106 protein-coding genes, 2 tRNA genes and 1 pseudogene (2 of these 109 only partly in view) are annotated in these 112988 nt (G+C 72.2%); 47 read left to right on the top strand and 62 right to left on the bottom strand.

The features are described 5' to 3' along the window. Positions 1-96: the 5' portion of a GNAT family N-acetyltransferase gene (locus tag AC5L30_RS20490; RefSeq protein ID WP_494869144.1), read on the bottom strand. Its footprint begins 678 nt before the window's first position; the window shows 96 of its 774 coding nt (coding positions 1-96); its start codon is at positions 94-96; its stop codon lies beyond the left edge, outside the window. Between the two features lie 159 nt (positions 97-255). Here AC5L30_RS20490 and AC5L30_RS20485 point away from each other — a divergent pair, with 159 nt between their 5' ends. The 7 genes from AC5L30_RS20485 (at position 256) to AC5L30_RS20455 (ending at position 10531) form a co-directional block, all read left to right on the top strand. Further along, positions 256-903 carry a hypothetical protein gene (locus tag AC5L30_RS20485; protein ID WP_494869143.1) on the top strand — a complete coding sequence of 216 codons (648 nt, stop codon included), beginning with the start codon at positions 256-258 and terminating at the stop codon, positions 901-903. A 141-nt stretch (positions 904-1044) separates the two neighbouring features. Beyond that, positions 1045-1980, top strand: coding sequence for an ABC transporter ATP-binding protein (locus AC5L30_RS20480; protein WP_494869142.1), 936 nt, complete (start codon positions 1045-1047; stop codon positions 1978-1980). Beyond that, positions 1977-2801 (top strand): DUF2705 family protein, encoded by an 825-nt coding sequence (locus AC5L30_RS20475; RefSeq protein ID WP_494869141.1) that lies wholly within the window; start codon positions 1977-1979, stop codon positions 2799-2801. The genes AC5L30_RS20480 and AC5L30_RS20475 overlap by 4 nt, the downstream gene beginning before the upstream one ends. A 240-nt stretch (positions 2802-3041) precedes the next feature. Then, positions 3042-6815 (top strand): multifunctional oxoglutarate decarboxylase/oxoglutarate dehydrogenase thiamine pyrophosphate-binding subunit/dihydrolipoyllysine-residue succinyltransferase subunit, encoded by a 3774-nt coding sequence (locus tag AC5L30_RS20470; protein ID WP_494869139.1) that lies wholly within the window; start codon positions 3042-3044, stop codon positions 6813-6815. 160 nt (positions 6816-6975) lie between these two features. Continuing rightward, positions 6976-7161 carry a DUF6104 family protein gene (locus tag AC5L30_RS20465; RefSeq protein WP_030490374.1) on the top strand — a complete coding sequence of 62 codons (186 nt, stop codon included), beginning with the start codon at positions 6976-6978 and terminating at the stop codon, positions 7159-7161. Between the two features lie 188 nt (positions 7162-7349). After that, complete coding sequence (gene pta / locus AC5L30_RS20460; protein WP_494869138.1) at positions 7350-9419, top strand: phosphate acetyltransferase; 2070 nt, start codon at positions 7350-7352, stop codon at positions 9417-9419. Further along, positions 9416-10531 carry an acetate/propionate family kinase gene (locus tag AC5L30_RS20455; protein ID WP_494869136.1) on the top strand — a complete coding sequence of 372 codons (1116 nt, stop codon included), beginning with the start codon at positions 9416-9418 and terminating at the stop codon, positions 10529-10531. The genes pta and AC5L30_RS20455 overlap by 4 nt, the downstream gene beginning before the upstream one ends. Before the next feature lie 116 nt (positions 10532-10647). Here the strand turns inward: AC5L30_RS20455 and AC5L30_RS20450 are convergent, their stop codons facing one another. Beyond that, the gene (locus tag AC5L30_RS20450) at positions 10648-10821 is read right to left on the bottom strand and encodes a hypothetical protein (protein ID WP_494869135.1); all 174 of its coding nucleotides are present in this window, start codon (positions 10819-10821) and stop codon (positions 10648-10650) included. A gap of 157 nt (positions 10822-10978) precedes the next feature. Between AC5L30_RS20450 and AC5L30_RS20445 the strand changes: the two genes are divergently transcribed. After that, complete coding sequence (locus AC5L30_RS20445) at positions 10979-11611, top strand: alpha/beta hydrolase (RefSeq protein ID WP_494869196.1); 633 nt, start codon at positions 10979-10981, stop codon at positions 11609-11611. Between the two features lie 224 nt (positions 11612-11835). Next, positions 11836-12801 (top strand): alpha/beta hydrolase family protein, encoded by a 966-nt coding sequence (locus AC5L30_RS20440; RefSeq protein WP_494869134.1) that lies wholly within the window; start codon positions 11836-11838, stop codon positions 12799-12801. A 150-nt stretch (positions 12802-12951) separates the two neighbouring features. On the opposite strand, the gene AC5L30_RS20435 is transcribed toward AC5L30_RS20440, so the two are convergent. The 3 genes from AC5L30_RS20435 to AC5L30_RS20425 all read right to left on the bottom strand — a co-directional run bounded on the left by AC5L30_RS20435 (position 12952) and on the right by AC5L30_RS20425 (position 15758). Then, positions 12952-13914 carry a zinc-binding dehydrogenase gene (locus AC5L30_RS20435; RefSeq protein ID WP_494869133.1) on the bottom strand — a complete coding sequence of 321 codons (963 nt, stop codon included), beginning with the start codon at positions 13912-13914 and terminating at the stop codon, positions 12952-12954. A gap of 169 nt (positions 13915-14083) precedes the next feature. Further along, positions 14084-15262: an NAD(P)-dependent malic enzyme gene (locus AC5L30_RS20430; RefSeq protein WP_494869132.1), complete on the bottom strand. Its 1179-nt coding sequence runs from the start codon at positions 15260-15262 to the stop codon at positions 14084-14086. 145 nt (positions 15263-15407) lie between these two features. After that, the gene (locus AC5L30_RS20425) at positions 15408-15758 is read right to left on the bottom strand and encodes a S24/S26 family peptidase (protein WP_494869130.1); all 351 of its coding nucleotides are present in this window, start codon (positions 15756-15758) and stop codon (positions 15408-15410) included. A gap of 84 nt (positions 15759-15842) precedes the next feature. Here AC5L30_RS20425 and sodN point away from each other — a divergent pair, with 84 nt between their 5' ends. From sodN to AC5L30_RS20410, 3 genes are read left to right on the top strand one after another with little or no spacing between them, the layout of a single operon-like run. After that, positions 15843-16247 (top strand): superoxide dismutase, Ni, encoded by a 405-nt coding sequence (gene sodN / locus AC5L30_RS20420; protein ID WP_494869129.1) that lies wholly within the window; start codon positions 15843-15845, stop codon positions 16245-16247. Then, on the top strand, positions 16244-16765 hold the full coding sequence (locus AC5L30_RS20415; protein ID WP_494869128.1) for a GNAT family N-acetyltransferase: 522 nt from the start codon (positions 16244-16246) through the stop codon (positions 16763-16765). The genes sodN and AC5L30_RS20415 overlap by 4 nt, the downstream gene beginning before the upstream one ends. Positions 16766-16797: 32 nt before the next feature. Then, positions 16798-17205 carry an ATP-binding protein gene (locus AC5L30_RS20410; RefSeq protein WP_030336681.1) on the top strand — a complete coding sequence of 136 codons (408 nt, stop codon included), beginning with the start codon at positions 16798-16800 and terminating at the stop codon, positions 17203-17205. Positions 17206-17227: 22 nt separating this feature from the next. On the opposite strand, the gene AC5L30_RS20405 is transcribed toward AC5L30_RS20410, so the two are convergent. Continuing rightward, positions 17228-17617: a hypothetical protein gene (locus AC5L30_RS20405; protein ID WP_494869127.1), complete on the bottom strand. Its 390-nt coding sequence runs from the start codon at positions 17615-17617 to the stop codon at positions 17228-17230. A 43-nt stretch (positions 17618-17660) separates the two neighbouring features. Here AC5L30_RS20405 and AC5L30_RS20400 point away from each other — a divergent pair, with 43 nt between their 5' ends. Together AC5L30_RS20400 and AC5L30_RS20395 are read left to right on the top strand one after the other, a co-directional pair. Next, the gene (locus tag AC5L30_RS20400) at positions 17661-18611 is read left to right on the top strand and encodes a diacylglycerol/lipid kinase family protein (protein ID WP_494869126.1); all 951 of its coding nucleotides are present in this window, start codon (positions 17661-17663) and stop codon (positions 18609-18611) included. Positions 18612-19060: 449 nt separating this feature from the next. Then, positions 19061-19318: a WhiB family transcriptional regulator gene (locus AC5L30_RS20395; RefSeq protein WP_088950012.1), complete on the top strand. Its 258-nt coding sequence runs from the start codon at positions 19061-19063 to the stop codon at positions 19316-19318. A 107-nt stretch (positions 19319-19425) separates the two neighbouring features. On the opposite strand, the gene AC5L30_RS20390 is transcribed toward AC5L30_RS20395, so the two are convergent. From AC5L30_RS20390 to AC5L30_RS20370, 5 genes are all read right to left on the bottom strand, one after another. Beyond that, on the bottom strand, positions 19426-20211 hold the full coding sequence (locus tag AC5L30_RS20390; RefSeq protein ID WP_494869195.1) for a sirohydrochlorin chelatase: 786 nt from the start codon (positions 20209-20211) through the stop codon (positions 19426-19428). Next, positions 20208-20969, bottom strand: coding sequence for a phosphoadenylyl-sulfate reductase (locus AC5L30_RS20385; RefSeq protein WP_494869125.1), 762 nt, complete (start codon positions 20967-20969; stop codon positions 20208-20210). The genes AC5L30_RS20390 and AC5L30_RS20385 overlap by 4 nt, the downstream gene beginning before the upstream one ends. Next, positions 20966-21127 (bottom strand): IS1 family transposase, encoded by a 162-nt coding sequence (locus tag AC5L30_RS20380; RefSeq protein ID WP_124776219.1) that lies wholly within the window; start codon positions 21125-21127, stop codon positions 20966-20968. The genes AC5L30_RS20385 and AC5L30_RS20380 overlap by 4 nt, the downstream gene beginning before the upstream one ends. Continuing rightward, complete coding sequence (locus AC5L30_RS20375) at positions 21124-22836, bottom strand: nitrite/sulfite reductase (RefSeq protein ID WP_494869124.1); 1713 nt, start codon at positions 22834-22836, stop codon at positions 21124-21126. The genes AC5L30_RS20380 and AC5L30_RS20375 overlap by 4 nt, the downstream gene beginning before the upstream one ends. A gap of 292 nt (positions 22837-23128) precedes the next feature. Beyond that, positions 23129-24040 (bottom strand): ArsR/SmtB family transcription factor, encoded by a 912-nt coding sequence (locus AC5L30_RS20370; RefSeq protein WP_494869123.1) that lies wholly within the window; start codon positions 24038-24040, stop codon positions 23129-23131. 62 nt (positions 24041-24102) lie between these two features. Between AC5L30_RS20370 and AC5L30_RS20365 the strand changes: the two genes are divergently transcribed. Further along, complete coding sequence (locus AC5L30_RS20365) at positions 24103-25128, top strand: aldo/keto reductase family protein (protein ID WP_494869122.1); 1026 nt, start codon at positions 24103-24105, stop codon at positions 25126-25128. Between the two features lie 36 nt (positions 25129-25164). After that, the gene (locus tag AC5L30_RS20360; protein WP_494869121.1) at positions 25165-26673 is read left to right on the top strand and encodes a glycosyltransferase family 39 protein; all 1509 of its coding nucleotides are present in this window, start codon (positions 25165-25167) and stop codon (positions 26671-26673) included. Between the two features lie 63 nt (positions 26674-26736). Here the strand turns inward: AC5L30_RS20360 and AC5L30_RS20355 are convergent, their stop codons facing one another. Then, the gene (locus tag AC5L30_RS20355) at positions 26737-28329 is read right to left on the bottom strand and encodes a histidine kinase N-terminal domain-containing protein (protein ID WP_494869120.1); all 1593 of its coding nucleotides are present in this window, start codon (positions 28327-28329) and stop codon (positions 26737-26739) included. 25 nt (positions 28330-28354) lie between these two features. Beyond that, positions 28355-29386 (bottom strand): SIS domain-containing protein, encoded by a 1032-nt coding sequence (locus AC5L30_RS20350; protein ID WP_124776247.1) that lies wholly within the window; start codon positions 29384-29386, stop codon positions 28355-28357. Positions 29387-29575: 189 nt separating this feature from the next. Here AC5L30_RS20350 and AC5L30_RS20345 point away from each other — a divergent pair, with 189 nt between their 5' ends. Then, positions 29576-31417 (top strand): tetratricopeptide repeat protein, encoded by a 1842-nt coding sequence (locus tag AC5L30_RS20345; RefSeq protein WP_494869118.1) that lies wholly within the window; start codon positions 29576-29578, stop codon positions 31415-31417. Positions 31418-31447: 30 nt separating this feature from the next. Here the strand turns inward: AC5L30_RS20345 and AC5L30_RS20340 are convergent, their stop codons facing one another. Next, the gene (locus AC5L30_RS20340; RefSeq protein WP_494869116.1) at positions 31448-33037 is read right to left on the bottom strand and encodes an MDR family MFS transporter; all 1590 of its coding nucleotides are present in this window, start codon (positions 33035-33037) and stop codon (positions 31448-31450) included. Positions 33038-33148: 111 nt separating this feature from the next. Here AC5L30_RS20340 and AC5L30_RS20335 point away from each other — a divergent pair, with 111 nt between their 5' ends. Next, positions 33149-33727, top strand: coding sequence for a TetR/AcrR family transcriptional regulator (locus AC5L30_RS20335; protein WP_494869114.1), 579 nt, complete (start codon positions 33149-33151; stop codon positions 33725-33727). 34 nt (positions 33728-33761) lie between these two features. Here AC5L30_RS20335 and AC5L30_RS20330 read toward each other — a convergent pair whose 3' ends face one another. Next, positions 33762-34271, bottom strand: a complete 510-nt coding sequence (locus tag AC5L30_RS20330; RefSeq protein ID WP_494869113.1) for a GNAT family N-acetyltransferase — start codon at positions 34269-34271, stop codon at positions 33762-33764. Beyond that, the gene (locus AC5L30_RS20325) at positions 34268-34489 is read right to left on the bottom strand and encodes a biotin/lipoyl-binding carrier protein (protein ID WP_030490397.1); all 222 of its coding nucleotides are present in this window, start codon (positions 34487-34489) and stop codon (positions 34268-34270) included. Before AC5L30_RS20325 ends, AC5L30_RS20330 begins: the two co-directional genes overlap by 4 nt. On the opposite strand from AC5L30_RS20325, the gene AC5L30_RS20320 reads away from it, so the two are divergent. Next, the gene (locus AC5L30_RS20320; RefSeq protein ID WP_494869112.1) at positions 34482-34784 is read left to right on the top strand and encodes a 50S ribosomal protein bL37; all 303 of its coding nucleotides are present in this window, start codon (positions 34482-34484) and stop codon (positions 34782-34784) included. The two genes, AC5L30_RS20325 and AC5L30_RS20320, sit on opposite strands and share 8 nt — an antisense overlap. Positions 34785-34902: 118 nt before the next feature. Here the strand turns inward: AC5L30_RS20320 and rsrA are convergent, their stop codons facing one another. The 5 genes from rsrA to AC5L30_RS20295 form a co-directional block, all read right to left on the bottom strand. Continuing rightward, a complete protein-coding gene (gene rsrA, locus AC5L30_RS20315; protein WP_030336658.1) occupies positions 34903-35190 on the bottom strand; it encodes a mycothiol system anti-sigma-R factor in 288 nt (95 codons plus the stop codon). A 1-nt stretch (position 35191) separates the two neighbouring features. After that, the gene (locus tag AC5L30_RS20310) at positions 35192-36016 is read right to left on the bottom strand and encodes a sigma-70 family RNA polymerase sigma factor (RefSeq protein ID WP_494869110.1); all 825 of its coding nucleotides are present in this window, start codon (positions 36014-36016) and stop codon (positions 35192-35194) included. Between the two features lie 235 nt (positions 36017-36251). Continuing rightward, positions 36252-36869, bottom strand: coding sequence for an alpha/beta hydrolase family protein (locus AC5L30_RS20305; RefSeq protein WP_494869108.1), 618 nt, complete (start codon positions 36867-36869; stop codon positions 36252-36254). 51 nt (positions 36870-36920) lie between these two features. Next, entirely contained in the window at positions 36921-37313 is a 393-nt protein-coding gene (locus tag AC5L30_RS20300) for a WhiB family transcriptional regulator (protein ID WP_494869106.1), read from the bottom strand. 196 nt (positions 37314-37509) lie between these two features. Beyond that, the gene (locus AC5L30_RS20295; protein WP_494869105.1) at positions 37510-38220 is read right to left on the bottom strand and encodes an SOS response-associated peptidase; all 711 of its coding nucleotides are present in this window, start codon (positions 38218-38220) and stop codon (positions 37510-37512) included. Positions 38221-38323: 103 nt separating this feature from the next. Here AC5L30_RS20295 and aroA point away from each other — a divergent pair, with 103 nt between their 5' ends. The 4 genes and pseudogenes from aroA to AC5L30_RS20275 all read left to right on the top strand — a co-directional run bounded on the left by aroA (position 38324) and on the right by AC5L30_RS20275 (position 42601). Beyond that, positions 38324-39625 carry a 3-phosphoshikimate 1-carboxyvinyltransferase gene (gene aroA, locus AC5L30_RS20290; RefSeq protein WP_494869104.1) on the top strand — a complete coding sequence of 434 codons (1302 nt, stop codon included), beginning with the start codon at positions 38324-38326 and terminating at the stop codon, positions 39623-39625. Then, positions 39595-40755: a ribosome small subunit-dependent GTPase A gene (gene rsgA, locus AC5L30_RS20285; RefSeq protein WP_494869103.1), complete on the top strand. Its 1161-nt coding sequence runs from the start codon at positions 39595-39597 to the stop codon at positions 40753-40755. Before aroA ends, rsgA begins: the two co-directional genes overlap by 31 nt. A gap of 28 nt (positions 40756-40783) precedes the next feature. Continuing rightward, positions 40784-41602, top strand: coding sequence for a histidinol-phosphatase (hisN, locus tag AC5L30_RS20280; RefSeq protein WP_494869102.1), 819 nt, complete (start codon positions 40784-40786; stop codon positions 41600-41602). Positions 41603-41661: 59 nt separating this feature from the next. After that, positions 41662-42601 (top strand): annotated as a pseudogene (locus tag AC5L30_RS20275) (DMT family transporter). On the opposite strand, the gene AC5L30_RS20270 reads toward AC5L30_RS20275, so the two are convergent. Further along, positions 42559-43758 carry a glycosyltransferase gene (locus AC5L30_RS20270; RefSeq protein WP_494869101.1) on the bottom strand — a complete coding sequence of 400 codons (1200 nt, stop codon included), beginning with the start codon at positions 43756-43758 and terminating at the stop codon, positions 42559-42561. The pseudogene AC5L30_RS20275 and the gene AC5L30_RS20270 overlap by 43 nt on opposite strands. Before the next feature lie 224 nt (positions 43759-43982). Here AC5L30_RS20270 and AC5L30_RS20265 point away from each other — a divergent pair, with 224 nt between their 5' ends. The 3 genes from AC5L30_RS20265 to AC5L30_RS20255 all read left to right on the top strand — a co-directional run bounded on the left by AC5L30_RS20265 (position 43983) and on the right by AC5L30_RS20255 (position 46433). Further along, positions 43983-44981, top strand: a complete 999-nt coding sequence (locus AC5L30_RS20265) for an SDR family oxidoreductase (protein WP_494869100.1) — start codon at positions 43983-43985, stop codon at positions 44979-44981. After that, on the top strand, positions 44981-45772 hold the full coding sequence (locus AC5L30_RS20260; RefSeq protein WP_494869099.1) for an ATP-binding protein: 792 nt from the start codon (positions 44981-44983) through the stop codon (positions 45770-45772). Before AC5L30_RS20265 ends, AC5L30_RS20260 begins: the two co-directional genes overlap by 1 nt. Positions 45773-45860: 88 nt before the next feature. Continuing rightward, the gene (locus AC5L30_RS20255) at positions 45861-46433 is read left to right on the top strand and encodes a DUF5709 domain-containing protein (RefSeq protein ID WP_494869098.1); all 573 of its coding nucleotides are present in this window, start codon (positions 45861-45863) and stop codon (positions 46431-46433) included. A gap of 7 nt (positions 46434-46440) precedes the next feature. On the opposite strand, the gene AC5L30_RS20250 is transcribed toward AC5L30_RS20255, so the two are convergent. Both AC5L30_RS20250 and macS read right to left on the bottom strand, forming a co-directional pair. Next, positions 46441-47094: a response regulator gene (locus AC5L30_RS20250; RefSeq protein WP_494869194.1), complete on the bottom strand. Its 654-nt coding sequence runs from the start codon at positions 47092-47094 to the stop codon at positions 46441-46443. Positions 47095-47108: 14 nt separating this feature from the next. Continuing rightward, a complete protein-coding gene (gene macS / locus AC5L30_RS20245) occupies positions 47109-48242 on the bottom strand; it encodes a MacS family sensor histidine kinase (protein ID WP_494869097.1) in 1134 nt (377 codons plus the stop codon). Positions 48243-48361: 119 nt separating this feature from the next. Here macS and AC5L30_RS20240 point away from each other — a divergent pair, with 119 nt between their 5' ends. Further along, positions 48362-48817, top strand: a complete 456-nt coding sequence (locus AC5L30_RS20240) for an ATP-binding protein (protein WP_494869095.1) — start codon at positions 48362-48364, stop codon at positions 48815-48817. A gap of 115 nt (positions 48818-48932) precedes the next feature. On the opposite strand, the gene AC5L30_RS20235 is transcribed toward AC5L30_RS20240, so the two are convergent. Further along, positions 48933-49871, bottom strand: a complete 939-nt coding sequence (locus tag AC5L30_RS20235; protein ID WP_091406120.1) for a ribose-phosphate diphosphokinase — start codon at positions 49869-49871, stop codon at positions 48933-48935. Between the two features lie 101 nt (positions 49872-49972). Between AC5L30_RS20235 and glpK the strand changes: the two genes are divergently transcribed. After that, the gene (glpK, locus tag AC5L30_RS20230; protein WP_494869093.1) at positions 49973-51457 is read left to right on the top strand and encodes a glycerol kinase GlpK; all 1485 of its coding nucleotides are present in this window, start codon (positions 49973-49975) and stop codon (positions 51455-51457) included. A 15-nt stretch (positions 51458-51472) separates the two neighbouring features. On the opposite strand, the gene AC5L30_RS20225 is transcribed toward glpK, so the two are convergent. Then, complete coding sequence (locus AC5L30_RS20225; protein WP_494869091.1) at positions 51473-52306, bottom strand: phosphoribosylaminoimidazolesuccinocarboxamide synthase; 834 nt, start codon at positions 52304-52306, stop codon at positions 51473-51475. Positions 52307-52444: 138 nt separating this feature from the next. Here AC5L30_RS20225 and AC5L30_RS20220 point away from each other — a divergent pair, with 138 nt between their 5' ends. Continuing rightward, entirely contained in the window at positions 52445-53776 is a 1332-nt protein-coding gene (locus AC5L30_RS20220; RefSeq protein ID WP_494869089.1) for an ABC transporter substrate-binding protein, read from the top strand. Between the two features lie 56 nt (positions 53777-53832). On the opposite strand, the gene AC5L30_RS20215 is transcribed toward AC5L30_RS20220, so the two are convergent. Beyond that, positions 53833-54081 carry a hypothetical protein gene (locus AC5L30_RS20215; RefSeq protein ID WP_396709684.1) on the bottom strand — a complete coding sequence of 83 codons (249 nt, stop codon included), beginning with the start codon at positions 54079-54081 and terminating at the stop codon, positions 53833-53835. 164 nt (positions 54082-54245) lie between these two features. Between AC5L30_RS20215 and AC5L30_RS20210 the strand changes: the two genes are divergently transcribed. Further along, a complete protein-coding gene (locus tag AC5L30_RS20210) occupies positions 54246-58025 on the top strand; it encodes a S8 family serine peptidase (RefSeq protein WP_494869087.1) in 3780 nt (1259 codons plus the stop codon). Positions 58026-58140: 115 nt separating this feature from the next. Here AC5L30_RS20210 and AC5L30_RS20205 read toward each other — a convergent pair. From AC5L30_RS20205 to AC5L30_RS20180, 6 genes are all read right to left on the bottom strand, one after another. Further along, positions 58141-58217 (bottom strand) — tRNA-Met (locus AC5L30_RS20205). A gap of 144 nt (positions 58218-58361) precedes the next feature. Further along, positions 58362-58435, bottom strand: a tRNA-Met gene (locus AC5L30_RS20200). Positions 58436-58523: 88 nt separating this feature from the next. Next, entirely contained in the window at positions 58524-59453 is a 930-nt protein-coding gene (locus AC5L30_RS20195) for a hypothetical protein (RefSeq protein ID WP_494869085.1), read from the bottom strand. After that, positions 59443-59952: a SigE family RNA polymerase sigma factor gene (locus AC5L30_RS20190; RefSeq protein ID WP_494869083.1), complete on the bottom strand. Its 510-nt coding sequence runs from the start codon at positions 59950-59952 to the stop codon at positions 59443-59445. Before AC5L30_RS20190 ends, AC5L30_RS20195 begins: the two co-directional genes overlap by 11 nt. A gap of 190 nt (positions 59953-60142) precedes the next feature. After that, a complete protein-coding gene (locus tag AC5L30_RS20185; protein ID WP_494869081.1) occupies positions 60143-63142 on the bottom strand; it encodes a UPF0182 family membrane protein in 3000 nt (999 codons plus the stop codon). A 96-nt stretch (positions 63143-63238) separates the two neighbouring features. Further along, positions 63239-64252 (bottom strand): YlbL family protein, encoded by a 1014-nt coding sequence (locus AC5L30_RS20180; RefSeq protein WP_494869079.1) that lies wholly within the window; start codon positions 64250-64252, stop codon positions 63239-63241. Positions 64253-64367: 115 nt separating this feature from the next. Here AC5L30_RS20180 and AC5L30_RS20175 point away from each other — a divergent pair, with 115 nt between their 5' ends. Continuing rightward, entirely contained in the window at positions 64368-65675 is a 1308-nt protein-coding gene (locus AC5L30_RS20175) for a zinc-dependent metalloprotease (RefSeq protein ID WP_494869078.1), read from the top strand. Between the two features lie 123 nt (positions 65676-65798). Here AC5L30_RS20175 and AC5L30_RS20170 read toward each other — a convergent pair whose 3' ends face one another. Further along, complete coding sequence (locus AC5L30_RS20170) at positions 65799-66407, bottom strand: hypothetical protein (RefSeq protein WP_494869076.1); 609 nt, start codon at positions 66405-66407, stop codon at positions 65799-65801. A 188-nt stretch (positions 66408-66595) separates the two neighbouring features. Beyond that, complete coding sequence (locus tag AC5L30_RS20165) at positions 66596-67126, bottom strand: M48 metallopeptidase family protein (RefSeq protein ID WP_494869075.1); 531 nt, start codon at positions 67124-67126, stop codon at positions 66596-66598. A 513-nt stretch (positions 67127-67639) separates the two neighbouring features. Between AC5L30_RS20165 and AC5L30_RS20160 the strand changes: the two genes are divergently transcribed. From AC5L30_RS20160 to AC5L30_RS20150, 3 genes are all read left to right on the top strand, one after another. Then, positions 67640-67810, top strand: a complete 171-nt coding sequence (locus AC5L30_RS20160; protein WP_167457767.1) for a DUF5679 domain-containing protein — start codon at positions 67640-67642, stop codon at positions 67808-67810. A 222-nt stretch (positions 67811-68032) separates the two neighbouring features. After that, positions 68033-69145 carry a TOMM precursor leader peptide-binding protein gene (locus tag AC5L30_RS20155; RefSeq protein ID WP_494869074.1) on the top strand — a complete coding sequence of 371 codons (1113 nt, stop codon included), beginning with the start codon at positions 68033-68035 and terminating at the stop codon, positions 69143-69145. Beyond that, entirely contained in the window at positions 69142-70488 is a 1347-nt protein-coding gene (locus tag AC5L30_RS20150; RefSeq protein WP_494869072.1) for an ABC1 kinase family protein, read from the top strand. The genes AC5L30_RS20155 and AC5L30_RS20150 overlap by 4 nt, the downstream gene beginning before the upstream one ends. Before the next feature lie 317 nt (positions 70489-70805). Here AC5L30_RS20150 and AC5L30_RS20145 read toward each other — a convergent pair whose 3' ends face one another. The 3 genes from AC5L30_RS20145 to AC5L30_RS20135 all read right to left on the bottom strand — a co-directional run bounded on the left by AC5L30_RS20145 (position 70806) and on the right by AC5L30_RS20135 (position 73837). Continuing rightward, positions 70806-71171, bottom strand: a complete 366-nt coding sequence (locus AC5L30_RS20145; RefSeq protein ID WP_030490434.1) for a WhiB family transcriptional regulator — start codon at positions 71169-71171, stop codon at positions 70806-70808. A 130-nt stretch (positions 71172-71301) separates the two neighbouring features. Next, complete coding sequence (locus AC5L30_RS20140; protein WP_210786474.1) at positions 71302-71517, bottom strand: hypothetical protein; 216 nt, start codon at positions 71515-71517, stop codon at positions 71302-71304. A 154-nt stretch (positions 71518-71671) separates the two neighbouring features. Next, entirely contained in the window at positions 71672-73837 is a 2166-nt protein-coding gene (locus AC5L30_RS20135) for an ATP-dependent DNA helicase UvrD2 (protein WP_494869071.1), read from the bottom strand. A gap of 92 nt (positions 73838-73929) precedes the next feature. Between AC5L30_RS20135 and AC5L30_RS20130 the strand changes: the two genes are divergently transcribed. Next, positions 73930-74172 carry a mycoredoxin gene (locus AC5L30_RS20130; RefSeq protein ID WP_139582276.1) on the top strand — a complete coding sequence of 81 codons (243 nt, stop codon included), beginning with the start codon at positions 73930-73932 and terminating at the stop codon, positions 74170-74172. Positions 74173-74181: 9 nt separating this feature from the next. Here the strand turns inward: AC5L30_RS20130 and AC5L30_RS20125 are convergent, their stop codons facing one another. Continuing rightward, positions 74182-75534, bottom strand: a complete 1353-nt coding sequence (locus AC5L30_RS20125; RefSeq protein WP_494869069.1) for an MFS transporter — start codon at positions 75532-75534, stop codon at positions 74182-74184. 215 nt (positions 75535-75749) lie between these two features. Here AC5L30_RS20125 and AC5L30_RS20120 point away from each other — a divergent pair, with 215 nt between their 5' ends. From AC5L30_RS20120 to AC5L30_RS20110, 3 genes are all read left to right on the top strand, one after another. Continuing rightward, a complete protein-coding gene (locus tag AC5L30_RS20120; RefSeq protein WP_494869068.1) occupies positions 75750-76730 on the top strand; it encodes a helix-turn-helix domain-containing protein in 981 nt (326 codons plus the stop codon). Between the two features lie 74 nt (positions 76731-76804). Further along, a complete protein-coding gene (locus AC5L30_RS20115; RefSeq protein WP_030337575.1) occupies positions 76805-77044 on the top strand; it encodes a DUF397 domain-containing protein in 240 nt (79 codons plus the stop codon). Positions 77045-77258: 214 nt separating this feature from the next. After that, positions 77259-77534, top strand: coding sequence for a hypothetical protein (locus tag AC5L30_RS20110; protein WP_494869067.1), 276 nt, complete (start codon positions 77259-77261; stop codon positions 77532-77534). A gap of 127 nt (positions 77535-77661) precedes the next feature. Here the strand turns inward: AC5L30_RS20110 and nudC are convergent, their stop codons facing one another. The 4 genes from nudC to AC5L30_RS20090 are packed head-to-tail and all read right to left on the bottom strand — an operon-like array spanning position 77662 to position 81630. Further along, complete coding sequence (gene nudC, locus AC5L30_RS20105) at positions 77662-78624, bottom strand: NAD(+) diphosphatase (RefSeq protein WP_494869066.1); 963 nt, start codon at positions 78622-78624, stop codon at positions 77662-77664. Positions 78625-78667: 43 nt separating this feature from the next. After that, a complete protein-coding gene (locus tag AC5L30_RS20100; protein WP_494869065.1) occupies positions 78668-80011 on the bottom strand; it encodes a M16 family metallopeptidase in 1344 nt (447 codons plus the stop codon). Positions 80012-80066: 55 nt separating this feature from the next. Next, positions 80067-81377, bottom strand: coding sequence for a M16 family metallopeptidase (locus AC5L30_RS20095; protein WP_091406156.1), 1311 nt, complete (start codon positions 81375-81377; stop codon positions 80067-80069). Positions 81378-81387: 10 nt separating this feature from the next. Then, positions 81388-81630: a hypothetical protein gene (locus AC5L30_RS20090; RefSeq protein WP_494869064.1), complete on the bottom strand. Its 243-nt coding sequence runs from the start codon at positions 81628-81630 to the stop codon at positions 81388-81390. Between the two features lie 173 nt (positions 81631-81803). Here AC5L30_RS20090 and AC5L30_RS20085 point away from each other — a divergent pair, with 173 nt between their 5' ends. The 4 genes from AC5L30_RS20085 to AC5L30_RS20070 are packed head-to-tail and all read left to right on the top strand — an operon-like array spanning position 81804 to position 84978. Further along, entirely contained in the window at positions 81804-82865 is a 1062-nt protein-coding gene (locus tag AC5L30_RS20085) for an ABC transporter substrate-binding protein (protein WP_494869063.1), read from the top strand. Then, a complete protein-coding gene (locus tag AC5L30_RS20080; RefSeq protein WP_494869061.1) occupies positions 82862-83641 on the top strand; it encodes an ABC transporter ATP-binding protein in 780 nt (259 codons plus the stop codon). Before AC5L30_RS20085 ends, AC5L30_RS20080 begins: the two co-directional genes overlap by 4 nt. After that, positions 83631-84515 carry an ABC transporter permease gene (locus AC5L30_RS20075; protein WP_494869060.1) on the top strand — a complete coding sequence of 295 codons (885 nt, stop codon included), beginning with the start codon at positions 83631-83633 and terminating at the stop codon, positions 84513-84515. Before AC5L30_RS20080 ends, AC5L30_RS20075 begins: the two co-directional genes overlap by 11 nt. Before the next feature lies 1 nt (position 84516). After that, on the top strand, positions 84517-84978 hold the full coding sequence (locus AC5L30_RS20070; protein ID WP_494869058.1) for an RrF2 family transcriptional regulator: 462 nt from the start codon (positions 84517-84519) through the stop codon (positions 84976-84978). 295 nt (positions 84979-85273) lie between these two features. Here the strand turns inward: AC5L30_RS20070 and AC5L30_RS20065 are convergent, their stop codons facing one another. The 7 genes from AC5L30_RS20065 to AC5L30_RS20035 all read right to left on the bottom strand — a co-directional run bounded on the left by AC5L30_RS20065 (position 85274) and on the right by AC5L30_RS20035 (position 96331). Continuing rightward, entirely contained in the window at positions 85274-85474 is a 201-nt protein-coding gene (locus AC5L30_RS20065) for a hypothetical protein (RefSeq protein ID WP_494869056.1), read from the bottom strand. Between the two features lie 245 nt (positions 85475-85719). After that, positions 85720-87033 (bottom strand): DEAD/DEAH box helicase, encoded by a 1314-nt coding sequence (locus tag AC5L30_RS20060; RefSeq protein ID WP_494869055.1) that lies wholly within the window; start codon positions 87031-87033, stop codon positions 85720-85722. Positions 87034-87256: 223 nt separating this feature from the next. After that, a complete protein-coding gene (cspE, locus tag AC5L30_RS20055) occupies positions 87257-87460 on the bottom strand; it encodes a transcription antiterminator/RNA stability regulator CspE (RefSeq protein ID WP_007464836.1) in 204 nt (67 codons plus the stop codon). A gap of 226 nt (positions 87461-87686) precedes the next feature. Next, positions 87687-91148: an ATP-dependent helicase gene (locus AC5L30_RS20050; protein WP_494869053.1), complete on the bottom strand. Its 3462-nt coding sequence runs from the start codon at positions 91146-91148 to the stop codon at positions 87687-87689. Between the two features lie 64 nt (positions 91149-91212). Continuing rightward, positions 91213-94749 (bottom strand): ATP-dependent helicase, encoded by a 3537-nt coding sequence (locus AC5L30_RS20045; protein WP_494869052.1) that lies wholly within the window; start codon positions 94747-94749, stop codon positions 91213-91215. 170 nt (positions 94750-94919) lie between these two features. Then, complete coding sequence (locus tag AC5L30_RS20040; RefSeq protein ID WP_494869051.1) at positions 94920-95465, bottom strand: LOG family protein; 546 nt, start codon at positions 95463-95465, stop codon at positions 94920-94922. Further along, positions 95465-96331 carry an LOG family protein gene (locus AC5L30_RS20035; protein ID WP_494869049.1) on the bottom strand — a complete coding sequence of 289 codons (867 nt, stop codon included), beginning with the start codon at positions 96329-96331 and terminating at the stop codon, positions 95465-95467. Before AC5L30_RS20035 ends, AC5L30_RS20040 begins: the two co-directional genes overlap by 1 nt. Before the next feature lie 154 nt (positions 96332-96485). On the opposite strand from AC5L30_RS20035, the gene AC5L30_RS20030 reads away from it, so the two are divergent. Next, entirely contained in the window at positions 96486-96653 is a 168-nt protein-coding gene (locus tag AC5L30_RS20030; protein WP_494869047.1) for a hypothetical protein, read from the top strand. 56 nt (positions 96654-96709) lie between these two features. Here the strand turns inward: AC5L30_RS20030 and dapE are convergent, their stop codons facing one another. Next, positions 96710-97783 (bottom strand): succinyl-diaminopimelate desuccinylase, encoded by a 1074-nt coding sequence (dapE, locus tag AC5L30_RS20025; RefSeq protein ID WP_494869046.1) that lies wholly within the window; start codon positions 97781-97783, stop codon positions 96710-96712. 78 nt (positions 97784-97861) lie between these two features. Between dapE and dapD the strand changes: the two genes are divergently transcribed. Next, positions 97862-98821, top strand: coding sequence for a 2,3,4,5-tetrahydropyridine-2,6-dicarboxylate N-succinyltransferase (gene dapD / locus AC5L30_RS20020; RefSeq protein WP_112675716.1), 960 nt, complete (start codon positions 97862-97864; stop codon positions 98819-98821). Between the two features lie 50 nt (positions 98822-98871). On the opposite strand, the gene AC5L30_RS20015 is transcribed toward dapD, so the two are convergent. Continuing rightward, positions 98872-102291, bottom strand: a complete 3420-nt coding sequence (locus AC5L30_RS20015) for a S8 family serine peptidase (protein ID WP_494869045.1) — start codon at positions 102289-102291, stop codon at positions 98872-98874. Positions 102292-102367: 76 nt separating this feature from the next. Between AC5L30_RS20015 and AC5L30_RS20010 the strand changes: the two genes are divergently transcribed. Beyond that, on the top strand, positions 102368-102925 hold the full coding sequence (locus AC5L30_RS20010) for a sugar O-acetyltransferase (RefSeq protein ID WP_494869044.1): 558 nt from the start codon (positions 102368-102370) through the stop codon (positions 102923-102925). 40 nt (positions 102926-102965) lie between these two features. Here AC5L30_RS20010 and AC5L30_RS20005 read toward each other — a convergent pair whose 3' ends face one another. Genes AC5L30_RS20005 through fdxA form a run of 5 tightly spaced genes read right to left on the bottom strand, consistent with a single transcriptional unit; the run spans position 102966 to position 106729 of the window. Further along, a complete protein-coding gene (locus AC5L30_RS20005; protein ID WP_494869043.1) occupies positions 102966-103613 on the bottom strand; it encodes a nucleoside/nucleotide kinase family protein in 648 nt (215 codons plus the stop codon). After that, on the bottom strand, positions 103613-104251 hold the full coding sequence (locus AC5L30_RS20000; protein WP_494869042.1) for an SIMPL domain-containing protein: 639 nt from the start codon (positions 104249-104251) through the stop codon (positions 103613-103615). Before AC5L30_RS20000 ends, AC5L30_RS20005 begins: the two co-directional genes overlap by 1 nt. Positions 104252-104260: 9 nt before the next feature. After that, positions 104261-105256, bottom strand: a complete 996-nt coding sequence (locus AC5L30_RS19995; RefSeq protein ID WP_494869041.1) for a prephenate dehydrogenase — start codon at positions 105254-105256, stop codon at positions 104261-104263. Positions 105257-105302: 46 nt separating this feature from the next. Next, positions 105303-106406 (bottom strand): succinyldiaminopimelate transaminase, encoded by a 1104-nt coding sequence (gene dapC, locus AC5L30_RS19990; protein ID WP_494869192.1) that lies wholly within the window; start codon positions 106404-106406, stop codon positions 105303-105305. Then, complete coding sequence (fdxA, locus tag AC5L30_RS19985; RefSeq protein ID WP_030490464.1) at positions 106403-106729, bottom strand: ferredoxin; 327 nt, start codon at positions 106727-106729, stop codon at positions 106403-106405. Before fdxA ends, dapC begins: the two co-directional genes overlap by 4 nt. A gap of 79 nt (positions 106730-106808) precedes the next feature. On the opposite strand from fdxA, the gene AC5L30_RS19980 reads away from it, so the two are divergent. Continuing rightward, a complete protein-coding gene (locus AC5L30_RS19980; protein WP_494869040.1) occupies positions 106809-107804 on the top strand; it encodes a GNAT family N-acetyltransferase in 996 nt (331 codons plus the stop codon). A 411-nt stretch (positions 107805-108215) separates the two neighbouring features. Here the strand turns inward: AC5L30_RS19980 and AC5L30_RS19975 are convergent, their stop codons facing one another. From AC5L30_RS19975 to mshB, 3 genes are all read right to left on the bottom strand, one after another. After that, positions 108216-108680, bottom strand: a complete 465-nt coding sequence (locus AC5L30_RS19975) for a hypothetical protein (RefSeq protein WP_494869190.1) — start codon at positions 108678-108680, stop codon at positions 108216-108218. Positions 108681-108816: 136 nt separating this feature from the next. Continuing rightward, the gene (locus AC5L30_RS19970; RefSeq protein WP_494869039.1) at positions 108817-109254 is read right to left on the bottom strand and encodes a hypothetical protein; all 438 of its coding nucleotides are present in this window, start codon (positions 109252-109254) and stop codon (positions 108817-108819) included. A 17-nt stretch (positions 109255-109271) separates the two neighbouring features. Further along, on the bottom strand, positions 109272-110198 hold the full coding sequence (mshB, locus tag AC5L30_RS19965; protein ID WP_494869037.1) for an N-acetyl-1-D-myo-inositol-2-amino-2-deoxy-alpha-D-glucopyranoside deacetylase: 927 nt from the start codon (positions 110196-110198) through the stop codon (positions 109272-109274). Positions 110199-110285: 87 nt separating this feature from the next. Here mshB and AC5L30_RS19960 point away from each other — a divergent pair, with 87 nt between their 5' ends. Continuing rightward, on the top strand, positions 110286-112430 hold the full coding sequence (locus tag AC5L30_RS19960; protein WP_494869036.1) for a S9 family peptidase: 2145 nt from the start codon (positions 110286-110288) through the stop codon (positions 112428-112430). A 9-nt stretch (positions 112431-112439) separates the two neighbouring features. Here the strand turns inward: AC5L30_RS19960 and AC5L30_RS19955 are convergent, their stop codons facing one another. Together AC5L30_RS19955 and AC5L30_RS19950 are read right to left on the bottom strand one after the other, a co-directional pair. Next, on the bottom strand, positions 112440-112853 hold the full coding sequence (locus AC5L30_RS19955; RefSeq protein ID WP_494869034.1) for a nuclear transport factor 2 family protein: 414 nt from the start codon (positions 112851-112853) through the stop codon (positions 112440-112442). 53 nt (positions 112854-112906) lie between these two features. After that, positions 112907-112988, bottom strand: the end of a protein-coding gene (locus AC5L30_RS19950; RefSeq protein WP_494869032.1) for a winged helix-turn-helix transcriptional regulator. Its footprint extends 317 nt past the window's final position; only the last 82 of its 399 coding nucleotides appear in the window; the start codon falls outside the window, past its right edge; the stop codon is at positions 112907-112909.

Below are 112988 nucleotides of genomic sequence, written 5' to 3'. Positions count from 1 at the left end.
GCGTTGCGCGGCCGCGACCTGGGTGGGGTCGTCGGCGATCAGCAGGGTGTATCCGCTGGTCTTCAGGGGTGCGCCAGCGGCATGCAGAACGGCCATGGGATCTGTGTAGGTGCCCGGGTTGCCATTCACGGGGACCACTGGTGTCGATCGGATGAACGCCGGCAGGCGAGACCGCTAGCGACGCCCGGCTCAGACCGTGCGAGGCTGCCCGGGCAGGCCGGCGAAGGCGCCGACACGCACCATCGGAGGTCGACGATGCGCATCGAACCCCGCTACAACGGGCCCACCGGCTCCGGCAACGGCGGCTGGAGCGCGGGGATCTTCGCCGCCGGGGCGGGCGGCAGCGAGCCGGTCGAGGTGACGCTGCGCCGGCCGCCACCACTGGAGACCGAGCTGACCCTGGTCGACGGCGAGGTCCGGGACCCCGCCGGCGAGCTGGTGGCCGAGGTGCGCCCGGCCGGGGTGATCGATGCGGTCGTACCCCCGGTCGACCTGGGCACGGCGGTGGCCGCCGCGGCCCGCTACCCCGGCCTGGTCGAGCACCCGTTCCCCAGCTGCTACGTGTGCGGGCCGGAGCGGGCCGACGGGCTGCGGATCTTCCCCGGTCGGCTGCCCGATGGCCGAACCGCCGCGCCGTTCCGCGTGCCCGCGCAGGTCAGCGCGGCCACGGTCTGGGCAGCGCTGGACTGCCCCGGCGGTTGGGCGGTGCTCGCGCCGGGCCGCCCGTACCTGCTCGGCCGGATCGCCGCCGCGGTCGCGGCGCTTCCCGAACCGGGCGACGAGTGCGTGGTGACCGGGGCGTTGCTCCGCGTCGATGGGCGCAAGGCGCTCGTGCACACCAGCCTGTACGGCCCGGACGGCGCGTTGCTCGGCGCGGCCCGGGCAACCTGGATCGCCCGCTGAGCCCGGCCGTCGTCCGCAGGGATGAGTCGCCTCCACCCCGCGACGGAGGCGAACGTACTGACCGCGCCTGATTGACCTTGCTGCCACGGGCCGTCACGCTGTGCCACGGCGTACCTCGACGCCACACACGGGAGGAGAACGATGACTGACGGGCAGCGAAGCCCCACCAGCGACGGTCAGATCGTGGTGTCCGGTCTGACGAAGCAGTACAAGAGCGTCCGGGCGGTGAACAACCTGTCCTTCACCGTGGCACCGGGGCGGGTGACCGGCTTCCTCGGCCCGAACGGCGCCGGCAAGACCACCACGCTGCGCATGCTGCTGAATCTGGTCACGCCGACCGCCGGCACGGCCACCATCGGCGGTCAGCGGTACGCCGATCTCGCCGACCCGCTGCGGCAGGTCGGAGCGGTGCTGGAGGCGTCCAGCGCGCACAAGGGCCGCACCGGCATCAACCACCTCCGGGTGATCTGCGCGGCGGCCGGGCTGCCCAAGCAGCGTGCCGACGAGGCGCTGGCCCTGGTCGGGCTGAGCCCGGCGGCGAAGCGCAAGTTCAAGGGTTACTCGCTCGGCATGAAGCAGCGGCTCGGCATCGCCGCCGCGATGCTCGGTGACCCCCGCGTGCTGATCCTCGACGAGCCGGCCAACGGGCTGGACCCGGAGGGCATCCGGTGGATGCGTGGGTTCCTCAAGAACCTCGCCCACGAGGGCCGTACGGTGCTGGTCTCCAGCCACCTGCTGTCGGAGATGCAGCTGCTCGCCGACGACGTGGTGATCATCGCGGCCGGGCAGCTGATCCGGCAGGGTCCGGTCGAGCAGGTGCTCGGTTCGATGGCGCAGGGCGCCCGGGTCCGGGTCCGCACCCCGCAGGCCGAGGCGCTGACCACCGCCCTGAAGGCGCAGTCGGCGACCATCGAGACCGACGAGCACGGTGTGCTGCTGGTCGGCGGGGTGGACGCCCCGACGATCGGCCGGTCCGCCCTCGCCGCCGGGGTGGAGCTGCACGAACTGACCACCGAACGGCCCGATCTGGAACGGGTCTTCCTGGAGCTGACGGCCGGAAAGGCGGGCATCCGATGAACCTGGTCCGATCCGAGCTACTCAAGATCCGTACCACCAACACCTGGTGGATCTTCGCGCTGATCAGCCTGCCGCTCTGGGCGCTCACCCTGCTCATCAACTGGTTGCAGGCCGACACCCTGACCAGCGGCAACCTCGGCGACGTGCCGCCCGACCAGGCCGACACCTTTGCGGCGGCGGCCCACCCGGACGCCCTGTCGGCGAACCTGTTCACCACCGGGCAGTTCTTCGGCCTGCTGATCGTGATGCTGCTCGGCATCATCGTGGTGACCAGCGAGTTCTTCCACCAGACGGTGACCACCACGTTCCTCACCAACCCGCACCGCACCGCCGTGATGAGCGCCAAGCTGGTCGCGGCCGGCGTGCTGGCGCTGCTGTTCTGGCTGGTGACCACCGCGTTCAACCTGGTCGCCGGGTCGGCGGTGCTGAACGCGATCGGGATGGACTCCCAACTGGGCAACGACGCGGCCTGGCGGGCGATCGGGTTGAACCTGCTCGCGTACCTGCTCTGGGCGGTGTTCGGCGTCGGCATCGGCGTGCTGATCCGCAGCCAGATCGGCGCCACAGTGACCGGCATCCTGCTCTACCTGGGTGGCTCGATCGGCGCCATCGTGGTGATCAGCATCCTGGCCGAGCGCTGGGGTGACTGGATCAACAATCTGCAACTGCTGGTGCCGTCGCTGGCCTCGTCGCTGATGGTCACCGGGGCGGTCATCCCCGGCAACCCGCCGCGCTGGGCCGGCGCCGCCGTGCTCATCGGGTACGCGGTGGTGACCGGCGTGATCGGCACCCTGCTGATGCGTCGACGCGACATCTCCTGACGGTCCCGGGGTGGCGGCGGCACGGCCGCCACCCCGGTTCGCGTAGCAGTCGTCGACAGAGCGCGCAGGCGTTGCTGAACTTCTGGCATCTTCTGTGAAACCGGCCACGGGACCGAGGCGGAAATGCCTGCGGGATCGGTACGGCGTAGCCTGGGAGCCGTCCAGTCCGTGCTCCTAATCGGGCGCGACGGGACACACCGCGTGCCACACAAACCCGCGTGAAAGAGGCGATTACCGGCCGTGTCGACCCAGCAGACTTCGCAGGAGAACCCACTGGCGGGTTTCGGCCCGAATGAGTGGATCGTCGAGGAGATGTACCAGCGTTACCTCGCCGACCCATCGAGCGTCGATTCGGCCTGGCACGACTTCTTCGCCGACTACCGGCCGGCACCAGGGGCGGGCACCCCGTCCGGCGCCGAATCGTCGGACAAGCCGGCCGCCGCCCCGGAGCCGGACGGCCAGCCGGAGGCAGCCGCCACGGTCGCCCAGCCGAGCGCCCCGGCCAAGCCGGCGACCGCGAGCAAGCCGGCCGCCGCCCAGCCGACGCCGGCCAAGCCCGCCGCCCCGGCCAAGGCTGCCGCTCCGGCCACGCCGAAGGCCACGCCGGAGAAGGCCGCCCCGGCCAAGCCGGCCGCCAAGGCCGCCGCACCGAGCGCCGAAGGCCCGCAGACCACGCCGTTGCGGGGCGTCGCGGCGAAGATCGTCCAGAACATGGACGCCTCGCTGAGCGTGCCGACCGCGACCAGCGTGCGCGCGGTCCCGGCCAAGCTGCTGGTGGACAACCGCATCGTGATCAACAACCACCTCGCCCGTGGGCGGGGCGGCAAGGTCAGCTTCACCCACCTGGTCGGCTACGCGATGGTGCGGGCGCTGGTCCAGCACCCCGAGATGAACAACTCCTTCGCCGAGGCCAACGGCAAGCCGGCGCTGGTCCGCCCGGCACACGTCAACCTCGGCATCGCGATCGACCTGGCCAAGCCGGACGGCAGCCGCAACCTGGTGGTCCCCTCCATCAAGGGCTGCGAGCAGATGGACTTCCGGCAGTTCTGGCAGGCGTACGAGGACGTGGTCCGACGGGCGCGGCGCAATGAGCTGACCATGGAGGACTACTCCGGCACCACGATCTCGCTGACCAACCCGGGCGGCATCGGCACCGTGCACTCGATGCCGCGGCTCATGCAGGGGCAGAGCGCGATCATCGGCGTCGGCGCGATGGAGTACCCGGCCCCGTACCAGGGAATGTCCGAGGCCACGCTGGCCGAGCTGGCGGTCAGCAAGATCATCACGCTGACCAGCACGTACGACCACCGGGTCATCCAGGGCGCGCAGTCCGGCGAGTTCCTCAAGGTCATGCACGAGCTGATCCTGGGCGAGCACGGCTTCTACGACCAGATCTTCACCGCGCTGCGCATCCCGTACGAGCCGGTGCGCTGGATGCGCGATGTCGCCGTCAACTCCGAGGGTCAGATCAACAAGACCGCGCGGGTGCACGAGCTGATCCACGCGTACCGGGTGCGCGGTCACCTGATGGCCGACACCGACCCGCTGGAATTCAAAATCCGCAAGCATCCCGACCTGGACGTTCTCCAGCACGGGCTCACCCTGTGGGACCTGGACCGCGAGTTCCCGGTCAACGGCTTCGCCGGCCGGCAGCGGATGAAGCTGCGGGAGATCCTCGGCGTGCTGCGCGACTCGTACTGCCGCCGGGTCGGCATCGAGTACATGCACATCCAGGACCCGGAGGAGCGGCGCTGGGTCCAGGAACGGATCGAGCGCAAGTACGAGAAGCCGTCCGCCGACGAGCAGAAGCACGTGCTCAACCGGCTCAACGCCGCCGAGGCGTTCGAGACCTTCCTGCAGACCAAGTACGTCGGCCAGAAGCGCTTCTCGCTGGAGGGCGGCGAGTCGCTGATCCCGCTGCTCGGTGAGGTGCTCGAGTCGTCCGCCGAGAACGGGCTGGACGAGGTCGTCATCGGCATGGCCCACCGGGGTCGGCTCAACGTGCTGGCCAACATCGTCGGCAAGCCGTACGAGAAGATCTTCTCGGAGTTCGAGGGGCATCTGGACCCGCGCTCGACGCAGGGCTCCGGCGACGTGAAGTACCACCTGGGCCAGAACGGCAAGTTCACCACCCCGGACGGCCAGCACGCGGTCAAGGTGTCGGTGGTGGCCAACCCGTCGCACCTGGAGGCCGTCGACCCGGTGCTGGAGGGCATCGTCCGGGCCAAGCAGGACCGGATCGACCTCAAGCTGGAGGGCTACACCGTGCTGCCGCTGGCGGTGCACGGTGACGCCGCCTTCGCCGGGCAGGGCGTGGTCGCCGAGACGCTCAACCTGTCGCAGCTGCGCGGCTACCGCACCGGCGGCACCGTGCACGTGGTGGTGAACAACCAGGTCGGCTTCACCACCGCACCGGAGTACAGCCGGTCCAGCCTCTACAGCACCGACGTGGCGCGGATGATCCAGGCGCCGATCTTCCACGTCAACGGCGACGACCCGGAGGCCGTGGTCCGGGTGGCCCGGCTGGCGTTCGAATACCGGCAGACGTTCAACAAGGACGTCGTGATCGACATGGTCTGCTACCGCCGGCGCGGGCACAACGAGGGCGACGACCCGTCGATGTCCAACCCCCAGATGTACAAGATCATTGACTCGAAGCGCTCGGTCCGCAAGCTCTACACCGAGGAGCTGATCGGTCGCGGCGACATCACCGTGGAGGACGCGGAGGAGCTGCTGCGCGACTACCAGGCGCAGCTGGAGAAGGTCTTCAAGGCCACCCGGGACGCCGCTGCGGCACCGCGCCAGCTCAACCGGCCGCGCCGCGAGGAGGAGCCGGAGCCGCAGGTCGACACCGCCACCGACGCGTCAGTGGTCAAGGCCATCGGTGAGGCGCACATCAACCTGCCGGAGGGCTTCACCCCGCACAAGCGAATCCAGCAACTGCTGGACCGGCGGGCCAAGATGTCCGTCGAGGGCAACATCGACTGGGGCTTCGGCGAGATCATCGCGCTCGGGGCGCTGCTGCACGACGGGGTCACCGTCCGGCTCGCCGGACAGGACTCGCGTCGCGGCACGTTCGTCCAGCGGCACGCCTCGGTGGTCGACTCCCGCACCGGCGACGACTACCTGCCGCTGAAGTCGCTCACCAGTGACGGCGACCGCTCCCGGTTCTTCGTGCACGACTCGCTGCTCAGCGAGTACGCGGCGATGGGCTTCGAGTACGGCTACTCGGTGGAGAACATCAACGCCCTCGTCGCCTGGGAGGCCCAGTTCGGCGACTTCGTCAACGGCGCCCAGTCGGTGATCGACGAGTTCATCTCGTCCGGCGAGGTGAAGTGGGGCCAGCGCTCCGCCATCACCCTGCTGCTGCCGCACGGCCACGAGGGTCAGGGCCCGGACCACACCTCCGGCCGGCCGGAGCGGTTCCTGCAGATGTGCGCCGAGGACAACATGCGGGTGTCCATCCCGACCACCCCGGCGAACTACTTCCACCTGCTGCGCCGCCAAGCCCTGTCGCCCAAGCGCAAGCCGCTGGTGGTGTTCACGCCGAAGTCGCTGCTGCGGCACAAGCTCTGCGTCTCGTCGGTGGAGGACTTCACCACCGGCACCTTCCAGCCGGTGCTGCGCGACACCGCCGCCCCGACGCCGGAGGCCGTGAAGCGGGTGCTGCTCTGCTCCGGCAAGGTCTACTACGACCTGTTCCAGGCCCGGCAGGAGCGCGGCGTCACCGACACCGCGATCCTGCGGCTTGAGCAGCTGTACCCGCTGCCGGTGGAGGAGATCCGGGCCGCGCTCGCGCAGTTCCCGAACGCGGAGGACTTCGCCTGGGTGCAGGAGGAGCCGGCCAACCAGGGTGGCTGGTCGTTCGTCGCGCTCAACCTGCTGGAGCACCTCACGGACGTTCGGCTGCGGCGGATCTCCCGCCCGGCCGCGGCCGCCCCGGCGGTCGGCTCGGCCAAGACCCACGAGGTCGAGCAGAACGCGCTGATCGAGGCGGCTCTCCCCCGCCCGTGACCTGACCGCACCGCGAGGAGCCGGGGCAGGGCCGTTTCACCACGGTCCTGCCCCGGCTCTCGTAGGTCCCGCCGGTCCACCCGTCGGCCGGTGGACCACCCACCATCCGCCCACCCACCATCCGCCCGGCCCGAGCCGGGTCGAGCACAAGGACGTACCCATGTACTTCACCGACCGTGGCATCGAAGAGCTGGTCGAACGCCGGGGCGAAGAGCAGGTGACCCTGGAGTGGCTCGGCGAGCGCCTGCGCGACTTCGTCGACCTCAACCCCGACTTCGAAACCCCCATCGAGCGCCTGGCCACCTACCTGGCCCGCCTGGACGACCCCGACGACGAAGACGCCTAACCCCAACCCGATCCCCCACCCACCCCACCCCACGCGTTGATCATGAAGTTGTCCGCGCGTGTCGTCGGTGTGTCGGGCGATAACTCCATGATCACCGGGGCGAGGGGTGGGGCCCGCGGGGCCGGGGGTTGGGTCGGCAGGGGCGGAGGGCCCGGGTGGGGGGCCTTGCGATCTTCTAGGGTGGGGCTGTGGCCCGAAGTGTGTATCTGACGAGCGTGGGGTCCGGCGGGGGCAAGTCGACCATCGCCCTCGGGTTGGCGGAGTTGCTGTCCCGCCAGGTCGGGCGGATCGGCGTGTTCCGGCCGTTGGTGGCCGACACCGGCCAGGACCCGATCCTCGCCCTGCTCAGCGAGCGGTACCGGGTCGAGGTGCCGCTGTCCGAGCTGGCCGGGGCGAGCTACGCCGACGCTGCCGCGCTGGTCGCCGACGGCCGACGGGAAGAGCTGATCTCCGCCATCGTCGAGCGCTACCGGGCGGTGGAGCGGCAGTGCCCGGCGGTGGTCGTGGTGGGCAGCGACTTCGACGACCCGGGCGATCCGGCCCGCCCCCGGGAACTGGCCTTCAACGCCCGGCTGGCCACCGAGTTCGGCAGCGTGGTGGTGCCCGTGGTGGACGGCTTCGGGCAGGAGCCGGCCGCGATCGCGTCGGCCGTGCGGGGGGCGTACCACGATCTGGCCGACCTGGGCGCGACCGTGCTCGCGGTGATCGCCAACCGGGTGCCCGGGCCGATGACGTTGCCCGACCTGCCGGTCCCCGCGTACGCCATCCCGGAGGTGCCGACGGTGTCGGCGCCGACGGTGGCCGAGGTGGCGGCAGCGCTCGGCGCCACCCTGCTGGCCGGGGACGAGGCCGCGCTCGGTCGCGACGTGCTGGATTTCGTGGTCGGCGCGGCGCATGTGCCGACCCTGCTGGGCCACCTCACCGAAGGCGCCCTGGTGATCACCCCAGGGGACCGGGCCGACCTGCTCGTCGCCGCGAGCGCCGCGCACGTGGCGGGGCAGGTGTCGGTGGCCGGGCTGGTGCTCACCCTCGGCGAGCAGCCCGACCCCAGGGTCATGCGGCTGGTGGAAGGGCTCAACACCGGGCTGGCGGTGCTCTCCGTACGCAGCGACAGCTACGACACGGTGGCCGCGTCCAGCCGCATCGAGGGCCGGCCCAGCGCGGCCAATCCCCGCAAGGTCGAGGCCGCGCTCGGCGCGTTCGAACGCTGTGTGGACACCGACGACCTGGCCCGTCGGCTGCGGGTCAGCCGGTCGGCGCGGGTCACCCCTCTGATGTTCGAGAACGAGCTGATCGACCGGGCCCGCTCGAAGCCGCGACACCTGGTGCTGCCGGAGGGCACCGACGAGCGGATCCTGCGCGCGGCGGAGATCCTGCTGCGCCGTGGCGTGGCCGAGCTGACGGTGCTCGGTCGGCCGGACGACATTTCCCGGCGCACCCGCGAGCTGGGCATCGACCTCGGCGACGCGCACGTGGTCGACCCGGGCACCAGCGGGTGGCGCGACGACTTCGCCGCCGAGTACGCGCGGCTGCGCGCCCACCGTGGCGTCACCGCCGAGTTGGCGCACGACATCGTGGCGCAACCCAACTACTTCGGCACCCTGATGGTCGCCACCGGCCGGGCCGACGGCATGGTCTCCGGCGCGACGCACACCACCGCCGCGACCATCCGGCCGGCGTTCGAGATCATCCGTACGCTGCCGGACGTCTCGGTGGCCTCCAGCGTCTTCTTCATGTTGCTCGCCGACCGGGTGCTGGTCTACGGCGACTGCGCGGTCAACCGCGACCCGGACGCGACCCAGCTCGCCGACATCGCGATCTCGTCGGCCGACACCGCCGCCCGGTTCGGCATCGAGCCCCGGGTGGCCATGCTGTCGTACTCCACCGGCAGCTCCGGCGCCGGCGCGGACGTGGAGAAGGTCGCCGCGGCCACCGGGCTGGTCCGGGAGCGCCGGCCCGACCTGCTGGTCGAGGGGCCCATCCAGTACGACGCGGCGATCGACCCGGCGGTGGCGGCCACGAAGCTGCCCGACAGCCCGGTCGCCGGCCACGCCACGGTCTTCATCTTCCCGGACCTGAACACCGGCAACAACACGTACAAGGCGGTGCAGCGCTCGGCCGGGGCGGTCGCCGTCGGCCCGGTCATGCAGGGCCTGCGCCGACCGGTGAACGACCTGTCCCGGGGCGCCACGGTGCCGGACATCGTCAACACGGTGGCGATCACCGCCATCCAGGCGGCCACCGAGGAGGCGTCGTGAGTCGGGTGCTGGTGCTCAACTGCGGGTCGTCGTCGGTGAAGTGGCGCCGCTACGACGATGACCAGGCACTCGACCACGGAACGGTCGAGCGGATCGGTGAGCCCGGCGGCGGTCCGGCGGACCACACCGAGGCGGTCCGGCAGATCCTGGACGGGCTGGACCTGGCCGGGCTGACCGCGGTCGGGCACCGGGTGGTGCACGGTGGCCGGACGTTCAGTGCGCCGGTACTGGTCAACGACGCGGTGCTGGCCGCGATCAAGGACCTGGTGCCGCTCGCCCCGCTGCACAACCCGGCCAACCTGGCCGGCATCGAGGTGGCCCGCGCGGCGCTGCCGGACGTCCCGCAGGTCGCCGTCTTCGACACCGCGTTCCACCACACCCTGCCGGAGGCCGCCGCGACGTACGCGATCGACCGGGACATCGCCGAGCGGTACGACATCCGCCGATACGGCTTCCACGGCACCTCACACGCGTACGTGTCCCGGCGCACCGCCGAGCTGCTGGGCCGCCCGTACGAGCAGGTCAACACGATCACCCTGCACCTGGGCAACGGGGCCAGCGCCTGCGCGGTGGCGAGCGGTCGCAGCGTCGCCACCTCGATGGGCATGTCCCCGTTGCAGGGGCTGGTGATGGGGACCCGCAGCGGCGACGTGGACCCGACTGTGATCTTCCACCTGCGTCGGGAGGGCGGGCTGTCGGTGGACGACATCGACGACCTGCTCAACCACCGCAGTGGCCTGCTCGGGCTGACCGGCGTCAACGACATGCGCGAGGTGCTCGAACGCCGGGCGGCCGGTGACCGGGCGGCGGCGCTGGCCTTCGACGTGTACTGCCGGCGCATCACCGGCTACGTCGGGGCGTACTACGCACTGCTCGGCCGGGTCGACGCGATCACCTTCACCGCCGGGGTCGGCGAGCACGCCGCGCCGGTGCGGGCCGCCGCGCTGGCCGGCCTGGGCCGGCTCGGCATCGCGGTGGACGACGCCCGCAACGACGGCGAGGGCGACCGGTTGATCTCGCCCGATGGCGCCGAGGTGAGCGTCTGCGTCATCCGCACCGACGAGGAGCGGGAGATCGCCCGCCAGACCCGGGACGTGGTCGGGGCGGCGTGACGCCGGTGAGGCGCGCACCCCCGGGAGGCCCGAGGGTGCGCGCGAGTCGGTAAGGCCCGTTCAGCGAGACGCCAGCCAGGCGAGTAGATCAGCCGGTCACCAGCCAGGCGAGTAGATCAGCCGGTCGCCAGCCAGGCGACGAGTGCCACCAGCACCACGACGACCACTGCCGCACCGATGATGAGCGGCAGGCGGGACGGGGCCTCCGTCGACGCCGCAGCCTCCGTCGTCTGGTTGAAGGCGCGGAACGCCTCGGTGTTGCCGCTGGGGTCCGTGTAGTTCTCAGGCATGTCGGTGACCCTAGCGAAGCTGGTCACGCGGCACCGTCCCTGGCCCACGGCGTCCCGGGGGTGGACCCGGCCGGCGGAGGTGACCCGACCGGGTGGCGGGTGCACCCGAGCCGGACGGCGGGGCCGCTACGCCCGCCCGGGCACCTACCGTGGCACGATGGGGGCGGGCCGGCTGATGGCCGTACTGGTGACAGCGCTGCTGGCTGGTTGTGCGCCGGCCACGGCCGTGGCCGGCGGGGCCACCGGGCCGGTGTCGGCGCGTCGGGCGCCCGAGGGGTTGTACGCCGTCGGCGTGCGTACGCTCACCCTCGATCCGCGCTCGGCGCGCCCCCTGCCGGTGACGATCTGGTACCCGGCGTCGACCGATCAGGTGGCGGCCGGGCGGTTCCCGGTCGTGATCTACAGCCACGGCCTGGGCAGCCTGCCCGAGCTGCACGCCGGCCTGACCACCCGTTGGATCGTGATCGCCGGGGGTGGGCTGCCGGGCAGCTTCGCCGGGCCGGCCGCGCCGATGCTCTTCGTGCACGGCACAGCCGACCCGGTGGTGCCGGTGACGGTCGGCCGGGCGGCGTACGCGCGTACCCCTGGGCCGGCCGCGTTCCTCAGCCTGCTCGGCCAGGACCACGGCGCGTACCTGACGCCGGGCCACCCGGGGTTCGCCCCGGTGCTCGCCACCACCACCGATTTCCTGCGCTGGGCCCTCTACGGCGACCGGGCCGCCGGTGCCCGCCTCCCCACCCACGCCCGCTCCCCCACCCTGACCCGCTACGAGTCCCGCCCGGCCCACTGACCCGGCCGACGCACCCGCTGCCCGCCGGGGATGCTCCGGAACGAACCAGTACAACCCCAATGCCGCCTTCCCCCCGCGCGCACTGACCGACACCGCACGACGGCGACGCCCGCTCGCCGAACCTGCCGCGGCCTGATACCAGCCACGCGGCGCTGGGTGAGCGGGCGGGCACACCGCGTCGAAGTCCACCGGGCACGTCTGCGGGGCAAGGCACAATCGGATTCATGCCACGTCGCGTCACCCCCGCCCTGCTAGCCAGCGCCATGCTCATGGCCGGTCTGGTCGGCTGCTCGGCGGACGCCAGAAAGACCGAAGGTCAGCAGGCGCCCGTCGAACCACCGCCCGCCGCCACGCCGACACCGCAGGTCCCCGCCGGCAAGGCCCCGCAGCGCGCCTTCGGGGTCGGCGTACGCCAACTGAAGCTGAATCGGGACGGCCGCGCGCTGCCGACGACGCTCTGGTACCCGGCGGCCGGGCAGTCCGGTGGCACGGCCAAGCGGTCGGCGACGGCGGCGGAGGGCCGGTTCCCGGTGGTGATGTTCAGTCACGGCCTGGGTGGGCGGCCGGACGACTACGCCACGCTGCTGACCCGCTGGGCGGCGGCGGGCTTCGTGGTGGCCGCGCCGACCTTCCCGCACACCTCCCGGGGCGCGGACAACAACGTCCTCGACGTGCTCAACCAGCCCGCCGACGTGTCGTACGCGTTGGACCAGGTGCTGGCGTTGGACGGCAAGGCCGGCGACGCGTTGCGCGGCCGGTTGGACGGCGAGCGGGTGGCCGCGGCCGGGCACTCGGCGGGCGGGGTGACCACCATCGGCCTGTTCACCGCGAGCCGGGACGAGCGGCTGGACGCGGGTGTGGTGTTCGCTGGCACGGCGCTCGGCGTGGGCACCGCGTTCGCCGGTGCGGCCGCGCCGCAGTTGTTCGTGCACGGTGAGTTGGACGAGGTCGTCGAGTACGCGGCGGGCAAGGCCGCGTACGACAAGGTGCCCTGGCCGAAGGCGATGCTGAGCCTGCCCAAGGGTGACCACGGGCGGGCGCTGCTCAGCGACGGCGCGACGCTGCGGGTCGTCTCGGACACGTCGGTCGAGTTCCTGCGCTGGTCGCTCTACGGCGACGCGGACGCCAAGAAGCGCATCCCCACCGACGCGACGCGTGGCGACATCGCCACCTTCGACGACCACCTCTGAGGCCCGACCGCGCCGACCAGCGCCGGCCGTTCAAGATCGCGCCGGCCGCTCAGGATCTCGCAGTAACCAGGAAACAGTGGCCTCCTCACGACGCGGAGGCCACTGTTTCCATGATCTTGTGCGATCTTGGGGCGCAGCGCGCGACGCGCGTCAGGCCGTGTGGTCGATGACCACCTTGCCGAAGGCGTCGCCGGAGTGCAGTCGGGCGAAGGCGTCCTCGACCCGGCTGAACGGGATGACGCTGTCCACCACCGGGCGCACCTCGTTGTCCGAGCAGAACGCCAGCAGCTCGTACAGCTCGCCGGGCGTGCCCATCGAGGTGCCCAGGATCTCCAGCTGCATCGCGAAGACCCGGCGCAGGTTGACCGACGGCTCGTGCCCGGCGGTGGCGCCGGAGACCACGATCCGGGCCATCGGCGCGGCCGACTTCAGCGAGTGGTCGAAGGTGGCCGCGCCGACCGTCTCGATCACCACGTCCACCCGTTCCGGCAGCCGGGCACCCGGTTCGAAGGCGGTGGCGCCGAGCGCGGTGATCCGCTCCCGCTTGCTGGCGTCGCGGCTGGTCGCGTACACCCGCTTGCCCATCGCGACGGCGAGCGCGACGGCCGCGGTGGCCACGCCGCCGCCCGCGCCCTGGACCAGCACGCTGTCGGCGTCCGCGACGCGGCCCTTGGTGGTCAGCATCCGCCACGCGGTGAGCCAGGCCGTGGGCAGGCACGCCGCGTCGGTCGCCGCCATGCCGTCGGGCAGCGGGATCAGATTCGATCGGGGTACGGCCACCCGCTCGGCGAGCGTCCCGGAAAAGTGCTCGGAGAGGATGGAGACCCCGCGCGGGTCACCCGGTGTGACGACCACCGGGTACACGACCACCGGGCGTCCCTCCGGGTCCAGTCCGACCGCGTCGCAGCCCAGGATCATCGGCAGTTGGGCCTCGGTGAGACCCACCCCGCGCAGCGACCAGAGGTCGTGGTGGTTGAGCGAGGTGGCCCGCAACTGCACGGTCACCCAGTCGTCGGCCGGAGGGGTCGGCTCGGGCCGCTCGCCGACGGTGAGCGCGGCGAGCGGGTCGGCGTCGTCGAAGCGGGAGGCAAAGGCAGCACGCATGATCGGCACGGTAACAAGCTGAGCGCTCGTTAAGAAGCCGTGCGCACAGGCCGGCGGGCCATGCGTGCGCACAAACCGGCGGCGGGTGCGGCGCCGGAGCGCCCCCGGCCCATGCGTGCGCACAGGCCGGCGGCGCATGTCGCGTCGGAGGGGCTCCGGCCCATGCGTGCGCGGCCCGCTAGCGGCGGGCGACGCCGTCGCGGCGGGCAGCTTCGGCGACCGCCTCGGCCACGGCCGGCGCGACGCGCGGGTCGAGCGGGGAGGGGACGATCGCGTCGGCGGTCAAGGAGTCCGCCACCACGCCGGCGATGGCGTCCGCGGCGGCGACCTTCATCGCCTCGGTGATCCGGGTGGCACCGGCATCCAGCGCACCGCGGAACACCCCGGGGAAGGCCAGCACGTTGTTGATCTGGTTGGGGTAGTCGCTGCGCCCGGTGGCGACCACCGCGACGTGCCGGGCGGCCACCTCGGGGTGCACCTCGGGGGTCGGGTTCGCCAGCGCGAACACGATCCCGCCGGGTGCCATCCCGGCCACCGCCGCCTCGGGGATCTGCCCGCCGGAGACCCCGACCAGCACGTCCGCGTCGCGCAGCGCCTCGGTGATGTCGCCGTGGCGGCCGTCGGCGTTGGTGCTCGCCGCCAACTCGGCCTTGGCGCCGGTCAGCTCGGTGCGGTGCCGGCCGATGATTCCCTTGGAGTCACAGACCACCACCTGGTCGGGGTTGACGCCCCCGGCGATCAGCATCTTCGTCACGGCCACGCCGGCCGCGCCCGCGCCGCTCACCGCCACCCGCAGGTCACCGAGCTTGCGGTCGAGCAACGTCGCGGCGTTGCGCAGCGCGGCGAGCACCACGATCGCGGTGCCGTGCTGGTCGTCGTGGAAGACCGGGATGTCCAGCGCCTCGTCGAGCCGACGCTCGATCTCGAAGCAGCGCGGCGCGCTGATGTCCTCCAGATTGATTCCACCGAACGAGGGGGCCAGCGCCCGCACCACCGCGACGATCTCGTCCACGTCCTGGGTGTCCAGGCACACCGGCACCGCGTCCACCCCGGCGAACTGCTTGAACAGCACCGCCTTGCCCTCCATCACCGGCAGCGCGGCCCGGGGGCCGATGTTGCCCAGCCCGAGCACGGCCGAGCCGTCGGTGACCACCGCGACCGTGTGCGACACCCAGGTGTAGTCGTCCACCAGGGCCGGGTCGGCGGCGATCGCCTCACACACCCGGGCCACACCCGGGGTGTACGCCAGGGAGAGGTCCTCCCGGCTGGTGAGCGGCACGGTCGAGGTGACGGCCATCTTGCCGCCCCGGTGCAGCAGGAAGACGGGATCAGCGGGGTCCACGGTGGACGAAGACATGGTGGTGACTCCAGGATCTGTCGAGCAGATGTGAGGCGGCCTGCCCCGCCGCGAGGTGGGCGGCGAGCGGTGGCACGCGGTGCGGGGGGTCACCCGGGCACTTTCCGAGCATAGTGTCGGCACCACCCCTCGGATGTGAGCAGGGTCATAACTGGCGACGAGGTACCCGTCCGGGACGCGGCCAGTAGCGGGCCACCACCCGTCCGCGTACGTCGGCCACCCCGTACGCCCGGGAGTCGTCGGTGATCAGGTCGTTGTCGCCACGCAGCCACCAGCCGCCGTCCTGCGGCCGGACCGCACGCTTCACCACCAGCAGATCGGGCCGGGTCCGGAAGACCGCGACCACCACGTCGCCGGGCCGGATCGGGCGGCCACCGGGGCGCACTAGCACCGCGTCGCCGTGCCGCAGAGTCGGCGCCATGGACGGTCCGGTCACCAGAACGGCGGTCAGCGGTCTCCGCAACCGGGCCGCCTCAGCCGGGTGATCGGTGCCCACTGGTTTCACCTCCACCCGGTTCGGGGAGCATTCCCAGGAGTAATGTCGCCTTTGATCATCGCAAACTTCCCATGGAGGATCCCGATGCGACTTCCGCGCATCCTTGCGCCCCGCGTCACCGCGAGCGCTCACTGCGACCTGCCGTGCGGTGTCTACGACCCGGCTCAGGCCCGGATCGAGGCCGAGTCGGTCAAAATGATCTGCGAGAAGTACCAGGCGAACACCGACCCGGAGTTCCGCACTCGCGCCGTCATCATCAAGGAGCAGCGCGCCGAGCTGGTCAAGCACCACCTCTGGGTGCTCTGGACCGACTACTTCAAGGCCACCCACTTCGAGAAGTACCCGCAGCTCCACCAGCTGTTCAACGAGGCCACCAAGCTCGCCGGCGCCGGTGGCGTCAAGGGCAGCCTCGACCCGGCCACCGCCGACAAGCTGCTCGGAAAGATCGACGAGATCTCGAAGATCTTCTGGGAGACCAAGAAGGCGTGACCTCACCGGTCAGCCCGACGATCCGGCCGGCACGTCCCGAGGACGTGCCGGCCGTCGTCGCCATGGTGCACGAGCTGGCGGAGTACGAACGCGCCCCGGAGCAGTGCCACCTCACCACCGAGCAGCTCGCCTCGGCCCTCTTCGGTCCCGCTCCGGCGCTCTTCGGTCACGTCGCGGTGGACGAGCACGACGAGCCGGTGGGCTTCGCGCTGTGGTTCCTCAACTTCTCCACCTGGGCCGGCGTGCACGGCATCCACCTGGAGGACCTCTACGTCCGGCCGGCGGCCCGGGGCACCGGCGCCGGTCGACTGCTGCTCGCCACGCTGGCCGACATCTGTGTCCGGCGCGGCTACCGGCGGCTGGAGTGGTGGATGATCGACTGGAATCCGGCCGCCGGCTTCTACGCCTCGATCGGTGCCGAGCAGATGAGCGAGTGGGTTCCCTACCGGCTCAGTGGCGACGCGCTGCGCGAGCTGGCCGACCAGGCCACCACCGCAGGCACGCGTACGGGCGACTGACCGGGTAGAGTCCCCGACCGGGGGGATGAGGCGTGACTCAACTGACTGGCCAGCCAGCGACCGACGATGACGTGGTGCACCTCACGGTGCCTGCCGACGGCGGTTACCTCGGCGTGCTTCGCACCGCCACCGCCGGTCTCGCGGCCCGGTTGCAGTTCGCGCTCGACGAGATCGAGGATCTGCGGATCGCGGTCGACGAGGCGTGCGCCATGTTGCTCGCCATCGCCACCCGCGACGCCGAGTTGGAGTGCCGCTTCGCGGTCACCGAGGACGCGCTGACCGTCGAGGTGACCGTGCCGACCGTGCGCGGCGCCACCCTGCCCGCCGAGTCGTCCTTCGCCTGGAAGGTGCTCACCGCGCTGACCACCTCGGCGTCCGCCACGTCCGCCGACGGTCGGGCCACGATCGCGCTGCTCACCCGCCGCTCAGGCGGCTACTGACCGACCCGACGCACCGGCACGGTCACTCGAAGCCGAGGGCGCGGGTCGTTGGAGGGCAGATCAGCAGCCAGGCCACGCCCAGGCCGAGCGCCATCAGCGGCACGCCCAGCCAGCCCAGACCAGCCTGGATCATGAACCACCCGATCGGCAGCAGCATCAACTGAAGCACGATCGCGGGGGCCCGTGCGCCCGCCTGACGGCGCAGCAGCGCGCGGCCCAGGGCCCAGAGCACGACGGCCGCCCCGATGGCGAACACGGTCACCAGCAACGCCGCCAGCAGGTCGGTGCGGGTCGCCGTGAGGTCGGCCCAGACCAGCCAGACGGCGATCAGCCCGACGGCGGCCGCCTCTGCCCACAGCAGCCGGACCGCCCAGCGGAGCGTGACGGGGATCCGGTCCGAGTCGATGGTCACGCGCGCCACGATACCCGGGCTGCCGAGAGGTACAGTGCCGCCCATGCGGGCCGTCCTGGTGGTCAATCCGAAGGCCACCACAACCAGCGAACGCAGCCGGGACGTGCTCGTCCGGGCGCTGCGCAGCGAAGTCGATCTCAGTGTGCGCTACACCCGTCGGCGTGGGCACGCCGTGGCGTTGGCCCGGGAGGCAGCCGCGGAGGGGGTCGACCTGGTCGTCACCCTGGGTGGCGATGGCACGGTGAACGAGGTGGTGAACGGCCTGATGACGGCCGAACCGCCGAGTCGCGCCGGCGACGTCCCGCTGGCCGAGCGACTGCCCGCGCTGGCAACCGTCCCCGGTGGCTCGACAAACGTGTTCGCCCGCGCGGTGGGTCTGCCCCGGGAGTGGCCGGAGGCGACCAGCATGATCCTGGAAGGGCTGCGGCTGGGCCGGAGCCGGACGGTGGGGCTGGGCCTCGCCGACGACCGCTACTTCACCTTCTGCGCCGGCTTCGGCCTGGACGCCGCGGTGATCCACCGGGTGGAGCAGGCCCGGCGGAAGGGGCGGGTGTCCACACCGTCGCTCTATCTGCGCTCGATCATGAATCAGTACTTCTTCGCCTCGGACCGGCGGCACCCGGCGATCGTCCTGGAGCGTCCGGGCGAGCTGGCGGAGGCCGAGTTGGCCACCGTCATCATCCAGAACACGGCGCCCTGGACGTACCTGGGCGACCGAGAGGTCAACCCGAACCCGGCGGCGTCGTTCGACCTCGGGCTGGATGTGCTGGCGTTGCGTCAGCTCCGGGTGGCTAGCACAACACGCACGGTGACGCAGTTCCTGTCCCGGCAGCCGAATCCGCGTGGCCGACAGGTGTTACGACTCCATGACACGGCGGAGTTCACGCTGGTCTCCAGCCGCCCGCAGGCGTTCCAGCTGGACGGGGACTATCTCGGCGAGCGGGAGAAAGTCAGATTCACCTCCGTTCCCGCCGCACTGAGAGTAATCTGCTAGGTCTCGGGTACTGCCCTTGGTCGACCCGGTGGCCAGAACCGATCGACATGGCCGCCGCCACACCGAGGGGCAGGTGCCGGAAATGTCAGCAATGTCACGCGCACTGTACTATATTGATCCTCGGCTGTGGCACGGCGGGTAACCAGGAAAGCACTGGAACCCGGACAAATGGGTTGTGGGCTTGCTCACCGCCCGGAGTTTTTCCGAGCGTCACCCTTGACATCGCGACTGTTCGTGAAAGTATTCACAAGCGGACTTGAGTTACCGGGACATTGCCTGGATATGCTCGTCAGGTTGAGCTGTTCCAGCAGGTCCCCGGCGCTGAACGCCTGCTCACGCACTGCCGAATGGACGGACGCTAACTGTCACCATCGGCACTGCGGATGCATATAGGAAAAGCACGACAAGCAATTGTTCGCCACCCATCCAGAATGAGGAGTGTTGCCGCCATGGACTGGCGTCACCATAGTGTCTGCCGCGACGAGGACCCAGAGCTGTTCTTCCCGATCGGGACGTCTGGACCGGCTCTGCTGCAGGTCGAGCAGGCCAAGGCCGTCTGCAGGCGCTGCTCCGTGACCGACCAGTGCCTGCAGTGGGCACTCGAGTCTGGTCAGGACGCCGGCGTCTGGGGCGGAATGAGCGAAGAGGAGCGGCGCGCCGTCAAGCGGCGCGGCGGTCTCCGGGTGCTGCGCGCTCACTCCGCCTGATCCCCAACGACACAGCTGTACGCCCCGGTGGGTTCGCCCGCCGGGGCGTTCCGCTGTCCGGCACCGGATCACGCGCCGGCAGCACCGGATCACCGTGCCGGCACGGGTCACCCCGTCGGCGCCAGCACGGGCCGGTCGTCGACCCGACGCAGCACCAACTCGACCAGCTCCGGTGCGTCGGTCAACGGCGCGGCGACCGCCACCGCGCCCGCCGCCCGGGCCGCCTCGGTCACCGCGTCGTGGAACAACCCCGGTGCCAGGAAGTACGCGGCCACCGCGACCCGGCGCGCGCCGGACGCCCGCAACCGGGACACCGCCACACCGGCCGCCGGTGGAGCCGCCGACGCGTACGCCACCCGGCAGGGCACCCCGAACTCCACGCCGAGCGCATCGGCGGCCCGACCCACCGAACGGCGCGCCCGCGCGTCCCGGGTGCCCGCCGCCGCCAGCACCAACGCGTCGAAGCGGCCCGGACGCGTCTCACCCAGCCGACGGCACAGCCCGGCCAGCAGCCCAGGATCGGGCGTGTCGTCCGCCGGGCCGAGCACATCGGTCACCCGTACCGCCAGCGGTGGCCCGGACCGCCCCGCTGCGGCGACCGCCGCCGGAATATCCACCCGATGGTGGTAGGCGGCGGTCAGCAGCAGTGGCACCAGCACCGCCCGCCGGTGACCGGCCACAGCCAGGTCGCGCAGCACCTCGGTCGGCCCCGGCTCGGTGTGATCCAGCCAGCTCGCCCACACCGGGGTGCCCGGCCGGGCCGCCGACACCGCCCGAGCCAGCGCCCGGGTGGCATCGGCCGCTCGTGGATCACGGCTGCCGTGCGCGACCAGCACCACCGGGTCCGCCCCGCCGGCCGCATCGGGGCCGGTCAGGGTCGCCGGGGAGGTCAGACGTGCAGCCCGCACTCGGTCTTCTCGAACATGGCCCACCGGCCGGCCCGCGCGTCCTCGCCGGCCTTCGTACGGCGGGTGCACGGCCAGCAGCCGATCGACCCGTAACCCTGCTTGAACAGTTCGTTGACCGGCACGTTGAAGCGGGCGATGTAGGAGTCCACATCCTGCTGCGACCAGGCCGCGATCGGGTTGACCTTGACCTTGCCGCGGCGGGCGTCGAAGGTCACCACCGGCGTGTTGGCCCGGCTCGGCGACTCGTCCCGACGCAGACCGGCGGCCCAGGCGTCGTACCCGGTCAGCGCCCGCTCCAACGGCTCCACCTTGCGCAGCTGGCAGCAGTCGTCCGGCGACTTGTTGAACAGCCGGGGGCCGTACTGACCGTCCTGCTGACCCACGGTGAGTCGGGGCCGGATCGACCGGACGTTCACCGGCAGCGTCCGGGCGACCTCGTCGCGTACCCGCAGCGTCTCGGGGAAGTGCAGGCCGGTGTCGAGGAAGACCACGTCCACCCCGGGGGCCACCCGGGACACCAGGTGCGCCAGCACGGCGTCGGCCATCGAACTGGTCACACAGAACCGGTCACCGAAGGTCTGCGCCGCCCAGCGGGCGATCTCCAGTGCCGGGGCGCCCTCCAGGTCCCGAGCGGCCCGCTCGGCCAGGGCCCGCAGCTCGTCCGGGCTGCGCCGGGTCGGGTCGGCCGGCGTCGAGCCGCCCGGGCCCACCAGGCGCAGGCTCGCGGCCGAGACGAGACTCATGAGGTCACCGTCCGACTGAGCAGCCCGGTGAACTTCACCGAGAAGACCCGGGTGCAGGCGTGGCACTCCCAGGCGCCGTGCCCCGCCTCGTGCGGCCGCAGGTCCTCCTCGCCGCAGTACGGGCAGTACAGAGGTGCCGCTCGGTTCTCGCTGCTCACCGCAGTTCCTCCTCGTCGACTCTGATCACCCAGTTGGCGAACGTCTCGCCCGCGCTCCGACCGGCCAGGTAGCGACGGGCCAGCCGTTCCACGTACTCCGGAAGCTCCTCGGCGGTGGTCTTCAGGCCGCGCAGCTTGCGGCCGAAACCGGCGGTCTGCCCCTGGGCCATGCCCAGGCCGCCGCCCAGGTGCACCTGGAACCCCTCGACCTGCCGGCCGTCCGGGCCGACCACCAGTTGACCCTTGAGCCCGATGTCGGCCACCTGCGTGCGCGCGCAGGCGTTCGGGCAGCCGTTGATGTGAATCGAGATGTCCGCGTCGAAGTCGCGCAGCCGCTGCTCCAGCCGGGCCACCAACTCCTCGCCACGGGCCTTCGTCTCGACGATGGCGAGCTTGCAGTACTCGATGCCGGTGCAGGCCATCGTGCCGCGCCGCCAGGCCGACGGCCGGGCCTCCAGACCGATTCCGCGCAGCGCGTCGACCAGCGACTCCGTCCGCTCCGACGGCACGTCGAGCACCAGCAGCTTCTGGTACGGGGTGAGCCGCACCCGGTCGCTGCCGTGCGCCTCGACCACGTCGGCCAACTGGCTGAGCTGCGCGCCGGAGACCCGCCCGACCACCGGGGCGGCGCCCACGTAGTGCCGCCCGTCGGCCTGCTCGTGCACGCCCACGTGGTCGACCGGCTTGGACGGCAGGATCGGCGCCGGGCCGTCGAGCAGCGTACGGCCGAGGTAGTCCTTCTCCAGGACCTCGCGGAAGCGCTCCACGCCCCAGTCGGCCACCAGGAACTTCAACCGGGCCCGGTTGCGCAGCCGACGGTAGCCGTAGTCGCGGAAGATCCCGACCACTCCGGCCCACACGTCCGGCACCTCGGCCAACGGCACCCAGACGCCGAGCCGCTTGGCGAGCATCGGGTTGGTGGAGAGACCCCCGCCGACCCAGACGTCGAAGCCGGGCCCGTGCTCGGGGTGGTCGACACCGAGGAAGGCGATGTCGTTCGACTCGTACGGGGTGTCCACCAGCCAGGAGATCGACGTCTTGAACTTGCGGGGCAGGTTGGAATACTGCTTGTCGCCGACGTACCGGGAGACGATCTCGTCGATCGCCGGGGTCGGGTCGAGCAACTCGTCGCGGGCCACCCCGGCGACCGGGCTGCCCAGCACGATCCGCGGGCAGTCGCCGCATGCCTCGGTGGTCTGCAGGCCGACCGACTCCAACCGACGCCAGATCTCGGGCATGTCCTCGACCCGGATCCAGTGGTACTGGATGTTCTGCCGGTCGGTGATGTCGGCGGTGTCCCGCGCGAACTCCCGGGAGATGTCCGCGATCACCCGCAGCTGGGCCAGGCTGAGCTGGCCACCGTCGATGCGGACCCGGAGCATGAAGAACTCGTCCTCCAGCTCGTGCGGCTCCAGCACGGCGGTGCGCCCGCCGTCGATGCCCGCCTTGCGCTGGGTGTAGAGGCCCCACCAGCGGAACCGGCCCCGCAGGTCCTGCGGGTCGATGGAGGCGAAGCCGCGGTGCGCGTAGATGGTCTCGATGCGGGCCCGGACGTTGAGCGGGTCGTCGTCCTTCTTGATCCGCTCGTTGGGGTTGAGCGGCTCGCGGTGGCCGAGCGCCCACTGACCCTCACCCCGCGGCCGGCGCGGCGCTCGGGTGGGGCGAGCCGTCGGGTCCTCGGAACGGGCCGGGATGCTGCTGACCGCCATCGCGGCGTCCTCCGTTGTCTGCTGTGCCTCTGGGTACGCGGGGCGCGGCGGCCGGCCCGGCGAAGCGGGCGGGACAACGGTGTCTTCAGACAGCCGGCGCGGAGCGCGCCCGAGACAGAATGGTCGGGCGTCGTCAGTAGGCCGGACAGATCGCGCTGCGCACGCGGCCGTAATCGACGTGGCGACGTGCCACGAAGCGGCGGACGACTGCGGCGGTCATGGGCCCATGCTGCCACACCCCAAGTGGCCCGGCCAATGTCCGCGTGCTGGATCCCACATCACGGGCCGGGGGTCACCCGACCAGCTGGTCACCGAGGATAGTTCGGGCATAACGCACCACCCGCCCCTGTCGTACGCCGACGATCAGGCCGTTGTCCCGAAGCGTGGTGAGGTGGTGCGACGCCGTCGCCGGCGCGAGACCCAGCATCGCGGCCAACTCCCCGGTGCTCAGCGGCGAGTCGAGCAGGGAGAGCGCCGCCGCCCGGGTACCGCCGAGCAGGGCACCCAGCGCCGCGCTGGGCGGCGGCGAATCCCACAGCCCGCCCAACCCGGTGGGCGGATAGCAGAGGGCGGGCCCGGCGTCGCCCTCCATGATCGCGTGCACCGTCGGCCCGGAGAACGCGGTGGGCAGCAGCGTCCACGGGCGTCCGTCCAAACCGGTCGGCCGGGTCGTGCCGACGGCGACCCGCAGCGCCGCGCCGTCCCACCGGATCAACGGGTGCAGCTCGCGCAGCAAAGTACGGCCGCCCTGCTCGGCGGCGAGCAGCGTCCGACGCCGGATGTCGGCCAGCGCGAGCGCCCGCAGCCGGGGCCAGTCCGGTGCGATCAGCAGGGTGAAGTACCGGTGGAGTTGCGCGACCAACTCGTCCGGGGCCAGCCGGGGCGCGCCGGCCCGCTCCAGTTGCCGCCGTACCCGGGACGGGTCCGTGCCGGCGACCGCCCGCAACTCGGCGGCCAGGTTCGGTGCCACCCCGATCGGGGTGAGGAAATCCGGCACGTAGCCGTTGGACGACCTGAGCACCGCCAACAGTGGTTCCAGGCCGGCATCCGGCAGCAGCCGCTCCGCGCGTTCCCGCCACGAACGGTGCATCCAGTACTTCGCCGGTTTGCGCAACGCCCAGGAGCTGGCCACCAGCTCGGCCAGGGGCGAGTGCACGAACCGGACCCGGCTCAGGTCGTCGGGCGAGAACCGAACCTCGATCACCCACGGATTCGACCACGATCGAACGGTTCGGCGACAGCGCGGGGCGGCCCGACGATCCTCATATGGAGTACAGGCAACTGGGCCGGTCGGGCCTGCGCGTCAGCGCGGTCGCGTACGGCAATTGGGTCACCCACGGCAACCAGCTCGACGACGACGCGGCGGCCGCGTGCGTGGCCGCCGCCCTGGACGCGGGCATCACCACGTTCGACACCGCCGACCGGTACGCCCAGGGGCGGGCCGAGGAGGCGTTGGGCAAGGCGCTGAGCGGCGTCCGGCGCAGCTCGATCGAGCTGTGCACGAAGGTGTTCCTCCCGGTCGGGCCGGGGGCCAACGACGCCGGGCTTTCCCGCAAGCACATCACCGAGGGCTGTCACGCCTCGCTGAGCCGGCTGGGCACCGACTACGTCGACCTCTATCAGGCGCACCGGTACGACGACAGCGTGCCGCTGGAGGAGACGATGCTCGCCTTCGCCGACCTGGTCCGCCAGGGCAAGGTGCTCTACGTCGGCGCCTCCGAGTGGACCGCCCCGCAGCTACGCGCGGGCCTGCGGCTCGCCGCCGAGCTGCACATCCCGTTCATCGCCAACCAGCCGCAGTACTCCATGCTGTGGCGGGTGGTGGAGGCCGAGGTGTCACCCGCCTGCGCCGACCTCGACCTGGGCCAGCTCGCCTGGTCGCCGCTCGCGATGGGCGTGCTGACCGGTCGGTACGAGCCTGGCCAACGTCCGCCCGCCGGTTCCCGGGCCGCCGACGGTTTCGGTGGCTCGTTCATCGCCCGCTACTCCTCGGATCTGCTGCTCTCCCGGGTACGCCAGCTCCGACCGATCGCCGAGGCCGCCGGCTGCACGATGGCCCAGTTGGCGGTGGCCTGGGTGCTGCGCCGGCCGACGGTGGCGGGCGCGATCGTCGGCGCGTCCCGGCCCGAGCAGCTCACCGAGACAGCCAAGGCCGCCACGGTACGGCTCGACGACGAGCTGATGGCCCAGATCGACGCCGTTCTCGACGAACTCGTGGAGCGCGATCCGGCGAAGACCGCCCGGCCGAACGACGTGATGCCCGCCTGGCGCCCACCACCTGCGGCCGGCTGACGCCCACGCAGGGGGTGGCCGTGGCAGGCTCGGACCGTGGGGCAATTGTCCGAGAGGTCGGCCGGGGCGACGTGGAAGGACCTGCGCCGCCTACCGGTCTGGCTCCCCCCGGCACTGTTGACCCTGGCGGTGACCCTGACCGGGCTGGGCTCCGCCCAGCTCTGGCGCGACGAGTTGGCGACGTGGAGCGCGGCCACCCGGTCGCTCGCCGACCTGGCCCGGCTGGCCGGCACCATCGACGCCGCCACCGGGCCGTACTACCTGCTGATGCACGGCTGGACCAGCGTCGTCGGCGACTCCACGATCGCCCTGCGCGTACCGGCCGTGTTGGCGATGACAGTGGCCGCCGGGCTGCTCGCCGTGCTCGGTGCACGACTCGTCGACCGGCGCGGCGGCCTCTTCGCCGGGCTGCTGTTCGCGGTGCTCCCCGGCACCTCCCGCTACGGTCAGGAGGCTCGCCCGTACGCGCTGGCCACCATGCTCGCCGTGCTCGCCACCCTGCTGTTGGTGACCGCGTTGCGCCGACCGAGCTGGGCCCGTTGGGCCGGGTACGCCGTCGCCGTCGCCGCCCTCGGGCTGATCCACCTGATCGCGCTCACCCTGCTCGCCGCCCACGCGCTGGTCGTCCTCATCGTCTGGTGGCGCGGCCCGGCCCCGGCCGGCATCGCCACCCCGGCGCACCCCGACGCCGAACGGGACCGGCGGGTGTGGCGGTGGCTGGTCGCCGTGGTGCCGGTCGCGCTGCTGGCCGGCCCGCTGCTGATCAAGGCCCGAACCCAGCAGTCCCGGCAGTTGAACTGGGTCCACCTGGCCCGGCTGGACGACCTGACCGCGCTGCCCGGCGGTGTGGCCCAGAGCAGTGTGGTCGGTGGGCTGCTGGTCGGGGTCGCCGCGCTGGGCGCGGCCCGGCTCGGGCGACGCGCCCTGCTGCCGGTCAGCGCGGTGCTGCTGCCCGTACTACTGCTCTTCGCCGCCGGCACGGTCGTACCCCTGTGGGTGCCCCGGTACCTGGTCTTCGTGGTGCCCTTCGCGTGCCTGCTGGCGGGCGCGGCGCTGGCCGCCGTGGCCGCACCGGCCGCGCTCGTCGTGGTGATCCTGGCCGGGCTGCTCGGCCTACCCGACCAGGCCGCGCTGCGCCGGACCCACGAGTGGCCGCGCAGCGCGCCGGTGGACTACGCCGGAGTGGCTCGGGTGATCGGCGACGGTCAACGACCGGGGGACGCGGTGATCTACTCACCCCGGCACAGCTGGCTCTTCCTCGACCTCGGCATCGAGTACCACCTCGGCGACCCACCACGTGACGTGCTGGTCACCGAGGACGAGGTCCGCCGCGGCGACCTGTGGGCCGCCGAGTGCCGCCAACCAGCCCAGTGCCTGGCCGGTACGACACGGCTCTGGCTCGTCGTCTCCGGCCGGCACGCCGAGCCGCTGACCGCCGTGCCCGATGCCAAGGGCGACGCGCTACGCACGGGCTTCACCGTCACGCAGGTCTGGCAGCGCCCCGGCCTCACCGTCGCCCTGCTGACCAGCCGCCCCGACCGCTGACCAAGCTGCGGCCGGTCGCCTCGCGCGGGCGGTCCGCGGACACGGGCGGGCGCGGCGTGGCGGTCATGCCTGCGAGCGACTCTCGTGGGCGCTGCGGGCCAGCGGGACGACCAGCACGGCCTCGGTGCCACCGTTGGCGCCGGCCCGCAGTTCGATCGTGCCGCGCAGCTCCCCGGTGATCAGAGCTCGGACGATCTGGAGGCCGAGCCGGCTGCCGCGTTCGGCGTCGAAGTCCGGGGGTAGGCCGCGCCCGTTGTCGGTTACCGAGACGTGCAGCATCTTGCGGAAGCGGTGGGCGGAGACCACCACCTCGGGTCGCAGCGACGGGTCGACCTCGGGCGCGGCGACGGGGACCATGCCCGAGGCGCCGGGCACCGGGGCCTCCTCCGCCTCGTCGGCCGGCGGGAAGCCGTGCTCGACGGCGTTGAGCAGCAACTCGTTGAGGACCATCACCAGCGAGGTGGCGATCTCCGCCGGCAGTACGCCGAAGCTGCCCCGCCGCCGCATGCCGACGCTCACCTCGGTCGCCGCGACCTCGGTGGCCGCGCTGGCCACCCGGTCGACGATGCCGTCGAACTCCACCGCCTCGTCGCTCGACATGGAGAGCGTCTCGTGCACCAGGGCGATCGAGGCGACCCGACGGACCGATTCCTCCAGCGCGACCCGGGCCTCCGGCATGGACACCCGGCGGGCCTGCAACCGCAGCAGCGCGGCCACCGTCTGGAGGTTGTTCTTCACCCGGTGGTGGATTTCCCGGATGGTGGCGTCCTTGGTGATCAGCGCCCGGTCCCGGCGGCGGACCTCGGTGATGTCGCGGACCAGCACGAGTGCTCCGATCGGCACCCCGGCCGGCATCAGCGGCAGCGCCCGGGTGAGCATCGTGGCGCCTCGTGCGTCGATCTCCCGCCGGGGTGGCGCTTCACCGCGCAGCGCGGCCAGGATCCCGTTCGACGCCTCGGTGCCGTCCAGCGGATCACCCGCCAGCCGGCGGTGCAGCGCGGCCAGGTCCTCCCCCACCAGGTGGGAGGCGTAGCCCAGCCGGCGGTACGCGGACTGCGCGTTCGGGCTGGCGTAGGTGACCTTCCCACCGGCGTCGAGCCGGACCAGGCCGTCGCCGACCCGGGGGGCCGAGGTGGTCTCGCCCGGATGCCTCGGCGGCGGGAAGGTGCCGTCGGCGATCATCTGCGCCAGGTCGTCGGCGGTGGTGAGGTAGTTGAGCTCCAGCTGGCTGGGCGTACGCGCGGTGGAGAGGTTGGTGTCCCGCCCCACCACGGCGATCACCTCGCCGGCCTCCCCCTCGGCGGTACGCAGCCGGACCGGGATCGCCTCGTGCCGGGCCGGCACGTCGCCGTACCAGACCGGGTCGCCCTCGCGCCAGATCCGGCCCTGGGAGTACGCCACCCCCAGGTGAGCCACCTCCGACCCGCCGACGATCCGACCCACCTGGTCGTCCTGGTAGGCGGTCGGTGCGGTGGTCGGACGAACCTGGGCGACACAGAGGAACGTGCCATCGGCGTCGACCGGCACCCAGAGAAGCAGGTCAGCGAAGGACAGATCGGAGAGCAGTTGCCAGTCGCCGGCGATCCGGTGCAGGTGGTCGATGTCGGCCGGACGGAGATGGGTGTGCTCCTCGGCGAGGTCGCGCAGCGTGGACACGGTGACCAGGGTGCCACGCCGCCCCTCACATCGTCGCGGTGACCTTCTTCAACCCGCGCGGCGCGTCCGGGTCCTCGCCTCGGGTGAGCGCCAGCGCCAGCGCCAACCGCTGCATCGGCAGGATGTCCAGCAGCGGGGCGTACCGCTCGTCGACCTCGGGGACGGCCAGCCGGGTGGCGCCCGGCACGTCGGCGGAGCCGACCACCACGACGTCGGCGCGGCGTTCGCCGAGGCGGGGCAACACCTCACCCATCGACCGGCCGCCGGGGCCGGAGCCGACCACGGCGAGCACGGGGACCTCCGGGTCGGTCATCGCGAGCGGGCCGTGCAGCAGGTCGGCCCCGGAGAAGGCGAGCGCCGGCAGGTACGAGGTCTCCATCAGCTTCAACGCGGCCTCCCGGGCGGTCGGGTAGGCGTACCCCCGGCCGGTGGTGACCAGCTGGCGGGCGAACCGATAGCGCGGGGCGAGCTGGGCCGGGGTGCCGTCGGCCAGGGTGCGGGCGGCCAGCTCGGGCAGTGCGTCGAGCGCCTCCCGTTCGGCCTTCGGGAGCACGCCGTCGCCGGCCCGGATCCCCTCCACCAGCATCAGCAGGGCGAGCAGCTCGGCGGTGTAGGTCTTGGTGGCGGCCACCGCCCGCTCGTGCCCGGCGGCGATGTCGACGCTCAGCTCGGCCACGTCGACCAGGGGAGAGTCGGGGGCGTTGGTCACGGCGAGGGTCAGCGCCCCGGAGGCTCGGGCGGCCCGCAGCACCTCGGCCAGGTCGGGCGAGCCGCCGCTCTGGCTGACCCCGACGACCAGCGCGTCGGACAGGTCGGGGCGGGCCCCGAACAGGGTGACGACGCTGGGCGAGGCGAGCCCGGCGGGCAGGCCGAGCCGGATCTCGGTCAGGTAGGCCCCGTAGAGGGCCGCGTGGTCGGAGGTGCCCCGCGCGGTGAAGACCACGTGCCGTGGCCGACGTTCGGCGATCACCGCCGCCACCCGGGCGATCTCGGCGGCGTTGGCAGCGGAGAGCAGGCGCGCGTAGCCGGCCGGCTGCTCGTCGATGTCGGCGGCCATTCCAGCCCCTGCACGTGTCACGGTAACCCTTCCCCCTGCGCGGTTGCCGCGCGATTCTTGCTCAGTCTTGCACTTTTAAGCGTATCTCAGCAATCGAACGAGCAGGACTGCGCAGGTGATCACCAGTTGATCTCAATATCAACTAAGCTTTACCCGCTGCACCCGGTCTACCTGCCACGAGAGGACGACGTGCCCGAGGGAACGGACGATCCCGCGCTCTCCGCGACGGAGGAGCTGGCGCTGGCCCGGCTGGCACTCGACGAGGGCGACCTGCACCACGCCGCCGGCCACCTCGCCGGCGCGTTGGCCCAGGCCCCCACCCTCCCGGAGGTGCACGAGACGCTGGCCCGGCTCGCCGCGACGAGCGGCGGTGGCCTCGACCTCTTCCCGATCAACCACCACACCTTCGTCGGTGCGGTGGTCGCCCGCGCCCACCTCCTCGCCACCGCCGGCCGCCCCGCCGAAGGGCTGGAGCTGCTGGCCGCGGCGACGGCGTACTCGCCCGGCACCGAGTGGGCCGGCGTGCCCTGGGTCACCGCGCCCGAGCTGGCCGAACGGCTGGACCCGGAGCACATCGCCCGCGTCCTCATGCAGGTTTGCGCCGCGCTGCCCGACCCGGTGCCGCGGATCGGCCGGGGCCCGCTGACCCCGTACCTCACGCTCGCCCGCAACGCGGCCACCGTGCACCCCGAACACGGCCTCCTGCTGGGCGCGGCGTCCGCGCTGGCCCGGCGCCTCGGCGAGGTCGAGCTGGCGGTCCGCTGGGCCACCCGAGGGGTACGCGCACAACCGTCGAAGATGGGCGAGGTGTGGCTCGGGTACGCGTACCGCAGCTCGGGCCGGACCCGCGACGGCCTCGCGGCCCTCGGTCGGGCCGTCGAGCTGGACCCCGACGACCTGGCGATCTACGCGGACATCGCCGGCACCCTGGCCGAGATCGGCCGGTTGGACGAGGCGTTGGAGTGGACCGAGCGGGCACTGGCGCGCGATCCGTCGTTCGACTGCGCGGTACACACCGCCCACCGCCTGCGGCACCTGCGCGACGGTGACCTCGCCCACCTGGTCGCGCTCGCCGACTTCGTGCGGGACCACCCGGACGACAGCCACGAGCACGGCGACCTGGCCCAGTGCTGCCGAGGCAAGCCGTGGCTCGGCCAGCTCACCCCGGCCGGCGGGCCCCTGGTCGACGCCCTGCGCCAGGCGGTGGCCGACGACGACAACGGTCTCGGCGGCGCCGTACGCCTACCCGCCGCAGCCCCACCCAGCGCGGTCGGCACGGCGATCTCCACCGCCCCCGGGCTGCGGATCGAGGTCGTCGGCGCGCCGGAGCCCGACCCGCGCGAGCCACGACGGGCGTCCGCTCAGCGGTTGTGGCACTACGCGGACACGGTCCCCACGCCCGCGCTGGCGGCGCCCTCGGCGACGGCGGTCGAACGGATCGGGCAGATCGCCCATCCGGCGTGGGCGCACCCACCGGCGGCCTACGACGCGGCGGTGGGCCTGGCCGGCCTCGACCTGGGCGATCTACTCGGCCTGCTGGTGCACCCGCCGGCGGCGCCGGCCAACGCGGTGGGTCGGCTGCTGGCCGCCCACGACCCGTCGGTCTGGGTCCGTGGGGTGCAGGTGTGGGCCTGCCTGGGGCTGCTGCACCACCGCACCGACGAACCGTGGGACGGCTCGACCCGACGCCGGGTGCTGCTCGATCTGATCTGGGGCGTCGAGGACTGGGTCACCGAGGCGGCGCTGTTCGCCCTGGTCACCGCCGCCTGGGTGGACCCCTCGGTGCGGTCGGACGTGGCCCGGGTGGTGGCGGAACGGCTGGCCGACGCGGCTGCGGTGGCACGGACCCGGCCGGTCCCGATCGCCGCGTCGCTGGCTCACCTGGCGCTCGCCGCCCCGCAGCTGGACCCGGCGACCGCGGCGCTGGCCACCGAACTGCTGGACGCCCACTCCCCTCGGCTTCCCCGCCCCCGCAACCCCCTGCGTCGCCTCTGGCAACGTCTGATCAGGGGCGCGCCGCGCCGACCGTGACGGTCGACGCGGCGCGTTCTCGCGGTCGGGTCAGGCGACCGGGGCGGCCTTGCCGAGGACGACCTCGGCCTCCTCCTCCGGGGTGGCCTGCGGTGGTGCCTCGTTCGCGGTGCGCAGCGGGATCTCCTTGATGAACCAGGCGAGCACCGGGATCACGATGGTGAACAGCACCGCCCAGAGGAAGACGTGCGAGATGGCGTCGGAGAGACCACCGAGCACCGCCTCGCGTGCCTGGGCGGGCAGCTCCTTGAGCTTCTCCAGGTCCATCCCGGCACCGGCCTCGCCGCCACCGAAAGCCCGACCGCCCGCGGAGCCGGCCAGCCGGTTGGCGAAGATCGCGCCGAACAGCGAGATGCCGAACGATCCACCGATCGACCGGAAGAAGGTGGCCGCGCCGCTGGCCGCGCCCAAGTCTTTCTGCTCCACGCTGTTCTGGGCGATCAGCATCGACGTCTGCATCAGGAAGCCCATGCCGACACCGAGCACGACCATGTAGAGCGAGGACATCAGCTTGCTGGTGTCGGTGTCGAGCATGGACAGCAGCGCCATGCCCCCGGTCATCACCACGCCACCGATGATCGGGTAGGCCCGGTACCTGCCGTTGCGGGTGATCGCCCGGCCGATGACCAGCGAGACGACCAGCATGCCGAACATCAGCGGCAGCAGCAGCAGACCGCTGTTGGTCGCCGACGCCCCCTGCACGGTCTGCTGGTAGAGCGGCAGGAAGTTCATCGCGCCGAACATCGCGAAGCCGAGCAGGAAGCCGATCACCGAGATGAGCGCGAAGTTGCGGTTGGCGAAGAGTGCCAGTGGCAGGATCGGCTCCTGCACCCGGCGTTCCACCAGGCCGAACAGGACCAACGTCACAAACGCGAGCACAGCCAGGCCGGAGATCTGCGGCGAGGTCCAGTCGTACTCGTTGCCGCCCCAGGTGGTGATGAGCACGATCGCGGTGATGCCGACCGAGAGCAGCCCGGCGCCGAGCCAGTCGATCCGGTGCTCGGTGCGGTACTTCGGCAGGTGCATCGTGGTGATCAGCACGAGCAGCGCGACCCCGCCCAGCGGCAGGTTGACGTAGAACGCCCAGCGCCAGGAGAGGTGGTCGGTGATGAAGCCGCCGACCAGCGGGCCGGCGACCATGGCGATGGCCATGATGCCGGCGATCATGCCCTGGTAGCGCCCACGCTCGCGGGGCGGGACCAGGTCACCGATGATCGCCATCACGCCGACCATGAGGCCGCCGGCGCCGAGGCCCTGCACGGCCCGGAAGGCGATGAGCTGGACCATGCCGTCCTCGGGGCCGCCGAACATCCCGGAGCCGGCCATGCCGCAGAGGGCCGAGCCGACCAGGAAGACGACGACCGAGGTCAGGAAGACCGACTTGCGGCCGTAGAGGTCACCGAGCTTGCCCCAGATCGGGGTGGAGACGGTGGTGCCCAGGACGTACGCGGTAACCACCCAGGTGAAGTGGTTGAGCCCGCCAAACTCGCCGACGATCCGCGGTAACGCGGTGCTGACGATCATATTGTCGAGCATCGCGAGCATCATCGCGACCATCAGCCCGAACAGCACGACCCGGATGTTGTTGGGTCGCGTGCCGGCCTGGGTTGCCTGAGTCATGGGTAAGCTCCCCCCGAGGATTGCCGTACTTACTTGCCGCCCGGCTAGTCACCTTACTAGCCGCACGGTAAGTTGGGTACAAGCAACGGTCAAGCCATTTGGAGGGCGTGGGTGAGCGAGAGCACAGGCGGCGGGACGCGGGAACGGATCAAGGCCGTCGCGCTCGAACTCTTCACCGAGCAGGGGTACGAGAAGACCTCGCTCCGGGAAATCGCCGAGCGCCTCAACGTCACCAAGGCCGCGCTCTACTACCACTTCAAGAGCAAGGACGACATCGTCGCCAGCTTCGTCGAGGACCGGTTGGAACGGATGGACGCGCTGACCGCCTGGGCCGCCACCCAGCCCGCCACCCTGGCCACCCGGCGCGAGCTGATCTCCCGGTACGCCGACACGATGTTCGACGGCACCCAGCCGTCGGTGATGCGCTTCTTCGAGCAGAACCAGACCGCGCTCAAGAGCCTCTCCTCCGGCCAGAAGATGCGCGGTCGGATGTTGGAGCTGGCCGACGCGCTCTGCCGGGGCGACGACTCCCCCGCCGCCCAACTTCGCGCCGCGCTGTCAATCTTTGCGGTGCACACCAGCTGGTTCGCAGTCCGCGCGCCGCACATCAGCGACGACGAACGCCGCAAGCTCGCCCTGGAGGTGGCCGACGAGCTGCTGGCCGCCATCGGCACGCAGCCCGACGCCTGACCCGGGCGTGATCGTTCCGTCCCAGGCTCGACGGTCAGCCGCGCGTCAGCTCCAGCCGCAGCCCGAGCAGGTCCACGCCCGGCACCGGTGACCAGTCCTTCTCGGGCGAGCGGACGAACCCGCGCCGCGAGTAGAGCCGGTGCGCCGGATCGGCCATCCCGGCCCGGACGCAGATCACCACCGCCGTGCATCCCAACTCGGTCGCCCGGTCGACACACGCCTCGACCAAGGCGGCACCGACACCCCGCCCCTGGGCGCCCGGGTCGACCGCGAGCATCCGGAACTCCGCCTCGCCCGGCCCGGACAACTCGGCGAACGGGGTGCCCGGCAGCACGAACGTGACCGAGCCGAGCACGGCCCCGGTCACCTCGTCGACCGCGACCAGCACCTCGCCGCTGGCGGCTCGGGTCGACACGTCGGCCAACACCTCGCCGTACCCGTGTTCGCCCTTGAGCTGGCCGTCCGCCTCGTACGCGGCCACGGTCAGCCGGGCCACCGCCGGGAAGTCGGCCAGCTCGGCCGGACGGACCCGCAACCCGGTCAAGCGATCACCGCGATCAGGTCACCGTCCTGCACGACGTCGCCCTCGTGCACGGCGAGCTGCTGGAGCACACCATCGGACTCGGCGATGACCGGGATCTCCATCTTCATCGACTCGAGGATCACCAGGGTGTCCCCCTCGGCCACCGTGTCACCAGCCGTGGCGACGACCTTCCAGACGTTGGCCACCATCTCGGCGCGGATCTCCTCGGCCATGTCCAGGCCCTCCCTCTTCGCGACGTGCCTGCCGATGTATCCAATCATGCGTCGACCGACGGTGGGCGCGCAGCGGCACAGCGGGATGGCAGGCCCGCCCTGGGGAAGGCGGCGGGTGCCCACCGCACTACCATCAGCGGGTCGGACCCGACGCCGGACCGCCGGTGGCCGCACCGGCGCCGAGGTCGTGCGCAGGACGGATCCGACCCATCACGAGGAGGTCAGCATGGCGAAGAAGTCCCGGAAGAAGAAGGCTCGTAAGAAGAACGCCGCGAACCACGGCAAGCGTCCCAACTCCTGAACGAGTCGACGGGCCGGCTGCCCGTCGCCGCTCAGCTCGACCCGGCCGAGGCCGGGTACACCGGTGGGCCGGGTCGACATCGACCCGGGCCACCGGTCTTTCCAGCTTGTGCCGACGCTCAGTCGGCCAGCTCACGGGAGTCGCTGGTCTCGAAGACCACCAGCTCGGTGAGCTTGACTCGCAGCCGCTCGCGCAGCTCGTCCGGCGCGGTCTCGTTGCCACAGCAACGCGCCACCAGCGCCCGCACCTCCTGCTCCAGCCCGTACTCGCGCAGGCAGGGCCCGCACTCGTCCAGGTGGTGCCGGATCAGCGAGCGGCGCTCGTCGGCGCACTCCAGATCCAGGTAGAGATACACCTCCGCGAGCACTTCGCGGCAGTCCGTCTCGTGCGGCTCCCCACAGCTCACGTCACACCTCCCGGCCGGCAGCGGCGGTCGAGCCCTTCGCTGAGCGGGCCGCACTGAAGCCCCGCTCCCCCGCGTAGCGCTCGAGCAGCTTGCGCAGATTACGACGGCCCCGGTGCAGACGCGACATCACGGTGCCGATCGGCGTGCCCATGATGTCCGCGACCTCCTTGTAGGAGAAGCCCTCGACATCGGTGAGGTAGACGGCCAGCCGGAACTCCTCCGGCAACTGCTGGAGGGCCTCCTTGACGTCACTGTCCGGCAGCCGGTCCAGTGCCTCCGTCTCGGCGGAACGCAACCCGCTGGAGGTGTGCGACTCGGCCTCGGCAAGCTGCCAGTCGGTGATCTCCTCGGTGGGCGCCTGGATCGGCTGGCGCTGCCGCTTGCGGTAGGAGTTGATGTAGGTGTTGGTCAGGATCCGGTAGAGCCAGGCCTTCAGGTTCGTGCCCTGCTCGAACTGGTGGAAGGCCGCGTACGCCTTCAGGTAGGTCTCCTGGACCAGGTCCTCGGCATCCGCCGGGTTGCGTGTCATCCGCAGCCCAGCAGCGTAGAGCTGATCGACGAATGGCATCGCGTCCCGCTCGAATCGGGCCCTGCGCTCGTCCGTCTTCTCGGTGGTCAACCGCACATCCCCTCGCGTCGGATGCTTTCCCGCCGAGGATACGCGCACAGACCTGCCGACAGATTCACTTCCGGCTGGTGTGCCCGTGCTCACCGCACCCACCCCGCCCGGTCCCGCCGTCGCGGGCCACTCCGGGCCATCCAGCAGCCGCTTCAGCTGCCGGGCGTCCCGCTCGTCCCGTTCCAGGCTTCGTGTCTCGGTTGGCACCGGTCACCCCCCTCGCAGAAAAGTCGTCCGGGGGTAGTAACGCGAGATGACCACTGGGGCATTCCGGCCGGCCCTCCCGTTCCTGGTCCCGGCCCCGACGGCGGCCGGCGCTGGGACCAGGAAGGGCCTGGGAGGACTGGTGTCACCGGCCCTGATCGGGCCGGCGGCACCATCGGATGCAACGACCCGTGCCCGGCGCCGGAAACGGTCGTCCCGGCGAGCCGGCCGCGACGGGTCAGTCGGCCGCCCAGCCCTGGGCGTACAGCCAGTCGCGCACGGCGGCGGCGGTGCCGGCCGGATCGCGGCGCAGATCGTGCGTCTCACCGGGACGGCTCACCACCTGCACGGCCGGCCCCGACTCCGGCGTCCCGAACGGGTCCCGGTCGCCGTTGACGACCAGCGTCGGCAGGCCGGTGTCCAGTTCGGCGGCCCGCGAGCGTTCCGGTCGGCCGGGCGGGTGCAGCGGGAAGGCCAATGCGACCACGCCCACCGCGCCCACCGCGCGGGCCGTCCGGCAGGCCACCCGCGCGCCACTGGAACGCCCGCCGACCACCACCGTCGACACGTCGGCGTGCCGGTCCCGCAGTACGGCGAGCACCGCCGCCCAGGCCTCGTCGAGGTGACCCGCCGGCACCGGCGCGCGTCGGCCGGCGACCCGGTAGGGCTGGGTCACCCGGACCACCGCCAGGCCGGCCGCGACCGACGCGTCCCGGACCGCGAGCAGGTCGGGCGCGTCGACGCTGCCGCCCGCGCCGTGCCCGAGGACGAGCAGGGCGGTGGCCGGGCGGACCGGCAGGTCGGTGTCGATCCGCGCCGGACCGCGCGGGGTGTCGATCTCGTCGCTGGATGGCACCGGCCTATTCTGCGCCGCCGGACGGGCGACGGGAGCGAACCGGGCCGCCGATCAGCTCAGCGGGACCAGGGCGAGCAGACGGTCGCGCACCGGCGGGCCGGCGTCGTCGATGACGTCCGGGTCGGGGTCGACCTCACCACGCCAGGCGACCAGCATCGCCCGTCGTTCCCGCGGCGTGGTGCCGCCCCACACGCCATGGCAGTCGCCGACGTCGAGGGCCCAGGCCAGGCAGGACCCCTGCACGTCACAACTGCGGCACAGCGCGACGGCGGCGTCCGCCGGCTCGTTCGGTGCCGGAAAGAATGTCTCCGGATCGACGCTCTGGCAGGTTCCTCTGGTGCGCCACGCGTCGTCCTGTCGCCGTTCCCGCACGGCCCGCAGCAGTCGCGGATCTCGCCGCGCCGCCGCCACCTCGTGCGGGCGCGGCATACGTGCCCGTGTCATCCACCCACCTCCCCCGTGGGACCGGCAAGATCTGTGGACGTCGTCCGCCCCGTGCGAATCGACAGCCACTACCGGCGCTGTGTTCTATCGCACTTCGCAACACCGGGACAAGGGTCTGCCGGGAACATGACTGAACAGTCAGGAGACGAATCGCGCGGAACCCTGGCAAATCGGCGGCCGACGATGCACGGCGGCATCAGAACAGGGTCAACTCCTGCGGCGTCACCGTCGGCGGCACCGACACCCGGGCGGTCAGTTGCGGCCCGTCGTTGCGGACGTCGCCCACCGCCGCACCGACCGGGCGGATCTCCAACCCCGCCAACTGCTCCGCCGACGCCGGAGTGAGCAGCCGCTCCGGCTCGTCGGTCGGCGCGAGCCACGACGACCAACGCTCGGGCGGCAGCAGCACCGGCATCCGGTCGTGCACCTCGACCAGGTCACCGAGCGCCGCGGTGGTCAGCACGCTGAAGGTGAGCCGGGTCTCGGCGGCGGACTCCCAGACCGACCAGATGCCGGCCAGCGCGAGCACCGAGCCGTCCCGGGGGGTCATGAAGTACGCCTGTCGGCCGCCGTCGGGCAGCCGAACCCACTCGTACCAGCCGTCGGCCGGGACCAGGCAGCGGCGACGGGAGAAGGAGCCGGCGTACGCCCGACTGGTGGCCACCGTCTCCGCCCGCGCGTTGATCATGCGGGCGGCGCCCGAGGCGGACCGGGACCAGTGCGGCAGCAACCCCCAGCGGCCGACACAGAGGCTGCGATGCCCCTCCGGGCTGACCCGGACCAGCGGCACCGGGTCGGTCGGCGCGACGTTGTGATCCGCTCGGACCAGGCCGTCGGAGTCGTCGGACGACTCGAACAGGGCGCTCAGCTTGCCGGAGCTCCGAGTCGTCGCGTACCTGCCGCACATGGGAGACACGCTAACGCGCCGGAGGCCCTGTCGGCTGTCCCGCCAACCGGGAGTACGAACGCCGGGCGCCGCCGCCCACCCGCCGACACGGCAGAATGTAACCGTGGGGAACCTGACCGCGACCCGGCCGCCGCAGCCGTGGACCGCACCAACCGCATCCGACCCGGTGGCGACGACGCTGCGCCTGCCCGGTTCCAAATCGATGACCGCCCGTGCCCTGGTGCTCAGCGCGCTGGCCGCCGGCCCGTCAACGCTGGCCAGGCCGCTGCGCGCCCGCGACACCGAGTTGATGGCCGCCGGCCTGCGGGCGATGGGTGCGCACGTGTCGATCAGCGACGACGAGCGCTGGCTGGTCCGGCCCCACCCGCTGGCCGGGCCCGCGCACGTCGACGTCGGGCTGGCCGGCACCGTGATGCGGTTCGTGCCACCGGTGGCCGGCCTGGCCGACGGGCAGGTCACCTTCGACGGCGACCCGTACGTCCGCACCCGGCCGCTCGGCCCGCTGGTCGACGCCCTGCGTTCGCTGGGCGTCCGGATCGACGTCACCGGCACCGGCAGCCTGCCGCTGACCGTGCTCGGCACCGGCCGGGTCACCGGGGGCGAGGTGGTGATCGACGCCTCCGCATCCAGCCAGCTCGTCTCCGGGCTGCTGCTGGCCGCCCCGCGCTTCGACCGGGGCGTCGTGGTACGCCACGTCGGCCCGCCGGTGCCCTCCGCGCCGCACCTTCGGATGACGGTGCAGATGCTGCGGGCCGCCGGCGCGGCGGTCGACGACAGCACCCCCGACGTCTGGGCCGTCGAGCCCGGCCCGCTCACCGGGCGCGGCTGGGACATCGAACCGGACCTCTCCGGCGCCGTGCCGTTCTTCGCCGCCGCCCTGGTCACCGGCGGCGAGGTGACCCTGCAGGGGTGGCCGCACAGCAGCACGCAGCCGGTCGAGCAGCTCCGCTCGCTGCTACAGCGGATGGGCGGCGAGGTCACCCTCTCCACCAACGGGCTGACCGTCCGCGGCACCGGCGTGGTGCACGGTCTGACCGCCGACCTGTCCGACGTCGGCGAGCTGACCCTCGTGCTGACCGCGCTGGCCATGCTGGCCGACTCACCCTCGGTCTTCACCGGCGTCGGGCACATCCGTGGCCACGAGACCGACCGGCTCGCCGCGCTCGCGCGGGAGTTCGGCGGGCTCGGTGCGGACATCACCGAAACGCCGGACGGCCTGGAGATCCGGCCCCGCCCGCTGCGCGGCGGAGTCTTCCGCACCTACCACGACCACCGGATGGCGCACGCCGCCGCCGTGGCCGGGCTCGCCGTTCCGGGCATCGAGGTGGACGACGTGGGGTGTACCTCCAAGACCATGCCCGAGTTCCCGGCACTATGGTCAGCGATGGTGACCGGCAAGAGCTGACGCGACGGAGGAAGGTCCTGGCGACCAAACGGCGGGAGTACGACGAGGACGACGTACGGGTCCGGCCCGGAAAGTCGTCACGCCCGCGTACGCGCACCCGCCCACAGCACGCCGACGCGGTCGACGGGTTCGTCATCGCCGTCGACCGGGGGCGCTACACCTGCGTGCTCTCCGGAGCCGAGCGGGGCGTGGTCGGCGCCGAGCTGCCCACGGTCACCGCCATGCGGGCCCGTGAGCTGGGCCGCAAGTCGGTGGTGGTCGGTGACCGGGTCAGCCTGGTCGGCGACACGTCGGGTGCGGAGGGCGCGCTCGCCCGCATCGTCCGGATCGCCGAGCGCCGCTCGGTGCTGCGCCGCACCGCCGACGACGACGAGACCACCGCCGAGGGTCGGCTGGAACGGGTGGTGGTGGCCAACGCGGACCAGTTGGTGATCGTCAGCGCGTTGGCCGACCCCCCGCCGCGCACCGGGTTCATCGACCGCTGCCTGGTGGCCGCGTACGACGCGGACGTCGAGCCACTGCTCTGCCTCACGAAGGCCGACCTGGCCGGGCCGGAGGAGGTGCTCGGCTACTACACCGAGCTGGAGCTGCCGTACGTGCTCAACCGCCCCGACTCGGACCTCGACGCGCTCCGTGCGCTGCTGAGCGGCAAGGTGTCGGTACTGGTCGGGCACTCCGGGGTGGGCAAGTCGACGTTGGTCAACCGCCTCGTTCCGGACGCGCTGCGCGCGGTCGGTGTGGTCAGCGCGATCGGCCGGGGCCGACACACCTCGACCAGCGCGGTGGCGCTACGGCTGCCACCGGTGCCCGGGGTCGACACCGACCCGGGCTGGATCATCGACACCCCCGGGATCCGCAGTTTCGGGCTGGCGCACGTCTCGGCCGACAGTCTGCTGCACGGCTTTCCGGACCTGGTCGAGGGCACCGTCGACTGCCCGCCGAACTGCCCGCACACGGCCGACGAGGCCGACTGTGGGCTGGACGCCTGGGTGGCCGCCGGTAAGGCCGACCCACGCCGGCTGGCCTCGTACCGCCGGTTGCTCGCCTCCCGCGCCGGCGAGGGTGACTCGCGCGGTGACAGCGACCAACGCGGGCCCGGCGAGGGTGACCGGCGCGGGCCCGACGAGTGACCCGACGGGCGTGGGCTAGGTTGCCGGCATGACCGGGTACGCCGACGACCTCGCCCTCGCCCACCTGCTCGCCGACCGGGCCGACGCCATCGCCACGGCCCGGTTCCGCGCGCTCGACCTGCGCGTCGAGGCGAAGCCCGACCTGACCCCGGTCTCCGACGCGGACACCGCCGTGGAGCGGGAAATCCGCGCCCTGCTGGCCGAGCACCGGCCGGCCGACGGGCTGCTCGGCGAGGAGTACGGCGCGCAGTCGTCCACCGACCCGAACGGCCGCCGGTGGATCATCGACCCGATCGACGGCACCAAGAACTTCGTCCGTGGCGTGCCGATCTGGGCCACCCTCATCGCGCTCTACGACGGCGACCGGCCGGCGGTCGGCGTGGTGTCCGCCCCAGCGCTCGGGCGGCGCTGGTGGGCCAGCGCGGGCGCGGGCGCGTACGCCGGGCCGAGCCCCGCGGCCGGGGAACGGATCGGCGTGTCCGCGGTACGCGGGGTCGCGGACGCGAGCTTCTGCTACTCGTCACTGAACGGGTGGGAGGAAGCCGGGCGGCTCGACGCGGTGCTCGACCTGATGCGGGACAGCTGGCGTAACCGGGCGTACGGCGACTTCTACGGCTACATGCTGTTGGCCGAGGGGGCACTCGACGTGATGGCCGAGCCGGAGTTGTCGCTGTGGGACGTGGCGGCGCTGGTACCGATCGTCACGGAGGCGGGTGGCACGGTCACGGATCTGTCCGGTCGACCGGCGCCAGCCGGCGCTCCGGGCACCGACAGCAGCGTGGTGGCCACCAACGGTGTGCTGCACGCCGACATCCTCGCTCGCCTCAATCGACCAGCCGAGCGCTGACCCCCGGCAACCTCTATCCTCGCCAGGTGGTCTCCTCCGGCTGGTGCTTTCTCGCGGCGATGATCGTCGCGTACGGCTTCGCCAACCTGCTCCAGTCGGTGGCGGCGGCCCGCACCACGGTCCACCACACCTTCGATCCGGGCCTGCTGCTGCGCCTCGCCGGGCACCGGACGTACCTGATCGGCCTCGGCTGTCAGATCGGCGGCTTCGTGCTCGCCTTCCTGGCCCGCAGGGACCTGCCGCTGTTCCTCGTGCAGGCCAGCGTGGCCGCCGGGCTGGGGGTGACCGCCATCCTCGGGGTGCTGGTGCTGAAGTGGCGGCTACCGGCGGCGGAGGTGGTGCTGCTGGCGCTGCTCTTCGCGGGGATCACCGCGCTGGTGCTGTCCGCCCGGCCGGCGCCGTCGAAGCAGCTCGGTACCGCCGGCTCGATCGCCCTGCTGGTGGCGCTCGGCGTGATCGCGGTGCTCGGTGTCTTCGCCGTCCGACTGCACGGGGCGCCCGGTTCGGTGGCCCTCGGCTCGCTGGCCGGGCTGGCGTTCAGCTCGGCCGCGGTCGCCGCCCGGCCACTGGCGTCCGCGCCGTCCGCCGAGGCGTTCCTCGCCGACCCGCTGTTCTACCTGCTGATCGCCCACTCGATCGTCGGTCAACTGCTGCTCGGCCTGGCCATGCAGCGCGGCTCGACGACCGCCGCGGTCGCCGCCATGGACGCGGCCGGCGCGGTACCCGCCGCGATCGTCGGCCTGCTGCTGCTCAACGACAAGATCTGGCCGGGGCGGGAGTGGCTGGCCGCGGTCGGCTTCCTGGTCACCCTGGCCGCGGTGATCGGCCTGACCCGGTACGCCGAACCGCAGCAGCACCGCTCGGTGGCACGCCGTTCCGACCGCGCCATGGTCGGCGCCGGCCGGCCGGGCTGACCGTCCGGCACCGCACGGCCGAGGTGCCACGGCACCGCCAGCTCAGGCCTCGACCGGCTTGCGGCGGCTCACCACCCGCTCGTAGAGACGCTCCAACGCACCGGCGGTGCGCTCCCAGGTGTAGCTGCTGCGCACCCGGTCCACCGCGGCGTGCCCGTACGCGAACCGACCGGCGTTGTCGGCGAGCAGTCGGCGCAACGACACTCCGAGGGCCCGGACGTCACCGGGGGGCACCAGGCGACCGGTGACCTCGTCGACGACGGCGTCCGCCAGGCCACCCATCGCGTAGCCGATCACCGGCACCCCGCAGGCCATCGCCTCCAGCGAGACCCGCCCGGCCGAGGAGTAGTGCGGCGTGCAGGCGACCACGTCCGCCGACCGGTACCAGGTGGCCATCTGGTCGTGGGGCACCGCCCCGACGAGCCGTACCTGGTCGACGACGCCGATCTGTTCGGCCAGCTCGCGCAGCCGTCGCGCCTCGGCGTGGTTGGTCAGCTGGTCGGCCGGGGGCCCTCCGGCGATCACCAGCTCGGCGTCCCCGACCAGCCGCATCGCCCGGATCAGGTCCTCCTGGCCGTGCCCGGCGGCAAGGGAGCCCACCGAGAGGATGCGGGGCCGCTGTTCGCGCGGTGCGGCCTCGCCGTCGGGGTGGAACAGGTCGAGGTCGACGCCGGCCGGTACCAACGCGACGGAGCTGCGTTGCAGACCCATCCGGGTCAGCTCGTCGACCTCGTCGTTGGACTGGGCCACCGCGATGTCGACCGCCCGGGTCAACGCGCGCTCCAGCGTGATCCGCTGCCCCGGCCCGTCGTAGTGGCCGCCGAGGTGCCGCAGTTGCTCGATGCCGAGCGAGTGGAACGTCTGCACCACCGGTATGTCGGTCTCCCGAACGGCGTGTGCGGCGGCCAGCCCTCCGACCCAGTAGTGCCCGTGCACCACCTCGGGCCGCCAGGCACCCGACCACTCGTCGGCCAGCCAGCGGCCGACCTCCGTCACGTACGGGATCAGCTCGGCGGTGGGTAGTGAGGTGGGCGGGCCGGCGGGCACCTGGTGCACCTGGTAGCCGTCGACGTTCATCGTCGCCGGCAGCGTCGGGTCGTCCCGGCGGTGGTAGAGCCGGACGTCATGGCCTCGCTCGGTGAGCTCGGCGGCGATGCGCGCGATGTGCTGTCGGGTGCCAACCGGCGGGCCGTCGGCGTGGCGGTAGGAACTGGCGTGCGCGCAGACGAGGCCGACGCGCATGGGTCACCTCCCTGCGATCTTTCCTCGGCGGTGGTCCTCCCGGTCAGAGCGTCCCATTAACCCCGCGACGCTGAGCCGAAACCTGGCAGATCAGGAAGAGTCCCCGCGAGTGCCGCCGACACTTGCGCCACAGCAAGCACAAGTGGCACAGGTCAGCACGGTTCGACGATGATCGACAAGCCGCCGCCGGTGTGACCAGGCCCGGCCAGGGGTACCGCTCAGGAATGCCGCTGACCCGCAGTCTCGACGATTCGACCGTGGTGATCACGGGTGCGTCCAGCGGGATCGGCGCGGCCACCGCGTACGCGTTGGCCCGCCGGGGTGCCGCCGTCGTGCTGGCCGCCCGCAGTGAGCCCGCCCTGCGACAGGTCGCCCAGCGCTGCCGGGAGTTGGGCGGTCGGGCGCTGGTCGTACCGACCGACGTGACCGAGCTGGAGTCGGTGCGGCGGCTGGCCGATCAGGCGGCGGCCGAGTTCGGCCGGATCGACGCCTGGGTGAACAACGCCGCGGTGAGCGCCGTGGGTCTGTTCGACGAGATCCCGGTCGCCGAGTTCCGCCGGGTACTGGAGGTCAACCTGCTCGGGGCGGTGCACGGCATCAAGGCGGCCCTGCCCCACCTGGGTGCCGCCGGTGGCGGTGTGCTGGTCAACAACGCCTCGGTGCTGGCCGAGGTGGCCATGCCCTACCAGTCGGCGTACAACGCCGCCAAGCACGGCATCCGAGGGCTGGCCGACACCGTCCGGCAGGAACTGCGGGTCACCGGTCGGGGTCACATCTCCATCTGCACCGTACTGCCGGCCACGATCGACACCCCGTTCTTTCGGCACACGGGCAACCACAGCGGCCGGGAGCTGATGCCGCCTCCACCGATCTACCCGCCGGAGGTGGTCGCCGAGACCATCGTCCGGCTGCTGCGCCGGCCCCGCCGCGAGGCGTACGCCGGTGGCGCGGCCCGGCTGATCGGCCTGCAGTGGCGGCTGGCGCCCGCGTTGGTCGAGCGCACCCTCGGCTGGTACGTCCACCGCACCCAGTTCGGCCCGGGCGCCCGGGTGGACAGCAGCGGCAACGTGTTCCACGCCGATGCTCAGGCGCGCCAGGACGGCGGCTGGCACGGTCGGCGGCGACAGTTGGTGCGGATGACCGCAGCCTTCGGTCTGGCCGCCGCCGGCACCGCTGTCGGCACCCTGGCGGCCATCAACCGCCGCTCCCGGTTGGACCGCTGATGGCCGATGTCGAGCGCCCGAATGCGCTGACCGTCACCGGCGCGCACAATGGGGCGATCATGTCGAGCTGTCTCGTGGAAATCGACGAGTCGTCCGCCGTGGTTCGGCTGACCGGTGTGCTCGACGCCGCCGGAGTCGAGGCGGTACGCGGTGCGCTGCTCGCCCGCCTCGTGGACCGGCCCGGTCCGGTGGTGGCCGACGTGACCGGTCTGCGGGTCGTCGACGCGGCCGGGCGGGCCGTCTTCGCCGACGTTCGCCGGGAGGTCGCCGACTGGCCCGCCGCGGATCTGCTGCTGTGTGACCCGGCGGTCGACGGGCCCGCCCACCCGGACGCCGCGCTGGCCGACGTGCCGGCCTGGCCGACGGTGGACGGCGCGTTGGCCGCGGTCGCGGCGGCACCACTGGCGGCGGTGCTCACCGCCGAACTGGCCCCGGCGGTGGGCGCCGCCCGGCAGGCGCGTGAGCTGGTCACCACCGGTTGCGAACGCTGGGGCATGGCCACGCTCACCGACCCGGCGTGCATCGCGATCACCGAGCTGGTCAACAACGTGGTGGCGCACGCCCAGACCCCGATGACGGTTCGACTGGCGCCCCAGGACAGCACCCTGCACCTCGCGGTTCGCGACCATTCCCCCCGTCGGCCGACGTTCGCCGGGATATCCCCGCCGAACCGGGTCGGCGGCCGGGGCCTACTGCTGATCGACACGGTGACCCGTCGCTGGGGCAGCAGCGCCGTACCGGACGGCAAGGTCGTCTGGTGTGTGCTGCACCCCGACGACGAGGCCGCCTGACGGGGCTTTCGCCGTCGCCGCCCGGTTCGGCGTCGTACCGCCGAAGGTCGTCCGGTTATGGCGGCAGGGCAGCGGGTAGTGATCAGACATGCGCGACAACGAGTACCCGACCCCCGTGTCCGACACCGAGGCGCAAGGGCTGCCCGACACCGCCGATGACGACTCGACCGCCAACGACGACGTCCTCACCGGGCGCGAGGCGGACGGCCCGGACCCGGCCCAACTGCCCGGCGACCGGACGCCGGTGGCGGTGGACCGGTTCGGAACGACCGCCGAGGAGCAGCTCGACGGTGAGTCCTTGGACTACAAGCTCGACCGCGAGGTCTACGAGCGCCCGGCGGACGACCCGCTGGCCGGCACGATCGACCCGAAGATCGCCTTCGAGGCGGACAACCTCGAAGCCGCGGCGGAGGCCCAGTTGGACGCCGACGTGATGGATCCCGGGCCGACCTCGGACCCGAACTCACCGGTCTCCCTCTACGACCACGGCCAGCTCGGCACGGTGGCCGACCACACGGTGGGTCGACTGGTGGAACCGGACGAGGGGTCGCACACCGACCAGGAGACCGACTCGGTGGCGTACGACGCCGGATCGGCCGGGGGCGGCGCGACCGCCGAGGAGCTGGCCATGCACGAGACGGAGCCACCCCGCTCGGTCTGACGTCCGTTCAGTCGTCCAGACCGCGTTCGATGGCGTACCGGGTCAGCTCGACCCGGTTGTGCAGTTGCAGCTTGCCCAGGGTGTTCTGCACGTGGTTCTGCACGGTGCGGTGCGACAGGCCGAGCCGCTGGGCGATCTGCTTGTACGACATCCCCTTCGCCACCAGCCGCAGCACCTCCGTCTCCCGTTCGGTGAGCTGCGGCGTCGCGGGTTCGGCAGCGCCGGCCGGGCCGGTCCCCCGCCCCGGCCCGGCGGCCAGCCGGCGGTACTCGCCGAGAACCAGCCCGGCCAGGCCGGGGGTGAAGACCGCGTCCCCGGCCGCGGTGCGGTGGACCGCCTCCAGGAACTCGGCGGGCGCGGTCGACTTCACCAGGTAACCGGTGGCCCCGGCTTTGACCGCGTCCAGCACGCTCTGCTGTTCGCCGCTGGCGCTGAGCATCAGCACCCGCACGCTGGGCAGTGCCGCGCGCAACCCCAGGATCACCTCGACGCCGGAGATATCCGGTAGTTGCAGGTCGAGGACGACCACGTCGGGCCGGGCGGCGGCCGCCACCCGGATGGCCTGTCGCCCTTCGCCGCTGGTCGCCACCACCAGGAAACCAGCCTCGGTCAGGTCGCGGGCCACCCCCTCCCGCCACATCGGATGGTCGTCCACCACCATCACCCGGATCGGGTTCACCGCGGCGACCTCGGCACGCTCAGCTCGATCTCGGTGCCCGCCTCGGGGGCGGATACGATCCGAACCGTGCCGCCCACGTCGGCCACCCGGCCCCGGATCGACTGGGTCACGCCGAGCCGCCCCTGGGCGGCCGCCTCGTCCAGCCGACCGTCCGGGATGCCCGGCCCCTCGTCGCGGATCGACACCGTCACCGTCGCCCCCTCGTCCTCGATCAGCACCCAGGCCCGCCCACCGGCGTGCCGCCCCACGTTGTCCAGGGCCGCGCCGGTCGCGGCGGCCAACTCTCCGGCCACCCGTCGGGGCAGCGGCACCGGGGTGGCCGGGGCGGAGAGCGCCACCGCCGCCGAGGCGTACCGGCCGAGCAGGGTCCGCAGGTCCACCGCCTCGCCGCCGTCCGGGAGGCTGCCGGCGGCCGGGCTGCCGCCGGTGATCAGCGCCCGCAGCGCCGCCTCCTGCTCACCCGCCAGCCGGGCCAGTTCGCCGGCCTCCCCGGGCAGGTCAGCGCCGCGCCGCTGTACCAGCGCCAGCACCTGGAGCACCGAGTCGTGAATGCCCCGGGCCAGCCGCTCCCGCTCCCGGGTGGCGGCCTCCAGCTCCACGGCGCGCTGTAGGCGCTCCTCGGCGCTCGCCGCCAGCCGGGCCACGTGCCCGACCACCACTCCGGCGAGCAGCATCAGGATCACTCCGGTGAACGAGGACTGGCCGATCCGCTCCCGGGTGGCCAGGTCCGCGCCGGCCACCAGCAGCGCGGCGACGGTGCCCCGCCGTCGGCCGCCGGAGACGGCCCAGGCCAGCACCGGGCCGGCCATCCAGGCCACCCCCAGGGTGGGTACGCCGTGGGTGAGCGCCGTCCGCCCGACCACCCACGGGGTGGCCAGCACGATGGCCACCACCACCCCGAGGTCGGTCAACAGCAGCGGCCAGCGCCGCCAGGCCGGTCGGGCGTACCCGACCGCGGTCGCCCCGGTCCAGGCGATCATCAGCAGGATCAGGACGCCGACGGCGTACGGGTGGGCGTACCGGTCGGCGTCGCGCACCGCGAGCACGCAGACGTAGGCCAGGGAGGCCAGCCTGAACACGGTGAGCGCACGCCACAGCGGCACCTCGTATCCACCCGGCGGCGACGGCATGGCGGTCAGGATGCCATAACCGGGCCGCCGCCCGGCGAGCAGCGAGTGCGGTTCAGGAAACCCTGACGTACGGTGGAAAAGCCGCGAAATACTCCGAGATGCGCCGCCGGGACGGGCCCATGACGAACGCAGACCCGCACGCACCGCGTACGGTTGTGCCCATCGAACCTGCCCTCCTGATCGCCGAAGCCTTTGACCAGGCCCAGGTGACCGAGATTCGACACTCGGTCACCTCCTGCGCGCATGCCTCGGGGCTCAACGGCCAACGGCTGGACGACTTCGTGCTCGCGATCAACGAATTGATCACCAACGCGGTGCGACACGGCGGTGGGCGCGGCTGGCTGCGACTCTGGCACGAGTCGGGTGTGTTGGTCTGCGAGGTCGCCGACCACGGGCACGGGATCAACCCGCAGCGGCTGGGCGACCGCAGTCGGCCGGCCCCCGACACCGCCGGTGGCTGGGGCCTCTGGCTGGCTCGCGAGCTGACCGACGCGATGGAGGTCGTCACCGGCACCGCCGGCACCACGGTCCGCATCACCGCCGGCCTGACCAACCACAACCACACCCCGCGCTGACCCGTCTCCGCGCGCGATCTTGCACTTACTGTCCCGACGAATCACTCGAACCCGCTCATCCCGGCGACACCAACTGCAAGATCGCGCGGGTGAGGGGGCGACGGGCGAGGGCGGGTCAGGCGAAGAGGGCGGAGACGGATTCCCCGTTGTGGATTCGGCGCGTCGCCTCGGCCAGGGCGGGGGCCACCGACAGCACCTGCAACTTGGGGACCCGCTTGGCGGCCGGGATGGGCACCGTGTTGGTGCAGACGATCTCCAGAACCCCGTCCTGGTCGCTGAGGCGCTGCAACGCGTCGCCCGAGAAGAGGCCGTGCGTGCAGGCAAGCCGGATCGACCGGACCTTCAGACCGCGCAGATGCTCCATCAGCTCGACCACCGTGCTGCCCTTGGCGATCTCGTCGTCCAACACGATGACGTCCCGGTCGGTCACGTCGCCGATCACCGCGCTGATCTTGACCAGGTCGTCGCTGAACCGCTGCTTCGCCCCGGCCGCGACCGGCGTGCCGAGCAGCCGGGCGAAGGCCGCCGCCTCCTTGGCGTTGCCCAGGTCGGGCGAGACCACCACGGTGTTGCTGAGGTCGTAGCGCCGGAAGTGGGTGGCCAGCTCCCGCAGCGCATGAAGGTGATCCACCGGGACGCTGAAGAAACCGTGCACCTGCGGCGAGTGCAGGGTCATCGCGAGCACCCGGTCCGCCCCGGCCGAGGTGAGCAGATCAGCGACGAGCCGCGCGCCGATCGAGATCCGCGGCGCGTCCTTCTTGTCCGAACGGGCGTACGCGTAGTGCGGCAGCACCACCGTGATCCGACCGGCGGAGGCGCCCCGGGCGGCGTCGATCATCAGCAGCAGCTCGACCAGGTGCTCCTGCACCGGCGGCACCAGCGGCTGGATCAGGAAGACGTCCCGCTCCCGGCAGTTGGCCTGCAACTGGACTTCCAGACAGTCGTTCGCGAACCGGGAGACCCGCACCGGGTGCAGCGGCACCCCAAGGTGGGCGCAGATCTCGGCAGCCAGGTCGGGATGGGCGGTTCCACTGAAAACTGCGATGTCGCGCACGTTCGCACATCGTAGGCGACGCCGACGGCCACCGACGGCGGCGGGCCGGAACCCGCCCTGACGCCTGTCGCGCCGCGCCGCCGTCCGGGTACGGTGCTGCGGTGACCCCCCAGTACGTCGCCGCCATCGACCAGGGCACCACCTCCTCGCGGTGCATCGTCTTCGACCGGGCCGGGGACATCGTCGCCGTGGCCCAGCGCGAGCACCGGCAGATCTTCCCCCGACCGGGTTGGGTGGAGCACGACGCCGAGGAGATCTGGGACAACGTCCAGCAGGTGGTCGCCGAGGCGCTGCGGGCCGCCGGCACCGACGCGTCCGGATTGGCCGCCGTCGGCATCACCAACCAGCGGGAGACCACCGTCGTCTGGGACCGGGCCACCGGCCGCCCGGTGGCCAACGCCATCGTCTGGCAGGACACCCGGACCGGGCCGCTGCTGCGCGAGCTGGCCTCGGCGTACGGCGAGGAGCAGTTCCGGGCCCGCACCGGCCTGCCGCTGGCCACCTACTTCGCCGGGCCGAAGCTGCGTTGGCTGCTCGACGAGGTCGACGGCCTGCGCGAGCGCGCCGAGCGCGGCGAGGTGCTCTTCGGCACCATGGACAGCTGGCTGATCTGGAAGCTGACCGGCGAGCACGTCACCGACGTGACCAACGCCAGCCGGACCATGCTGATGGACCTCACGACCCTGGACTGGGCCCCGGAGCTGCTGGACGCGATGGGCGTTCCGGCGGCGATGCTGCCGGAGATCCGCTGCTCCGCCGAGGTGTACGGCACGGCCGGCGGGGTGCTCGCCGGGGTGCCGGTGGCCAGTGCGCTCGGCGACCAGCAGGCCGCTCTGTTCGGGCAGACCTGCTTCCAGCCGGGTGAGGCGAAGTGCACCTACGGCACCGGGAGTTTCCTGCTGCTCAACACCGGCGCCAGCCCAGTGCCGTCCACACACGGCCTGCTCACCACGGTCGCCTACCGGATCGAGGGCCAACCACCGGCGTACGCCCTCGAAGGCGCCATCGCGGTCACCGGGTCACTGGTGCAGTGGCTGCGGGACAACCTCGGGCTGATCTCCACCGCAGCCGAGGTGGAGGAGTTGGCCCGCACCGTGGACGACAACGGCGGCTGCTACGTGGTGCCGGCGTTCTCGGGGCTGTTCGCTCCGCACTGGCGCAGCGACGCCCGCGGCGTGATCGCCGGTCTGACCGGCTACATCACCAAGGGCCACCTGGCGCGTGCGGTGTTGGAGGCGTCGGCGTGGCAGACCCGCGAGGTGGTCGACGCGATGAACGCCGACTCGGATGTGGCGCTGCGCCGCCTCCGGGTGGACGGCGGCATGACCGCCAACGGCCTGCTCATGCAGTTCCTCGCCGATGTGCTCGACGTGGCGGTGGTCCGTTCCCGGATCACCGAGACCACCTGCCTGGGCGCGGCGTACGCGGCCGGGCTGGCGGTCGGCTTCTGGCCGGACCTGGCCACCCTGCGGGCGCAGTGGCGCTCCGACGCGCAGTGGGAGCCGGCCATGGCCCCGGACCTGCGCGAGAAGGAGCTGCGCCAGTGGCGCAAGGCCGTGCAGCGCACCCTCGACTGGGTGGAGTGACCGCCGGTCCGGCGGTCACTGCCAGCGGTTACCGGTGAGCTTCTCGTAGACGTCGACGTAGCGGGCCCGGGTCGCCTCGACCACCTCGGCCGGCACGTCCGGGGCGGGGGCCTGCTTGTTCCAGCCGCTGCCGGTGGCCCAGTCCCGCACGTACTGCTTGTCGTAGGAGAACTGCACCCGGCCCGGCTGGTACGACTCGGCCGGCCAGAACCGCGACGAGTCGGAGGTGAGCAGCTCGTCGGCGAGGACCAGCGTGCCGTCCGGCGCCCAACCCAGCTCGAGCTTGGTGTCGGCGACCAGGATGCCCCGGTCGGCGGCCAGCTCGGCGCCGCGCCGGTAGACGTCGAGGGTGATCTGCCGCAGTCGCTCGGCGGTGGCCTGACCCACCTTGTCCACCACGTCGTCGTACGTGATGGGCTCGTCGTGCTCACCCGCCGGGGCCTTGCTCGACGGCGTGAAGATCGGCTCGGGCAGGATCGACGCCTCGCCGAGCCCTCGCGGCAGTGGCACGCCGGAGACCGCGCCGGTCTGCTCGTACTCCCGCAGGCCGCCACCGGTCAGGTAACCGCGAGCGACACACTCGACCGGGACCATGTCCAGCCGCTGGCAGCGGATGGCCCGCCCGGCGAACTCGGCGGGCACGTCGGTGGCCGAGATGACGTGGTTCGGCACCAGGTCGGCGAGCTGCTCGAACCACCAGAGCGAGAGCGCGGTGAGCAGGCGACCCTTGTCCGGGATCGGCGTCGGCAGCGCCACGTCGTAGATCGAGATGCGATCCGAGGCCACCAGGATCAGGTCGTCGCCGTCGGCGTAGACGTCCCGGACCTTGCCCGAGTGCAGAAGTTCCACGCGCCCTAGTACACCACGCGACAGTGGAAGGGCCCGATTCGACCACCCGGCCGAGGGTGACCGGACGGACGTTGACACCTTCGTGCGCTGCCTGCGTGAATGGTCCGACCGCCGCCCCCGTAGGTCCAGGAGAGCCCCGTGCCCGTTGTTCGACCCCCGCTCGACCGCCTCGGCGCCGACCCGGGCCGGCGCCGCCTGCTCAGCGCGCTGCTCGGCGCACCTCTGCTCGCGTCGGGCGGGCTGGCGGCGTGCAGCGACGGCGCCGCCACCTCGACCCAGGACGGGCCGGTCGAGCTGTCGGTCTTCTGGTGGGGCGGCACCAAGCGGGCCGAGCTCACCGAGAAGGCGCTGCGGCTCTACTCGGACCGCAACCCCCGGGTCACCTTCCGGGTCACCTGGCAGGGCGCCGACGGCTACTACGACCGGCTGGCCACCCAGGCGGGCGGCGGGAACGTACCGGACCTGATCCAGATCGACGACGCCATGCTGACCGAGTACACCCAACGTCAGGTCATCCTCGACCTCACCGACCAGGCCGCCAACAACCACCTGGATCTTCGGGGCCTGCCGGAGGGCCTGATCCGCTACGGCACGGTGGAGGGGCGGACGATGGCGGTGGCCGCCGGGCAGACCCACGCCGTCGTGGTGTTCAACCGGGACCTGCTGCGGGAGCTGGAGGTGCCGGAGCCACGCGCCGGGATGACCTGGCCCGACTACATCTCCTGGGCCACGCAGGTCACCGAGGCCAGCGACGGCCGGGTGGCCGGCACGATGGACGGATCGGGCGACTACCGGGCGCTCTGGCTCTGGCTGCGGTCGCAGGGCGGCGAGTTCTACCGGGGCAACCAGCTCGGCTTCGGCGCGGACGAGCTGATCGCGTGGTTCGAGCTGTGGCAGCGGGCCCGCAGGGGGCGGGCCACGCCGAGCGCGGCGCTGGTCGAACAGGCCGACAGCGGCGAGCCAGCCCGGCAACTGGTGGTGAACGGGGCGACCGCCGCGTCCTTCGCCTGGTCGCACCAGCTACCGGAGCTGCAACGACTCACCGAGTCCGAGTTGGGCATCGTCGGCTTCCCCGGCCCTTCGGGGGCTCAGTGGGCGCGGGCGTCGATGTACTGGGCGGCGTTCAGGGGCACCCGCCATCCGGACGCGGTGGCCGACGTGATCAACTTTTTGACCACCAATGGTGAGGTCGGCACCGTCCTCGGCCACGAGCGTGGGCTGAACCCCAGCGCCGCGGTCCGCCGCTACGCCGAGGGCAGCATCACCGACCCGGCCGAGCGACGTGCCGCCGCGTTCGGCGCCAGCATCGCTGACCTGCTCGGGCCGGCGCCGGCGCCGCCACCCAAGGGGCACGCCAAGGTACGCACCCTGCTGGTCACCGCCGCCGAGCGCATCCGCGTCAAGCGCGACGGCACCCGCGAGGCCACCGCGCGCTTCCTGTCCCAGGCCATCGCGGCCCTGGCGGTGTGAGCACCGGCGGCCGGCCCGGAGCCGGCCGCTGGTGACCTGTCGGCCCTCCGGCCCGGTCAGCGCGGCGGGCCACCCCGGCGATTGCGCATCAGACGCAGCACCAGGAACACCACGATCGCGACCACCACCAGGCAGCAGAGCAGCGGGAGCACCCCGAAGCCGCCGCGGCCCCGCCGCCGGGCGGCCTCCACCACGAGTTCGCCCGTGCCCGTGGACGCCCAGGCCGCCACGGGCACGAAGACCGCCAGTACGACCGCACCGAAGACCGCGCTCAGGCGGCCCCACCACTTACCGAATGAAGACATGTGCCCATCCTCGCCGAAGGGCGCAACCTCGGCACGTCGGTCCACGCCGAATCACGGAACCGGGATCGTCCGGAAGCTCTCCGGCCAGCGCGCAACGTGCTCGCAACGTCCCGGCAAAGACGATGATCTTTACATGAATCTCGTGAGGTGATCGGATTCGCCTCATGGTCAACTCTGTAGACAGTGCGCGGATCTCTCGCACCCGAAGATCCGCGGCGGCAGCGGTCGGCGTCACCCTCGTCGCCGCACTTCTCACCCCCGCGGCGGCGCACGGCGCCCCGCCGCCCACACCGCCGCCGACGAGACCCGCTCCGAGCGGCAACGCGGATCGCGCACCCGTCACGGTCACGCTGATCACCGGCGACCGGGTGACGGTGACCCCGGGCGTCCACGGCGCGACCCCCTCGGTGGACGTCAAGCGCGCCCCCGGCGCCACCGGCTCGGTGCGCATCTCCACCGAGGGCGGGGACACCTACGTGTACCCGGACGAGGCGCTGCCCTACCTCGCCACCGGTCGACTCGACAAGCAACTGTTCGACGTCACCCAACTGATCGCGCAGGGCTTCGACGACGCGCGGACCGCCGAACTCCCCCTGATCGTCACCCGCACGACGGGTTCGGCGAAGCTCAGGACCGGCACCACCCTGCCGGGCGCGCAGACCACGCTGGAGCTTCCCTCCGTCCGGGGTGAGGCGATCCGTACCCGCCGAGCGCAGGCCGCTGACTTCTGGTCGGCCCTCACCGGTGGACCGCTGCCGATCGGCCGCAGCGCTGCCACCACGGGCCCCTCCTTCACCGCCGGCGTCGACAAGGTGTGGCTCGACGGCAAGGCGAAGGCCACCCTGGCCGACACCACCGCCCAGATCGGCGCACCCGCCGCCTGGGCCGCCGGTGGCACCGGCAACGGTGTCCGGGTCGCCGTCCTGGACAGCGGCGTGGACACCACCCACCCGGATCTCGCCGACCGGGTGGTGGCCTCCCGGAGCTTCATCCCCGGCCAGGACGTGATCGACCGGAACGGGCACGGCACCCACACCGCCTCCACCGTCGCCGGGACGGGCGCCGCCTCCGGCGGCAAGGAACGGGGCGTGGCCCCCGACGCCGACCTGGTGGTGGGCAAGGTCCTCGACGAGTACGGCAGCGGGTCGATCTCCGGGATCATCGCGGGCATGGAGTGGGCGGCGCGGGCCGAGCACGCCAAAGTGATCAACATGAGCCTCGGCGTGAGCGCGTGGCACACCCAGGACGACCCGCTGAGCCAGGCCGTCAACCAGCTGACCGCCGAGACGGGCGCGCTCTTCGTCGTCGCCGCCGGCAACAGCGGACCAGATCCGTACACCCTTGGCGCGCCGGGCACCGCGGACGCTGCGCTGACCATCGGCGCGGTGGACACCTCCGACCACCTGGCGGACTTCTCCAGCGTCGGTCCCCGGATGAACGACGAGGCCCTCAAGCCCGACATGACCGCTCCCGGGGTGGACGTGCTGGCGGCGCGCTCGCAGCACATCCCCTGGGGGGAGGGCTACTACTACCTCAACAGTGGCACCTCGATGGCCGCGCCCCACGTCGCCGGGGCGGCCGCCCTGCTGGCGCAGAAACAGCCGACCTGGAGCGCGCGCCAGATCAAAGACGCGCTGATGAGCACCAGCGTCCGCACGCCCGACTACAACGCCTACCAGGCCGGTAGTGGTCGGCTGAACGTGGCCGCCGCCTACCACCAGGACCAGGTCATCGCGACCGGATCGGTGGACGCCGGACTCGTCAGGTGGTCGCCGGGCAGCACACCACAGCCGATCAGGCGGACGATCACCTACACCAACACCACGGACAACCCGATCACGTTGGAGCTCTCCGTCGAGCGCGGCGCCTCCCCCGCACAGACGTTCACGGCAACCACCGACCGGGTCACCGTGCCCGCTCGGGCCAGCGCGACGGCCGACGTCGTGGTGGCCCCGGCCGGCCTTCCCGCCGGCAGGTACTCCGCCCAGGTCGCGGCCCGGTTCGCGGCCGGCGAGGTGCACACGGCCGTCGGGGTCGCCGTCGAGTCCAAGAAGTACGACCTCACCCTCCACCTGAAGGACCGCGCCGGCCGGCCGATGAGCGGTGAGGTCGAGGTCGTCAACGCCGAGACGGGCTCCGCGTTCATGTGGGTGCCGGACGGGAAGCTCACCGCCCGGTTGGCGCCCGGCTCCTACACCGTCGTCGCGACGGCGGACGTGGAGGGTCTGCACGGGCCCCGCTCCCTCGGGCTCGCGATGCTGACCGCACCCGAGGTCGACCTGACGACCAACCGGGTCGTGGAACTCGACGCCGCGCGGGCCCGCCAGGTGAAGGTGGCGACACCCCAGCCGACCGCCGTCGTCAACAGCAGAATCGACGTCTACCGCTCCTTCACCTCGAGCGAGCCGACACCCACCGACTGGAGCGCCCTCCGCGAGACCTTCTGGCCGGGCGCCGCCTACGACAGCCTGTGGGCCCTGCCCACCGGGGACAAGGTGAAGAAGGGCAGCTTCGTCTTCACCACCCGCATCCGCGCCGAGCAGACGCCGCTGGCGATCAGCTACCACGGCCGGCACCTCAGCGACCCGCTCGCGCAACCCGGTTCCCCGCCGCTGCCCGACGGCACCTCGCGCCTGGACGCGGCCTTCGCGGGCGTCGGTGGCACCGCCGACTACGCCGGCCTCTCCGCCCGGGGCAAGGCCGTGGTCGTCCGCGGCAACGACTCGGTGACCCCCACGGATCAGGCAGCGGCGGCGCACACCGCCGGTGCGGCGATGCTCGTCGTGGTCAACGACCGGCCGGGCCGCAAGAGCGACTGGTACGGCAACCCCGACGCCGTGACGACCGGACCGATCCCGGTGGCCTCGGTGACCATGGACGACGGCGAGGCGCTGATCCAGAAGATCACCGCTGCGGGTCGCAACCCGGTACGACTGGTCGTGGTCGCCCACCCCAGGGCGACGTACCTGTACGACCTGGTGGACTACCACCGTGGCGGGGTCCCGAGGGATCCGTCCGCCAGGACCGACCCGCGCAACCTGGCCCGGATCGATCTCACCTTCTCCCCGCCCCCGGGGAAGCAGTCCAGCGAGACGCGGATGGACTTTCCCCCGTACGAGTACGCGGCGGCACGCCCGTTCCCGTTCGAGCCGGTCGCGCCGGGGCCGCGTACCGACTGGGTCTCCGCGGGTGGCGGCGTCAAGTGGATGCAGTACGCCGACGTCGCCGACTGGGCGCGGTCCAACACCGAGGCCATCGCCTACCGGCCGGGCAGTGTCCAGAAGGACCGCTGGTTCGGGCCCATCACCCGGCCACGGCTGCTCAGCACCGAGATCCCGTTCCGTGGTGAGACCGCCATGAGCGCCTACATCCAGGGTTTCGGCGACGCGGGTGCCGCACACAGCGGCGGGGCCAGCATGTCCCAGATCGCCACGTTCTACCAGGGCGAGAAGCAGCTGACCCGGTTCGACGGCTGGCCGGAGGTCGGCGCGGGTGACCTGTCGCCGGAGAAACTGCCGTACCGGCTGGTCGTCGAGACCAAGGGCAAGCCCGAGTTCAGCCCGTACTCGACCGCCACGCACACGGAGTGGAGCTTCGTCTCCGGCGGCAGCACCGAGGTGCAGGCCATCCCGCTGGTCCAACTGGACTACGGGACGGACGTGGACCTCGCGGGTCGGGCGAAGCGCCGCACCGACTTCGCGATCATGCCCGTGGTGGTGGGCAGCGCCGCGGCTCGGGACGCCGTGTCGTCGCTCCAGCTGGAGATCTCCTACGACGACGGGGCGACCTGGCAGCGGCAGGAGCTGAAGGAGAAGAAGGGCAGCTGGCAGGCGTCTGTGAACGCGCCGCACCGGGCCGACTTCGTGTCGATCCGGGTCACCGCCAAGCAGCGCAACGGTGGCGGCGTCACCCAGACCATCACCCGGGCCTTCGGCCTGCGGTAGAACCCTCGGGGGCCGGTGCCGTGGCGGTGCCGGCCCCTTCGGGGCCCTCGCCCCAGCTGGCGGTAAAACAAGTCCGGCCCCCACACTGTGGGGGCCGGACTGCTATCACTTTCAGTGGTAGCGGGGACAGGATTTGAACCTGCGACCTCTGGGTTATGAGCCCAGCGAGCTACCGAGCTGCTCCACCCCGCGTCGACTGGTTAAGACTAACCCACCCGTTCTGGGCGATGATCACCGGGGTCACCAACCGCTGCGGGCACCCGTACCCGACGATGCCCAACGTGCCGGACAATGTCGAAAGCCCGCCCCGGCGTTCCCGGGACGGGCTTTCTCTCGTAGCGGGGACAGGATTTGAACCTGCGACCTCTGGGTTATGAGCCCAGCGAGCTACCGAGCTGCTCCACCCCGCGTCGGCTCGATAACCGTAGCGCACCGACCCGGGACACCGCAAAGCGACGCCGATACCACTCTCGCCGACAGCCCTGACCTGGGCCGTTGTCAGTCGAGCCAGTTCTCGATCGCCGTCACCGCCCGTCGGCTGTCCGCGTCGACCTGAGACCGGACGGCTGCCGTGTGCTCCCAACCCTGCTCCCAGAGCACCGTCACCACGTCGCCGATCCGGACCACCCGGACCAGCCGAACCTCGTCCGTGCCCGGTTCGCCCATCCCGTCCGGCATCGGGGCGCGCATCTCGAACAGCACCGACTCGTCCCCGTACCCCACCGACGTCAACAGCCGCTGTCGCCACGTCCTGCCGTCGTCGGGCAGCTTCTGGTCGGGGCAGCCGCGCACGGCCTGCCGCAGCTCCCGTAACGCGTCGTCGGCACGGCCCGCCCGGTAGATGGTGATGGTGTGCCGGTAGCTGCCGTCCGGCACGTTCCCCGTCGGCGTCTCCGGCAACTTGTACGCCAGATACCGGCCACGACGCTGAACCGTCGCCGAGTCGCTGGGCAGCCGCGTGCCGCAGAGCGTCGGCAGCACCGGGCCCCCCGCCCGTGACTCCAAGCCGGTCCGGTTCGGAGCAGCCAGCACGAAGAACGCGCGGTCCGGAATCGAGGTGGGCGGCTGAGGTGCTGCCGCGCTGGTGGCCGGCTGCGAGGGCGTACCGCTCGGGGTGGTACTCGGCGGCGGCGACGAGGGCGTCGACGCCGGGGTCGGCGTGGGTGACGGCCGGGGAGTCGCCTCGGTCGGCACCGGGCCAGGGGTGCCGGCGGGCGGCGGCAGCGGTGCGGAGCCGTCCGCCGGGTACGCCAGTCGGCCACCGACGGCCACCCCGCCCACGAGCAGCACCACCGCGAGCGTCGAGCCGGCGATCCGGGCTCGGGCCCGCCGGTCGGCGAACCGCCGAAGCGACTCGGGGTGGGTCAGCTCGTGGGCGTCCGCGACGGTGCTGAGCGACCGGTACAGGTCAGCGAGTTCAACTGACATCGTTCGCCTCCAACTCCACGGCGCAGAGGTCGGGCAGCAGCGCGGCCAGCCGGGACCGACCTCGGGACAGCCAGGACTTCACGGTGCCGACCGGGACGTCGGTCTCCCGGGCGATCTCCTCGACGGACATGTCGAAGAGGTAGTGCAGGGCCAGCGCCTGCCGGTGCGTGGCGGGCAGCTGCCGGAGCGCCCCGACCAGGAGCACCCCGTCTTCGCTCGGCGGAGGTGCGACCGCCGGTGGTCCGGTACGGCTCAGCACCACCCGCCAACGGTGCAGACGCCGCCAGCGGTCGGTCGCCAGCCGGGCCACCACGAGCCGCAGCCACGCCTCCGGCGCCGGATGCGACGACAGTCGCCCCCACTGCCGCCAGGCCCGGGTGTACGCCTCCTGCACCAGGTCCTGCGCCTCGCTGTGGTCGCCAGCTACCGCATAGCCGTACCGCACCATCCGCCGCCCGGTGCTGCGGTAGAAGTCATCGAAGCTCTGCGCGTCCCGCACGGTCGCCCCCCCTCGTTCCCACCCCGTCGCAATGAGGACGGCGGACCGGCGTCGCAGGTTGCGGGGCTGGGGGGTGCTGTCGGTGACGTGACAGATGCGCACAGATCAGGACACGGCAGAGCCCCCGCCGTTCGGACCTGACGCGGTCCGGACGACGGGGGCTCGGCGAGGTGACTCCGTGGGTGGCGGGTCAGCCGCCGGCGCTCGGGCTGGCACCCGGCGCACCACCCGTGCCGGCGGCCTGCTGCGCCTGTTGGAACGCGGTGAGCGCCTCGTCCAACGCCTTCAGCGCCCGCCCGTACCGCTCGAAGTCGCCGGACGTCTGCGCGGCCCGGACCTCGGTGATCGCGGTCTGCACCCGGTCCGCGGCGGCAGCCAGGTCACCGGTCGGCGGTGGGGTGCCGGCGCTCGGGGTCGGCGTCGGCGTCGGCGGTGGCGTCGCCGTCCCCGAAGGCGTCGGCGTGGGCGTCGTCGGGTTGCCCCCGGTCGTCGGTGGCGGCGACGTGCCCTGCCCAGCCTTCTTGCCCTGCTCGACCAGCTGCTTGATGCCGTCGTTGATGTTGTCGGCGAGCGCCACGAAGGAGCCACCATCACCGTACGAGAGCAGCACCTTCTGCAACAGCGGGTACGCGTCCTGCTGGTTGCTCTTCACGTAGACCGGCTCGACGTAGAGCATCCCGTCGGCGAAGGGCAACGAGAGCAGGTTGCCGTACTGCACCTGCGCCTGGTTGCTGGAGAGCAGGTTGAGCTGCTGGCGGATGTTCGCGTTGTTCGTCATCTGCTGGTGCACCTGCACCGGGCCGGAGATCCGGGTCTGATCCGGCAACTCCAGCACCTCCAGCCGGGGCTTCCCCTCGACGTACGACCCGGAGATCAGCGCCGCGAGGTTCTGCCGGCCGTTCGGGGTGACCGCCGAGGTGAGCTGGAAGCGGGGGCTCTCCTGCCCCGGGAACTGGGTGAACAGGTAGTACGGAGGCTGCTTCTGACCGCTGTCCGGAGCGTCCGGCACGTTGGGAACCTGCCAGAAGTCCTGCGCGGAGTAGAAGTCACCCGGGTTCGTCACGTGGAACTTGGTGAGCAGGTTGCGCTGCACCTTGAACATGTCCGCCGGGTAGCGCAGGTGCTCGCTCAGCTCGACCGGGATCTCCGCCTTCGGCAGCACCAGGTCACCGCCGAACGCCTTGTTCCACGCCTTGAGCACCGGGTCGGTGTCGTCGTACTCGTAGAGCTTCACCGTGCCGTCGTACGCGTCGACGGTGGCCTTCACCGAGTTGCGCATGTAGTTGACGTCCTCCCGGGCCAGCTGGAAGGTGCCCCGGTTGGTCAACTCGTCGGTGGTCTCGGTCTGCAGGTTGACCTTCTCCGCGTACGGGTAGGAGGCCGCCGTGGTGTAGCCGTCCACGATCCACTGCACCCGACCGTCGACCACTGCCGGGTACGGGTCGCCGTCCAGGGTGAGGAACGGCGCGACCTTCTCCACCCGGTCGCGCGGGTTACGCACGTAGAGCAGCTTGGAGTCCTTGTTGACCGCCTCGGAGAGCAGGAAGTTCGACTCCTGCTCCTTGATGGCGTACAGCAGTCGCCGGGTGAAGGAGCCGATCTCCACACCGCCCTCACCGGTGTAGGTGTAGGACTCGCCGCCGCCCTCACCGACCGGCCGGTCGAACTCGGCCTTCTTGTTCGGGTCGGACTGCCCGACGATGGCGTAGTCGTCGGCCGCCATCCGCTCGCCGTAGTAGATGCGCGGCTGCTTGGCCGGGATCTGCTCGGTCTGCGAGGAGCACGCCTCCTGGGTCTTCTCGCCGAGGAAGCCGGAGACGAAGAACGGCTGCCCGCCGCAGACCACCTGGTTGCCCGGGGCGGCCACCAGCCCGTACCCGTGGGTGTAGACGGTGTGCCGGTTGATCCAGGTGTTCTGCTGGTCGGTCAACTCGCCGTAGTTGATCTCCCGGACGCCGACCACGTAGTCGGAGACCTTGCCGTTCACCCCGTACCGGTCGATGTCCAGCTTCGGACCGAAGTCGTAGAAGCCACGCACCTGCTGGAGCTGGGTGTACGTCTCGCTGACCAGCTGTGGGTCGAGCAGCCGCACGTTCGACACCACCGAGGTGTCGGTGGCCAGGTTCGCCGGTGGGGTGAGGTTGTTCGCCGCGTACGGGGTCGTCTCGGTGGCCCCCAACCCGAACGCCGCCCGCGTCGCGTCGATGCTGCGCTGGATGTACGGCGCTTCCTTGTCCTTGGCGCTCGGCTTGACCTCGAAGGTCTGCACCGCCCAGGGGTAGATGCCGCCGATGGCCACCGCGGACACGCCGAGCAGCGCCAGCGAGATCCCCGGCCAGACCAGGTTCCGCATCCAGGCGTTGGAGAACACGATGATCGCGATCGCCACCACGATCGAGATGTAGGCGAGGATCTCCTTCGCCGGCAGCAACGCGTTGACGTCGGCGTAGCCGGCGCCGTACAACTTGGCGCCCTCGTTGTACTCCAGCAGCATGGCCCGCCGGTCCAACACGTACGCGATCGCCTTCAACAGCACGAAGACCGCGACCAGGGTGCTCAGGTGCGCGCGGGCCGCGTTGCTCATCCGGTCGCCGACGCCCTGCAGGCGAACCCCGCCGAAGAGGTAGTGCACCGCCAGCGCGCCGATCACGGCCAGCACCACCGCGGTGAAGGCGACCCCGAGCAGGTAACGCCAGAACGGCAGTTGGAAGACGTAGAAGCCGATGTCGACCCCGAACTCCGGGTCCTTGATGCCGAAGTCACCGCCGTTGCGGAAGAGCAGCCACTGGTTCCACCGGTTCTGCGCGGAGAGACCGGCGAAGAGCCCGACCACCGCGGCGGTCAGCGAGATCCAGGTGCCGAGACGCGGGCTGAGCGCCATCCGGTAGCGCTCCAGGGTGGCCTGCTCCACCGAGTGCGGACGCAGTCGCGGGCGCAGCCGGTAGGCCAGCCACAGGTTGCCACCGACGATCACCGCCATGCCGAGGCCGATGGCGAGGAAGAGCACCAGGCGGGTGAGCAGGACGCCGGTGAAGACCTCGGTGTATTGGACCTCGTCGAACCAGAGCCAGTCGGTCCACGCCTGGACACCCCAGCCGAGCAGGGTGAAGAGCACGAAAACCCCGACCAGGACGGCGATCGTGACGCGCCCGCGCCGGCTCATCCTCGGAAGGGGGCTGCTGCTACGCATGACCACTGTTGGCTCCGCACGCTCGATATGATCGGCTCCGACCAGGCACCCAGAGTACGGGGTGTTCCTGAGCGTGTCGGGGCACGGTCACACCGGTCAGCAACGCGTCGGCTGACCGCCCGCGCGCAACGTCTCCAGAGCGGTCATCGCCTCGTCCAACGAGCCCACCCGCAACAGCGGCAGACCGGGCTGCGGATTGCGGACCGCCTCGGCGCAGTTGTCCGCCGGCACCAGAAAGACCTTGGCCCCGGCGCGCTTGGCGCCGACCAGCTTCTGGGCGATTCCGCCGATCGGGCCGACGGCGCCCTCGTCGTCGATGGTGCCGGTGCCGGCGATGATCTGGCCGCCGGTGAGGTCGGCCGGGGTCAACTTGTCCACGATCCCCAGGGCGAACATCAGACCGGCGCTCGGCCCACCGATGTCCCCCAGGTCGATGCCGAGCGTGAACGGGTGCGGCTGCTGCTGATCGATCTCGACACCGATGCGCGGTCGGCCGTCCTGCTCCTGACTGGTCACCGTCGCGGTGGCCGGCACGCCGTCGCGGGTGTAGCCGATGGTCAACGCCGTGCCCGCCGGCTTGGCCCGGACCAGCTCGGTGACCTTCGCGGCCACCGGCACCGGCTGGCCGTCGACCGAGGTGATCAGATCGCCGGCCTTCAGCGCCCCGGCCGCCGGGCCGTCCCCGGCCACCGTCTTGATCACCACCTGCACCGGGAAGCCCAGCTCCCGCAGGGCGGCGGTCTCCGCGCTGGTCTGCGACGCCTTGAAGTCCTCGGCGTTGCGCTGCTCGACCTGCTCCGTCGACTCCCCCGGCGGGTAGACCAGCTCGCGCGGCACCACCGCCTCGTCGTCCGAGAACCAGCCCGCGATCGCCCCACGCAACCGCACCGTGGGCTGCACCCCCACCGTGGTCAGCCGCAACTGGCCGGCCGAGGTCGAGGTTTCCCGACCGGAGACCTGGATGACCTCCTTGCCGTCGGTAGTACCGAGGGTGTTGACCGTCGGCCCCGGGCCCAGCACCACGTACGGAATCGGCACCCGGAGCACCCCGATGCTCAGCAGGGCGGTGAACAGGGCACCGAGCAGGACCGTCAGGCCACGACGTCTCATGCCGCAGAGCGTACCGACCGGGTACGCCTCACCCGCCGGATGCGCCGCGCGACTTCGCCCTCAGCGCAACGCCAGCGGCGGCTACCTGGGGCGCGGTCCGCGTACCGTAGATGTCGTGCCTGATATTCCGTTCGGTTTCGCGCTCCCGGGTGGGCAGCCACCAGACCCCAACGATCCCGCGCAGATGCAGCAGTTCATGTCGCAGTTGCAGCACCTGCTCTCCGCGCCGGGCAGCGGGCCGGTCAACTGGGACCTGGCCCGGCAGGTAGCAGCCAGCCAGCTCGCGGCCGCCGGTGACCCGGCGGTGTCGATGTACGAACGCAACGCGGTCGAGGAGGCGCTGCGCCTCGCCGACCTGTGGTTGGAGCCCGCCTCGGCGTGGCCCTCCGGCATCCAGAACCCGGTTGCGTGGAACCGCAACGAGTGGATCTTCAAGACGCTGGACGTGTGGCGCAAGCTGTGCGACCCGGTCGCCAGCCGGATGGTCGGCGCGATGGGCGACCTGGTGCCACCGGAGGCGCGCGCCCAGCTCGGCCCGATGCAGTCGATGGTGGCCTCCCTCGGTGGCGCGCTCTTCGGCGGCCAGCTGGGCCAGGCCCTCGGTTCGCTCGCCGCGGAGGTGCTCTCCGCCGGCGACATCGGGCTGCCGCTCGGCCCGGCCGGCACGGCCGCGCTGATCCCGGCCAACATCCGGGCGTACGGCGAGGGCCTGGAGCTGCCCGAGGACGAGGTCCGCCTCTACGTGGCGCTGCGCGAGGCGGCCCACCAGCGGCTGTTCCAGCACGTCCCGTGGCTGCGTGGGCATGTGCTCAGCGCCGTCGAGATGTACGCCGCGGGCATCCGGGTCAACCGGGAGGCGATCGAGGAGGCGATGGGCCGGGTCGACCCGACCGACCCCGAGTCGATGCAGGCGATCGCCCTGGAGGGCATCTTCACCCCGGAGGACACTCCGGCGCAGAAGGCCTCACTGGCCCGTCTGGAAACCGCACTCGCCCTGGTCGAGGGCTGGGTGTGCCACGTCGTGGACAGCGCCGCCAGCGACCGGCTGCCCAACGTCGTCCGGTTGGGCGAGGCGTTCCGCCGTCGCCGGGCCGCCGGCGGTCCCGCCGAGCAGACCTTCGCCGCGCTGGTCGGTCTGGAACTGCGCCCTCGCCGGCTGCGCGAGGCCGCGGCGCTCTGGGCCGCGCTCACCCAGCACCGTGGCATCGAAGGCCGCGACGCGGTCTGGGGCCACCCGGACCTGCTCCCGTCGGACGACGACTTCGCCGACCCGGTCGCCTTCGCGATGAACGACATGGACCTCAGCGAGCTGGACAGCTTCGACTTCACCGCCCCCGGCGGGGTGGAGGAGAAGGCCCCCGGCCAGTCGGATCAGCCGGGTCAGCCCGGCGAGCCCGACGGCGACGGCGACGCCAAGTCCTGACGTCCGCGCAACGACGGCCTGCGCCCGGGTGCCCGCAAGATCGACAGCGGGCACCCGGGCGCGTTCGGCAGTGCGCCGGATGGCCCGGTGCCGAGCGGCCGGGAAGAGACCCCGCGCGGCGGTTCAGCCGGGTCGGCCCGACCCGGAGAGCAGGGCGCGGGTCGCTTCCCAACCCTCGAAGGCCGGGTCCAGCGTGGCCAGGTCAGCCGGGCCGCGCAGTCGTCGCCAGCCCGCAGTGACCGCCACGTCACCCGGTCGCGGGGCGTTGGCGCGCGCCACAGCCGGCGTCGCCGTATCCAGCTCCAGCGTCGGTAGCCAGTCCGGCGCGGGCAGTCGTACCGCGACTCCGAGCAGACCCGGGCCGCCGCCCTCGACCGGAGCCACCGCGACCGGTCGGGTGGTGAGTGGGCGGAGCAGCTTGCCGACGGTCAACGCGGGCAGGTCAGGCACGTCACTGACCAGCACGGCCGCTTGGTCGTACCCGTCCAGCGCGGCGAACACGGCGTTGGGCGTCGGCTCGGCCACCTCGTACACCGCCGTGCCGGGCCACACCAGCGCATCGGCCAGAGCTCGGTCGGCCGGGGTCACCGCGACCGCGACCTCCACCTCGTTGAGCGTGGCGAACAGGTCGATGACGTCTTCCGCGAGAGCCGCTCGCCACTGCGCCAGGTCGACACCGGGCGGCGACCAGTGCACCGGCCCGAGCAACGCCACCACCACCCGTCGCGCCATCCCCCGACCCTAGCGCCCCACCCCATACAGCCACCCCACCCGGCCCACCTACCTGAGCCGGGCTCGGCGGCATGATCGACTCGGTTTCATGGAAGTCGCGGTGTCCCGGAGCCCTCAACAGCGCGGTATTCAGGAACGCGAGTGAATTTCGGCGCGCGGCGCCCCGAAGGCGCGGGCCGGAGTGTGGGTCAGGTGGGGAGTGGGGCGCAGGAGGCGGCGGCGACCCCTTCGAGGTAGCCGCGGGCCCGTTCCGCCTTGGGGTAGCGACCGACCAACGCCCAGAACCGGGCGTTGTGGCTGGGCACGATGAGGTGCGCCAGCTCGTGCAGCAACACGTAGTCGATCACCCAATCGGGCATCTCCTGGACGCGGTGCGAGATTCGGATGCTGCGGTCCGCCGGCGTGCAGGAGCCCCACCGGCCGTTCTGGTTGGTGACCCATCGGACGCTGGCCGGCACCGCCTTCGTGGCGTACCCGGCGAGGTAGAGGTCGATGAGCCGGTTGGCGCGGGCGAGCAGCTCGGCGTCGGAGCGGGCGAGGCGCCCCTCCCGGGCGGCGAGCCGGGCGAGCATCCGGTCGACCCACTCGCTCTCCTCGGCGCGGGAGAACTGGTCGGGGATGAGGACGACCACTCGCTCACCGTCACGGTACGCGGACACCGTGCGTCGTCGGCGCTGGCTGCGCCGCACCTCGACGACCGGCTTGCGCGTCCCCGCCATCACTGGCCCGCGCAGCCTCGACTACGTGTCACGAAGGAAAGCTAATGCGTACTGACCAGGGGTCCGCAAGGGTCAACCGCACGACACGCGCCCAGAAAATGGTGATTGGTCGCCAGGCGTCCCGAAAATTTCTTGACCGCGGCGCCATCGCGCCACCTCGTCACCCTTCGTGAAGGCGGATGACGCCGGTACGCGGCACCTCCCCACCGTAGGTGATCACCGTCCCGAATGCCGCTGCGGGGGCACTCGCACGGGTGGCTGTCAGGGTTTGGTCGGCGTGTCCCCGCCAAACTGACTTATCCGACCTATTTCGCCATGCACACTCTCGACGTCGACTTGCTCACAGTGTCGATGCACAGCTGACATGGAACTGCCCAGACCTGGGTAGGGTCCGCGGACCAGCGGTCACGAAGGTGGCCGCGGAGTGAGACCCAGCGCCGGCGCCCCGTGTGGCCCGCCGCCGGGCACCCCGCCGGGACGGCATTGACCGGCGGACGAGACGAGGAGGGCACCGTGGCCGACCAGGCCCAGACGACCTACAACGGTTACTGCGTGAAGTGCAAGGAGAAGCGGGACTTCGAGGGGCACGTCGAGGTCTCGAAGACCGGAATGAACATGGCCAAGGGCAAGTGCCCGGTTTGCGGAACAACAGTGAACCGCATCCTGGGCAAGGCCAAGGTCTGACCCGAACGGGTGAACGGGGGCGGGGTGGCCGGTGGCCACCCCGCCCCCGTTGCCGATCGAGAGTGCGGTGCCAGCGGCGTCGGTAGTCCTGTCGGGTGGCCGACAGCAGGGACAGCGGGCTGTGGAAAACCCGTCAAATCCTGTGGATAGCGCTGGACAGCGGCCTGGCCACCTGTGGACAACGATCGACTGAACGCGAAGATGTGGTCACGATTCGTGACCATGAGCCGCTCCGCGCTGCCCCGCCCCACCCTGCTGCCCGGCCTCAGCCGGCTCTGGCGGGACCGGCACACCCTCCAACTCGGCGTCGGCCCCGGGCCGGCCGTCCTGCTGGAGTTGGCCAACCCTCGCGCCGCGCATCTGCTCGACCTGCTCGACGGCACCCGCAGCGAGCGCACCGTGCTGGCCCAGGCGGTGACCGCCCAGGTCAGCGCCGACGACGCGCGTACCCTGCTCGACGCTTTGCGGGCCGCCGGCCTGTTGGTGCCCGCGCACAGCCTGCTCCCCCGCGACCTGACCGGCCCGGTCCGTGCCCGGCTCGCGGCGGAGGCCGGCGCGCTGGCCCTGGCCACCGCCCGACTGCCCGGCACCCCCGCCCAGGTCCTGCGTCGGCGGCGGACGGCCCGAGTCCTGCTCACCGGCGCCGGGGCGCTCGGCGGGCCGCTCACGGTGGCGTTGGCCCAGTCCGGCGTGGGGCAGGTGATTCCCCAGCTCACCGGCCCGGTACGCCCCGTCGACCTGATCGGCACGGGCATCCCCGCCAGCGAACTGGGTCGTCCGCTGGCACCGGCGGTGCGGGCTGCGGTCAACCGCGTCGCACCGGGCACCGGCACTCACCCGAGCCGCGCCGGGCGGATCGACCTGGTGATCCAGCTCGGCACGGACCGGCCTCCCGCGCTGCTCGCCGCCGGTCTCGCCCAGCGCCGGCAGCCGCACCTGCTGGTCACGTTGCGCGAAGGCGTACCGGTGATCGGGCCGTTGGTCCGCCCACCCGCCGGGCCCTGCCTGCACTGCGTCGAGCTGCACCGGGCCGACCGCGACCCGGACTGGCCGCGGCTCGCCGCTCAACTCGCCGCCGCCGACCCGGTGGCCGCCGTCACGACCGGCACGGTGCTCGTCGCCTGCGGGTACGCGCTGACCGAGGCGCTGACCCAGCTGGACGGAGGTCAGCCGGAGACGCTGGGTGGTGCCATGGAGATCACCGGGGCCGGCCGTTTCCGTCGTCGGGGTTGGCCGCCACACCCGGCGTGTGGGTGCTCGCGAGGCCGAGTGTCCGCACCAGCCCGGCCGCAGAGCAGCAGCGGGGCCCTCCGGTCGGTAACAATGACCGGGTGACCGACATCCCGCGCCGCGCCGTGTCCCGCACCGCCAAGCTCGCCGCCCTGCCGCTCGGCTTCGCCGGCCGGACCGTTCTCGGGATGGGAAAGCGCGTCACCGGGCTCGCCTCCGACGTGATCTCCGCGGAGATTCAACAGCGCACCGCCGAGCAGCTGTTCAGCGTGCTGGGCCAGCTCAAGGGCGGGGCGATGAAGTTCGGCCAGGCGCTGTCGGTCTTCGAGGCGGCGTTGCCGGAGGAGATCGCCGCGCCCTACCGGCAGGCGCTGACGAAGTTGCAGGAGGCCGCGCCTCCGCTGCCGGCCGCCAGCGTGCACAAGGTGCTGGCCGAGCAGCTCGGCCCCGACTGGCGGGACCTGTTCGTCGAGTTCAACGACGTCCCGGCCGCCGCCGCCAGCATCGGTCAGGTGCACCGGGCGCGCTGGCGCGAGCCGGGGTTCGACGAGTCGGGGGCTCCGAACAGCCGCGATGTGGCGGTCAAGATCCAGTATCCGGGGGCCGGCGACGCCCTGCTCGCCGACCTCAAGCAGCTCTCCCGACTGGGCGGGATGTTCCGGGCCATCCAGCCGGGCCTGGACGTCAAGCCGCTCCTCGCCGAGCTGCGCGAACGGATCACCGAGGAGTTGGACTACGAGTTGGAGGCCGAGTCGCAGCGCACCTTCGCGGCCGCGTACGCCGACGACCCGGAGATCTACATTCCGGAGGTGGTGAACGCCTCGCCCCGGGTGCTGGTCACCGAGTGGGTGACGGGCACACCGCTGGCCGACATCATCCGGGAGGGCACCGAGGAGGATCGGGACGAGGCGGGTCGGTTGATGGCCACCCTGCACCTCTCCGCGCCCCAGCGGGCTGGGCTGCTGCACGCCGACCCGCACCCGGGAAACTTCCGGCTGCTGCCCGACGGTCGGCTCGGGGTGATCGACTTCGGTGCGGTGGCCCGGATGCCGGAGGGCACCCCGGAGCCGATCGGTCGTATCGCCGCGATGGCCCTGCGCGGCGATGCCGACGAGGTCGTGGCGGGGCTGCGGTCGGAGGGGTTCATCGGCTCGGCCGAGGAGATCGACGCCGAGGGGGTGCTCGACTTCATCCGCCCCATGCTGGAGCCCATCGCGGCGGACGGCTTCCGGTTCACCCGGGCCTGGCTACGGGCCGAGGCGGGTCGACTGGCCAGCCCTCGCTCCCCCACGTACCAGCTGAGCAAGCGGCTCAACCTGCCCCCGTCGTACCTGCTGATCCACCGGGTGACGCTCGGGTCGATCGGGGTGCTCTGCCAGTTGGAGGCGAAGGCGCCGTACCGGAGCATCCTGGAGCGCTGGCTGCCCGGCTTCGCCCCGGTCGCCTGACGACGTCGAGGCCCGGTCGCCTGAGGGCATGGGGAAGGGCGGGTGCCGGTCGGCACCCGCCCTTCTGCGTGGGGTGGTACTAGAGAACGCCCAGGTCGCGAGCCGCCTGGTTGCGGCCGGTCATGGCGACGGTACGGGCGGATCGGGTTGCCTCAGTGCTCGTGGTGGTACGACCGGCCTGAGGCCGGCGCATTCGAGCCCGGGTCAACGCTTCGTGGAGTAGTTGCATCTCGAAGGCTCCACTCGGAACGTTCAACATCGTTTTCTCACTCACTGCCGGTGTGCCACCGGCGTAGTTGGTACGGGTCGGGAACATGTCAGGCTGCCAGCCGGACCGCGCCACGCACCTCGGACAGCCCACTGGCCGCCAGGCGCGCCTCGGCCTCGACCCGAAGCTCGGCGTCACGAGCGACGTCCTCCTTACGCGGACGGCCACGGGGCCGCTTACGCGGGACAACCGCGCCACGCTCGAAGATCTCGCCGCCCCAGACGCCCCACGGCTCCGCTCGCTCAACGGCTCCGGCCAGGCACTCGACGCGCAGCGGGCAGTCCCCGCAGAGCGACTTGGCCAGCTCGAGCTCGGTGGGCGAGTCGGAGAACCACAGGTCGGGGTCGAACTTCCGGCAGGGCAGGTTCGCCTCCATCTCGACGCTCATGTCGAGGGGGGCCAACGCCAGACTCATCTCCCGGTCACCTCTCTCTCACTTCGATCTCGTGGATCGCATTCCGACGTACTTACGGCGGGCAAAAAACTGAGGCCGCGGATCCCGGTAAGCGGGTTCCGCGGCCTCGAGGTGAGCCGGAGTCTGATGGTCAGACCGGTTTACCTCGAGGTGGAACGCCGCGGACATCCATGCGCTTCTTGGCGACCTGGATGCCATTGCCCGTGAAGCCACTGGTCCCCTCGACTCCAGCGGGCGCGACGGTCAGGATCAGCTCGGCCTGAACCTGGTGCACCTGCGGAACCGACGGTCGTGCAGCCGTAAGGGCCACCCGGACAGCCGACAGCGGAGCGCAGACAGACGGCATCGCCGCCAGACGCTCATAGGTGAAGATCTTCACGGTGCCACCTCCCTCACGTTCCTCGAATCGACTGGACCGACCCCCGTGAGCAGCCGGAATGGCGCCGCTCGCGTGGTGTGTCCTGAGGCTATTCCTCGCGCCGGGGCGAGGGCAAACGAATTTACGACGAGATTTCGAAAGTTTTCTCCGGGCAGACATCGTCCACCCCGGCACCAGCCACGAGGGCCAGCACCGACTCCCCGTAGAGGCCCAGCTTGCGCGGGCCGATGCCGGCGATGGCGATCAGCTCCTCCGACCGGCCCGGGCGCCGCTCGGCCAACGCGATGAGTGTCGCGTCGGTGAAGACCACGTACGCCGGGACCTTCTGTGCACCGGCCACCCGCTGCCGCCACTCGCGCAGCCGTTCGTGCAGCTCATCGTCGATATCGGACGGGCAGGTGGGGCAGCGGCCGAGCTTGCGGTCCGGGCCGGCGAGCAGGGTGGCGCCGCAGATCCGGCAGGAGACGATCTGGGTTCGCCGTCGCTCGGGACGGGGGGCCGGACCGGCGCCGCCGGTCGCCCGTTCGGTGCCGCCGGAGCGGTCGAGCTGGGGCAGGAACCGCGACGGGCGTCGGGCCCGCCCGCCCGGCGAGCGCGCGGCGGCGTACGACAGCCAGAGCCACTCCCGGGCGCGGGTGATCCCGACGTAGAGCAGCCGGCGCTCCTCCTCGACCTGCTCGACGGTCTTGGCGTACGTGGTGGGCATCGTGCCCTCGGCGAGACCGACCAGGAAGACCGCGTCCCACTCCAACCCCTTGGCCGAGTGCAGGGAGGCCAGCGTCACGCCGTCCACCGTCGGCACGTGCTGCTGGGCGGCCCGGCGCGCCAACTCCTCGGTGAAATCGGTGAGGGTGACCGGGCGCTCCACCGAGGCGGCCTCGCCGATCGGCACGACCTCGGGGGTGGCCGCGTACTCCTCGGCGAGCTGGACCAGCGCGGACAGCGCCTCCCATCGCTCGCGGGCGGCGCCGCCGGCCGGGGGCGCGTCCGGTGCCCAGCCGACGGCGGTGAGCGCCTCGACGACGGCGGCCGGCAACGGTGTCTCCCCCGGGATCGAGCGGGTGGCGGCACGCAGCGCGACCATCGCCTGGCGCACCTCGGCCCGTTCGAAGAACCGCTCGGCGCCCTGCACGACGTACGGCACCGCGGCCTCGGTGAGCGCCTTCTCGTACGCCTCGGACTGCGCGTTGACGCGGAACAGCACGGCGATCTCCTTCGCCGGCGTGCCCGCGTCGATCAGCGACCGGCAGCGGGCGGCCACCGCGTTCGCCTCGGCCGGCTCGTCGGTGAAGATCCGCAGGTCCGGCTCGGGGCCGGGCGGGCGCTGCCCGCTTAACTCCAGCCGCAGGCGCGCCTCGGTGCCCCGGGCCTGGGAGATCACCGCGTTGGCCAACCCGACCACCTGCGGGGTGGAGCGGTAGTCACGGACCAGCCGGACCACGGTGGCGTGGCGGTGTCGGCGAGGGAAGTCGACCAGGTACGCGGAGGTCGCCCCGGTGAACGAGTAGATCGTCTGACTGGCGTCCCCGACCACGGTCAGGTCGTCCCGGCCGCCCAGCCAGGCGTCCAGCAACCGCTGCTGGAGGGGGTTGACGTCCTGGTACTCGTCGACCACGAAGTGCCGGTACTGGCCACGGACCTGCTCGGCGACGTCCCGGTGCTCCTCGATGCCCCACACCGCGGCCCGCAGCATGTCCTCGAAGTCGATCACACCGTTCGAGCGCTTGAGCTGCTCGTACGCGGTGAACACCTCGGCCACCTTCGCCGGCTCGTGCGGTGTGTCGCGTAGCGCCCGGGCCGCGGCCACCACGTAGTCCGTCGGTTCGACCAGCGACGACTTCGCCCACTCGATCTCGCCGGCCAGGTCGCGGGCGGCGGCCCGGTCGGTACGCAGGCCGACCCGGGCGGCGGCGAGGGTGACCAGCCGCACCTTGCTGTCCAGCAGTTCGGGCATGGCACGGCCGGCCAGCAGCCGGGGCGCGAAGTACCGCACCTGGCGCAGCGCGGCGGCGTGGAACGTCCGCGCCTGCACACCGCCCACACCGAGGACGGTGAGCCGACTCCGCATCTCGGCGGCGGCGCGGGCGGTGAAGGTGACCGCGAGCACGTGCCGGGGGGAGATCTCCCCGGAGAGCGCCCGGTGGGCGATTCGGGAGGTGATCGCCCGGGTCTTGCCGGTGCCGGCACCGGCCAGGATGCAGACCGGGCCGGCAGGTGCGGTCACGGCGGAGCGTTGCTCCGGGTCCAGCCCGGCGAGCACCTGTTCCGACGCTGAGTGAACCACCACAACCAGGAATCATCTCAGCTCCTCCCAGCGTTGCAGCGAACAGCCTCGGCTTGATCCGCAAGCCGCGGCCGGAGGAGTTGGAGGATCCGACCATGCTGACGATGTATTCCACCCCCTGGTGCGGCTACTGCCACCGGCTGAAGTCGCAGCTCGACCGGGAGGGCATCGGGTACGAGGTGGTCGACATCGAACAGGACCCGAAGGCCGCGGAGTTCGTGATGAGCGTCAACGGTGGCAACCAGACAGTGCCGACGCTGCGCTTCGCCGACGGCAGTGCCCTGACGAATCCCTCAATCACCCAGGTCAAGCAGCACCTGGAGACGCTCACCGCCTGATCTGCCGGTTCATTCTCGGTGCGCGGCCGCCCCACCCGGGGCGGCCGCTCGTCGTGTTGGGGAAGGGTCACGGTGGCGTCGGTCGGTGGGTGCCGCGAGCCCGGGTCGGTCGGTGTCCTCGGCCGGTCGGCGGGGCGACGGGAGCGTCGGGCGGGTGGGCGGCGTCGGTGGGCGGGCCCCGGTGGGCGCACTCAGGTGCCGGCCCCGCCACAGGTAGCCTCCGGCGGCCAGGGTGGCGATCGCGACCAGCGCGAACAGCAGCCGGTAGTCCAGGAATCCGACCAGCAGGGCACCCGCCCCGATGGAGAACGCCTGCGGCCCGCTGACCACCGCCTGGGTGGCCGCGGCGACCCGGCCGACCAGCGAAGGCGGGGTACGGCGCTGGATCAGCGTGTGCAGACCCACCATCGTCAGCGGGAGCGAGACCCCGGCCAGCAGGACCGCCGCGAACCCGAGCCACAGATCGGGGTACGCCAGCGCGAGCGCGGCCGGAGAGAAGAAGGCGACCCCGGCGGCCAGCGTGCCGACCTCTCCGAGCCGGCGGACCAGCGTCGGTGAGCAGAGCCCACCGAGCAACCCACCCACGCCCTGCACGGTGACCAGCACACCCACGAACGCGGCGTCCCGGTTCAGCCCCTGGTCGACGTAGGCGAAGATGAGCGACTCGCTGAAGCCCATCACCAGTGACCCGAGCCCGTAGCCGAGCAGGGCTCGCCGCAGGGCCGGCTCGCCGGCCAGGTGCCGCAGGCCGGCGCCCAGTTCGGCCGGCCACCGCAGCCGTACCACCGGCGGCACCTCTTGCGGGGCGGGCAGCGCGGTCACCACCGCCGCGGCGGTCAGAAATCCGACCATGCCGATTCCGGCCAGCGCCCACCCGCCGAGCGCCGCGTAGAGCGCCGCGCCCACCAGCGGGCCGACCAGTCGGATCCCCTGACGTACGGTCTGGAGCACGCCGTTCGCCTCTGCCAGCAGCTCGACCGGCACCATCTCGCGGATGAGCCCACTGAGCGCCGCGCCGAGGGTGATGGACGAGAGTCCGTACAGGGCGGCCACCAGATAGACGACCCAGACGTCGCCCGCGTCGCGGACGGTGAACAGCGGGGTGAGCAGGGCGGCGGTCACCACGTTCGCGGCCACGAAGAACGGCCGGCGCGGGTAGCGGTCGACGACCCAGCCGACCAGCGGTGCCAGCGTCATCGGCGCGATGACCGCGAAGATCGTGGCACCGGCCAACCCGTTCGAACCAGTCAGATCCTTGACCCAGATGGCGAGTGCGAGCAGCAGGATCGACTCGGCGGTCATGCTGGCCAGCAGGCCGCCGAAGAGCAGGCGGAAGTCGGGTCGGCGCAGGATCGTGCGCATGGGGTCCCTCCGGCGGGATGGCCTGCCCAGGTGGGCGAGGTCGACGGGCCGCGACCGCGGGTCCGTCGTCAGCCGGCATTCCCGTGGTCCGATTTTCGCAAGACACGCCCTCGCCGGAACCTCCGACACCGGTCGCGCCGTCCATACTGACCGTGGGGGGCGAATTTCATACAGTTACCGTCGCGTCTGCGGCGGTCGACGGGAAAGAGGACACTGTGCCTCCTGCCGCACCCAGCCCGATCCTGCGTCGTCGCCGGTTGGGCATCGAGCTGCGCCGCCTGCGTGAGGCCGCGGGCCTCACGGGCGATCAGGTCATCGAGCGTATCGGTTGGGCCTCCGCGTCCAAACTGTCCCGCCTGGAGAATGGCCGCAGCCGACCGGACCCGCAGGACGTCAGCGACCTGCTCGACCTCTACGGCGCCGACCAGGCGCTGCACGACGAGCTGCTGGGCATCACCAACGAGGCCGGCGACATGCGCGGCTGGTTGAAGAACTTCCCGGTGATGACGCAGCAACAGCGCAGCTGGGCCGAGTTGGAGGCGGGCTGCGCGGAGATCTCCGAGTACAACCCGGTGCTGGTCCCTGGCCTGTTGCAGACCCCCGGGTACGCCCAGCTCCGGATCGTGTCGGCCCGCCAGGTGAGCGCCGGCGCGGGCGAGCCGGAGCCCGGCGACGAGCCGGAAACCGAGGTGCAGGCGCGGCTGGCCCGTCAGTCGCTGCTGACCCGGGAGCCGCACGCTCCCCGCTACACCGCCGTGCTGGAGGAGGCGGCTCTCGGCCGCCGGGCCGGGCCGCCGGAGGTGCTGCACGAGCAACTACTCCAACTCTGCGAGCTGGCGCTGCTGCCCAACGTGGCCCTGCATGTGCTGCTCCGGGACACCCAGATCGGCAATTGGTACCTTCCGCCGACCGCCTTCTCCGTCTACCGGTTCGCCGATCCCCTCGATCCGGAGACTTTGGCCATCGAAGGCGGCTTCACCGACGTCATGTCGACCGAGGCAATCACGCTAAATCGCTATAAAGTGGTGTTCGAGTGGCTATGCACGGCGGCACTTAACGCTTCGGACACCCTCTCCTGGCTGATCGAGGCGACGGGACGGCTGACCGAGGCGACGCACCCATCCACAGTGGCGTTCGGGCCGGCAACGGCGCCGACCCAACGCCGCCGGGAATCGGGGCGACTGACGGACCGGTGATCCACGGGGGACCCTCCGTCAGGACGTGCGGCACCACTCGTCCCATCGGATCGCTGCACATCAGGAGCAAAACCATGAACGACATCCGCAACACGCCGTCCGTCTCCGCCCACTCGTTGGCGGACGCCCCGTGGCGTACCAGTACACGCAGCCAGACCTCCAACTGCGTGGAGGTCGCCCCGCTCGCCACCGGCCCGTCGGCGGTCGCCCTGCGCGACAGCAAGGACCGGGGCGGCCCGGTGCTGCTGTTCAACCGCGCGGGGTGGCTCGGCTTCATCACCGGGGCGAAGAAGGGCCAGTTCGATCTGAACTGATTGTTCGACCGGGTACGGGGCCGTCGGCGCACTGCCGGCGGCCCCGTCGCGTTCACGCCCGCCGACCCCGCTGAGCAGCCATCCGCCGATCGGACGAGGCTCGAAACCGATAGGCGCGTTTCAGTTGCTGGGACGAACACGGGGCGTAACATGGCCCTCGAGTACGTGGAACTTCCACACCGGCTCATCCGTCGCGGTTCATCCGGAGACCCTCATGCGGTTCCTGATCGTTCGCACCGACATCCGCGCCGTCGCTGACGGGGACATCGCCGCCGCCTGGGCGGACGGCCACCGACTTCGCGACGAGACGACCACGCCCGAGCCGCGACGGCAGATCGTGCACGCCGAGGACCGGGACGCCGCCCTCCTGCTGGCCCGCGCGCTGGCCACCGTCGGCGCGGTCCGCGCCGGTAAGCAACGGGTCAAGGTCCTGCCACTGGTCGAGTCGCGGCCCGCCTTCCGACACAGACCGAGCCGCACCGGCACCTGATTCCACAGGTCGTCCGTCGTGGTCGGACCGGCTCCCCCGCCGCGTTTCTCGCACCCACCGACCACGACGGCCCGTGTTCCCGGCCCGTGACCGCCGCGGCAACGGCGGCCACGGGCCGGGACCGTGCTCAGCGGCGGTCGGCGTCCACCCAGCCGTCCAGCCAGCGGTGAATGAGGAACAGCGCGATCGACGACGGAGGCGGCAGGATCAGCCGGGCCCCATCGCCCACGTCCACCGTCTGCCCGGCCAACGCGGCCCCGATCTCCCGGCGGGAAAACCACCGGGCGTACGCGATCTCGGACGGGTCGACCCGCACCGGCTCGGTCGGGTTCGCGGTGGCCAGGAAGCCCAGCATCAGCGAGCCGGGGAACGGCCATGCCTGGCTGCCCACGTACCCGATGCGCTCGACCCCGATGCCCACCTCCTCGCGGACCTCGCGCAGCACGGCCGCCTCCGCCGACTCGCCCGGCTCCACGTAACCGGCCAGGCAGGAGTAGCGCCGGCCACCCGGGGTGCCCTGCCAGCTGGCGTTGTTGCCGAGCAGGCAGCGGCCGTCCGGGCCGTCCACGCCATCGTGAACGAGCACGATCATCGCCGGGTCGGTACGCGGCCAGATCCGCCCACCATTGCGGTCCACCCGGGACCAGCCGGCCTCGTCCATCGCGGTCGGCGCGCCGGTGCTCGTCGAGTAACCGTGTCGGGTGTGCCAGTTCACCAGCGCCAGCGCGGTGGTGAAGATGCCGGCCTCCCGGTCGGCGAGCAGGTGACCCACCTCGCGGAGGTGGACCGCCCGGGTCCCTGGGATCGCCGGCAGCGGCGCGTCGACCGCGAAGACCGGCACCCCGTCCGGCTCGACACCCAGGAACATCGCCGTCGACTCGGAGCCGGCGGGCACGTCACCCGCCCCGAACAGCACCAACGTCGGAGGCGACGTCTCGGTGCGGGCCAGCGTCCGACCCTCGTCGGTCGAATCGAGCAGCAGCACCCGGGCGCGCAACCACGCCTCGGTCAACCACTGCGAGTCACCCCGCCGGTGCGCTGCCCGATCCAGCGTGGACCGCGCCAACGGCGGCGCCGCCTCCCCGCTCACGCCGACGCTCCGCTGTGCCCGGTCACGCCGACGCTCCGCTCGCTCACGCTCGTGGCTCGGTGTGAACCGTGGTCAGCGCGGCCAGCCCCGGGGTGACCCGCTCCGCGTCGCCGAGCACCACGATCGCCGCCCGAGCCGGTGCCAGGTACCGGGCCGCCGCCTGCGCGACGTCGTCGATGCTCGCCTTCGCCAACCTCGCCGCGTACTCGGCGAGGAAGTCCAGGCGCAGGCCGTTGCCCGCGTACGCGCTGGTCAACGCCGCCAACCCGGCCTGGGTGGACATGCCGAGCTGGAGGGTGCCCAGGGCGTACTGCCGGGCCTGCTCCAACTCCTCGGGCTTCGGGGGCAGCGACGCCAGCCGACCCAGCTCGTACGTCGTCTCCAGCAGCGCCGGACCGGTGACCTCGGTGGCCACATCGGCGGCGGCGACCAGCACCGACCCGGCGACGGAGTGCTCGATCACCGAGTGCGGGCCGTACGTGTAGCCCTTGTCCTCGCGGATGTTCTCCACCCACCGCGAGGAGAAGTAGCCGCCGAAGATCAGGTTGGCGAGTTGCAGCGGGGCATGGTCGGGGTCGGTGCGCGACACCGCCGGGAGCGCGATCCGCAGCGAGGACTGCACCGATCCCGGCCGGTCGACCAGCAGCAGCGGCCCCGGCTCCAGCGGCGGGGTGGCCGGCAGTTCGGCGGTACGCCCGGCCCCCGACCAGCCACCGAGCGCCCGCTCGGCCGCGTCCAGGGCCTTCTCCGGTTGCACGTCACCGACCAGCACCAACTGCGCGCCGGTGGGATGGACCCGCTCGGAGTGCAGGGTGCGCAGTGCCGCCGGTCGGACGGCCCGGATCTGGCCGGGCTCCGGCGTCTGCGTCGCGTACGGGTGCCGGCCGTAGATCCGCTTGAGCAGCGCCTCCCGGGCCAGGTGCGAAGGCTGGCTCTGCGCCACCTGGATCCGGTCGACCAGCCGGTCCCGTTCGGTGGCCACCTCGTCGCTGGGGTAGCTGGCGCCGGTCAGCACCTCGGCCAGCAGCTCCAGCATCCGGTCCAGGCCGCTGACCAGGCCGGCACCGGAGAGCATCAGTCGATCCGGGTCGACGCCCGCGGAGAGCCCGCCGCCCACCTTCTGCAACTCGGCGGCGATCTGCACGCTGGTCATCGACTCGGTGCCGGAGAGCATGGTCTGCGAGAGCATCGCGCCGCGGGCCAGGTGCACCCGGCCGAACGGCACCCAGAGCCGCAGTTCGACAAGGGGTACGGCGGGCCGGCGCACGGCGATCACGGTGAGACCGTTGCGCAGGGTGCGCTCGGCCTGCTTGGGCACCTTGAGCTTGCGGGTCGGCCCGAGCGGCGGCAGCGTACGCGGCCCGGCAGGAGCAGTAGCGATACTCACTGTGTCACCTTCGCTCGCGACTGCGGGGCTCGCAAAACCGGCTCACTCCTCGCGCTCACCGAACACCTCCGGCGATGACCTCGATGGCGGCCCGCCGCTCCGGGCGCAGGGTGGCCGCGGCGGCCCGGACCTGCTCCTCGGTGACCTCGCCGACCAGCCGGGGCAGTTCGTTGAGCAGGCCCGGTTCGCCGCGTTGCTGCTCCAGCACGGCCATCCGCAGCGCCCGACCGAGCACCGCGTCGGTGTCCCGCAGCAGGTGAGTCGCCATCCGGGCCTGGGTGCGGGCCAGCTCGCCGTCGGTCAACCCGTCGGTGGCCAGCCGGTCCAGTTCCTCGTCGATAGTGCGCAGCACCTTGTCCACGTCGCCACCGGGCGGCAGGTGCGCCTGCAACAGCAGGGCAGTGGGATCGCGGACGTCGAACGGGTCGCCCATGAAACCGAGGTATCCGCCGAGGCTGGTCACCGTGCGGTCCCGCTGCACCAGCCGCTCGACCAGCCGCGACGCGTCGCCGTCGGTGAGCACCTCGGCCAGCACCACGTACGGCAGGTAGCCGGCGAAGTCGGTGACCGGGTCGGGCACGCGCCAGGCGCCGGCCACCGCCGGCAACGGCGCCAGGGCATCGGTGTACGAGGTGCGCCGCTCGGCGCTCAGGTCGGGCTCGGTGAAGTCGGGCCGTTGCGGTGCCGGCCGGGCCGGCACGTCGCCGAAGTGCCGGGTGACCAGCTCGGTCGCCTCGGCCACGTCGATGTCCCCGCTCACGGCCAGCACGGCGTTGCCGCTGGCGTAGTAGCGGCGGAAGAAGTCCGCGGCGTCGGCGACGGTCGCCGACTCCAGGTCGTCGAAGGAGCCGTAGCCGTCGTGGGCGTTCGGGAAGGTGTCGAACATGACCGGCGGCAGGGTCAGCCAGGGGAAACCGCCGTACGGCCGGTTGAGGACGTTGACCCGGATCTCCTCCTTGACCACGTCGACCTGGTTGCGCAGGTTCTCCTCGGTCAGCCGGGGGCCGCGCATCCGGTCCGCCTCCAGGAACAGCGCGCGCTCCAGCGCGTTGCTCGGCAGCGTCTCGAAGTAGTCGGTGTAGTCCAGGTGGGTGGAGCCGTTGAAGGTGCCACCCGCGCCCTGCACATGCCGGAAGTGGGCCAGCTTCTCCAGGTTCTCGGAGCCCTGGAACATCAGGTGCTCGAAGAGGTGGGCGAAGCCGGTACGCCCCTCCGGCTCGGAGCGGATGCCGACGTCGTAGACCACCGCCACCCCGATCACCGGGGCACTGCGATCGGGGGTGAGCACCACCCGCAGGCCGTTGTCGAGGGTGAACCGCTCGACCGGATACTTCGTCGCTGGAATTCTGGATCTCCGCGCCGCCACGGAGTCGACCCTAGCGCGTCGACACCTCCGCCACCCGCGACCTTCCCGGAGCCGCCGCGACCGGGGCCGTCACCAGGGGCAGCACCTCGGCGCCGACCCGCTCGGCCTCCTCCCGGTGCGGCCAGCCGGAGAGGATGAACTTGTCGACGCCGAGCGCGGCGTACTCGTCGAGTCTGGCGGCCCCCGCGGTGACGGTGGCGGCACCGACCTGGTCGCCGTCCCCAGAGGTGGGCAGAAACCAGTGGAAGGTCATCGCGAAGTCGCCGCTCTGCCGGTCACCGAACGCCGATTACCCTAGTAAGCTGGTAGGAAATACCGACATAACTGAGACGCGCCATCCCGCCATGTGGATGGGCCTTGACGCTGACCGCAGCCTGGCCCACTCTTCCTACCAACTAAGTAGGAATACTGCGGATTGGATGGACGATGAGACGGCTCCCCCTGCGCCGGTTGGTCACCCTGGCCACCCTCGCCGCCATCGGCGCGGCGACCCTGGGCAGCACCGCCGCGTGCGGCGACGACAGCGATGGCGCGGGCGGCTCCGGCCCGGTGACGCTGCGCCTCGGCTACTTCCCCAACATCACCCACGCGCCGGCGGTCGTCGGTGTCGAGAAGGGCATCTTCGCGGAGAAGCTCGGCAGCAACGTCAAGCTGGACCCGAAGACCTTCAACGCCGGCCCGGCCGCCATCGAGGCGGTCTTCTCCGGCGCGCTGGACGCCACCTACATCGGTCCGAACCCGACCGTGAACGCCTTCTCCAAGTCCAAGGGTGAGGCCGTCCGGGTCATCTCCGGCGCGGCCTCCGGCGGCGTGGCGCTGGTGGTGAAACCCGGCATCACCGGGGCGCAGGACCTGAAGGGCAAGAAGATCGCCACCCCGCAGCTGGGCAACACCCAGGACGTGGCGATCCGTTACTGGCTCAAGCAGCAGGGCCTCACCACCACCAAGGAGGGTGGCGGTGACGTCAAGATCGTGCCGCAGGAGAACGCCCAGACCATCGAGACGTTCAACAGCGGTGCGATCGACGGCGCCTGGGTGCCCGAGCCGTTCGTCTCCCGCCTGGTCAACGCCGGCGGCAAGGTGCTGGTTGACGAGCGCGACCTGTGGCCGGACAAGAAGTTCGTCATCACCAACCTGCTGGTGAGCACCAAGTTCCTCAAGGCGCACCCGGACGTGGTGCAGAAGCTGGTCGACGGCCAGGTGGCCGCCAACGAGTTCGTCAACACCAAGCCGGACGAGGCGCAGCAGGCCATCTCCGACGCGATCGGCAAGATCACCGGCAAGCCGCTGGACCTGAAGCTGATCAAGCAGGCGTGGCCGACGTTGGAGTTCACCAACGACCCGATCTCGTCCTCGCTCAAGGCCGGGCTCGACCACGCCGTCGACGTCGACCTGACCGAGCCGGTCGACCTCAAGGGCCTGTACGACCTGAAGTACCTCAACAACGCGCTCAAGGCGCAGGGCAAGCCCGAGGTCGTCCAGCCATGACGTCGACCACGACGACGCCGCCGAGCGCGACCACCGCGGTCGCGCTCTCCGGCGTGACCAAGGTGTACGGGCGCGGGGCGAACGCCGTCCTGGCCCTGGACGGTGTGTCGCTGGACGTCGCGCCCGGCGAGTTCGTCTGCCTGGTCGGCGCGTCCGGCTGCGGCAAGAGCACCCTGCTCAACCTGGTGGCCGGGCTGGACCGGGTCAGCGGTGGGCAGATCACCCTGGCCGGCGACGCCAACCCGGGCCTGATGTTCCAGGAGCCGGCGCTCTTCCCGTGGCTGACCGTCGACGCCAACGTGGAGGTTCCGCTCAAGCTGCGCCGGCTCCCCCGAGCGCAGCGCCGGGAGCGGGTGGCCGAGCTGCTGCGCACGGTGCACCTGGCCGACTTCGGCCGCAAGCGCCCGCACGAGCTCTCCGGCGGTATGCGGCAGCGCGTCGCGCTCGCCCGCACGCTGGCCCTGGACACTCCGGTGCTGCTGATGGACGAGCCGTTCGGCGCGCTGGACGCGATGACCCGGGACATCCTGCACGACGAGCTGGAACGGATCTGGTCCGAGCGCAAACTCTCGGTGCTCTTCGTGACGCACAACGTCCGCGAGGCGGCCCGGCTGGCCGACCGGATCATCCTGCTCTCCAGCCGACCCGGTCGGATCATCTACTCCACCGAGGTGAACATCCCGCGTCCTCGCCGGATCGACTCCCCCGAGGTCGCCGCCATCGCCGCCGAGGTCACCGAGCGGCTCCGTACGGAGGTGGGCCGCCATGGCCAGTGACACTCTCACCAGTTCGGCGCGTACCGACGCGGAGATCACCGGCCTCGACGCGCTGGAGATCGCCGGCCGGGACAAGGAGGCTTCCCGGGGCGCCCGGCTCTGGGCGGCCACCTGGCCCAAGCTCGCCGCGCTGGCCATCGCTGTCGGGATCTGGCAGGCCGTGGTCTGGACCGGGTGGAAGGACCCGTGGGCACTACCTGGCCCGGGGCCGGTCTTCGCCGACCTCGCCGACTACTTCCTGAGTCAAGCGCTCTGGGACGGGCTGGCCACCACGGCACGGCGTGCGGTGATCGGCTTTGCCGCCGCAGTAGCCGTCGGGCTGCTGCTCGGCCTCGGCGTCTCTCGATCGAAGGTGCTCCGGGCCGCCATCGGGTCCATGATCACGGCGCTGCAGACGATGCCGTCGATCGCCTGGTTTCCTCTGGCGATCCTGTTGTTCGAACTCAGCGAACAGGCGATCTTCTTCGTGGTGGTGCTCGGCGCCGCGCCGTCCATCGCCAACGGTGTCATCCATGGCGTGGACTACGTCCCGCCGCTGCTGCAGCGTGCCGGCCGCAACCTGGGTGCCCGAGGTCTCAACCTGTACCGATACGTCATCGCGCCCGCCGCGCTGCCCGCGATCGTCGCCGGCCTCAAGCAGGGCTGGGCCTTCGCCTGGCGCAGTCTGATGGCCGGTGAACTGCTCGTGGTCATCGCCGCGCGAACGTCGATCGGCGCTCAGCTCACCTACGCCAGGGATTTCTCGGACGCGGAACGGCTGATGGCCATCATGATCGTCATCCTGGCTGTCGGGCTCCTCGTGGACACCGCGTTCGGCGCGGCGGACAAGGCCATCCGACGCCGCTGGGGCGTACTGGACCAGGCTGGTCAGTGACGTGTTCGTCTCCGCGCGCAGCGACTACGCGCTCCGGGCGATGCTCGCCGTCGCCGCCGCCGGTAGTGGTGGCGGCGACGGCGACCGGGCCGGCGAGTTGGTGAAGGCGGCCAGCCTGGCCGAGGTGCAGGACATTCCGCTCAGCTTCCTGCAGGGCATCCTGCTCGACCTGCGTCGAGCCGGTCTGCTGCACAGCCATCGCGGCGCCGATGGCGGGTACGCGCTGACCCGCCCAGCCGACGAGATCACGGTCGGAGACGTGCTGCGTGCGGTCGGCGGCTCGCTCACCACGGTGCGCGGCCTGCCGGCCGAGCGGGCCGGCTATCACGGAGTGGCCGCCGGGCTCACCGACGTCTGGCTGGCGGTGCACGGGGCGATCGCCACGGTGGTCGACAGCACCACCCTGGCCGACCTGCTCACCCACGCCCCGAGTCCGGTCAGCACAGACGCACCGCCCGCATGATCGCGCTCGATCATTGATGTAGTGGCCTCGCCAAAGTAGCGAGGGGCCTACTTCCCGGATCGAGCGCGATCTTGGGTGGTCGCGTCGCCCTTGGACGGTGGCGTCGTCGGACGGTGGCGTCGTCGGACGGTGGCGTCGTCGGACGGTGGCGTCGTCGGACGGTGGCGTCGTCGGCACGATCGGAAGAGGACGCGAAGGCGGTGTGGTCGGGCCGGTGCCCCGCCGACCCGACCACACCTCGTACCGATCCTGACCGGGCCTGCCCCTCCGCTGGCGCCGGCAGGCCGGTCGCTGCTCAGCCCACCTTCGCGGCCGCCGGGCCGAGGCCCGGGTCGCCAGGACTGCGCAGCTCCACCAGACCGGCGGGAGCGTTACCCGCCGGGGTGGCATTCCAGGGCGCGAAGGCCGCAACCATGGCGAGCAACAATCCGGCGAGCGCGACCGCGACCACCAGGATCAGTTCACGCAGTGCACCCGAGCCGGCTTCGCCCGCCATGGTCACCCCTCCCGTGCCGGGCCCCCCGCCCGACTTCCCCCGTCGGTCAGCCTCGACCACGACCGGCCGGGGCGCAGTCGGCCAGCCGACCCAGCGGAGGCTGATTACCGACTCAGCAGAGTGGGCCGCCCGGCGCGACCGACTGACCGGTCGGGCCGCACGGACAGCCGACCGGCCCGGAACACCGCGCAGACAAAACCGACCCGCCCCGCCGAAGCGGGACGGGTCGGTCGACGCGCAGAAGATCAGACGGTACGGGGGCGACGCGGCCGACGGGACCGACCCGACGCGCGGTGCGCCGGCCGGGCGCCACCGTCGGTGGTCGAGCCGCCGGAGGTGCGGGGCCGAGAGGCGGGTGCCGGCGGCGCGACGATGGTCACCGGCACGCCGGACGGCTCGCGGGCACCGGTCACCCGCGCCAGCGCTCCGTCACCCGGGCGCACCTGGACCGACTCCGGCCGGATGCCGGCGGTGGCCATCAGCCGGGACACGTCCCGGCGCTGCTCCGGCAGGACCAGGGTGACCACGGAGCCGGACTCGCCGGCCCGGGCGGTACGGCCGCCCCGGTGCAGGTAGTCCTTCGCCTCGGTCGGCGGGTCCACGTTGACCACCATGTCCAGGCCGTCCACGTGGATGCCACGGGCCGCCACGTCGGTGGCGACCAGGGCGGTCACCTGACCGTTGCGGAACTGCTCCAGGATCCGGGTGCGCTGCGGCTGGGACTTGCCACCGTGCAGCGCGGCCGCGCGTACCCCCTTGGAGAGCAGCTGGCGGGCCAGCCGGTCGGCGCGGTGCTTGGTGCCCATGAACAGGATGGTGCGGCCCTCACGGGCGGCGATCCGGGTCAGCGCGTCGGGCTTGTCCGCAGCGTCGACGTGCAGCACGTGGTGGGTCATCGCGGTGACCGTCGCGGTGCCCGGGTCCACCGAGTGGGTGACCGGGTTGCTCAGGAAGCGGCGGACCAGCCGGTCCACGCCGCCGTCCAGGGTCGCGGAGAAGAGCATCCGCTGCCCCTGCGGCGCGACCTGCTCCAGCAGCTTGGTGACCTGCGGCAGGAAACCCATGTCGGCCATCTGGTCGGCCTCGTCGAGCACGGTGATCTCGACCTGGTCGAGCCGGGCGTCGCCGCGGTTGATCAGGTCGTGCAGCCGGCCGGGGGTGGCGACGACCACCTCGGTGCCGGCGCGCAGGGCATCCGCCTGCCGCTGCAACGACAGCCCGCCGACAACGGTGGCGCAGCGCAGCCCGACAGCGCGGGCGTACGGGGCCAGGGCGGTGGTGACCTGCTGGGCCAGCTCGCGGGTCGGCACCAGCACCAGGGCCAGCGGGCGGCCCGGCCGCGCCTTACGGCCGGCGGTGCGGGACAGCAACGGAAGCCCGAAGGCAAGCGTCTTGCCGGAGCCGGTACGACCCCGGCCCAGCACGTCCCGGCCGGCGAGCGAGTCGGGCAGCGTCGCCGACTGGATCGGGAACGGCTCGGTGATGCCCTGCGCGGTCAGCGCGGTGAGCAGCGCCGGCGCCAGACCGGTATGAGCGAAAGAAGGAATAACTGTGGTCATGCGGAAGCCTTCCTCGACGCGGCACGTGTCGAGGGAGGGCGCCGAAGTCGGCGCTGTCACCAGCGGAAAAAGGCCGCCAGGACTCACAAGCACGAACCGAAAGGGAGTACAGGCCGGCCCGCCGCCGGGCCGCCGCCTGCATAGGCAGGCGGCGGCGGGGCGGGCCGGTCCCGTCACCGTCACACCCGGAGGGCGCGACAGGTAATGCTGACCGATCCGAAGATCAGAGCGGGCGGATGTTCTCCGCCTGCGGGCCCTTCTGGCCCTGGGTCACCTCGAACTCGACCCGCTGGTTCTCGTCCAGGCTCCGGTAGCCGGAGGACTGGATCGCCGAGAAGTGGGCGAAAACGTCGGCGCCGCCGCCGTCGGGGGTGATGAAGCCGAAGCCCTTGTCAGCGTTGAACCACTTCACGGTGCCAATAGCCATGTGTTTCGTCTCCTTGACGGAACGTCGGACACGCACTTGTTGCGTGCCCGAAGAGGAGCGCTCCGCGCGGGGATGCGCGAATCGCCTGTCGCTTCTGGTCGCCCCGCCCGGAGAACTCCGGACACAACAAAGAGCGCCTGGGGCCACAATCCCGCCAGGCGCACACAGAGTCTCTGGTAACCAAAACTGCAACCCGGTCAACCTACCACGGTTTTCCCCGCCGTGGTCAATGTTGGGCAGAATCTTCGGGCAACTGGGTGATCATGGCCGTGAGGCCGGTCACATCCAGCAGGTCGGTGGGCCGGACGGTCACCCCGTGCCGGACGTAGTGGAACGCCGCGCCCACCCGATCGACCGGCACACCGGCCAACTCCGCCCAGGCCAGCCGGTACACGGCCAGCTGTACGGCGGCCACCTCGGCCGCCGGCCCGGTGGGCTGCGCGCCGGTCTTCCAGTCGACCACGTCGAAGCGGCCACCCGGCCGGGCGAAGACCGCGTCCATCCGGCCCCGCACCACCACTCCGGCGATCACCGTGGCGAACGGCACCTCCACCTCCACCGGTGACCGGTCGGCCCACTCGCTGGCCAGGAAGCGCTCCTGAAGCTCGACCAGAGCCTCGTCGGGTGCGGCATCGGCGTCGGCCGCACCGGGCAGCTCGTCCAGGTCCAACAGGCGATCGGCGCCGAAGCGCTGCTCCAACCAGGCGTGGAAGGCGGTGCCTCGACGGGCGTACGGGTTGGGTTCGGTCGGCACCGGGCGACGCAGCGTACGGGCCAGCGCCGCCGGATCGCGCCGCAGCGCGACCAGCTGGGTGACGCTCAGCGCCCCGGGCAGCGCCACCTCGACCGCACCGGAGAGCCGGGTCAGCTCGGCGCGCTCCGCCAACAGCAGGTCCGCCTCGCGCTGCCAGCGCGCCACCTCCGGATCCACCTCCGGCTCGGCCGACTCGGCCGGCTCGTCTGGCTCAGCCGGCTCGGCTGACTCGGCCGTCGATCCGATCGGCCTCACCGGCCCGGCGAGCACCGGCCCGACCGGTCCGGGAAGCGCCGCCGCCGGACCGTCGGCCATCAGGCGACGCACCAGCCCGGCCGCCTCGGCCAACGCCGGCCGGCGGCCACCCAGCGGGTCGGCCGGCCACTCCGCGCGGAGCACCACCTCCGCCGTGGGATTCGTCGCGTCGGGGGTCGGCTCCGGCGCCCACGCGTCGATCAGGTGCCCCGGCCCGCCGTCGAGGCAGGCGTTGTACACCTCGCGCAGAAAGACCGACGGGCCTCGCGGTCGCTTCGTGCCCTCCCCCCACCAGTAACCGGAGCAGAGCAGCAGCCGGCGCGGCCGGGTCACCGCCACGTACGTCAGCCGGCGTTCCTCCCGCTCGTCGTGGGCCCGCCACGCGTCGGTGAAGTCGGTCACCGCCCGCGCCACGGCCCGCTGGTCCCCCGCCTCGTCGAGCGCCAACTCGGGCAACCCGTCGGCGTCGCCGCGCAGCGGGAACGGCAGCACGCCCAACCCGCCCAGCCAGTGGTCGGAGTTGCGGACCGGGCCCGGCCACAGCCCACGACTGAGCCCGGCCACCGCCACCACGTCCCACTCCAGGCCCTTGGCCGCGTGCGCGGTCACCACCTGCACCGCGCCCTCCACCACCTCGACCTCGCCCGGTGCCAGACCACGCTCCTCGTCCTCGGCGGCGGCCAGGTAGGACAGGAAGCCGGACAGCGTCGCGCCGGGCGTCTCCCCGCTGAACCGGGCCGCCACGTCGCCGAGCGCGTCCAGATGCCCCCGGGCCAGGCCGGCGTCGCCGGCGCCATCCCGGCCGGCCCGCACCGCGACCTCCACATCCAGGCCGATGGTCCGCTCGATGTCCGCGATCAGGTCCGGCAGCGCCTGGTCCAGTCGGTAGCGCAGCAGCGCCAATTCCCGGCCGTACGCGCGTAGCCGCGCGAACCCCTCCGCCGAGTACGCCTGCGCCGGCCCGAGGTCGGCCAACGCCTCCACCAGAGTCGCCTCGTCCAACAGGTCGGGGCTGATCTCGGAGGCCTCGTCGGCGGCCACCTGCCGCCGGGCGTTCGCGATGGCCCGCGCCCGCCGGTGCAACGCCACCAGGTCACGCGGCCCGATCCGCCAACGGGCGCCGGTGAGCAACCGCAGCAGCGCGGCGCCGTCGGTCGGGTCGGCCAACACCCGCAGCGTGCAGACCACGTCGCGTACCTCGGGGGTGTCCAGCAGGCCACCCAGCCCGACCACCTCGACCGGAAGTCCCCGCTCACGCAGCGCCGACTCGATCGCCGGGATCTGGCTGCGGACCCGGACCAGCACGGCGGTCGTCGGGCGCTGCGCCACCGGGATGTGCTCCGGGGCCGCGGCCGGCATCCCGGCCGCCCCGCGCCAGGCGGCGAGCACGCTGTCGGCGATCCAGTCGGCCTCGTCGGCGTACGTGGGCAGCATCGCGCAGTGCACCGTGCCGCCGGCCGCGCCGCCCGGGCTGCGGTGCGGGATCGGGTCCCGGACGGTCAGCGCGGAGCGCAGCTCCGGCACCCGGGCACCTGCCGCCCGCAGCGGGGTGGAGAGCGCGTTCGCCACCCGGAGGATCTCCGGGCGATTGCGCCAACTCGTGGTGAGCCCCAGCGCCGGGGCCGGCTCACCGTTGGCGCGGGCGAACTCGGTGGGGAACCGGTCCAGGGTGCCCGCGCTGGCCCCCCGCCAGCCGTAGATCGACTGGCACGGGTCGCCCACCGCGGTCACCGGGTGCCCGCCACCGAACAGCGCGTTGAGCAACACCACCTGGGCGTGGCTGGTGTCCTGGTACTCGTCGAGCAGCACCACCCGGAAACGGTCCCGCTCGATCACGCCGACCCCCGGGTGATCCCGGGCCACCCGGGCCGCCCGGGCGAGCTGGTCGGCGAAGTCCATCGCCTCGAAGTCCTCCTTGCGCCGGGCGTACGCCCGCACCAGGGGCAGCAGACGCAACCGGGTCTGCTGGAGGGTGAGCGCCTTGCGCACGTCGGCGTACACCCGACCCGGCCGGGACTGCACCTCGGCGAAGAACCGACCGGTCCAGGCCGCCAGGTCGTCCGGCGCGACCAGATGCTCGTCCAGCTCCCCGGCGAGCGCCAGCACCGCGTCGGTGATGGTGCTCGGCATCCGGTCCACCTCGGACATGTCGCCGTCGTAGTTGCGCACCAGCAGGTCGACCAACTGCCAGCGGGACGCCTCGGTGAGCAGCCGGGTGGACGGCTCGTAGCCGGCCCGCAGCCCGTGCTCGGTGACGATCCGGCCCGCGTACGAGTGGTAGGTGGAGACGGTGGGCTCACCCGCGAGCGGGTCGTCCAACGGGTCCCGTCCCTGCCGGCCGAGGCGGCGGATCAGCTGGTCGAGCCGGGCGCGTACCCGATGGGCCAGCTCGCCGGCCGCCTTGCGGGTGAAGGTCAGCCCGAGGATCTGCTCCGGCCTTACGTACGAGTTGGCCACCAGCCAGACCACCCGGGCGGCCATCGTCTCGGTCTTGCCCGACCCGGCGCCCGCGACCACCAGCAGCGGCTCCACCGGGGCGGCGATGATCGCGGCCTGCTCCCGGGTGGGCGCCGGCAACCGCAGCAGCTTGGCCAGCTCCACCGGGGTGTACCGGGGGCCGGAGTCGGCGAGCCGGGGCGTCGGCGCGGGACCCGCGCCGAACAGGGTGGGCTGACTCACGGTGCCGTCTCAGTTCCCAACACCGGCGCACTCCTCGCCCTCACGCGCGACTGGGCTCGCAAGCTCACTCCTCGCCCTCACCTGTGCGTCGGACGGTGGGCGGCTCGACGACCTGGCGCCCCTGCCCGGAGACCGGGCAGCTGGTGCGCACCGGGCAGACCCGGCACTTCGAGTTGGCCACCGCGGCGAACGTGGCGGCTGCCATCGTATCGGCGGTCCGCCGGACCAGCGCGGTCGCCCAACCGGCCGCCGGCCCCTCGCTGGCCGCCGGCTGATTCTGCTCCCTGGCGTCCTTGGCGGAGGTGCCGAGCTGCACCAGCGCGGCACCCCCGGACTCGTCACCGAACTCGGCGAACGCCCCCGCCTCCACCGCCGCCTGGTAGGCGCCGAGCTGTGGGTGTTCCGCCAGGTCGCTGCCGGTGACCGCGGTGGACTTGCCGGTCTTCAGGTCGATCACCACGAGCCGCCCGGCCTCGTCGACCTCCAGCCGGTCGACCCGGCCGGTCAGGTCGACGGGCCGGTTCGGGTCGTCCAGGCGGACGGCGAACTCGTGCTCGATGGCGAGCAACCGGCGCGGATTGGTGGCCAGCCAGCGCAGCAACTTGTCGACCATCGCCTCGGCGCGTTCCCGCTCCGGCCCGGCCATCCACCGGGCCGCCAGCTCGATCGCGTCGAACCGAGCGGCCACGTAGTCGAGCAGCGCGCCCCGGTCGGCGCTGGCGTCCTCGGCGAGCATCGCGGCGGCGTGCACCAGGTTGCCCACCCCCTGCGCGGTGCTGGTCGGGCCACTGCCACCGTGCCGTTCCAACAGCCACCGCAGGCTGCACCGCAGCGCGCTCTCCATGGCGGACGGGGTGACCCGCACCGGGTCTCCGTCGTCGACCAGCGGCCGGTCGTCGGAGAGCACCCGCAGCCCCCACCAGTCGTCGGGGTGCGCGCCGGGCACCCCGGCGGCGGCCAGCCGGGCCAGCTCGGCCGCCGCGGCGCGCCGCCGGGCCGCCGGGGCGGCCGGGTCGGTGATGGCGGTACGCAGTTCGGCGACCAACGCCGGCAGGGTGAGCGCCCGGGGTGGACGGGTCACCGGCAGCGCTCCGGGGCGGTCCGGCTCCTCGTCGCCGGTCTCACCCGCCACGGCGCCCCTGGTGCCGCCGGAGGACGGCTCGGTGCGGGGACCGGGCGGTGGGCCGGGCGCTGTCGGCGGGGTGGGCGGCGTGCTCGGCGGGGTCGGTGGCGGGGTGCTCGGGCCCAGCTCGTGCAGGAACCGGCTGGGCTGCTCCTCGTGATCGTCACCGCCGACGGCGGCCGATGCCACGGCGCTGACCAGCAGCCGGTGCCGGGCCCGGCTGATGGCGACGTGGAAGAGCCGACGCTCCTCGTCCAGCAACGCCGAGGTCTGACCCACCACGTTCGCCGCGGTCGCGCCGTCGACCGACCGGCCGGCCAGCACGTCGACCAGCCGCTCGGAGCCGAGCAGGCTGCCGCGCAGTCGCAGGTCAGGCCAGATGCCCTCCTGTACGCCGGCCACCGCGACCAGGTCCCATTCCAGGCCCTTGGCGGCGTGCGCGGTGAGCAGGCGTACCGCCGCACCGCGGTCAGCGGTCGGGGCGATGGTGTCGGCCGGCAGGTCCTGGGCGAGCACGTGGTCGAGGAAGACCTCGGTACGCGCGCCGGGCAGCCGGTCGGTGAACCGGGCCGCCGCGTCGAAGAGCACCAGCACGGCGTCCAGGTCGCGGTCGGCCGCCTCGGCCCGCCGTCGCCGGGCCAGGTCGCCCTCGCCGGCCTCCGGACGCCCCTGGTTGATCGCGCCGGCCCACCGCTCGGCGAGACCACTGGCGTGCCAGACGGCCCAGAGCACGTCCTCGGCCGTCGCACCCGGCCGGGCGGCGGCTTCGCGTGCGACAGCCAGCAGCCCGGCCACCGCCTGTGCCGGTTCCGCCCAGCGCCGCTCGATGCCGGCCAACTCCTCCGGATCCTGCAACGCCTCGACGATCAGCTCCCCGGAGGGGCGTCGGTCACCGCCGGCCAACGCGAGCGCGCGCAGGCCCTGGCGCAGCCGCCGCTCGGCCAGCGGGTCGGCCCCGCCCAGCGGCGAGTGCAGCAGCGCGACGGCCGCCTCCTCGTCGAGTCGTTCCGGCTCCAGCGCGCAGCGCAGCAGGAGCAGCAGCGGCGCGACCGCCGGTTGCAGGTGCAGGGGCAGATCCTCGCCGTGCACCACGGTGGGTACGCCGGCAGCGTGCAACGCCCGTCGCAGGGTGGGCAGCTGCAACGCGGTGGACCGCACCAGCACCGCCATCCGTGACCAGGGCACGCCGTCGAGCAGGTGAGCCGAGCGCAGCGCGTGGGCCAGCCAGGCGGCCTCGCTGGTCGCCGAGCGGAACGTGTGCACCTCGACGACGCCGGGCGGCGCGTCCGGCAGGGGGTGCAGCCGACGGTGCGCGGCCGGACCCCGCAGCCGGCGACCCAGCCGGGCGATCGCCGCGAGCAGCCCCGGCCCGGCCCGGTACGACGTGGTCAACAGCACCTGTGCGGCCGGCGCACCGGAAGCCGTCCGGAAGCGGTGCGGGAACGTCGCCACCCCGGCCGGGTCGGCGCCCCGGAAGGCGTACGTGGAGGAGTCCGGATCCGCGAACGCGACAAGTGACTTGCCGCCGCCGGCGATGACCGAGAGCAGCTCCAACTGGGCGGGGTCGGTGTCGGCCAGCTCGTCGAGGTAGACGTGGGCGAGCCGACGGCGCTCGGCGGTTAGCAGTTCCTCGTCGTCGCGCAGCAGCCCGGTGGCCGCCCGGACCAGCTCCGCCGGGTCGTACGCGATGGAGCCCCGGTTGCTGACGTCGCGCAGCGCGAGCACGGCGACGTACTCCCGGAGGAAGCGGGCGGCGGCCGGCCAGTCGGCGCGGCCGAGCTTCTCACCCAGCCGGGCCAGGTCGATCGGGCCCACGCCGCGTTCGGCGGCGCGCATGAGCAGGTCGCGCAGCTGACCGGCGAACGCCCTGGTCCGCAGGGCGGGGCGCAGGTCGCTGGGCCAGCCGACCGGGTCGTCCTCGGGCTCCTCGCCCACCACGTCGAGCAGCTCACGGATGATCAGATCCTGTTCGGGGCCGGTGAGCAGCCGGGGCGACGGTTCACCCCGCTCGGCGGCGGCGCGGCGGAGCAACCCGAAGGCGTACGCCGGGAAGGTGCGCACCAGCGGCTCGCGCAGCACCCGGTGGCCGTCCTGTGCGATCCGGGCCTCGATGCGCTGCCGCAGCGCGGTGGCGCCTCGCCGGCCGAAGGTCAGCACGAGGATTCGTTCGGGGTCGACCCCTTCCGCCACCCGGGCGGCGACCGCCTCGACGAGGGTGCTGGTCTTGCCGGTGCCGGGGCCGCCGAGCACGAGCATCGGCCCGTCGGTGTGCCCGACCACCTCGGCCTGCACCGGATCGGCCCGCCAACCGCCGCCACCGATCGCCAGCTCGGGCCCGGCCAGACGACCCGGGCCATCCGACGCGCCGACACCGCCCCCGGACGCGCCGCCGCTGGCGGGCCCGGAAGCGCTGTCAGGCGTCGCCCCGTTCCCCCGCGCCGGCCCTCCGGGCCGCCGCACCAACCGGTACGCCTGCATCAGCTCATCCCATCAGACCCATACGACACCCACCCACCCAAACCCCACCCACCCCACCGCACCCCATCCACCCCCGTCGATCATGGAGTTGGCGGCGCGACACGCCGACAGCGGCGTCGCCAACTTCATGATCACCGCGGCTGGGCCGGGGCCGGCCGGGATGGGGGCGGTCAGGTCAGGTGGGATTCCAGGATGTCGAGGGCCTCGGAGACGGTGGTGGTGACCGTCAGGAGGTCGCGGCCGGCGGGCTTGAGGAAGGTCTGGTCGGCCAGCGCGTCGAGCCAGTCCAGCAGGGGGCGGTAGAACCCGTCGGTGTCGATCAGCACCATCGGCTTGGCGTGCAGGGCGAGGGTGGCGGTGGTCCAGACCTCGAACAACTCGTCCAGGGTGCCCAGCCCGCCGGGCAGGGTGAGAAAGGCGTCCGACTTGTCGATCATCAGGGTCTTGCGGCTGGCCATCGAGTCGGTCACCAGCAGCTCGTCCGAGGCCAGGTCGGCGACCTCCAGATCGACCAGCGACTGCGGGATCACGCCGACGGTGCGCCCACCGGCGGACCGGGCGCCGTCCGCCAGCGCGCCCATCATGCCGACGCAGCCGCCACCGCTGACCAGCGTGTGCCCGCGCCGGGCCACCTCCGCACCGGTCTCGGCGGCCAGGTCCAACCAGCGCTGATCGAGGGTACGAGAGGAGGCGCAGAAGACGCAGATCGCCGCCATCAGTCGTGATCCCGAGGCTGCTCGGCGGCCTGTTCGGCGGCGGCCTGCTGGTCTGCCCCGGTACGGGCGACGGCCTCCTCGCGGACCGCCTCCTGCTCGGCGGAGAGCGCAGCCTCCGACGCGACGATGTGCCGGACCGCCTCGTTGACGTCGTCGGTGAGACAGATCAGGTCCAGGTCGACCGGCCCGATCTTGCCGGTGGCGGCCATCGTGTCGCGCAGCCAGTCCAGCAGACCCTTCCAGTAGGCGACTCCCATGAGCACCACCGGGAACCGGGTGACCTTGCCGGTCTGCACCAGGGTGAGCGCCTCGAACAGCTCGTCCATGGTGCCGAACCCGCCGGGCAGCACGACGAACGCCTGGGCGTACTTGACGAACATGGTCTTGCGGGCGAAGAAGTAGCGGAAGTCGATGGCCAGGTCGACCCACTCGTTGATGCCCTGCTCGAACGGAAGCTCGATGCCCAGCCCCACGGAGAGCCCACCGGCCTCGCTGGCGCCCCGGTTGGCGGCCTCCATCACCCCGGGCCCACCTCCGGTGATCACCGCGTAGCCGGCTCGGGCCAGCGCGCCGCCCAACCGCTCGGCCAACTGACACTCGGCGCTGTCCGGCGCGCTGCGGGCGGAGCCGAACACGCTGACCGCCGACGGCACGTCGGCGAGGGTGTCGAAACCCTCGACGAACTCGGCGAGGATGCGCAACGCGCGCCAGGCGTCCTTGGTCTTCCAGTCGCCCCGCCCCCGTGAATCCAGCAACCGCTGATCGGCGGTGCTGCTCGGGATCGCCCCTCTGCGCAGGGTGACCGCACCGCGATGCCGCTCCTGTCCCGGACCGCGACCGGCCTCCCGCCCGTTGCTCTGGCTCATGGAGCAACCGTAGTGGAGCAGCACCGGTCGGGTGCGCGGGGCGGGGACGCCGAGAAATTGTTCGGGATCATGGGCAACTATTCGGCGCTCCCGTACGTCTTACTATTCACATACCGGGTATGCCCCGGCGCGCGCCTTCGGGGGAGGAGACAGCGTGATCAGCAACAGCGAGATGATCCGGATCCGTCGCCAGATGCAGCGACGGATCCGAGATGTGGTGGCCGAACGCCGCCGCATCCGCCAGCAGAACCCAACCCCCACCTCCCCCACCCCATCGGGAGCCGATCAAGAGGTTTGCGTCGCCGACAACGGGCCCGGCTGACGCAAACCTCTTGATCACCGGACGGGGCCCCGGGGGCCGGGGGCCGGGTTTGGGGGTCAGGCCGGGGCCAGCCAGCGGTGCAGGGTGGCCGCGCCGTCGCGGATCTTGCTGATCTCGACGTGCTCGTCCGGGTGGTGGGCGAGGTTCGGGTCGCCCGGGCCGAAGTTCAGCGCGGGGATGCCCATCGCCGCGAACCGGGCCACATCCGTCCAGCCCAGCTTGCCGATCGGCGCGGCACCGACCGCCGCCAGGAACTCCTTCGCCGGGGCCGCCTCCAGCCCGGGCGCAGCGCCCGCCGCGGTGTCAGTCACCACCACCTCGAAGCCGGCGAACACCTCACGCAGGTGCGCCTCCGCCTCGGCCGGGGTCCGATCCGGGGCGAACCGGTAGTTGACCTCGACCTCACAGTGGTCGGGGACCACGTTGCCGGCCACCCCACCGTTGATCCGCACCGCGTTCATGCCCTCGCGGTAGTCGCAGCCGTCGATGGTGACCCGGCGGGCCTCGTACGTCTGGAGTCGTCGCAGCACCTCACCGGCGGCGTGGATGGCGTTCACCCCGTGCCAGGAGCGCGCCGAGTGGGCCCGTACGCCGGTCGTGGTGACCACCGAGCGCATGGTGCCCTGGCAGCCCGCCTCGACGATGCCGTACGTCGGCTCCAGCAGCACCGCGAAGTCCGCCTGCAACCACTCCGGGAACACCTGGGCGACGAGGTTGAGCCCGTTGTACCGGGACTCGATCTCCTCGGCCTCGTAGAAGAAGTACGTCACGTCGTAGCGCGGCTCGGGCAGCGTCACCGCCAGGTGCAGCGCGTACGCGGTGCCGGACTTCATGTCGGAGGTGCCGCAGCCGTACATCAGGTCGCCGCGCATGGTCGACGGAAAGTTGTTGTTCAACGGCACCGTGTCGAGGTGCCCGGCCAGCACGACGCGCTGTGACCGACCGAGGTCGGTGCGCGCCATAACCGTGTTGCCGTGCCGGTGGGTGGTCAGGTGCGGTACGCCCCGCAGCACCTCTTCGACACAGTCCGCGATCGCCTTCTCGTTGAGGGACACGGACTCTATATCGACCAGGGCGCGGGTCAGCTGCACCGGATCGGCGAGGACCTCGGGGGTCAGCGGGTTCTCCATGGTTCGCACGGTACCTTCAGGTCTGTCAGCGCGAGGAGCGAGCCGAGGTCAGCCCGGCCGTGACCGAGAGGTGTAACAGTGACGTCCGCAGATTCCGCCTGGGGCATCGGCCTGGCTACGGTCACCGCAGACGAGCAGGTGCTCGACACCTGGTACCCGACCGGCAAGCTGGGCCTGGGCGAGCTGCCGCTGGTCGCCGGCGAGGACAAGGCGGACGTGCTCGACCTGCCGCCGGCCGCGCTCGGTGACCGGCCCCTGCCCGGCCTGCGTACCGTGCAGGTGGTCACCGTGATCGGCTCGCTGGACGATCCGATCAAGGACGCGTCCGACGCGTACCTCCGGTTGCACCTGCTCTCGCACCGCCTGGTCCGACCCAACCAGCTCAACCTGGACGGCATCTTCGGCAAGCTGGCCAACGTGGCCTGGACGTCCGCCGGACCGTGCCCACCGGAGCGGGTGGACGAGCTGCGGGTGATCGAGCGGGCCGCCGGCCGGCACCTGGCGGTGTACGGGGTCGACAAGTTCCCCCGGATGACCGACTACGTGGTGCCCTCCGGGGTGCGGATCGCCGACGCCGACCGGGTCCGCCTCGGCGCTCACCTGGCCGCCGGCACCACCGTGATGCACGAGGGCTTCGTGAACTTCAACGCCGGCACCGTCGGCACCTCGATGGTCGAGGGGCGGATCGTGCAGGGCGTGCTGGTCGGCGACGGTTCCGACATCGGCGGTGGGGCCTCCATCATGGGCACCCTCTCCGGCGGCGGCACTGACAAGATCAGCATCGGTGAGCGGAGCCTGGTCGGCGCGAACGCCGGCGTCGGGATCTCGCTCGGCGACGACTGCGTGGTCGAGGCCGGCTGCTACATCACCGCCGCGTCGAAGATCACTCTCCCCGACGGCCGGGTGGTCAAGGCCCGGGAGCTGTCCGGCGTCGACGGCCTGCTGTTCTGGCGCAACTCGGTCACCGGCGGGCTGGAGGCCCGGCCGCGCACCGGCCGGGGCATCGAGCTGAACGCCGCCCTGCACGCCAACGACTGACGGACCCGCCGGGTCCGCGGCGTTCGGCCGCGGACCCGGCGGGGTACGCCTCAGCGCAACCGGTACGCCTGGATGATCCGTTGGGTCACCGTGTTGCCGGCGGTGTCCCGGGCGGTGGCCCGCAGCGACGCGTGGCCGGGGCCGGCCGGATGCCGCAACAGCGCCGACCATCCGTCGGCCGAGGTGCGGACCAGCTTCGCCTTGCTCCAGGTCTTCCCGCCGTCGTACGAGACGTCGACGGTGAGCTTGTCCACCCGGGCGGTCGGCGCACCCGGCTGCCGCTGCACGCGGACCGGGACGATGAAGCCCTGCCCGGCCGGAGCGCTGTTGTCCACCCGCAGCGGCGGCGCGAAGCGCACCGCCGACAGGGGCAGCCGGGCCGGCGTCTCACCGGCGACGTGCCGCGACCGGAAGGTCCAGCTGGACTCCACCTCGGTGCTCAGGTCGGTGAAGCTTCGCTTCGACGACGTGACGAGCCGGTAGTCCGCCGCACCCGGTGGCACTGCGAACTCGCCGTAGCCGGCGTACTCGCTCTCGCCGACCAGCTTGCCGTTGCGCCAGAGCTTGGTGTGCTCACTGTCGCTCAGCGAGGCGCCCGGGTGCCCGGCCGCGTCGCTGAAGATCGGCACGTCCACCACGATGGTGTCGCCGACCCGGCTGACGCTCTGGTACGGCCAGCGCGGGTTCGGGAAGGACGGTGCGTACGGCGCCTGGTTCCAGATCTCCTGGACCGTCCGCCCGGCGCGGTAGGCGGTGGGGACGGAGAAGAGCGCTGCCTTCGGGCTCAACCAGCCGTCCTCGTCCACCGTTCCGAAGTAGACCTCGGATTCCCACTTCACGCCCTTGGTGTTGTAGTACTCGACGCGCTGGCCGGGCACGACGGTGGGCAGGATCAGCGCGGAATAGCCGACGTTGTACTCCAGCTCGGGGATCACGATCCGCTCGGCCACCATGCCCGGGTAGCTACCGCGGAACTGGTGCACGACGGTGGCCAGGTCCCGTCGGGCGTAGTCGCGGACGAGCCCGGTGGGCATCCGGCCGGGGATCGCCTCGGCCAGCGCGTACAGGTAAGGGCTGTTGGCCGTTTGCGGCGGGGTCCACTGGCTGCTGAGGGTGGCGACGAACTTGTCGGCGGAGACCGGCTTGCCGATCTGACCGCTGGTCAGGCCGGTGAACGTGTCCGCCCAGAGCCCGATGCCGTAGCCACTGCCGTCGTCGGCGGTGAAGATGCCGCTGAGGTCGATCAGTTGCGGGACGGCGGTCCGGTCCGGGACTGTCGTCCGCACCGGCTTGGCCCGGCGGGCGTCCACGACGATCCGGGTGTCCCGCTCGACGGTCACTTCGGGCTGCATCAACAGCGACATCCCGCGCGGCTCGTCCTCCGGCCCGGGCTCGAAGACGAGGCCACTCAGGCCGTAGTGCCCCTTGGGCACCCGCACGGTGGCCACCCCGTCGGAGCTGACGACGTCCCAGGAGCCGTAGGTGTCCATTCCGACCAGGAGCGTCCAGTGGTCAGCGGTACGCGCACCGGCGCGGTTCAGGTGCTCGACGGTGAGCGTGTAGCTCTCCACCTCCCGGTTCACGGCCAACGGGGTGACCGCGACCGCCGCCCCGGATCGGGCCACGATCCGCCCGGTCCAGTAACCGTCGGCATCGCCGATCCGGGTGTCAGTGGTGACGGTCGTGGCGGCCGTGCCGCCTGCCGGCACGGTGAGCTGGTTGGCGCCCAGCGTGAACAGGCCGGCCGGCAGCGCCCGACCGCCGGGGCCGGCGCCCTCGATGCTCAGGTCCACGGTGACCGGAGCCGGACCGTCGTTGCGCCAGGTCACCGTGCGGGTGATCGGGGCGTCGTCGGCGTGCGGCCAGAGCGTACGTCCGAACGAGACGCTGACCGGGTCGGTGGTGAGCTGCTGGGTGATCGCGTGTGCGACGTCGACCCGCCCGGCGCCCTGCTGGTAGGCGGTCTGGTCCGGGTGTGGCTTGGCGGCGGCCATCAGGGTGGCCTTGAGCCGGTCGGCCCGCCATCCCGGGTGCTGCTGGGCCAGCAGCGCGGCCGACCCGGCCACGTGCGGGGTGGCCATCGAGGTGCCGGACAGGGTGACGTAGCGGTCCCCCACCGGATCGCCGATGACGCCATTGGCGGACCGCGCGGCGACGATGTCGACGCCGGGCGCGGTGATGTCCGGCTTCAGCGCGTCGTCGCCGACTCGCGGTCCCCGGCTGGAGAATTCGGCCAGCTCGTCGTCGCGGTCCACCGCGCCCACGGCGAGCCCGGCGTCGGCGCTGGCCGGGGAACCGACCGAGCCGTCCGAGCCGTCGTTACCGGCGGCGAGGACGAAGAGCGTGCCGGTCTGGGCGGTCAGGGTCTGCACGGCCTCCTCGACGGGGTCGACCTCCGGGGTGTCCCAGCCGCTGAGGCTCATGTTGACCACGGCGGCCTTCTTCTCCACCGCGGCCCACTGCATGCCGGCGAGGATCGCCGAGTCGGTGCAGCCCTCGTCCTCACAGACCTTGCCGTCGAGCAGCGTCGCGTCCGGCGCCACCCCTCGGTACTTGCCGCCGGAGGCCGCACCGGTGCCCGCGATGGTCGAGGCCACGTGGGTGCCGTGGCCGACAGTGTCCCGAGCGTCGGCGACCTCGGTGAAGTTGCGCGCCTCGGCCACCTTGCCGGCCAGGTCCGGGTGGGTCGCGTCGACGCCGGTGTCCAGCACCGCGACCGACACTCCCGCGCCGGTGAACCCGGCCGCCCAGGCCGCGGGCGCGCCGATCTGCGGCACGCTGTGGTCGAGGGTCACCCGTCGACGTCCGTCCAGCCAGATCCGCTCGACGCCCCCCGCCGCGTCGAGCCGGGCCCCAGCCGGGCCGGTGGTGACCGTCGCCCACACCGCGCCGAGGGAGGACTTGTCGCTGCTCAGGGCGGCACCGCGAATCACCGGCAGGTCGCGGGTCAGCTGCGTGCCGGGCAGTGCGGCCGAGGCACGCCGGGCGTTCACCATCGAGCCGTACGCCACCAGCAGCGGCAGGTTCTTGCGGTGGGCGTCGTCGTAACCCGCCTCGACCAGCCCGGTGATGTCGAAGAGTCGCCGGTCCACCCGGCCGGAGCGCAGGAACGGCACCGCGTCCGTCGGCGTCACGGTGAGGCGTCCGCGCTCGCGCTGGACCAGGAACTGCACGTCCTCGCGGCCGGCGCCGGGCCGGACCGAGGCGGCGGAGCCGGTGACGGTGACCCGGTCACCGGTGATCAGCGTGACGGTGACCGAGCGGTTGGTGGTGTGTCCACCCGGAGTGGACTGTGGGCCGGTGCCGCCCGGTGGGGTGGGCACGGCGGTTGCGGCGGAGACGGGAGCCGGCGCGGAGAGCGCCAGCGCGAACACGAGGCCGAGAGCGGCCAATCTTCTTCCCTGGTGCAACGGATCCTCCTCGTCAAGCGTCTTGATGGATGGAGTCACATTGACAACCCAGAATTGCATACTGAGTATGTAAAATGAAGGCCAAAAAATGACGGACCTGCCACGAGCCGACGAACCGGGCCGGCATGATCGGGCGGTGACCTCCATGAAGGACAAGATGCTGGCCGGCGAGCCATACATCGCCGACGATCCCGAGATCATCGCCGACCTGGACCGGGCCGCCCGGCTGATGGAGCGCTTCAACAGCAGTCCCGCAGCCGATCCACAGGCCCGAATCGCGGCACTGCGGGAACTCCTCGGCGAACTGGGCGAGGACACCTGGATCCGCCCACCGTTCTACTGCGACTACGGCTGGCAGATCCGGATCGGCCCGCGCAGCTTCGTCAACTACAACGCGGTTTTCCTCGACGTCGCTCGGATCACCCTCGGCGCGGACGTCCAGGTCGGCCCGAACGTGCAGCTGCTCACCCCGACGCATCCGGTCGAGCCCGGCCCCCGACGGGACAAGTGGGAGGCGGCCAAGCCGATCACCATCGGCGACAATGTGTGGCTCGGCGGTGGCGCGATCGTGCTGGCCGGCGTGACGATCGGCGCGAACACCGTCGTCGGCGCGGGCGCTGTGGTCACCCGGGACCTGCCCGCCAACGTGGTGGCGGTCGGCAACCCGGCCCGGCCCGTCCGTCAACTCGACTAGGGAGCACCCTGGCCGGTGGTAGTGCGCCGGCGGTCCCCGGTCAGGCCGCCGGCGGCTCCGACAGTCGGACCACCAGGTCGGCCCGGCCGGCGGTGGGGGTGATCAGTGCGGCATTCGACTCGTCGCTGCCCAGCGCCCACGCCCGCGCCTGCTCCGGAGAACGACCGAATGCCTCGTGCCGGGCGGTCAGCCGACGGTGCCGCACCTCGGCGTCCAGGTCGAGAAACCACGCCTCGTGCAACAGCGGTCGGATCTCCTGCCAGGGAAAGTCCGGCAACAGCAGGTAGTTGCCCTCGGTCACCACCAACCGGACCGACGGCGGCACCTCGATCGCACCGGCCACCGGCTCCTCCAACTCCCGGCGGAACTCCGGCGCGTAGACCGACGTCGGCTCCAACCGGTGCAACCGGCGCAGCAGCGAGACATACCCGTTGGCATCGAAGGTGTCCACCGCGCCCTTGCGGTCGGCGCGGCCCGCGCGGACCAGCTGCGACTGCGCCAGGTGGAAGCCGTCCATCGGCACCAGGCAGGCGGCCGACCCGACCTCGGCGACGATCCGCTCCGCCAGGGTGGACTTCCCGGCGCCCGGCGCACCGGCGATGCCGAGCAGTTGCCGCGGGCCGGCCTCGGCAAGCGCCAACGCCCGCGCCACCAACTCTTCGACGGACAGCACCCGGGCCGGCGGCATCAGCCCAGAACCGGGTCGCTGATGGTGAACCGCGCCTGCACCGCCGCCTGCACAGGCTGCGGCTGCGGGTCCAGCTCGAGCTCCGGCGGGCCACCACCCCCGGCGAAGGCCGCACGGGCGAACATCGGCCGGTCGGCCGGGCCGACGTCGGCCAGCTCGATCAACGAGGTGACCCGGGCGCCCAGCGCCTCCGCGTACTCCCGGGCCCGCAGCAGCGCGTCGCTGATCGCGGCGTGCCGGGCCGCACGGTGGGCGGGGCTGTCCGGACGAAGCTCCCACCACGGGCCGGCCACCTCGACCTGGTCCTGGTCGGCGAGCCGGAGCATCAGCTCACCCAGCGCGGTGAAGTCGGTGACCGTCACGGTGGTGGTGACACTGCCGTGCCAGGCGACCACCCGCTCACCCGAGCGCCGGGTCTCCGGCCGCACCCGCAGGTCGCCGGTCTCCCGCCGCGCCACCGCCGGCCCGGAGCCGTCCAGCAGCACCCGGACCGCCGCGGCCCGCTCGGCCAACCGGGTCAGCGTCGCCTCCCGGTCCCGGTCGCGGGCTGTCGCGGTGACCGCGAACCGGGCCAGCTCGGGCGGCACCTCCCGGTACGCCTCGCCGCGCACCTGCACCACCGGACCGTTCACCGCCATGCCCTCAGCCTAGTCAGCCACCGGGCGTCGCGCCGCGTAGGAGACAGTGTCCGCGCCGACGTGCAGGCCGTTCAGGTGGCCACCAGCCACCCCCAGCTCGCGCAGCCAGGACACCTCCGCGGCGTGGTCACCGCCGGCCGGGAACTGCCGGTCGTCCGCATCGAACCGCCGGTCGCGCAGCGCCGCGCGGGCGGCCCGCGCCTCGCCGTAGCGCGCGATGAGCGCCGGGGCGTCGTCGGCGCGCAGCGCGGCGGCCAGGTCGTCCAGGAAAGCGGTGACCTCGGCCAACTCACCCAGCACCCGGTCCCGGTTGCCGAGCAACATGTTGGCGGTCCGCTCGGCCGGGGTCCCGGCGACCCGGGTGCCGTCGGAGAAGCTGCCGGCGGCGAGCGCGAGGATCGCGTCGCGCAGCGGTGCGCGCTGCACCGCGCCGGCCAGCGCGCCCGCGAGCAGGTGCGGCACGTGGGAGGCGAGCGCGGCGGCCGAGTCGTGCTCCGTGGCGGACATCGGCACCACCCGGGCCTCGAAGACCTCCACCAGCAGCTCGGCCAGCCAGCGGAACGCGGCGGTGGCCGGCCCGGGCGCCGGACAGAGCACCCAGGCCGCGCCGGTGAGCAAATCCGGCCGGGCCGCCGTCAAGCCGGCCCGGTCGGTGCCCGCCATCGGGTGGCCGGGCACGAACCGATCTGTCAGCCCCTGCGCGGCGGCGAACGCCGCCACCTGCTCCTTGGTGCTACCGACGTCGGTCAGCACGCAACGCTCACCGGTCATCGCCGCCACCTCGACCAGGGTCGCCGGCAGGGTGGGCAACGGCCCGCACAGGAAGACCACGTCCCGGTCGGCCACCGCCTCGATAAGCCGGTCCGGTGCGGGTACGCCCACCCGGCGGGTCTCCCGCCGGGTGGCCTCGTCCGGGTCCCACCCGATCACGTCGATGCCGGCGGCGTACATCCGCAGCAGCACCGAACCACCGATCAGGCCGGTGCCGACGACCGCCGCCCGCACCCGCGCACCTGGCCTGTCCACCACCCTCGACCGCCCGGGCCCGCGATCAGGCGAGGCGCGCCGCGACGCCGGCGATGTGGTCGTCGGACTCGGTCAGGGCGACCCGGACATGCTGCCCGGCGGTCGGGCCGTAGAAGACGCCAGCGGCGACCAGGATGCCGCGACGGGCCAGCCAGTCGACCGTCTGCCAGCAATCCTCACCCCTGGTCAGCCAGAGGTAGAGGCCCGCTTCGGAGTGCTCGACGGTGAACCCGGCACCGGTGAACGCCGCGCTGAGCACCTCCCGCCGGGCGCGGTAACGCTCCCGCTGCTCCTCGGCGTGTCGCTCGTCCTCCAGCGCGGCCACCATCGCCGCCTGCACCGGCGCGGGCACGATCATGCCGGCGTGCTTGCGGACCTTGAGCAGCTCGGCGACGAGCGCCGGGTCGCCGGCGACGAAGCCGGCTCGGTAGCCGGCGAGGTTGGACCGCTTGGAGAGCGAGTGCACGGCCAGCACCCCGGCGTAGTTGCCCCCGCTGACCTGCGGAGACAGCACCGAAACCGGCTCGGCCGACCAGCCCAGGGGCAGGTAGCACTCGTCGCTCGCGACCACCGCGCCGCGTTCACGGGCCCAGTCGACCACCTTGCGCAGGTGCGCCGCGGGCAGCACCCGGCCGGTCGGGTTGCCGGGCGAGTTGACCCAGACCAATCGGACCCGCGGGGTCGGCCCGAGCGAGGTGAGCGAGTCGGTACGCACGACGGTGGCGCCGGCCAGCCGGGCCCCGTCCTCGTAGGTGGGGTACGCGACCGACGGCACCACCACCACGTCACCCGGGCCGATGCCGAGCAGCGTGGGCAGCCAGGCCACCAGTTCCTTCGAGCCGATGGTCGGCAGCACACCGAGACCGTCGACGCCAGCGCCGCAGGCTCGGGACACCCACGCCGCGATCGCCGCCCGCAACGCCGGGGTGCCGGCGGTCAGCGGGTAACCGGGAGCATCGGACGCGTCAGCCAACGCCCGCCGGATCACCTCGGGCACCGGGTCGACCGGCGTACCCATGGAGAGGTTGATCAGGCCCTCCGGATGCGCCGCGGCCAGCGTGGCCGCGGCGTCCAGGGTGTCCCAGGTGAACTCGGGCAGCCGCGACGAGACCGGCGCGGGCCGGTTCAGTGGCCCTCGCCGCGCGGCGGCTGCGCGGCGACGAAGGTGGCGTCCTTCTCCACCTTGCCGACCTTCGAAGCGCCACCGGGCGAGCCCAGGTCCTCGAAGAACTCGTAGTTCGCGCCGGTGTAGTCCTTCCACTGCTCCGGGACGTCGTCCTCGTAGAAGATCGCCTCCACGGGGCAGACGGGCTCACAGGCACCACAGTCGACGCACTCGTCGGGGTGGATGTAGAGCATCCGATTGCCCTCGTAAATGCAGTCGACCGGGCACTCCTCGATGCATGCCTTGTCGAGCACATCTACGCACGGCTCGGCGATGATGTAGGTCACCGGTCTTCTCCTCCGCAAGACTCGCCGCGATCTCCCGCGACGGTAAGAGCCTAGTATCTCGCCGGGGAGGGGGTCGATCGTGCTCCGACAGCAGGATGTGGGACACCGAATCGTGGTCCGCCGGATTGTGGGGATTCGCGAAGGCCGCCCGCTATTCTCCGATGCCCTCGGCGAGCTGATCGAGCTGAGCGAGACTCATCTCACGCTGGCCACCGCGCAGGGACAGCTACGGGTGCCGGTGGCACAGGTCCACCGCGCCAAACGCGTACCGCCGACCCGTCGACCAACCGCCGCCGCGGTCGTCGCGCTGGAGCGGGCCGCCGACGAGGCATGGCCGGCACCGACCCGGGGCCGGCTCGGTGACTGGCTGCTCCGCTCGGCCGAGGGCTGGACCGGGCGGGCCAACTCGGCGCTGCCGATCGGCGACCCGGACCGCCCACTGGCCGCCGCGGTCGACGCGGTGGAGCGCTGGTACGCCGAGCTGGGCCAAGCCGCGATGATCAACACGCCGCTGCCCCTCGCCGCACCGGTCGGCGCCGAACTGGACGCCCGCGGCTGGGGCACCCGCCCACCGACGCTGGTGCAGACCGCGCCGCTGCCCCTGCTGACGTCGGCGCCAGCCAGCGGCCCGGCCAGCGGGTCGGCCAGCGGGTCGGCCAGCGGGTCGGCCGGTGCGGTCGTCGAGCTGACCACCGCGCCCAGCGACCAGTGGCTGGCCATCGCCGCCGGCCGCAAGGGCGGCCTGCCGGACGCCGCCTGGCACGTGCTCACCGCCGTGGACCAGGTCCGCTTCGCCCACGTGTACGCCGACGACGCCCTGGTGGCCGTCGGTCGCGGCACGGTGACCGGCCAGGGGCGCTGGCTGGGCCTCAGCCTGATCGAGGTACTACCGGCGGCCCGCCGACAGGGGTTGGCCCGCCGCGTGATCCACGAACTGGCCAGCTGGGGCGTGTCCGGCGGCGCGACGCACGCGTTCCTCCAGGTCGAGCAACGCAACACGGCGGCGGTCGCGCTCTACCAGCGACTCGGCCTCGTCACCCACCACACCTACCTGACCCGGGTCGCCCCGAACTGACCCCTGCTCCCCGGCCGCCCGCCGATTGCCCGACCGCCCGAACGCCCGCCCGCCCTACCGCCCTACCGCCCTACCGTCCAGGGTGAGGCGGCCCGGCGCGGTGATCAACTCGGCTTTCAGGAAGTCGCGGTGTCCTGGGCGCTCGGATACCGCGACTTCAAGGAAGCCGAGTCGATCAAGCGGCGTTCGTGCGGCGGCACGAAGGGCCCCGGACGGGCGGCCACCGAACGGCCCCGGCGGACGGCCGCACGAGACAGCCCTGGACGGGCGGCCACGCGAACGGGCCCCGACGGACGGCCACGCGAACCGGCCCCCGACGGACAGCCACACGAACCGGCCCCCGACGGACAGCCACACGAACCGGCCCCCGACGGACGGCCGCAACGTCGGGACGGACGGGCTGGGCGGTGGTCAGCGGCGGACGACTCGGCGGGGCTTGGCGGCCTTGACCTCCGCGTACCGCTTGAGCTGCTGAGAGCGGTAGTCACGGCCGAGCGCGGTGAGCACCAGGTAGCCGATCAACAACCCCGCGCCGGTGGCGAGCAGGTAGAGCCAGATCTGGGCGAAGAACGTCCCCGCGCCGCCGGCGAACGGGTTGTGACCGACCAGCAGGGGCCCGACCAGCACGGTCAGCAGCATCGCGACCGGCACCACGAGGGCCATGTCGGCGGCCCAGTCCGCCAGCGGCCGGCGACGACCCCAGCGGAAGGCGACCACGGCGAGGATCAAGCCGATCACCGTGAACATCGCCAGCGACACCCGGTCGGCGGCGGTGTCGTCACCGTCGAAGCCGAACCGGGTGATCAGTCGGGCGACCACGTTGACCGCGAACAGCGCTGCTACGAGCACCCCGAGGTCACGCCACCGCTTGTCCATCGCCGGACCCTCCTGCCGTACGCCCCGTCGCGGGGTTCGCATCCCTGGCAGGAATATTTACCACCCTTACCTGGGAGACGTCATCACCCGGCAACAACCCGGCCGCAGGGGGCAGCAGCCGAGAACCAGCCCGGCGTCAGCCGCCGAGCGTGGGCGGCTGCGGGGCGAGAATCTGCCGGAAGCCCATCACCGCGAAGGTCATCGCGCCGGCCACGATCATGGCCAGCCCGACCCAGTTGTCGCCGGCCAACAGCAGGTCGCCCTCGTTGGTCCGGATGGCGGCGACCGCCATCAGCGCGAACCACGGCACCGCCGGCAGCGCCACCGCCCAGCGACGGCCGACCGCCTCGTACGCGAACCAGCTCAGCACGATGTTGGCGCCGATGGCGAGGAGCACCGACACGCCGATCAGTTGCCCGCTGACCCGCACCGTGGCGAGGAGAAGCTCCAGCACGCCGGTCAGCACTCCGGCGACGACCACGACGATCGCACCGAACAGCCGGACGCCCAGGTCCAGCAGTCGCGGCGGCGGCCCTGCCGGGGGCGGGGCTTCCTGGTCCTCCACGACCGTCATCGGTGCGGCCGGCAGGGTCACCGGAGACCCGCCGCCGCGACCGGGGACCGGTCCGGGGCGATCTTCGCGGGCAGGCCGGCGAAGAGATCGTTCTCCCAGCCGTACGGCCCGGTGCCCGGGCCCTTCTCACCGACCGCGAGGGTGAAGAACTCCACGCCCATGAACTCGCCGCCGAAGTTACCGGCGATCGAGTAGAGCCAGGAGTTGGCCGGGATCTGGGTGGCGTGCGCCCGCATCGCGGCCTCCTTGGCCGTGTGCTGGTCGGTGCCGTCGATCCGCGCGGCGATCTGCGCGTCCGGGGTGCCGAAGGGCAGGTCGGCGATGTCCTCGATGCCACCGAACGGGTTGTCCGAGGACTCGGCGAAGTGCGTCATGCCAGCCTCCAGGACGCTGAGCGGCATGGCCGTCCAGTAGACCTTCAGCGGGGCGCAGCCCTCGGCCGTGGCCAGCTCGACGGCGCGCATGGCCACCCGGTGCGCCTGGATGTGGTCGGGGTGGCCGTAGAAGCCGTTCGGGTCGTACGTGACGAGCACCTGCGGACGTACCTCCCGCATGATCTCCACGAGATGCCCGGCGGCCTCGTCGAGGTCGGCCTGCCAGAAGGCCCGGGGGTGCTCGTTGGTCGCCAGCCCCATCATCCCCGAGTCGCGGTAGCGCCCGGCGCCGCCGAGGAAGCGGTGGTCGCTGACACCGAGCGCGGCGCACGCGGCGGCCAGCTCGGCGATCCGGTACCCGCCGAGCTGGTCGGCCTCGGCGGCGACGAGCTGGGCCAGCGCGGGGACGTGGATCTCGCCCTCCTCGCCGAGCGTGCAGGTCACCAGCGTGACGTGCGCGCCGTCGGCGGCGTAGTGGGCCATCGTCGAGCCGGTGCCGATCGACTCGTCGTCGGGGTGCGCGTGGACCAGCAGCAGGCGGCGGTCGGGCAGCATCGTCACGACGGTCACTCTAACTGGCGGTTCTCCCCCGGCCGACGCTGACGCGTCCGCCCAGGTCGGCCACATCACCTCCGCTCCGGCTCTACGATTTGGCGTGTGGACTTTCCGGAGCTGGCCGCCCGCACCCGCCGGTTCAGCCACGGCGCGCCACGCGCTGTCTCGGTGGCTGAGGACGGCTCCCGGGTGATCTTTCTGCGCTCCGCCGGCCCCGAGGATCCGGCGGATGCGCTCTGGCTGCTGGACGTGGCCACCGGCGAGGAGCGGCTGGTCGCCGATCCGGCGACCCTGCTCGGCGAGGGCGGGGACGTCCGGTCCCTTTCCCCCGGTGAACGCGCGCTGCGCGAGCGGCTGCGGCTCAGCGCCGCCGGCATCGGCTCGTACGCGTTGGACGCCGCCGGCCGGGTTGCGGTGTTCGCGCTGGCCGGGCGGTTGTTCCGGGCCGATCTGGTGCACGGCGACGTGGTGGAGGTGGCGGCCGTCGGCCCGGTGCTGGACCCACGTCCGGACCCGAGCGGGCAGCGGCTGGCGTACGTGACCGACGCGGCCGAGAGTGTGCGCCGGGGTGAGCTGCGGGTGATCGACCCCGACGGCACGGACACCCTGCTGGCCGGCGAGGACGCCGGGGTGAGCTGGGGGTTGGCCGAGCACATCGCGGCGGAGGAGTTCGGCCGGTTCCGGGGGTACTGGTGGGCGCCGGACGGCCGTATGGTGCTCGCCGCCCGGGTCGACGAGTCCCGCCTGGAGCGGTGGCACCTGCACGACCCGGCGGAGCCGGCGAGCGCGCCGACCGCCGTCGCGTACCCCCGGGCCGGCGGGCCGAACGCGGAGGTCAGCCTGCACCTGCTGGACCTGGACGACGGCTGGGTCGACGTGCACTGGGACCGGGAAACCTACCCGTATCTGACCGGGGTCAGCTGGGGTGAGGGCAGCCCGCTGATCACCGTGCTGCGCCGCTCGCAGCAGCACGGGCTGGTGCTGGCCGTGGACCCGCGGACGGGCGAGACGCAGGTGCACGCCGAGTTGGCCGATCCACGCTGGGTCGAACCGATCGCCGGCACCCCGGCCCACCTGCCGGACGGCCGGGTGCTGGTCGGTGGGGAGTTGGCTCACGACGGGTACGACGCCCGGTGCCTGTTCGCGGACGGCACCCTGCTCACCCCGCCGTCGCTGTACGTGCGGCGGGTGGTGGGTCGGCTGCCGGCCGCCGCCGGCCCGGCCGACCTGCTGGTGGAGGCGAGCGACGGCGAGCCGAGCGAGCGGCACCTGTTCCGGGTCCGCACCACCATCGGTGGTGGGGTGGACGCGCGCCGGCTCACCACCGACTCCGGCTGGTACACCGCCGCGGTGGGCGGGGACGTGCTGGCGGTCGGCGTCGCGTCGCTGGATCACGCCGGGGTGCGCTGGACGGTCCGTCGCGGCGGTCAGGAGATCGCCGAGCTGCGCTCGTTCGCCGCCACCCCGCCGTACTCTCCGCTGCCGCTGCTGGAACGGGTGACCGACCGGCGGTTGCCGGCGGCGGTGCTCTACCCGGACAACCACGTGACGGGCCGGCGGCTGCCGGTGCTGCTGGACATCTACGGCGGCCCCGGGCACCAGGAGGTCGTGGCGGCGCGGGCCGCGTGGTTGGAACGGCAGTGGTGGGCCGACGCCGGGTTCGCGGTGGTCACCATCGACAACCGGGGTACGCCGGGCGTGGCGCCGTCGTTCGAGAAGGCGATCCACCGGCGGGTCGCCGACGTGATCCTGGCCGACCAGATCGACGCGCTGACCGCGCTCGCCGGCAAGCACCCGGATCTGGACCTGGGCCGGGTGGGGGTGCGCGGTTGGTCGTTCGGTGGGTGGCTGGCCGGGTTGGCGGTGCTGCGCCACCCGGAGCTGTTCCGGTGCGGGATCGCGGGCGCCCCGGTGACCGACTGGGCGCTGTACGACACCGCATACACCGAGCGTTATCTGGGGTTGCCGGAAGACGGCCTGGACATCTACGCGCACCACTCGCTTGTCGAGTTGGCCGCCGAGCCGGTCACCGCCCCGGACCAGGCCCGACCGTTGCTGCTGGTACACGGCATGGCGGACGACAACGTGGTGGCCGCGCACACGCTCCGGCTCTCCGCGGCCCTGCTGAGCACCGGCCGGCCACACGCCGTGCTGCCGTTGACCGGGGCCACCCACCTGGCCGCGAACGGCACCGCCGAGCGGCTACTCCCCCTGGAGCTGGATTTCCTCCGCACCCACCTGCTGTAACGGTCACGGTCACCAACGTTCCACGAGGTGTTCCCGGCCCTGCGGCGGATCGTAAGGTTCGGGCCAGTAGTCGATGATCTTGCTGATCAGCCCATGCTCGGACATCTCCAGCCAGACGCACGCGTCCTGCTGCTCGGCACCGACGCGAACGTCGAGCAACAGAGCAGCCAGGCGGCCATCGGCGATCACCCGTCGCGGCCGCAGGTGCCAATCGCCGGGATACTCGGTGTTGAACCGCAGGAACGCGTCCCTGCCGCGAATGCGCTCCCGAGTCTGCGGCATCTCGTAGACCACATCATCGGTGAGCAGGGCGGCCAATCCGGGCCAGTCGCGGCGCTCCAGAAGATCAACGTAGGCGTGGGCGGCCTGTCGGGCCGTCGAGGTGTCATCCACGGCGCGGACCATAGCCGCCGCCAGTGACAAGCTCGCGAGCCATCGGTCCCGGCGGACTCCGGCGTGATCGGCGTCGCAGGTTCTCAGGGGCGTGCGTCGTACTGGGTTCGGGCTTCGAAGACGCGGTCCATGTGCGTCTCCGCCCAGTTCTTAATCGCAATCATG

This window comes from Micromonospora sp. BQ32, from assembly GCF_059358895.1.
This window is presented reverse-complemented; position numbering and strand designations above follow the sequence as displayed.

What these genes read in the sequence shown, in the direction of transcription:
- AC5L30_RS20000 (WP_494869042.1), bottom strand. Translation starts at nt 104,251, where the DNA reads ATGGCGGTGAACGGTCCGGTGGTGCAGGTGCGCGGCGAGGCGTACCGG.
- AC5L30_RS20165 (WP_494869075.1), bottom strand. Translation starts at nt 67,126, where the DNA reads ATGGCGGGGACGCGCAAGCCGGTCGTCGAGGTGCGGCGCAGCCAGCGC.
- AC5L30_RS20035 (WP_494869049.1), bottom strand. Translation starts at nt 96,331, where the DNA reads ATGAGCCAGAGCAACGGGCGGGAGGCCGGTCGCGGTCCGGGACAGGAG.
- AC5L30_RS20195 (WP_494869085.1), bottom strand. Translation starts at nt 59,453, where the DNA reads ATGTCAGTTGAACTCGCTGACCTGTACCGGTCGCTCAGCACCGTCGCG.
- AC5L30_RS20240 (WP_494869095.1), top strand. Translation starts at nt 48,362, where the DNA reads ATGACGAACGCAGACCCGCACGCACCGCGTACGGTTGTGCCCATCGAA.
- AC5L30_RS20375 (WP_494869124.1), bottom strand. Translation starts at nt 22,836, where the DNA reads ATGGCGGTCAGCAGCATCCCGGCCCGTTCCGAGGACCCGACGGCTCGC.
- AC5L30_RS20130 (WP_139582276.1), top strand. Translation starts at nt 73,930, where the DNA reads ATGCTGACGATGTATTCCACCCCCTGGTGCGGCTACTGCCACCGGCTG.
- AC5L30_RS20170 (WP_494869076.1), bottom strand. Translation starts at nt 66,407, where the DNA reads ATGGCGCGACGGGTGGTGGTGGCGTTGCTCGGGCCGGTGCACTGGTCG.
- AC5L30_RS20140 (WP_210786474.1), bottom strand. Translation starts at nt 71,517, where the DNA reads ATGCCGTCTGTCTGCGCTCCGCTGTCGGCTGTCCGGGTGGCCCTTACG.
- AC5L30_RS20430 (WP_494869132.1), bottom strand. Translation starts at nt 15,262, where the DNA reads ATGTCTTCGTCCACCGTGGACCCCGCTGATCCCGTCTTCCTGCTGCAC.
- AC5L30_RS20125 (WP_494869069.1), bottom strand. Translation starts at nt 75,534, where the DNA reads ATGCGCACGATCCTGCGCCGACCCGACTTCCGCCTGCTCTTCGGCGGC.
- AC5L30_RS20440 (WP_494869134.1), top strand. Translation starts at nt 11,836, where the DNA reads ATGCCACGTCGCGTCACCCCCGCCCTGCTAGCCAGCGCCATGCTCATG.
- AC5L30_RS19970 (WP_494869039.1), bottom strand. Translation starts at nt 109,254, where the DNA reads ATGACGGTCGTGGAGGACCAGGAAGCCCCGCCCCCGGCAGGGCCGCCG.
- AC5L30_RS20450 (WP_494869135.1), bottom strand. Translation starts at nt 10,821, where the DNA reads ATGCCTGAGAACTACACGGACCCCAGCGGCAACACCGAGGCGTTCCGC.
- AC5L30_RS20385 (WP_494869125.1), bottom strand. Translation starts at nt 20,969, where the DNA reads ATGAGTCTCGTCTCGGCCGCGAGCCTGCGCCTGGTGGGCCCGGGCGGC.
- AC5L30_RS20075 (WP_494869060.1), top strand. Translation starts at nt 83,631, where the DNA reads ATGGCCAGTGACACTCTCACCAGTTCGGCGCGTACCGACGCGGAGATC.
- hisN (WP_494869102.1), top strand. Translation starts at nt 40,784, where the DNA reads ATGACCGGGTACGCCGACGACCTCGCCCTCGCCCACCTGCTCGCCGAC.
- AC5L30_RS20270 (WP_494869101.1), bottom strand. Translation starts at nt 43,758, where the DNA reads ATGCGCGTCGGCCTCGTCTGCGCGCACGCCAGTTCCTACCGCCACGCC.
- AC5L30_RS20040 (WP_494869051.1), bottom strand. Translation starts at nt 95,465, where the DNA reads ATGGCGGCGATCTGCGTCTTCTGCGCCTCCTCTCGTACCCTCGATCAG.
- AC5L30_RS20065 (WP_494869056.1), bottom strand. Translation starts at nt 85,474, where the DNA reads ATGGCGGGCGAAGCCGGCTCGGGTGCACTGCGTGAACTGATCCTGGTG.
- AC5L30_RS20485 (WP_494869143.1), top strand. Translation starts at nt 256, where the DNA reads ATGCGCATCGAACCCCGCTACAACGGGCCCACCGGCTCCGGCAACGGC.
- AC5L30_RS20480 (WP_494869142.1), top strand. Translation starts at nt 1,045, where the DNA reads ATGACTGACGGGCAGCGAAGCCCCACCAGCGACGGTCAGATCGTGGTG.
- AC5L30_RS20005 (WP_494869043.1), bottom strand. Translation starts at nt 103,613, where the DNA reads ATGCCGCCGGCCCGGGTGCTGTCCGTCGAAGAGTTGGTGGCGCGGGCG.
- AC5L30_RS20300 (WP_494869106.1), bottom strand. Translation starts at nt 37,313, where the DNA reads ATGACACGGGCACGTATGCCGCGCCCGCACGAGGTGGCGGCGGCGCGG.
- AC5L30_RS20250 (WP_494869194.1), bottom strand. Translation starts at nt 47,094, where the DNA reads ATGGTGGTGGACGACCATCCGATGTGGCGGGAGGGGGTGGCCCGCGAC.
- AC5L30_RS20155 (WP_494869074.1), top strand. Translation starts at nt 68,033, where the DNA reads ATGAGCCGCTCCGCGCTGCCCCGCCCCACCCTGCTGCCCGGCCTCAGC.
- AC5L30_RS20180 (WP_494869079.1), bottom strand. Translation starts at nt 64,252, where the DNA reads ATGAGACGTCGTGGCCTGACGGTCCTGCTCGGTGCCCTGTTCACCGCC.
- AC5L30_RS20400 (WP_494869126.1), top strand. Translation starts at nt 17,661, where the DNA reads ATGCGGGCCGTCCTGGTGGTCAATCCGAAGGCCACCACAACCAGCGAA.
- AC5L30_RS20320 (WP_494869112.1), top strand. Translation starts at nt 34,482, where the DNA reads ATGTCCAGGCCCTCCCTCTTCGCGACGTGCCTGCCGATGTATCCAATC.
- AC5L30_RS20080 (WP_494869061.1), top strand. Translation starts at nt 82,862, where the DNA reads ATGACGTCGACCACGACGACGCCGCCGAGCGCGACCACCGCGGTCGCG.
- AC5L30_RS20215 (WP_396709684.1), bottom strand. Translation starts at nt 54,081, where the DNA reads ATGTCTTCATTCGGTAAGTGGTGGGGCCGCCTGAGCGCGGTCTTCGGT.
- AC5L30_RS20350 (WP_124776247.1), bottom strand. Translation starts at nt 29,386, where the DNA reads ATGGCCGCCGACATCGACGAGCAGCCGGCCGGCTACGCGCGCCTGCTC.
- AC5L30_RS20445 (WP_494869196.1), top strand. Translation starts at nt 10,979, where the DNA reads ATGGGGGCGGGCCGGCTGATGGCCGTACTGGTGACAGCGCTGCTGGCT.
- AC5L30_RS20255 (WP_494869098.1), top strand. Translation starts at nt 45,861, where the DNA reads ATGCGCGACAACGAGTACCCGACCCCCGTGTCCGACACCGAGGCGCAA.
- dapE (WP_494869046.1), bottom strand. Translation starts at nt 97,783, where the DNA reads ATGGAGAACCCGCTGACCCCCGAGGTCCTCGCCGATCCGGTGCAGCTG.
- AC5L30_RS20090 (WP_494869064.1), bottom strand. Translation starts at nt 81,630, where the DNA reads ATGACCTTCCACTGGTTTCTGCCCACCTCTGGGGACGGCGACCAGGTC.
- AC5L30_RS20210 (WP_494869087.1), top strand. Translation starts at nt 54,246, where the DNA reads ATGGTCAACTCTGTAGACAGTGCGCGGATCTCTCGCACCCGAAGATCC.
- AC5L30_RS20145 (WP_030490434.1), bottom strand. Translation starts at nt 71,171, where the DNA reads ATGAGTCTGGCGTTGGCCCCCCTCGACATGAGCGTCGAGATGGAGGCG.
- cspE (WP_007464836.1), bottom strand. Translation starts at nt 87,460, where the DNA reads ATGGCTATTGGCACCGTGAAGTGGTTCAACGCTGACAAGGGCTTCGGC.
- AC5L30_RS20340 (WP_494869116.1), bottom strand. Translation starts at nt 33,037, where the DNA reads ATGACTCAGGCAACCCAGGCCGGCACGCGACCCAACAACATCCGGGTC.
- AC5L30_RS20085 (WP_494869063.1), top strand. Translation starts at nt 81,804, where the DNA reads ATGAGACGGCTCCCCCTGCGCCGGTTGGTCACCCTGGCCACCCTCGCC.
- AC5L30_RS20295 (WP_494869105.1), bottom strand. Translation starts at nt 38,220, where the DNA reads ATGTGCGGCAGGTACGCGACGACTCGGAGCTCCGGCAAGCTGAGCGCC.
- sodN (WP_494869129.1), top strand. Translation starts at nt 15,843, where the DNA reads ATGCGACTTCCGCGCATCCTTGCGCCCCGCGTCACCGCGAGCGCTCAC.
- AC5L30_RS20045 (WP_494869052.1), bottom strand. Translation starts at nt 94,749, where the DNA reads ATGCAGGCGTACCGGTTGGTGCGGCGGCCCGGAGGGCCGGCGCGGGGG.
- AC5L30_RS20185 (WP_494869081.1), bottom strand. Translation starts at nt 63,142, where the DNA reads ATGCGTAGCAGCAGCCCCCTTCCGAGGATGAGCCGGCGCGGGCGCGTC.
- AC5L30_RS19975 (WP_494869190.1), bottom strand. Translation starts at nt 108,680, where the DNA reads ATGGACAAGCGGTGGCGTGACCTCGGGGTGCTCGTAGCAGCGCTGTTC.
- AC5L30_RS20475 (WP_494869141.1), top strand. Translation starts at nt 1,977, where the DNA reads ATGAACCTGGTCCGATCCGAGCTACTCAAGATCCGTACCACCAACACC.
- AC5L30_RS20395 (WP_088950012.1), top strand. Translation starts at nt 19,061, where the DNA reads ATGGACTGGCGTCACCATAGTGTCTGCCGCGACGAGGACCCAGAGCTG.
- AC5L30_RS20260 (WP_494869099.1), top strand. Translation starts at nt 44,981, where the DNA reads ATGGCCGATGTCGAGCGCCCGAATGCGCTGACCGTCACCGGCGCGCAC.
- AC5L30_RS20015 (WP_494869045.1), bottom strand. Translation starts at nt 102,291, where the DNA reads ATGCAATTCTGGGTTGTCAATGTGACTCCATCCATCAAGACGCTTGAC.
- AC5L30_RS20265 (WP_494869100.1), top strand. Translation starts at nt 43,983, where the DNA reads ATGCCGCTGACCCGCAGTCTCGACGATTCGACCGTGGTGATCACGGGT.
- AC5L30_RS20365 (WP_494869122.1), top strand. Translation starts at nt 24,103, where the DNA reads ATGGAGTACAGGCAACTGGGCCGGTCGGGCCTGCGCGTCAGCGCGGTC.
- macS (WP_494869097.1), bottom strand. Translation starts at nt 48,242, where the DNA reads ATGCCGTCGCCGCCGGGTGGATACGAGGTGCCGCTGTGGCGTGCGCTC.
- AC5L30_RS20110 (WP_494869067.1), top strand. Translation starts at nt 77,259, where the DNA reads ATGCGGTTCCTGATCGTTCGCACCGACATCCGCGCCGTCGCTGACGGG.
- rsgA (WP_494869103.1), top strand. Translation starts at nt 39,595, where the DNA reads ATGGTCAGCGATGGTGACCGGCAAGAGCTGACGCGACGGAGGAAGGTC.
- AC5L30_RS20465 (WP_030490374.1), top strand. Translation starts at nt 6,976, where the DNA reads ATGTACTTCACCGACCGTGGCATCGAAGAGCTGGTCGAACGCCGGGGC.
- AC5L30_RS20115 (WP_030337575.1), top strand. Translation starts at nt 76,805, where the DNA reads ATGAACGACATCCGCAACACGCCGTCCGTCTCCGCCCACTCGTTGGCG.
- AC5L30_RS20060 (WP_494869055.1), bottom strand. Translation starts at nt 87,033, where the DNA reads ATGACCACAGTTATTCCTTCTTTCGCTCATACCGGTCTGGCGCCGGCG.